The organism is Rhodococcus sp. NPDC076796 (assembly GCF_040702765.1).
Taxonomy (GTDB): Bacteria; Actinomycetota; Actinomycetes; order Mycobacteriales; family Mycobacteriaceae; genus Rhodococcoides.
This window is the reverse complement of the sequence record NZ_JBFBMS010000006.1, coordinates 56,723-172,065: the sequence shown is the minus strand read 5'-3', so window position 1 is coordinate 172,065 and position 115,343 is coordinate 56,723. Positions and strand designations below refer to the sequence as shown.

103 protein-coding genes, 2 tRNA genes and 1 pseudogene (1 of these 106 cut by a window edge) are annotated in these 115,343 nt (G+C 65.5%); 71 read left to right on the top strand and 35 right to left on the bottom strand.

Annotated elements, in window-relative coordinates; genetic code table 11:
- The first annotated feature begins 69 nt into the window (after positions 1-69).
- The 8 genes from AB0366_RS19475 (at position 70) to AB0366_RS19440 (ending at position 11,510) form a co-directional block, all read left to right on the top strand.
- Positions 70-1,818, top strand: coding sequence for an ABC transporter ATP-binding protein (locus AB0366_RS19475; RefSeq protein ID WP_366245350.1), 1,749 nt, complete (start codon positions 70-72; stop codon positions 1,816-1,818).
- Between the two features lie 10 nt (positions 1,819-1,828).
- On the top strand, positions 1,829-2,479 hold the full coding sequence (locus AB0366_RS19470; protein ID WP_366245348.1) for a YigZ family protein: 651 nt from the start codon (positions 1,829-1,831) through the stop codon (positions 2,477-2,479).
- A 165-nt stretch (positions 2,480-2,644) separates the two neighbouring features.
- The gene (locus AB0366_RS19465) at positions 2,645-3,124 is read left to right on the top strand and encodes a single-stranded DNA-binding protein (protein WP_121869442.1); all 480 of its coding nucleotides are present in this window, start codon (positions 2,645-2,647) and stop codon (positions 3,122-3,124) included.
- Positions 3,125-3,240: 116 nt separating this feature from the next.
- The gene (gene ettA / locus AB0366_RS19460) at positions 3,241-4,920 is read left to right on the top strand and encodes an energy-dependent translational throttle protein EttA (RefSeq protein ID WP_032402531.1); all 1,680 of its coding nucleotides are present in this window, start codon (positions 3,241-3,243) and stop codon (positions 4,918-4,920) included.
- Position 4,921: 1 nt separating this feature from the next.
- Positions 4,922-5,332, top strand: coding sequence for an acyl-CoA thioesterase (locus AB0366_RS19455; RefSeq protein WP_366245347.1), 411 nt, complete (start codon positions 4,922-4,924; stop codon positions 5,330-5,332).
- A gap of 140 nt (positions 5,333-5,472) precedes the next feature.
- Positions 5,473-10,311, top strand: a complete 4,839-nt coding sequence (locus AB0366_RS19450; protein WP_366245346.1) for an NAD-glutamate dehydrogenase — start codon at positions 5,473-5,475, stop codon at positions 10,309-10,311.
- Between the two features lie 52 nt (positions 10,312-10,363).
- Positions 10,364-10,828 carry a thioesterase family protein gene (locus tag AB0366_RS19445; protein ID WP_366245345.1) on the top strand — a complete coding sequence of 155 codons (465 nt, stop codon included), beginning with the start codon at positions 10,364-10,366 and terminating at the stop codon, positions 10,826-10,828.
- Positions 10,821-11,510, top strand: a complete 690-nt coding sequence (locus AB0366_RS19440; RefSeq protein WP_366245344.1) for a hypothetical protein — start codon at positions 10,821-10,823, stop codon at positions 11,508-11,510. The genes AB0366_RS19445 and AB0366_RS19440 overlap by 8 nt, the downstream gene beginning before the upstream one ends.
- Here the strand turns inward: AB0366_RS19440 and AB0366_RS19435 are convergent.
- Complete coding sequence (locus AB0366_RS19435; protein ID WP_366245343.1) at positions 11,507-13,090, bottom strand: glycoside hydrolase family 13 protein; 1,584 nt, start codon at positions 13,088-13,090, stop codon at positions 11,507-11,509. The two genes, AB0366_RS19440 and AB0366_RS19435, sit on opposite strands and share 4 nt — an antisense overlap.
- Before the next feature lie 211 nt (positions 13,091-13,301).
- On the opposite strand from AB0366_RS19435, the gene AB0366_RS19430 reads away from it, so the two are divergent.
- A complete protein-coding gene (locus tag AB0366_RS19430; RefSeq protein ID WP_366245342.1) occupies positions 13,302-13,769 on the top strand; it encodes a cupin domain-containing protein in 468 nt (155 codons plus the stop codon).
- A gap of 19 nt (positions 13,770-13,788) precedes the next feature.
- Here AB0366_RS19430 and AB0366_RS19425 read toward each other — a convergent pair whose 3' ends face one another.
- The gene (locus tag AB0366_RS19425; RefSeq protein WP_032394607.1) at positions 13,789-14,184 is read right to left on the bottom strand and encodes a globin; all 396 of its coding nucleotides are present in this window, start codon (positions 14,182-14,184) and stop codon (positions 13,789-13,791) included.
- Positions 14,185-14,235: 51 nt separating this feature from the next.
- The gene (locus AB0366_RS19420) at positions 14,236-15,195 is read right to left on the bottom strand and encodes a mechanosensitive ion channel family protein (RefSeq protein WP_121872310.1); all 960 of its coding nucleotides are present in this window, start codon (positions 15,193-15,195) and stop codon (positions 14,236-14,238) included.
- A gap of 231 nt (positions 15,196-15,426) precedes the next feature.
- Here AB0366_RS19420 and AB0366_RS19415 point away from each other — a divergent pair, with 231 nt between their 5' ends.
- From AB0366_RS19415 to AB0366_RS19405, 3 genes are all read left to right on the top strand, one after another.
- Positions 15,427-16,089 (top strand): HNH endonuclease, encoded by a 663-nt coding sequence (locus AB0366_RS19415; RefSeq protein WP_183130115.1) that lies wholly within the window; start codon positions 15,427-15,429, stop codon positions 16,087-16,089.
- A gap of 81 nt (positions 16,090-16,170) precedes the next feature.
- Complete coding sequence (locus AB0366_RS19410; RefSeq protein ID WP_032394605.1) at positions 16,171-16,422, top strand: membrane protein; 252 nt, start codon at positions 16,171-16,173, stop codon at positions 16,420-16,422.
- Positions 16,409-16,885 (top strand): DUF5130 family protein, encoded by a 477-nt coding sequence (locus AB0366_RS19405; protein WP_366245341.1) that lies wholly within the window; start codon positions 16,409-16,411, stop codon positions 16,883-16,885. Before AB0366_RS19410 ends, AB0366_RS19405 begins: the two co-directional genes overlap by 14 nt.
- Positions 16,886-16,975: 90 nt before the next feature.
- Here AB0366_RS19405 and pepN read toward each other — a convergent pair whose 3' ends face one another.
- A complete protein-coding gene (gene pepN / locus AB0366_RS19400) occupies positions 16,976-19,549 on the bottom strand; it encodes an aminopeptidase N (protein ID WP_366245340.1) in 2,574 nt (857 codons plus the stop codon).
- A gap of 158 nt (positions 19,550-19,707) precedes the next feature.
- On the opposite strand from pepN, the gene AB0366_RS19395 reads away from it, so the two are divergent.
- A complete protein-coding gene (locus AB0366_RS19395; RefSeq protein ID WP_121869448.1) occupies positions 19,708-20,325 on the top strand; it encodes a DsbA family protein in 618 nt (205 codons plus the stop codon).
- Between the two features lie 61 nt (positions 20,326-20,386).
- Here AB0366_RS19395 and AB0366_RS19390 read toward each other — a convergent pair whose 3' ends face one another.
- The gene (locus AB0366_RS19390; RefSeq protein WP_366245339.1) at positions 20,387-21,049 is read right to left on the bottom strand and encodes a DUF429 domain-containing protein; all 663 of its coding nucleotides are present in this window, start codon (positions 21,047-21,049) and stop codon (positions 20,387-20,389) included.
- 16 nt (positions 21,050-21,065) lie between these two features.
- Here AB0366_RS19390 and AB0366_RS19385 point away from each other — a divergent pair, with 16 nt between their 5' ends.
- Entirely contained in the window at positions 21,066-21,545 is a 480-nt protein-coding gene (locus tag AB0366_RS19385; protein WP_037193169.1) for a ribose-5-phosphate isomerase, read from the top strand.
- Positions 21,546-22,340: a DNA-formamidopyrimidine glycosylase family protein gene (locus tag AB0366_RS19380; RefSeq protein WP_366245337.1), complete on the top strand. Its 795-nt coding sequence runs from the start codon at positions 21,546-21,548 to the stop codon at positions 22,338-22,340.
- Here AB0366_RS19380 and AB0366_RS19375 read toward each other — a convergent pair.
- Both AB0366_RS19375 and AB0366_RS19370 read right to left on the bottom strand, forming a co-directional pair.
- Positions 22,337-23,089 (bottom strand): DUF1542 domain-containing protein, encoded by a 753-nt coding sequence (locus AB0366_RS19375; protein WP_366245336.1) that lies wholly within the window; start codon positions 23,087-23,089, stop codon positions 22,337-22,339. The genes AB0366_RS19380 and AB0366_RS19375 overlap by 4 nt on opposite strands.
- 109 nt (positions 23,090-23,198) lie before the next feature.
- Positions 23,199-23,272: transfer RNA gene (locus tag AB0366_RS19370), tRNA-Gly, on the bottom strand.
- Between the two features lie 170 nt (positions 23,273-23,442).
- Between AB0366_RS19370 and AB0366_RS19365 the strand changes: the two genes are divergently transcribed.
- From AB0366_RS19365 to clpX, 5 genes are all read left to right on the top strand, one after another.
- Positions 23,443-23,516: transfer RNA gene (locus AB0366_RS19365), tRNA-Pro, on the top strand.
- A 103-nt stretch (positions 23,517-23,619) separates the two neighbouring features.
- Positions 23,620-24,999: a trigger factor gene (tig, locus tag AB0366_RS19360; RefSeq protein WP_366245335.1), complete on the top strand. Its 1,380-nt coding sequence runs from the start codon at positions 23,620-23,622 to the stop codon at positions 24,997-24,999.
- 83 nt (positions 25,000-25,082) lie between these two features.
- Positions 25,083-25,733 (top strand): ATP-dependent Clp protease proteolytic subunit, encoded by a 651-nt coding sequence (locus AB0366_RS19355; RefSeq protein WP_082898933.1) that lies wholly within the window; start codon positions 25,083-25,085, stop codon positions 25,731-25,733.
- 47 nt (positions 25,734-25,780) lie between these two features.
- Positions 25,781-26,422: an ATP-dependent Clp protease proteolytic subunit gene (locus AB0366_RS19350; RefSeq protein WP_008715342.1), complete on the top strand. Its 642-nt coding sequence runs from the start codon at positions 25,781-25,783 to the stop codon at positions 26,420-26,422.
- A gap of 297 nt (positions 26,423-26,719) precedes the next feature.
- Positions 26,720-28,000 carry an ATP-dependent Clp protease ATP-binding subunit ClpX gene (gene clpX / locus AB0366_RS19345; protein WP_032394600.1) on the top strand — a complete coding sequence of 427 codons (1,281 nt, stop codon included), beginning with the start codon at positions 26,720-26,722 and terminating at the stop codon, positions 27,998-28,000.
- 79 nt (positions 28,001-28,079) lie between these two features.
- Here clpX and AB0366_RS19340 read toward each other — a convergent pair whose 3' ends face one another.
- The 3 genes from AB0366_RS19340 to AB0366_RS19330 all read right to left on the bottom strand — a co-directional run bounded on the left by AB0366_RS19340 (position 28,080) and on the right by AB0366_RS19330 (position 31,117).
- Entirely contained in the window at positions 28,080-28,892 is an 813-nt protein-coding gene (locus AB0366_RS19340; protein ID WP_366245334.1) for an N-acyl homoserine lactonase family protein, read from the bottom strand.
- Between the two features lie 8 nt (positions 28,893-28,900).
- Positions 28,901-30,259, bottom strand: coding sequence for an MFS transporter (locus AB0366_RS19335; RefSeq protein ID WP_366245333.1), 1,359 nt, complete (start codon positions 30,257-30,259; stop codon positions 28,901-28,903).
- Between the two features lie 180 nt (positions 30,260-30,439).
- Positions 30,440-31,117, bottom strand: a complete 678-nt coding sequence (locus tag AB0366_RS19330) for a TetR/AcrR family transcriptional regulator (RefSeq protein ID WP_366245332.1) — start codon at positions 31,115-31,117, stop codon at positions 30,440-30,442.
- Between the two features lie 110 nt (positions 31,118-31,227).
- Here AB0366_RS19330 and AB0366_RS19325 point away from each other — a divergent pair, with 110 nt between their 5' ends.
- Complete coding sequence (locus AB0366_RS19325; protein WP_366245330.1) at positions 31,228-32,115, top strand: shikimate dehydrogenase; 888 nt, start codon at positions 31,228-31,230, stop codon at positions 32,113-32,115.
- The gene (locus AB0366_RS19320) at positions 32,112-34,001 is read left to right on the top strand and encodes a TIM barrel protein (RefSeq protein WP_366245328.1); all 1,890 of its coding nucleotides are present in this window, start codon (positions 32,112-32,114) and stop codon (positions 33,999-34,001) included. The genes AB0366_RS19325 and AB0366_RS19320 overlap by 4 nt, the downstream gene beginning before the upstream one ends.
- Positions 34,002-34,008: 7 nt before the next feature.
- On the opposite strand, the gene AB0366_RS19315 is transcribed toward AB0366_RS19320, so the two are convergent.
- The 6 genes from AB0366_RS19315 to pcaH are packed head-to-tail and all read right to left on the bottom strand — an operon-like array spanning position 34,009 to position 39,929.
- A complete protein-coding gene (locus AB0366_RS19315; RefSeq protein WP_366245326.1) occupies positions 34,009-35,220 on the bottom strand; it encodes an acetyl-CoA C-acetyltransferase in 1,212 nt (403 codons plus the stop codon).
- The gene (locus AB0366_RS19310; protein ID WP_366245325.1) at positions 35,213-36,034 is read right to left on the bottom strand and encodes an IclR family transcriptional regulator; all 822 of its coding nucleotides are present in this window, start codon (positions 36,032-36,034) and stop codon (positions 35,213-35,215) included. The genes AB0366_RS19315 and AB0366_RS19310 overlap by 8 nt, the downstream gene beginning before the upstream one ends.
- Positions 36,031-37,212, bottom strand: a complete 1,182-nt coding sequence (gene pcaD, locus AB0366_RS19305; RefSeq protein ID WP_366245323.1) for a 3-oxoadipate enol-lactonase — start codon at positions 37,210-37,212, stop codon at positions 36,031-36,033. The genes AB0366_RS19310 and pcaD overlap by 4 nt, the downstream gene beginning before the upstream one ends.
- The gene (gene pcaB, locus AB0366_RS19300; protein WP_366245322.1) at positions 37,209-38,558 is read right to left on the bottom strand and encodes a 3-carboxy-cis,cis-muconate cycloisomerase; all 1,350 of its coding nucleotides are present in this window, start codon (positions 38,556-38,558) and stop codon (positions 37,209-37,211) included. Before pcaB ends, pcaD begins: the two co-directional genes overlap by 4 nt.
- A 23-nt stretch (positions 38,559-38,581) precedes the next feature.
- Positions 38,582-39,220 carry a protocatechuate 3,4-dioxygenase subunit alpha gene (gene pcaG / locus AB0366_RS19295; RefSeq protein WP_366245321.1) on the bottom strand — a complete coding sequence of 213 codons (639 nt, stop codon included), beginning with the start codon at positions 39,218-39,220 and terminating at the stop codon, positions 38,582-38,584.
- Complete coding sequence (gene pcaH, locus AB0366_RS19290; protein ID WP_366245319.1) at positions 39,213-39,929, bottom strand: protocatechuate 3,4-dioxygenase subunit beta; 717 nt, start codon at positions 39,927-39,929, stop codon at positions 39,213-39,215. The genes pcaG and pcaH overlap by 8 nt, the downstream gene beginning before the upstream one ends.
- Before the next feature lie 108 nt (positions 39,930-40,037).
- Between pcaH and AB0366_RS19285 the strand changes: the two genes are divergently transcribed.
- Together AB0366_RS19285 and AB0366_RS19280 are read left to right on the top strand one after the other, a co-directional pair.
- A complete protein-coding gene (locus AB0366_RS19285; RefSeq protein WP_183130118.1) occupies positions 40,038-40,787 on the top strand; it encodes a CoA transferase subunit A in 750 nt (249 codons plus the stop codon).
- On the top strand, positions 40,784-41,467 hold the full coding sequence (locus AB0366_RS19280; protein ID WP_366245317.1) for a CoA transferase subunit B: 684 nt from the start codon (positions 40,784-40,786) through the stop codon (positions 41,465-41,467). Before AB0366_RS19285 ends, AB0366_RS19280 begins: the two co-directional genes overlap by 4 nt.
- Here AB0366_RS19280 and fdhD read toward each other — a convergent pair.
- Both fdhD and malQ read right to left on the bottom strand, forming a co-directional pair.
- The gene (fdhD, locus tag AB0366_RS19275; protein WP_366245316.1) at positions 41,450-42,289 is read right to left on the bottom strand and encodes a formate dehydrogenase accessory sulfurtransferase FdhD; all 840 of its coding nucleotides are present in this window, start codon (positions 42,287-42,289) and stop codon (positions 41,450-41,452) included. The genes AB0366_RS19280 and fdhD overlap by 18 nt on opposite strands.
- Positions 42,290-42,323: 34 nt before the next feature.
- On the bottom strand, positions 42,324-44,495 hold the full coding sequence (gene malQ / locus AB0366_RS19270; RefSeq protein ID WP_366245314.1) for a 4-alpha-glucanotransferase: 2,172 nt from the start codon (positions 44,493-44,495) through the stop codon (positions 42,324-42,326).
- An 85-nt stretch (positions 44,496-44,580) separates the two neighbouring features.
- Here malQ and AB0366_RS19265 point away from each other — a divergent pair, with 85 nt between their 5' ends.
- The 13 genes from AB0366_RS19265 to proB all read left to right on the top strand — a co-directional run bounded on the left by AB0366_RS19265 (position 44,581) and on the right by proB (position 61,606).
- Complete coding sequence (locus tag AB0366_RS19265) at positions 44,581-45,660, top strand: FUSC family protein (RefSeq protein ID WP_366245312.1); 1,080 nt, start codon at positions 44,581-44,583, stop codon at positions 45,658-45,660.
- Positions 45,661-45,761: 101 nt separating this feature from the next.
- On the top strand, positions 45,762-46,193 hold the full coding sequence (locus tag AB0366_RS19260) for an ATP-binding protein (protein WP_366245311.1): 432 nt from the start codon (positions 45,762-45,764) through the stop codon (positions 46,191-46,193).
- The gene (locus tag AB0366_RS19255; RefSeq protein WP_037193137.1) at positions 46,193-46,978 is read left to right on the top strand and encodes a SigB/SigF/SigG family RNA polymerase sigma factor; all 786 of its coding nucleotides are present in this window, start codon (positions 46,193-46,195) and stop codon (positions 46,976-46,978) included. Before AB0366_RS19260 ends, AB0366_RS19255 begins: the two co-directional genes overlap by 1 nt.
- A gap of 68 nt (positions 46,979-47,046) precedes the next feature.
- Positions 47,047-49,038 carry an alpha/beta fold hydrolase gene (locus AB0366_RS19250; RefSeq protein WP_366245310.1) on the top strand — a complete coding sequence of 664 codons (1,992 nt, stop codon included), beginning with the start codon at positions 47,047-47,049 and terminating at the stop codon, positions 49,036-49,038.
- A gap of 9 nt (positions 49,039-49,047) precedes the next feature.
- Positions 49,048-51,723 carry a valine--tRNA ligase gene (locus AB0366_RS19245; RefSeq protein ID WP_366245308.1) on the top strand — a complete coding sequence of 892 codons (2,676 nt, stop codon included), beginning with the start codon at positions 49,048-49,050 and terminating at the stop codon, positions 51,721-51,723.
- Entirely contained in the window at positions 51,724-53,154 is a 1,431-nt protein-coding gene (locus AB0366_RS19240) for a Mur ligase family protein (protein ID WP_366245305.1), read from the top strand.
- The gene (locus tag AB0366_RS19235; protein ID WP_314145365.1) at positions 53,151-53,540 is read left to right on the top strand and encodes a DUF4233 domain-containing protein; all 390 of its coding nucleotides are present in this window, start codon (positions 53,151-53,153) and stop codon (positions 53,538-53,540) included. The genes AB0366_RS19240 and AB0366_RS19235 overlap by 4 nt, the downstream gene beginning before the upstream one ends.
- Before the next feature lie 70 nt (positions 53,541-53,610).
- Entirely contained in the window at positions 53,611-54,024 is a 414-nt protein-coding gene (gene ndk / locus AB0366_RS19230) for a nucleoside-diphosphate kinase (RefSeq protein ID WP_032394582.1), read from the top strand.
- Positions 54,025-54,598: 574 nt separating this feature from the next.
- On the top strand, positions 54,599-57,967 hold the full coding sequence (locus AB0366_RS19225; RefSeq protein ID WP_366245303.1) for a translation initiation factor IF-2 N-terminal domain-containing protein: 3,369 nt from the start codon (positions 54,599-54,601) through the stop codon (positions 57,965-57,967).
- 235 nt (positions 57,968-58,202) lie between these two features.
- The gene (rplU, locus tag AB0366_RS19220) at positions 58,203-58,514 is read left to right on the top strand and encodes a 50S ribosomal protein L21 (RefSeq protein WP_032394581.1); all 312 of its coding nucleotides are present in this window, start codon (positions 58,203-58,205) and stop codon (positions 58,512-58,514) included.
- Positions 58,515-58,573: 59 nt separating this feature from the next.
- Positions 58,574-58,837, top strand: a complete 264-nt coding sequence (gene rpmA / locus AB0366_RS19215; RefSeq protein WP_032379202.1) for a 50S ribosomal protein L27 — start codon at positions 58,574-58,576, stop codon at positions 58,835-58,837.
- A gap of 175 nt (positions 58,838-59,012) precedes the next feature.
- A complete protein-coding gene (gene obgE / locus AB0366_RS19210; RefSeq protein ID WP_121869471.1) occupies positions 59,013-60,464 on the top strand; it encodes a GTPase ObgE in 1,452 nt (483 codons plus the stop codon).
- A gap of 2 nt (positions 60,465-60,466) precedes the next feature.
- A complete protein-coding gene (gene proB / locus AB0366_RS19205) occupies positions 60,467-61,606 on the top strand; it encodes a glutamate 5-kinase (protein WP_183130119.1) in 1,140 nt (379 codons plus the stop codon).
- Here the strand turns inward: proB and AB0366_RS19200 are convergent.
- The 5 genes and pseudogenes from AB0366_RS19200 to AB0366_RS19180 all read right to left on the bottom strand — a co-directional run bounded on the left by AB0366_RS19200 (position 61,579) and on the right by AB0366_RS19180 (position 67,108).
- On the bottom strand, positions 61,579-62,418 hold the full coding sequence (locus AB0366_RS19200; protein WP_366245465.1) for a Sir2 family NAD-dependent protein deacetylase: 840 nt from the start codon (positions 62,416-62,418) through the stop codon (positions 61,579-61,581). The two genes, proB and AB0366_RS19200, sit on opposite strands and share 28 nt — an antisense overlap.
- A gap of 130 nt (positions 62,419-62,548) precedes the next feature.
- Complete coding sequence (locus AB0366_RS19195; RefSeq protein ID WP_314145362.1) at positions 62,549-62,947, bottom strand: ectoine synthase; 399 nt, start codon at positions 62,945-62,947, stop codon at positions 62,549-62,551.
- 40 nt (positions 62,948-62,987) lie between these two features.
- Positions 62,988-64,265, bottom strand: a complete 1,278-nt coding sequence (ectB, locus tag AB0366_RS19190; protein ID WP_366245464.1) for a diaminobutyrate--2-oxoglutarate transaminase — start codon at positions 64,263-64,265, stop codon at positions 62,988-62,990.
- Positions 64,266-64,313: 48 nt separating this feature from the next.
- Positions 64,314-64,814, bottom strand: a pseudogene (gene ectA, locus AB0366_RS19185) (diaminobutyrate acetyltransferase); the annotation flags it as partial.
- A 176-nt stretch (positions 64,815-64,990) separates the two neighbouring features.
- A complete protein-coding gene (locus AB0366_RS19180) occupies positions 64,991-67,108 on the bottom strand; it encodes a DEAD/DEAH box helicase (protein WP_366245300.1) in 2,118 nt (705 codons plus the stop codon).
- Positions 67,109-67,215: 107 nt separating this feature from the next.
- Between AB0366_RS19180 and crcB (AB0366_RS19175) the strand changes: the two genes are divergently transcribed.
- Positions 67,216-67,635: a fluoride efflux transporter CrcB gene (gene crcB, locus AB0366_RS19175; protein WP_366245462.1), complete on the top strand. Its 420-nt coding sequence runs from the start codon at positions 67,216-67,218 to the stop codon at positions 67,633-67,635.
- On the top strand, positions 67,632-68,006 hold the full coding sequence (crcB, locus tag AB0366_RS19170; RefSeq protein ID WP_366245299.1) for a fluoride efflux transporter CrcB: 375 nt from the start codon (positions 67,632-67,634) through the stop codon (positions 68,004-68,006). The genes crcB (AB0366_RS19175) and crcB (AB0366_RS19170) overlap by 4 nt, the downstream gene beginning before the upstream one ends.
- Before the next feature lie 9 nt (positions 68,007-68,015).
- Here the strand turns inward: crcB (AB0366_RS19170) and AB0366_RS19165 are convergent, their stop codons facing one another.
- Genes AB0366_RS19165 through AB0366_RS19155 form a run of 3 tightly spaced genes read right to left on the bottom strand, consistent with a single transcriptional unit; the run spans position 68,016 to position 69,757 of the window.
- A complete protein-coding gene (locus tag AB0366_RS19165) occupies positions 68,016-68,420 on the bottom strand; it encodes a VOC family protein (RefSeq protein ID WP_366245297.1) in 405 nt (134 codons plus the stop codon).
- A gap of 9 nt (positions 68,421-68,429) precedes the next feature.
- Positions 68,430-68,888: a helix-turn-helix transcriptional regulator gene (locus AB0366_RS19160; RefSeq protein ID WP_366245295.1), complete on the bottom strand. Its 459-nt coding sequence runs from the start codon at positions 68,886-68,888 to the stop codon at positions 68,430-68,432.
- On the bottom strand, positions 68,885-69,757 hold the full coding sequence (locus AB0366_RS19155) for a ribokinase (protein ID WP_366245294.1): 873 nt from the start codon (positions 69,755-69,757) through the stop codon (positions 68,885-68,887). The genes AB0366_RS19160 and AB0366_RS19155 overlap by 4 nt, the downstream gene beginning before the upstream one ends.
- 94 nt (positions 69,758-69,851) lie before the next feature.
- Between AB0366_RS19155 and AB0366_RS19150 the strand changes: the two genes are divergently transcribed.
- From AB0366_RS19150 to AB0366_RS19110, 9 genes are all read left to right on the top strand, one after another.
- Positions 69,852-71,117: an aminotransferase class III-fold pyridoxal phosphate-dependent enzyme gene (locus tag AB0366_RS19150; protein WP_366245292.1), complete on the top strand. Its 1,266-nt coding sequence runs from the start codon at positions 69,852-69,854 to the stop codon at positions 71,115-71,117.
- A gap of 35 nt (positions 71,118-71,152) precedes the next feature.
- Entirely contained in the window at positions 71,153-74,026 is a 2,874-nt protein-coding gene (locus AB0366_RS19145) for an FAD-binding and (Fe-S)-binding domain-containing protein (protein ID WP_366245291.1), read from the top strand.
- A complete protein-coding gene (locus AB0366_RS19140) occupies positions 74,023-75,498 on the top strand; it encodes an NAD-dependent succinate-semialdehyde dehydrogenase (protein ID WP_366245290.1) in 1,476 nt (491 codons plus the stop codon). The genes AB0366_RS19145 and AB0366_RS19140 overlap by 4 nt, the downstream gene beginning before the upstream one ends.
- A 15-nt stretch (positions 75,499-75,513) precedes the next feature.
- Positions 75,514-76,227 (top strand): GntR family transcriptional regulator, encoded by a 714-nt coding sequence (locus tag AB0366_RS19135; protein ID WP_237669436.1) that lies wholly within the window; start codon positions 75,514-75,516, stop codon positions 76,225-76,227.
- A gap of 187 nt (positions 76,228-76,414) precedes the next feature.
- Positions 76,415-77,629, top strand: coding sequence for a Xaa-Pro peptidase family protein (locus AB0366_RS19130; protein ID WP_366245461.1), 1,215 nt, complete (start codon positions 76,415-76,417; stop codon positions 77,627-77,629).
- Between the two features lie 2 nt (positions 77,630-77,631).
- The gene (locus tag AB0366_RS19125) at positions 77,632-78,948 is read left to right on the top strand and encodes a PLP-dependent aminotransferase family protein (RefSeq protein WP_366245289.1); all 1,317 of its coding nucleotides are present in this window, start codon (positions 77,632-77,634) and stop codon (positions 78,946-78,948) included.
- On the top strand, positions 78,945-80,141 hold the full coding sequence (locus AB0366_RS19120) for a M20 family metallopeptidase (protein ID WP_366245287.1): 1,197 nt from the start codon (positions 78,945-78,947) through the stop codon (positions 80,139-80,141). Before AB0366_RS19125 ends, AB0366_RS19120 begins: the two co-directional genes overlap by 4 nt.
- Positions 80,142-80,253: 112 nt before the next feature.
- Positions 80,254-81,684: an MFS transporter gene (locus tag AB0366_RS19115; protein WP_237669442.1), complete on the top strand. Its 1,431-nt coding sequence runs from the start codon at positions 80,254-80,256 to the stop codon at positions 81,682-81,684.
- A 2-nt stretch (positions 81,685-81,686) separates the two neighbouring features.
- Positions 81,687-82,646, top strand: a complete 960-nt coding sequence (locus tag AB0366_RS19110) for a D-2-hydroxyacid dehydrogenase (RefSeq protein ID WP_128646235.1) — start codon at positions 81,687-81,689, stop codon at positions 82,644-82,646.
- Between the two features lie 9 nt (positions 82,647-82,655).
- On the opposite strand, the gene AB0366_RS19105 is transcribed toward AB0366_RS19110, so the two are convergent.
- Positions 82,656-83,783: an NADH:flavin oxidoreductase/NADH oxidase gene (locus AB0366_RS19105; RefSeq protein WP_366245285.1), complete on the bottom strand. Its 1,128-nt coding sequence runs from the start codon at positions 83,781-83,783 to the stop codon at positions 82,656-82,658.
- 113 nt (positions 83,784-83,896) lie between these two features.
- On the opposite strand from AB0366_RS19105, the gene AB0366_RS19100 reads away from it, so the two are divergent.
- From AB0366_RS19100 to holA, 11 genes are all read left to right on the top strand, one after another.
- Entirely contained in the window at positions 83,897-85,174 is a 1,278-nt protein-coding gene (locus AB0366_RS19100) for a glutamate-5-semialdehyde dehydrogenase (RefSeq protein ID WP_366245283.1), read from the top strand.
- A gap of 45 nt (positions 85,175-85,219) precedes the next feature.
- Entirely contained in the window at positions 85,220-86,101 is an 882-nt protein-coding gene (locus AB0366_RS19095; RefSeq protein ID WP_366245282.1) for a MoxR family ATPase, read from the top strand.
- A gap of 1 nt (position 86,102) precedes the next feature.
- Complete coding sequence (locus tag AB0366_RS19090; protein ID WP_366245281.1) at positions 86,103-87,518, top strand: VWA domain-containing protein; 1,416 nt, start codon at positions 86,103-86,105, stop codon at positions 87,516-87,518.
- Positions 87,519-87,616: 98 nt separating this feature from the next.
- Positions 87,617-88,339 carry a nicotinate-nucleotide adenylyltransferase gene (gene nadD / locus AB0366_RS19085; protein ID WP_272913894.1) on the top strand — a complete coding sequence of 241 codons (723 nt, stop codon included), beginning with the start codon at positions 87,617-87,619 and terminating at the stop codon, positions 88,337-88,339.
- Complete coding sequence (gene rsfS / locus AB0366_RS19080; RefSeq protein WP_032394567.1) at positions 88,336-88,725, top strand: ribosome silencing factor; 390 nt, start codon at positions 88,336-88,338, stop codon at positions 88,723-88,725. The genes nadD and rsfS overlap by 4 nt, the downstream gene beginning before the upstream one ends.
- Positions 88,722-89,375, top strand: coding sequence for a histidine phosphatase family protein (locus AB0366_RS19075; RefSeq protein WP_037193097.1), 654 nt, complete (start codon positions 88,722-88,724; stop codon positions 89,373-89,375). Before rsfS ends, AB0366_RS19075 begins: the two co-directional genes overlap by 4 nt.
- On the top strand, positions 89,362-90,111 hold the full coding sequence (octT, locus tag AB0366_RS19070; RefSeq protein WP_366245280.1) for a diglucosylglycerate octanoyltransferase: 750 nt from the start codon (positions 89,362-89,364) through the stop codon (positions 90,109-90,111). Before AB0366_RS19075 ends, octT begins: the two co-directional genes overlap by 14 nt.
- Positions 90,108-90,956 (top strand): DegV family protein, encoded by an 849-nt coding sequence (locus AB0366_RS19065; protein ID WP_366245279.1) that lies wholly within the window; start codon positions 90,108-90,110, stop codon positions 90,954-90,956. Before octT ends, AB0366_RS19065 begins: the two co-directional genes overlap by 4 nt.
- A 109-nt stretch (positions 90,957-91,065) precedes the next feature.
- Positions 91,066-91,950: a ComEA family DNA-binding protein gene (locus tag AB0366_RS19060; protein WP_366245278.1), complete on the top strand. Its 885-nt coding sequence runs from the start codon at positions 91,066-91,068 to the stop codon at positions 91,948-91,950.
- Positions 91,947-93,539 (top strand): ComEC/Rec2 family competence protein, encoded by a 1,593-nt coding sequence (locus AB0366_RS19055; RefSeq protein ID WP_366245276.1) that lies wholly within the window; start codon positions 91,947-91,949, stop codon positions 93,537-93,539. The genes AB0366_RS19060 and AB0366_RS19055 overlap by 4 nt, the downstream gene beginning before the upstream one ends.
- A gap of 52 nt (positions 93,540-93,591) precedes the next feature.
- Positions 93,592-94,566, top strand: a complete 975-nt coding sequence (gene holA, locus AB0366_RS19050; RefSeq protein WP_183130388.1) for a DNA polymerase III subunit delta — start codon at positions 93,592-93,594, stop codon at positions 94,564-94,566.
- A 113-nt stretch (positions 94,567-94,679) separates the two neighbouring features.
- Here the strand turns inward: holA and rpsT are convergent, their stop codons facing one another.
- On the bottom strand, positions 94,680-94,940 hold the full coding sequence (rpsT, locus tag AB0366_RS19045; RefSeq protein ID WP_027497522.1) for a 30S ribosomal protein S20: 261 nt from the start codon (positions 94,938-94,940) through the stop codon (positions 94,680-94,682).
- 355 nt (positions 94,941-95,295) lie between these two features.
- Here rpsT and AB0366_RS19040 point away from each other — a divergent pair, with 355 nt between their 5' ends.
- The 3 genes from AB0366_RS19040 to AB0366_RS19030 are packed head-to-tail and all read left to right on the top strand — an operon-like array spanning position 95,296 to position 98,660.
- Entirely contained in the window at positions 95,296-96,846 is a 1,551-nt protein-coding gene (locus AB0366_RS19040) for a circularly permuted type 2 ATP-grasp protein (RefSeq protein ID WP_366245460.1), read from the top strand.
- Entirely contained in the window at positions 96,847-97,821 is a 975-nt protein-coding gene (locus AB0366_RS19035) for an alpha-E domain-containing protein (RefSeq protein WP_366245274.1), read from the top strand.
- A gap of 8 nt (positions 97,822-97,829) precedes the next feature.
- On the top strand, positions 97,830-98,660 hold the full coding sequence (locus AB0366_RS19030; protein WP_094612794.1) for a transglutaminase family protein: 831 nt from the start codon (positions 97,830-97,832) through the stop codon (positions 98,658-98,660).
- Between the two features lie 49 nt (positions 98,661-98,709).
- Here the strand turns inward: AB0366_RS19030 and AB0366_RS19025 are convergent, their stop codons facing one another.
- Positions 98,710-99,279 (bottom strand): type II toxin-antitoxin system PemK/MazF family toxin, encoded by a 570-nt coding sequence (locus tag AB0366_RS19025; protein WP_366245273.1) that lies wholly within the window; start codon positions 99,277-99,279, stop codon positions 98,710-98,712.
- A gap of 156 nt (positions 99,280-99,435) precedes the next feature.
- On the opposite strand from AB0366_RS19025, the gene lepA reads away from it, so the two are divergent.
- Complete coding sequence (lepA, locus tag AB0366_RS19020) at positions 99,436-101,277, top strand: translation elongation factor 4 (protein ID WP_032379185.1); 1,842 nt, start codon at positions 99,436-99,438, stop codon at positions 101,275-101,277.
- 151 nt (positions 101,278-101,428) lie between these two features.
- On the top strand, positions 101,429-102,436 hold the full coding sequence (locus AB0366_RS19015; protein WP_366245271.1) for a nitronate monooxygenase: 1,008 nt from the start codon (positions 101,429-101,431) through the stop codon (positions 102,434-102,436).
- A gap of 10 nt (positions 102,437-102,446) precedes the next feature.
- Here the strand turns inward: AB0366_RS19015 and AB0366_RS19010 are convergent, their stop codons facing one another.
- Complete coding sequence (locus AB0366_RS19010) at positions 102,447-104,492, bottom strand: glycoside hydrolase family 15 protein (RefSeq protein WP_366245270.1); 2,046 nt, start codon at positions 104,490-104,492, stop codon at positions 102,447-102,449.
- A 93-nt stretch (positions 104,493-104,585) separates the two neighbouring features.
- On the opposite strand from AB0366_RS19010, the gene AB0366_RS19005 reads away from it, so the two are divergent.
- The 6 genes from AB0366_RS19005 to AB0366_RS18980 all read left to right on the top strand — a co-directional run bounded on the left by AB0366_RS19005 (position 104,586) and on the right by AB0366_RS18980 (position 108,998).
- A complete protein-coding gene (locus AB0366_RS19005) occupies positions 104,586-104,819 on the top strand; it encodes a hypothetical protein (RefSeq protein WP_366245268.1) in 234 nt (77 codons plus the stop codon).
- 118 nt (positions 104,820-104,937) lie between these two features.
- Positions 104,938-105,027 carry an Ms4533A family Cys-rich leader peptide gene (locus AB0366_RS19000; RefSeq protein WP_310180897.1) on the top strand — a complete coding sequence of 30 codons (90 nt, stop codon included), beginning with the start codon at positions 104,938-104,940 and terminating at the stop codon, positions 105,025-105,027.
- Positions 105,028-105,230: 203 nt separating this feature from the next.
- Positions 105,231-106,253 (top strand): sulfate ABC transporter substrate-binding protein, encoded by a 1,023-nt coding sequence (locus AB0366_RS18995; RefSeq protein ID WP_366245459.1) that lies wholly within the window; start codon positions 105,231-105,233, stop codon positions 106,251-106,253.
- Between the two features lie 2 nt (positions 106,254-106,255).
- Complete coding sequence (gene cysT / locus AB0366_RS18990) at positions 106,256-107,146, top strand: sulfate ABC transporter permease subunit CysT (protein WP_366245266.1); 891 nt, start codon at positions 106,256-106,258, stop codon at positions 107,144-107,146.
- Positions 107,143-107,943 carry a sulfate ABC transporter permease subunit CysW gene (gene cysW, locus AB0366_RS18985; protein WP_121869498.1) on the top strand — a complete coding sequence of 267 codons (801 nt, stop codon included), beginning with the start codon at positions 107,143-107,145 and terminating at the stop codon, positions 107,941-107,943. The genes cysT and cysW overlap by 4 nt, the downstream gene beginning before the upstream one ends.
- Positions 107,943-108,998, top strand: coding sequence for a sulfate ABC transporter ATP-binding protein (locus AB0366_RS18980; RefSeq protein ID WP_366245264.1), 1,056 nt, complete (start codon positions 107,943-107,945; stop codon positions 108,996-108,998). Before cysW ends, AB0366_RS18980 begins: the two co-directional genes overlap by 1 nt.
- On the opposite strand, the gene AB0366_RS18975 is transcribed toward AB0366_RS18980, so the two are convergent.
- From AB0366_RS18975 to AB0366_RS18955, 5 genes are read right to left on the bottom strand one after another with little or no spacing between them, the layout of a single operon-like run.
- Positions 108,958-109,794 (bottom strand): sirohydrochlorin chelatase, encoded by an 837-nt coding sequence (locus tag AB0366_RS18975; protein WP_366245262.1) that lies wholly within the window; start codon positions 109,792-109,794, stop codon positions 108,958-108,960. The genes AB0366_RS18980 and AB0366_RS18975 overlap by 41 nt on opposite strands.
- On the bottom strand, positions 109,791-111,095 hold the full coding sequence (locus AB0366_RS18970) for a GTP-binding protein (RefSeq protein WP_366245261.1): 1,305 nt from the start codon (positions 111,093-111,095) through the stop codon (positions 109,791-109,793). The genes AB0366_RS18975 and AB0366_RS18970 overlap by 4 nt, the downstream gene beginning before the upstream one ends.
- Positions 111,095-112,039 carry a sulfate adenylyltransferase subunit CysD gene (cysD, locus tag AB0366_RS18965; RefSeq protein WP_366245260.1) on the bottom strand — a complete coding sequence of 315 codons (945 nt, stop codon included), beginning with the start codon at positions 112,037-112,039 and terminating at the stop codon, positions 111,095-111,097. Before cysD ends, AB0366_RS18970 begins: the two co-directional genes overlap by 1 nt.
- Entirely contained in the window at positions 112,036-112,746 is a 711-nt protein-coding gene (locus tag AB0366_RS18960; RefSeq protein ID WP_032379572.1) for a phosphoadenylyl-sulfate reductase, read from the bottom strand. Before AB0366_RS18960 ends, cysD begins: the two co-directional genes overlap by 4 nt.
- Positions 112,743-114,461 (bottom strand): nitrite/sulfite reductase, encoded by a 1,719-nt coding sequence (locus tag AB0366_RS18955; protein ID WP_366245258.1) that lies wholly within the window; start codon positions 114,459-114,461, stop codon positions 112,743-112,745. Before AB0366_RS18955 ends, AB0366_RS18960 begins: the two co-directional genes overlap by 4 nt.
- Before the next feature lie 335 nt (positions 114,462-114,796).
- On the opposite strand from AB0366_RS18955, the gene hemW reads away from it, so the two are divergent.
- Positions 114,797-115,343 carry the 5' end (the start) of a radical SAM family heme chaperone HemW gene (gene hemW / locus AB0366_RS18950; RefSeq protein WP_366245257.1) on the top strand. The gene runs 665 nt beyond the window's last position, so only the first 547 of its 1,212 coding nucleotides appear in the window; it begins with the start codon at positions 114,797-114,799; its stop codon lies beyond the right edge, outside the window.

Below are 115,343 nucleotides of genomic sequence, written 5' to 3'. Positions count from 1 at the left end.
TCAACTTCTCCGGAGGTCTACTTGGAAAGCCGACCCGAACGTTCTCTCCTCGCGTCCGATCCAGGACCCGTGCGCCGAGTCCTGGCTCTGTTCACGCCCTACCGGCGCAAGATCGCAGTCGTCAGCGCGATCATCGTCGTCAGCGCGATCATCGCGCTCGCGTCCCCTTTGCTCCTTCGCGAACTCCTCGATCATGCGATACCCGACCGCGACGTCACACTCGTCAGCCTCATCGCACTCGGCATGATCGCAGTTGCAGTCGCCACCAACACTCTCGGCGTCGTACAGACCTGGATGTCCAACGGCGTCGGTCAACGACTCATGCACGATCTACGCGTCCAAGTCTACTCGCACCTGCAACGCCAATCCCTCGGATTCTTCGCGCGCACCCGCACCGGCGAGGTTCAATCACGCATCGCCAACGACATCGGCGGCATGCAATCGGTGGTCACCAACACCGCAACGTCCATCGCGCAGAACGCGACGACCGTTGCCGCGACGGTGGTCGCACTCTTCCTGCTCGACTGGAAGCTCGCCACCTTCTCGTTGATCATCCTGCCGGTCTTCGTCCGCGTCGCCCGCCGCATCGGCGACGAGCGGCGCAAGATCTCCACGAAACGACAGAAGTTGCTCAGCGAGCTGTCGGTGCAGATCGAGGAATCACTGTCGGTCAGCGGCATTCTGCTGGGCAAGACCACCGGTTCCGCCCAGGCACTGACCGACAGGTTCGCCGACCGATCCCACGAGGTCGCGGGCGTCGAACTCGCGGCGATGATGGCCGGGAAGTGGCGCATGGCCACGATCCAGATCAGCTTCGCCGTCATGCCTGCCCTGGTGTACTGGTTCGCCGGCATCACCATCGGGCAGGGGAGCGCACTGACGATCGGAACGCTCGTCGCGTTCACCGCCCTGCAGACCCAATTGTTCCGGCCCACCATGCAATTGCTCAACACCGGCGTGGAGGTGCAGGCCTCGCTCGCCCTGTTCGGTCGCGTATTCGAGTACCTCGATCTGCCGATCGACGTGGCCGAGCCCACCCACCCGGTGGCGCTGCCCCGCGAGGCCGTCCGCGGAGACGTTGCGTTCCGCGCCGTGGATTTCACCTACACCGCAGCAACGGTCCCGACGCTGTGCGGCATCGACCTCGAGGTCGATGCAGGCAGCACGCTGGCTCTCGTCGGCGCAACCGGCTCCGGCAAGACGACGTTGGGCTATCTCGTTGCGCGGCTGCATGATCCGACGGCCGGATCGGTGACCATCGACGGAATCGATCTGCGGGAGCTGGCGTCGGAGACCATCGCCGACCTGGTCGGCGTCGTCTCCCAGGAGACGTACCTGTTCCACGCCACCATTCGAGAGAACCTGCGGTTCGCCAAACCCGACGCCACCGACGAGGAGATTGTCGCGGCCGCCCGAACGGCGCAGATCCACGACTTCATCGACGGTCTAGACGACGGCTACGACACCATGGTCGGCGAACGCGGGTACCGCTTCTCGGGCGGTGAGAAGCAACGCATCGCCATTGCCCGAACGGTGCTGCGCAACCCGCCGATCCTGGTGCTCGACGAAGCGACCAGCGCCCTCGACAATCGCACCGAACGCGCAGTGCAAACCGCACTCGACGGCCTGATGGCAGGGCGAACGACCATCCTCATCGCGCATCGACTGTCCACGGTGCGCTCCGCGGATCGCATCGCAGTACTCGACCACGGCGTCGTTCGCGAGGTCGGAACCCACGAGTCCCTGTTGGAGAACGACGGTATGTACGCCCAATTGGTTCGTGCTGCAGACGATGTAGTCGATACCGTCGCCGCATGACCGAGACGCCATGACCGAGCATCGGACGATAGCAGGCCGAGTGATGCTCGAGACCGAGGTCAAGAAGTCTCGATTCGTCGCCGTAATCGACAGGGCGAGAACCGAAGCGGAGGCTCGGGCCGTGATCGCCGCAGCTCGCAAGGCCGATCCTGCAGCCGGACATCACTGTTCGGCGTTCATCGTGGATTCCTCGGCCGGCGACACGCCGGCCGACCCCGATCAGCGCATCGAGCGCTCCAACGACGACGGCGAACCGAGCGGCACGGCAGGCACACCGATGCTCGACGTGCTGCGCGGGCATCACCTGACCAACGTCGTCGCGGTCGTCAGCAGATATTTCGGTGGAACCAAGCTGGGCACCGGCGGACTGGCTCGTGCCTACAGCGGCGCGGTGACCGAGGCGTTGTCCAAAGCGACGTTCCTGACCAGGGAGCGACGCGAGATCATGACTCTCGAGCTCGATCACGCCGAGGTCGGTCGGGTGGAATCGGAATTGCGCGGACACGGAGTTGTCGTGGTCGGCACCTCCTACGGTGCGTCCGCGCTACTGACCGTCGCGGTTCCGGACGCCGATTCGACTGCGGCGCTTGTCGCTTCGCTCACGGCGGGTCGCGTGATCCCCGTGCTCGACGGCCACATGTACGCCGAAATTCCCGGCTAGCACACCTCCCCGACATCCTCGGGTCGCACGGGCCCCGATTCGGGCCGTTCATCCACAGGCCGGGTGGTTGTCCACATTTCGCGAACTCGTTCACCACGGACGTTCTCCGCGTAGCAGTGTCGATCTCGATCGCAATCACGCGACATCGATCGAGGGGAAGACATCATGTACGAAGCACAGTGCGCAGTTCTCGGAACGGTCATCACCAATCCCGTCAAGCGCTCCACACCCACCGGAGACGAGGTCCTCAGCTTCCGGATGGCCAGCAACGCCCGACGGCAGGATCGCAACACCGGCGAATGGACCGACGGCGGAACCCTCTACCTGACGGTCACCTGCTGGCGTCGCCTGGTCCGCGGCGTCGGGGCATCGCTGATGAAGGGCGACCCGATCATCGCCTACGGACAGCTACGCACCAACGAGTACACCAACCGTGACGGAGTCGAACGCGCCGATCTCGAGATGCGGGCCAGTGCCGTCGGACCGGATCTCGCGCGCTGCAACGTCTCGATCCATCGGACGAAGGCGGTGGCGTCCGACGCTGCGACGGATGGCGATCCGGGAGCGACCGAACCTGTGGACGGGGATCAGGATCGCGATCACGACCGCATCGACGAGGACGTGCGCGAGTCCGTCCCGGCCTGACGAACTCCCGGCATCCGCCGTCCGCGCTGCATCGGAACCTGCGATCGAGTGTGGACGGCGGCTGCGCGCTCGGGCGGTGGTGCCGGAGACCCGCCCGCACCGATAAGCTGGGCATCATGGCTGAATTCATTTACACCATGAAGAAGGTGCGCAAGGCGCACGGCGACAAAGTCATCCTCGACGACGTGACGATGAGCTTCTATCCGGGAGCGAAGATCGGCGTCGTCGGCCCCAACGGCGCCGGTAAGTCCAGCATCCTCAAGATCATGGCGGGAATCGATCAGCCCGGAAACGGTGAGGCGTTCCTCGCTCCCGGTGCCTCGGTCGGCATCCTTATGCAGGAACCGGTCCTTGACGACACCAAGACCGTTCGCGAGAACGTCGAGGACGGTCTCGGCGAGACGATGGTCCAGCTCAAGCGGTACAACGAGATCGCCGAGCTGATGGCCACCGACTACTCCGACGAGCTGATGGAAGAGATGGGCGAGCTGCAGGAAAAGCTCGACCACGCCGATGCCTGGGAGATCGACTCCCAGCTCGAACAGGCCATGGACGCGCTGCGCTGCCCGCCGCCCGAGTCGCCCGTCACCAACCTCTCCGGTGGTGAGAAGCGCCGCGTGGCGCTGTGCAAGTTGCTGCTGAGCAAGCCGGACCTGCTGCTGCTCGACGAGCCGACCAACCACCTCGACGCCGAGAGTGTGCTGTGGCTCGAGCAGCACCTGGCCGCATACGCAGGCGCTATTCTCGCCGTCACTCACGACCGGTACTTCCTCGACCACGTCGCGCAGTGGATTGCCGAGGTCGACCGCGGACACCTGTACCCGTACGAGGGCAACTACTCCACCTACCTGGAGAAGAAGGCCGAGCGTCTCGAGGTCTCGGGCAAGAAGGACCAGAAGCTGCAGAAGCGCCTCAAGGACGAACTCGCCTGGGTTCGTTCCGGTGCCAAGGCGCGTCAGGCGAAGAGCAAGTCCCGTCTGGCTCGCTACGACGAGATGGTGGCCGAGGCCGAGAAGACCAGGAAGCTCGACTTCGACGAGATCCAGATCCCCAACCCGCCGCGCCTCGGCGACGTCGTGGTGGAGGTCAAGAGCCTGGACAAGGGCTTCGACGGCCGCGTGCTGATCAAGGATCTCTCGTTCACGTTGCCCCGCAACGGCATCGTCGGCGTCATCGGCCCCAACGGCGTCGGTAAGACGACGCTGTTCAAGACCATCGTCGGCCTCGAGGAGCCGGACGGCGGCGAGGTCAAGATCGGGCAGACCGTCAAACTCAGCTACGTCGACCAGAACCGTTCGGGCATCGACTCGAAGAAGACGGTGTGGGAAACAGTGTCCGACGGCCTCGACTTCATCACCGTCGGCAGCTCCGAGTTCCCGTCCCGCGCGTACATCAGCTCGTTCGGGTTCAAGGGCCACGATCAGCAGAAGCCTGCCGGAGTGCTCTCCGGTGGTGAGCGGAACCGTCTGAACCTGGCGATGACGCTCAAGCAGGGCGGCAACCTGATCCTGCTCGACGAACCGACCAACGACCTCGACGTCGAAACGCTCGGATCGCTCGAGAACGCGCTCGAGGAATTCCCCGGTTGCGCCGTGGTCATCTCGCACGACCGGTGGTTCCTGGACCGCACCTGCACGCACATCCTGGCGTGGGAAGGTGGCTTCGGCGACAACGAGGCCGCCTGGTACTGGTACGAGGGCAACTTCGAGGGCTACGAGGCCAACAAGGTCGAACGCCTCGGACCCGACGCGGCCCGTCCGCATCGCGTCACGCACCGGAAGCTGACCAGGGACTGACATGGCCGGAAAGACCTTCACCTGCACACTCCAGGTGCGGTGGGGTGATTCGGACCGTCTCGGCCACGTCAACAACACCCGGTTCGTCGAATACCTCCAGGAGGGCCGCGTTCAGTTCCTGAACGCGGCTTTCGGGGGACCGGGGGTGCGGGGCGCAGCGGTGGTACGCAAGCTGACCACCGATTTTCTGCACCCGATTCTCGACGACTCGGGTCCCCTGACGATCGAGCTGTGGATCACCCGCATCGGGACCACTTCCTACGGCGTCCGGCACGTGGTGACCGACCGCGACGGAAAAGTCTGCGCGGATGCCGAGGCGTCGATGGTCGCATTCGACCTCGCTACCTCGTCGTCGCGTCCGTTGGACGAGCACGAGCGGGGTCTGCTCACCGAGTACCTCCACGTCGACTAGAGCCGTCGAGTAGATCGCCACGCGCTGGGTCCGCGAGGTCACTGCGGTAACGGGGTGTTCGACACTAAGGTCGAGTAGTCATCGACGGCCGGCGATCGGCGGGCGTCGGGAAAATCCTCACGAGGGAGTACTCGAACACCATGCCACGCTCGCTGGACCTGCCCGACAACGATTGGGCCGACGGGCTCGACGACCGACTCCTGGCCGAGCTGGCGACATTGCGTGCCGAGTACTTCGAGCACGTGGACACGACGGCTGTCGGAGCGTCCGCGCACACTCCCGACACCACGTCCTTTCATCGGCACGTCCGGTTGGCGTCGCGGCGGCGTCCCGAGACCGCGAACGTGGCGGTGCACAGTCCCAGCGAGTCGAGTTCTGCCGCCCAGCAGGCGGCGGGCAGCTACCTGCAGATCGTCACCGACGACATGCCGCTCCTCGTCGAATCGGTCATCTCGCTGCTCTCCCGACTCGGCATCGAATACACCGACGTGGTTCATCCCATTCTGTCGGTCGCCCGCGACGCCGACGGCGAGCTGACGGGTCTCACCGCCGACGGTCGAGACGAATCCTGGATTCACGTTCAGCTCCATCCCTCCACATCCGAGGACGCGGTCGCGCGCCTGCAGTCGGAGACGAACCGGGTACTGGCGGACGTGCGTCAGGTGGTCGGCGACACCGATCGCATGCGTCGGGTGCAGGCGGAGGTCGCCGATCTCCTCGACGGTGCCGCTCAGCGGGCGGGTGACCCGGAATCCGACATCGCCGTCGAACATCGTGACGCGGCTGCCTTGCTGCGCTGGCTCGGCGACGGCCACTACACACTCCTCGGCTACCGCCGCTACCGGATCGACGGCGTCGACGGCGCACGCACGGCCACCGGCGATGAGTCGAGCAGCCTCGGTGTGTTGCGCGACGCGGCCCACGTCGTGGACGGCTCGGAACCGCTCGGCCAACGCGACCTGGTCGCCCTGACGCAGGGCGCGAGGCCGGCCACGGTGCACCGCGCGGTCTACCCCTACTTCGTGAGTGTCCTCGACGCCGAGAACTCGGCCGAGCACCGCTTCGTCGGCGTCTTCACCGTGACGGCGCTGCACGAGAACGTGCTCGATATTCCGGTGATCGAGCGTCGGGTGCGATCGGTGATCGCCCGGGCCGGCCATGATCTCGGGTCGTTCTCGGGTCAGGCCATGCTCGAAGTGCTGCAGTCGATGCCGCGCTCGGAACTCTTCGCCACCTCGGCGGCCTGGCTGTTCGAGACCGCGAGTGCTGTTCTGGCACTGGGCCGTCGGCGCAAGGTCAAGCTGTTCGTCCGGCCCGATGCCAGCGGCTCCTTCGTCTCCGCCCTGGTGTACCTGCCGCGAGATCGCTACACCACCCGTGTTCGCCTCGCCATCCAGGATCGGTTGCTCCGCGAACTCGGCGGTACCTCGCTCGATTACACAGCGCGCGTGACGGAATCGGACCTGGCGCTGTTGCACGTGACCGTCCGTCGCGCACCGGGAACCGCGCCGACGGAGCTCGCGCCCGAGGACATCACCCGGATCGAGGCGGCACTCACCGAGACCACCAGAACCTGGGAAGACTCCCTCGGCGACGCGGTCTCGCTCGACCGCACCGTCGACCCGCTGCGGATTCAGCGGTACACCGAGGCGTTCCCCGAGGCCTACAAGCAGGACTTCAGTCCGGCTCGGGCCGTCACCGACATCGCTCGCCTCGAAGGGCTCGGTGACGAGTCCATCGACATGCAGCTCTACCGCAACGAGCAGTCCGCGGTGGGCAGTTGGCGGTTCTCGCTGTACATCGGCGGCGCGGGCGTCTCACTGTCGCAGGTACTGCCCATTCTGCAGAGCCTCGGCGTCGAGGTCGACGACGAACGACCGTACCCCGTGGTGCGGCCGGACGGAATGTCTTGCTGGATCTACGATTTCGGGCTCTCGGCCTCACGCGAGATGCTCCGCTCGGCAATCGACGGTGACATCGACGCGGAGTTGTCCGAGGCGGGCACCGCCGATCGCGAGAGCCGAGTGCAGCATAGGTTCACCGACGCGTTCGCGGCAGTGTGGAGCGGCGAGGCGGAGGCAGACCGGTTCAACGAGCTGGTCATGCGCGCCGGCCTGCACTGGCGGCAGGCAGTGGTGTTGCGCGCGTACGCGAAGTATCTGCGCCAGGCCGGTTTTCCCTACAGTCAGTTCAACATCGAAGGTGTGCTGCTGACGCATCCGCGCACTGCGCGGCTGTTGGTCGGGTTGTTCGAGGCGCAGTTCGATCCCGAGGCGAGCTCGGAGGAGAACGCGCAGTCGATCGGCACCCAGCTGGGGGAACTGATCGACGAGGTCGTCAGCCTCGACGCCGACCGAATCCTGCGCAGCATGTTCGAGCTGATCCGAGCGACGTTGCGAACCAACTACTTCATGGTGGGAGCCGACGGCGAACATCGTGAGTACCTCTCGCTCAAGTTCGATCCGCAGTCGATCGCCGAATTGCCCAAGCCGAAGCCGAAATTCGAGATCTTCGTGTACTCGCCCCGCGTCGAAGGTGTGCACCTGCGGTTCGGAGCAGTGGCCCGCGGCGGACTGCGCTGGTCGGATCGCCGTGAGGACTTCCGGACCGAAATCCTCGGACTCGCCAAAGCCCAGATGGTCAAGAACGCCGTCATCGTGCCGGTCGGAGCCAAGGGTGGATTCGTCGTCAAGCGGCCCCCCGTCGTGACCGGTGACGCCGATCGCGATCGTCAGGCCCATGCCGAGGAAGGCAAGGCCTGCTACCGGCTGTTCATCGCCGGGTTGCTCGACATCACCGACAATCTCGACCGCGCTACCGGAACGGTGACGATTCCCACCGGCGTCGTACGCCGCGACGGAGACGACACCTATCTCGTCGTTGCCGCGGACAAGGGCACCGCGACATTCTCGGACATGGCCAACGACGTGGCTGCGAAGTACGGCTTCTGGCTCGGCGACGCCTTCGCCTCCGGTGGTTCGGCCGGCTACGACCACAAAGCCATGGGCATCACCGCCAAGGGCGCGTGGGAGAGCGTCAAACGCCACTTCCGCGAGCTCGGAATCGACACGCAGAGCCAGGATTTCACCGTCGTCGGCGTCGGCGACATGAGCGGGGACGTGTTCGGCAACGGCATGTTGCTCAGCCGGCACATTCGCCTGCTCGCCGCGTTCGATCACCGGCACATCTTTCTCGATCCCGACCCCGAGCGTGAGTCCTCGTTCGCCGAGCGGGAGCGGTTGTTCGCACTGCCGCGGTCGTCGTGGGCGGACTACGACACCTCGCTCATCAGTGCGGGCGGTGGGGTGTGGGAGCGGACACGCAAGTCGGTCCCGATCAGTGCGGCCGCGCGCGCTGCACTCGGGCTGGGAGATTCCGTGGACGCGCTGTCTCCGCCCGAGCTGGTCAACGCAATCCTTCGGGCTCCGGCCGATCTGCTGTGGAACGGCGGAATCGGCACGTACATCAAGGCGTCCACCGAGACCAATGCCGAGGTCGGCGACAAGGCCAACGACATGGTGAGAGTCGACGGAATCGACGTCCGCGCCGCAGTGGTGGGGGAGGGCGGCAACCTCGGGGCCACCGCACTGGGCCGCATCGAATACGCCGCCGCCGGAGGCAAGATCAACACCGATGCCGTCGACAACTCCGCGGGTGTCGACTGCTCCGATCACGAGGTCAACATCAAGATCCTGTTGGAAACGGCCATCACCAACGGCAACCTCGCGCGCGAGGATCGAGACGAGTTGCTCGCGTCGATGACCGACGAGGTGGGCAGGCTGGTGTTGTGGGACAACATCATGCAGAACGAGCTGCTCGGCACCTCCAGGTTCGACGCGCCCAGCCTGGTCACCGTGCACAGTCGGGTGATCGAGGATCTGGAAGTGCGCCGAGGTCTCGACCGTGAGCTCGAGGCGCTGCCGACCGAGGCGGACCTACGGCGACGCAAGCAGGACGGCCGAGGGCTGACCTCGCCGGAACTCGCGACGTTGATGGCTCACGTGAAGTTGGCGTTGGAAGCGGAGTTGCTCGACAGCGAACTGCCCGACAGCGACGTCTTCGCTCCGCGGCTACCCAAGTACTTCCCCGAGCCGCTGCGAGAGCCGTATGCCGACGCGATCAAGGCGCATCCGCTCCGGCGGCAGCTGGTGGCCACGACGCTGTCCAACGAGGCCATCGACTGCGGCGGCATCACGTTCCCCTACCGATTGACCGAGGATTCGGGTGCGGCAGGCACCGATGCCATTCGTGCGTTCGCTGCCGCCACCGAGATCTTCGGACTCGACGAGGTGTGGAACTCGATCAGGGCAGCGGACGTGCCGACCGCGGTCTCGGCCGAACTGTTGCTCGAGTCTCGCCGGATGCTCGACCGCGTCTCGCGCTGGCTGCTCGCCAACCGTCCGCAGCCGCTGGCCGTCGGAGCCGAGATCAGTCGGTACGCCGGTCAGGTACGGGCACTGCAGCCGTCGGTGTCGAAGTGGATCTCCGGGCATCAGGCCAGCGACCTGGACTCGCGATCGGCTGCGGCGATCGAACGCGGCGCGCCGGCCGAGCTGGCTCGTCGAATCTACGGACTGCTCGATGTGTACTGCCTGCTCGACATCATCGATATAGCCGACATCGTCGACCGGGACGGAGCCGAGGTCGCCGAGCTCTACTTCGCCCTGGACGCGCACATCGGCATCGACTGGTTGCTCACCGCGGTGTCCAAGCTGGCCCGCGGAGACCGCTGGCATTCGTTGGCGCGCTTGGCTCTTCGCGACGATCTGTATTCCTCTCTGCGGGGAATCACACAGGCCGTACTGGCTGGCGGTGAGCCGGAGGAGTCGGTGGCGGAGAAGATCGCAGAATGGGAGTCGACCAACTCGTCCCGGCTGGCGAGGTCTCGTGCGGCGTTGACCGAGATCGCCGAGTCGGGGACCCTCGACCTGGCGACCCTGTCGGTCGCCGCCCGACAGGTCCGCAACATGGTGCCTTGACCTCCAGCACATCGCAATCGCCGACACTCGACCGAGAAGAGGGAACGACCACGTGAGTGTGCCCGACGCCCATCTGTCCGACCAACGACCTGCAACCGCGCGAGTGGGCTTTCATGCCACCGTGGACGTGCGGTGGTCGGATATGGATGTGTATCAACACATCAACCATGCCCGGATGGTCACTCTCCTCGAAGAGGCACGTATTCCCTGGCTGTTGGTGGACGGGAGGCCGACGGCGAACCTGCGCCACGGAGCGGTGATCGCGGATCTGCACGTGAAGTATCGGGGCCAGCTCCGGCACGAGGACGGCCCCCTCGATGTCTTCATGTGGATCGACGCGGTACGAGCGGTGGACTTCGTCGTCGGATACGAGGTGCGGGCCCGTGGTGCCTCACTGGACACCCCGGCCGCCGTGGTGGCGTCGACGCAGATCGCGGCGTTCGATATCGATGCGCAGCGGTTGCGTCGGCTCACCCCGACCGAGCGTGAGTTTCTCGTGAGCTGGCAGCGTGTATGAGCGCGTCCTGACCGTGCCCGATGCGGTCGAGCGGGAGAACCTCGCGACGTTCTGCACCAGGGCGCTGCGTCTCGACGAAGCTGCGGTGATCCGTATGCGGACCCGAGCGGGCGGCGGTGTGTCCTGCTGGGCGGCAACGGGTTTCGATGCGCTGGCGGCGCGGGTGATCACCGGAACCATAGTGCCCGACGACACCAGTGCCGGTGCCGACGTGTTGGTCGCGGCGGTGGCGCAGGCGGCCGACGGTGTCATCGACCCGGGATTCTCGATGGATTCCGCGTGGCGCGGTGCCCTGCCGCCGGACGGTGGATTCGGCCACCTCGACGATGTGCCCGCCAGGGTGCTCGTGGGCCTCGCACAACGCGGCGTTGCACTGGCCAAGGAGCACGGCAGCAGCCACGGACCGCCGAGTTCGTTGCTCGAACAGGAAGTTCTGCACGTCGCAGGCGACGCCGACGACGTCTCGATCACCATGCGGACGGTATTCGCGCTCACCGCAATGGGTTTCGTTCCGCACAGCGGCAATGATCCGTTGACTGTCGACGTCGACCCGGATCGGATCGCGCCCGACGAGGTCGTTCGCGTGCGGGTGTCGAAGGTCTGGCTACGCCTCGACGCCCGTTACGGCTCGGTCTTCGCTCGTCGCGCGGGACAGCAGTTGTCGCTCACCGTCGAGCGTTAGACGAGCCACGCAGCAGCGTTCGCCGGGAGTCTTCCGTCCACCAGCGGGGCGCTGGTCAGCAGCAACTCACCGGGAGGCAGCGGGATCGACTCCTCCGACGCGTTCAAGGCGCAGATCAGACCGCCGCGTCGACGAAACGCCAGGCACCCGGGAGGTGACCCATACCAATCGATTCCGTTGCCGGTGAATTCCGGACGCAGAGCCCGCAGCTCGAAGGCCGTCCGATAGAGACTGAGCATCGAATCGACGTCTTCGAGTTGTGCCTCGGCGGTGTACCCGTCCCACTCCGGCGGCATCGGCAACCAGGTTCGATCGGTGGAGGAGAACCCGAACGGCGGTGTGTGCCCCTCCCACGGCATCGGCACCCGACAGCCGTCGCGGCCACGCTCGGCGTGCCCGGATCGCTCCCACACCGGATCCTGCAACGCACTGTCGGGAAGCTGTACGTTGGGCAACCCGAGTTCGGCACCGTTGTACACGAAAATCGTTCCGGGAAGCGCCAATTCGACGAGGATCATGGCGCGGGAGCGTGCCCGACCGAGGTCCCCGCCGCCGTACCGGGTGACCTCGCGCTCGACGTCGTGGTTCGACAGCGTCCACGTCGGAGTTCCGTCGACCAGCTCGACTGCGGCAAGGGAATTGGAGATGGCATCGCGGATGGTTGCGGCATCGAAATCGACACTGGCCAGCCGGAAGTTGAAGCCGACGTGCAACTCGTCGGGTCTGATGTACTCCGAGAATCGCACATTGTCCTGCACCCAGATCTCGCCCACGGTCACCGCGTCGGGGAATTCGTCCATGACGGCTCTGATGCGTCGATGCAGGTCGTGGACCCGAGGATTGTTGAACCGGGGATCGTCGTCGTCGTTCTTCATCAACGCGTTGAGTTCGAGACTCATGTCGGCCAGCTCCACCGGTTTGGCCATACCGTGCGCCACATCGAGTCGGAAGCCGTCGACGCCGCGGGAGAGCCAGAATCTCAGGGTGCGCGCGAAGTCGTCGAACACCTCGGGATTGTTCCAGTTCAGATCCGGCTGCTCGGGCGCGAAGATGTGCAGGTACCACTGGCCGGGGGAACCGTCGGGCTCGGTGATGCGGGTCCAGGCCGGGCCACCGAAGATGCTCGGCCAGTTGTTCGGCGGCTGCGAACCGTCTTCACCACGTCCGTCTCTGAAGATGTAGCGGGCTCGCTCGGCGCTACCGCGCGCAGCCGTCAGAGCCGCTCTGAACCACGGGTGCTCGCTGCTGGTGTGGTTGGGCACCAGATCCATCGTGACCTTGATGTCGCGCGCATGAGCTTCGTCGACCAACGCGTCGAAAATCTCCAGGTTGCCGAACAGGGGGTCGATGTCGCGGGGATCGGATACGTCGTACCCGTGATCGGCCATGGGCGACCGCGTGATGGGACCGATCCAGACCGCGTCGATACCCAGCAGTTCGAGGTAGCCGAGCTTGTCTCGAATTCCGTCGAGGTCGCCGATGCCGTCACCGTTGGAGTCCGCGAACGACCGGGGGTAGATCTGGTAGAAGACGGCGTCCTGCCACCACAGCAGCTCGGAGCTTTCGATCGGATCGGTCACAAGGGGCAATAGTGCCAAACGATCGGCCGCGGAACGATTCAGGGGCGTTCGGGCGCGACCGGCGGCGGAATCGTAGGTCAACGAACAGTAAAGCTTTGTGCTCATTCACATGACCGACTCCTGCCGGTTCGTTGGGAAAGTGTTGTATGTTCTGCTCCTGAAACCAGTAGCGGCGGAAGCCGCGCCCGACTGTGAGGACGCGACGGAAACCATGATCACTTCGACCATCGAAGCCGTACGACTCGGCGATATCGCGCTCGACGACAGCCCCATCGAGCCGACCTGGATTCTCGAAGGAAACCCGCAGGCGCGCCTCGCCGAGTGGTCGAAGAGCATCGACGGCACCACCACCACCAACGTGTGGGATTGCACGGCGGGACGTTTCCGCTGGTACTTCGCCGTCGACGAGATCGTGCACATCATGGACGGTTCGGTGACCGTGTCGAGTGACGACCACGCACCGCGCACCCTGATCCCCGGCGATGCCGCGCTTTTCCGTGCGGGCACCTGGTCGGAGTGGCACGTGGACAACTACGTACGCAAGCACGCCATCCTGCGCCAGCACCTGCCCGCGCCCGTGAGCTTCGGGCTCAAGGTGGCCGGTTCCGTTCGCGCCCGCGTCGGCAAGCTCAAGGCCGCCGTCGGTGGCAAGAGCCCGCAGCGCGTCGGATCGCTGTAACCCACCGCGCTCTCGGCGCTCAGATCGCCGAGTTCATCATCGAATTGGCGGCCATCTCCATGTAGTCGATCAACTGGGCTCGGTGCGCGGAGTCCATGACCTTCGGGTCTATCGACGCGATCGCGATGTGCATGCAGCGAAGCCACGCGTCTCGCTCCATCGGTCCGATCCGAAACGGGTTGTGACGCATCCGCAATCGAGGATGACCGCGCTCGTCGGAGTACGTCCGCGGACCGCCCCAGTACTGCTCGAGAAACATCCGCATCCGCCGTTCGGCCGGTGCCAGATCCTCCTCCGGGTACAACGGTCGCACTATCTCGTCCTTGGCGACTTCCTCGTAGAACTTCGCCGTGAGTGACCGGAACGTCTCGGCACCGCCTACCGCGTCGTAGAACGTCTGCTGCGGTTCGGTCATCACACTCTCTCTGTTCGTTCCTGGTCGGCGTCGGTCACCATCATGGTCTGTTCAGTTGCCGCGCTCGGCCACGACCCCACCCGGACGACCCAGTGCGTACGGTGCCTTGATGTCGGCATCGTCGAATGCCTGGAGTATCTCCTGGTGGAGTCGGCGCTGCACGGCCCACTGACGTCCGGGGCGGGTCTTGATCGTGATGCGGATGGTGACCGTGTCGGCGCTGACCGCGTTGACTCCGAGCATCTCGGGCGGTTCGAGGATGTCGCTGGCGAAGTCCTTCGACTCCACCACCTCCAAGGTGGTGCGTTCGGCGACCGCGCGGGCCTCGTCGATGTTGGCCGTGTGGGAAACCGGCAGATCGAGAACGGCGACCGCGAAGCCCTGACTCATGTTGCCCACGCGCAACACCTCGCCGTTGCGGCAGTACCACACCGTGCCGTTGACATCCCTGATCGTCGTGACGCGCAGCCCCACGCTCTCGACCGTGCCGGTCGCTTCACCGAGGTCGACGACGTCACCCACTCCGTACTGATCCTCGAGGAGCATGAAGATGCCCGACAGAAAGTCTCGGACCAGGTTCTGGGCACCGAAGCCCAAGGCGACACCGACGATTCCGGCCGAGGCGATGAACGGAGCGACGTTGACCCCGACGACATCGAGCACCGAGAGCACGAACCACGTGAGAATCATGACCGAGACGGCCGACTTGAGCACCGAGCCGATCGTGTTGGCCCGTTGTTTGCGCCGCTCGTTGAGAATCGCGCCCTTGACGGTGCTCGACGACCGGTCGCGGAGCGGACGCAACAGCATCGGAGACTTCCCGACGTTGTTGCGGGTGAATCGGTCGATCAGTTTGTGCAGGACGAGACGCAGCACGATGGCGAGGGCCAGATAGCCCAGAGCCTGCAGCGGACGATCGACCAGCCAGTCGCGTCCGGTATCGGTCAGCTCGAAAGCTCGGGTGTCGAGATCTCGCAACAGCGACGGTTCGGGGAGCGGCGATGCGGACAGGAAGGTTGATACGGACACCCGAAAAGTCTACGGAGACGCAGAAATCTTGCCAGTCACCCAGCGCATGGAGCCGTCGATGGTCGATCGTGAACGCGAGGACGCGAGATGTTCACCGAGCGGCAACAGAAAATGCCGAGAAAAAGGCTGTGCGTGGACGGTGCATTCGTGTTCCACTGTGACTCGTGTTCCACGCAAGCCATGCGCGGGCGCCGACTGTCTCTGGAGCAACGCATGAAGAACTCGCAACACCGCCATCGACAACTCCCGCCCACTGAGGGCCGCACCACGCACGACCAGCGTGAGACGGCCTCGGGGGCTTCTCCGCTGCGTGTGGTGCCGACGGCCCACAGTGCCACGGGCGACGACGCCGTACCGGCGTGGGTCAAGCGCCGTGTGCTGCTCCTCAATGCCACATTCGAACCACTGACCGCGCTTCCGATGCGCCGGGCGGTGGTTCTTCTCGTTTGTGGGAAAGCCGACGTGGTGCACGACGATCCGGAGGGGCCGTTCATTCGATCCGCGGACTTCTCGGTCCAGGTGCCGTCGGTGATCAGATTGCGGACGTTCGTCCGTGTTCCGTACCGCGCTCGGGTGCCGATGACGCGCGCCGCGCTGATGCACCGCGACCGGTTCCGGTGCGCGTACTGCGGAAGCAAGGCCGAAACCGTCGACCACGTGGTGCCGCGTAGCCGCGGAGGTGGCCACTCGTGGGAGAACTGCGTCGCCTGCTGCGCCTCGTGCAACCATCGCAAGGCGGACAAACTGCTCAGTGAGATCGGCTGGACGTTGCGCGCCCAGTTGGTGCCGCCGAAGGGTCCGCACTGGCGACTGCTGGCGACGACGAAGGAGCTCGACCCGAGTTGGCTCGCGTATCTCGGTGAGGGTGCTGCCTGACGCGGTCGCGTCTGCACATTTCGGTCACAACACCGGCCCCGACGTGGTCCGACGCGCAATTGTCGACTAACGTCACACCCTGTGAGCATTTTTGAGACCACGCTGATATTCGGGGTGATTCCGGTTGCGGTGATCGGACTCCTCGGCGCGTTGTCCTACTTGACCGACAAGCAGCCCGGTATGGACGTTCCGCCCTACCGACTGACGGACGAGTGGACGCGCGAGCCATTGCTGTGGAGTGCTACGGACGAGGTGACTCCCTTCGGAGGCCACGGTTCGCACGACGCCGACACAGCCGACTCGATCGGAGGTTCCGCAAGTGGCAAGTGGTGAACTCGTCCGCAGTGACGTCAGAGAAGAAGACCTGCCCTTCGGGTCCGCGCTCACCTCGAGCGGCCGCGTCTCGGCGGCTCACGAGTTCGGGACGAGCAATCCCGAGCACCTGCCGTTCGCGACGCAGGACCTGGTTGCGCTCGACGATGCCCTCACCCAGGCAATTCGGCAGACCAAGATCCGGTTCAACGTCTACATCGGTGATCTCGGCGTCGATCCCGCCGCGGGTGCGGATGCGGTGTTCCCCGGCACACCCGATGCCATCCGCTCGGTGCTGATCGCCGTCGACCCCAATCGGCATGCTCTCGAGATCCGCACCGGCAGGCGAGTGTCCAACCGGGCGACCGACCGGGTTGCACAGTTGGGTGTCACAGCCGCGCTCGGCCCGTTCCGCGACGGCAACCTCATCGACGGTCTGGTCACGTCCGTCCGGGTGATGACCGCGTCCATCCTGAGCCCCTAGCTCTTCACCTTCCGACCGCGCTCCGACGACGAGGGCCGGTTGCTCCACCCTTCGGTGAGCAACCGGCCCTCGTCGTCGATGCCGTCGAGATCAGCTCGCGTCGAACTCCCGCGCAGCGAGAGCCCGAACGATGCCGGCCCGGCCCTCGATCACCAGGCGTCGGAGTGCAGGCGGCAGGTCGCGGTCGAGAAACTCGTCCGCCGCAGCGAGGGATTCCTCGGAGATCGACCAGGACGGGTACAGCCCCACCACGACGGTCTGCGCGACCTCGCTCGAACGACGTGCCCAGACGCCTTCGATGGCGTCGAAATAGCGGGCGACGTACGGTTCGAGCAGCTCGCCCTGACCTGGGCCGGCGAAGCCGCCGATGATCGAGCGTGCCGTGATGTTGGGAACCGCATCGTCGTCGACCACTGTCGTCCAGGCCTGCTCCTTGACCTCCGCGCTGGGCCGAGCGGCTCGTGCAGCCGCTGCCGACCGGGCTCCGGCGGCTGTGTTGTCTTCGGCCGCCTCGGCGTCGATCACCGGTGAGTCCAGGCCGTCGGCGTCGATCGCACCGGCACCGGCCAGCGCCGTGACGATGCGCCAGCGCAGATCGGTATCCACGCCGAGGCCGGCCAGAGACTGCCCCTCGACATCACCGTCGAGCAGAGCCCTCAGCACGTCGGTGTGACGGTCGCCGAGTTCGATGCCGGTGAGAGCATTGACGAATGCCAGCTGGTGATCCGAGCCTGCTTCGGCGCTGCGCGCCAATTCGAGCAGTGCATCGGCGAACTCGGGGGTACCGTGCTCGGCCGCCCATGCCGGATCGGCGTAGCTGGAGATAGCGGTCTGGGCTTGCACCAGAAGACGTTGCACCACACCCACTTCCGTCTCACCGCCGATTCCGCGCTGGACGAGGGCCACGAAGTCACGCGCCTTCATCTCGGCGGATCGAGTCATCTCCCAGGCCGCCGACCACGCAAGGGTGCGGGGGAGTGGTTCGGCGATGTCGCCGATTCGAGCGAGAAGGACGTCGAGCGAATCCGGGTCGAGACGCACCGCGCAGTACGTCAGATCGTCGTCGTTGACGAGCACGAGCTTGCCGCGCGAGACACCCACCAGCGCGTCGACATTCGTCGACTCTGCAGCGTCGAGGTCGAGCTCGACGCGGTCGGTGCGCACCAGCTTGCCGTCGACGTCGTCGTAGATGCCGATCGCGATGCGGTGTACGCGACGCTCACCCGCGCCCGGGGCCGCACCGGTCTGCGACACTGCGAACCGGGTGAACTTGCCATCGGCGTCGACGTCGAAGTCGGGGCTCAGAGTGTTCAGACCGGTGGTGCGCAACCACTGGGCACCCCAATCGGAGAGATCGCGTCCCGAAGACTTCTCCAGAGCGGCAAGCAGATCCGAGAACGTGGCGTTGGCAAAGGCATGATCGACGAAGTACGCCCGCAACCCGGCGAGGAAGTCCTCCTTACCGACGTAGGCCACCAGTTGCTTGAGCACACTCGCACCCTTGGCGTAGGTGATGCCATCGAAGTTGACCTCCACCGCCGCGAGATCGGGAATGTCGGCGGCGATGGGGTGCGTCGAGGGCAACTGGTCCTGTCGGTACGCCCAGGCCTTCTCGACGTTGGCGAAGGTGGTCCACGCGTTGGTGTACTCGGTCGCCTCGGACTGGCACAGCACCGAGGCGAACGTCGCGAACGACTCGTTGAGCCACAGGTCGTCCCACCACGTCATGGTGACCAGGTCGCCGAACCACATGTGCGCCATCTCGTGCAGCACGGTCTCGGCGCGACGCTCGTACGACGCGCGGGTCACCTTGGACCGGAAGACGTAGTCCTCCAGGTACGTGACGGCACCCGCGTTCTCCATGGCACCGGCATTGAACTCGGGCACGAAGAGCTGGTCGTACTTGCCGAAGGCGTAGGGAGTGCCGAAGTTCTCGTGGTAGAAACCGAAGCCCTGCTTGGTCTCGGTGAACAGGCGCTCCGCGTCCATGTGCTCGGCAAGTGATGCGCGGCAGTAGATTCCGAGGGGAATGGTGCCGTGATCGTCGGTGTACGAGTCGGTCCACTCCGCGTACGGCCCGGCGATCAGCGCGACGAGGTAGGTGCTCATCAACGGTGTCGTGTCGAACACGTGCTCGCCCGCTGCAGGCTCGGCGGCGTGCGCGGCATTGGAGATGACGGTCCAGCTCTCCGGCGCGGTGACCTTCAGATCGAAGGTGGCCTTGAGGTCGGGCTGATCGAAGCAGGCGAACATGCGCTTGGCATCGGCGGTCTCGAACTGCGAGTACAGGTAGACCGTGCCGTCCGACGGGTCGACGAAGCGGTGCAGTCCCTCTCCGGTGTGCGAGTAGAGGCAGTCCGCGTCGATGACGAGTTCGTTGTGCTCGGCCAGATTCTCGAGCCCGAGGCCCGTCGACTCGTCGTAGTTCGCGGTATCGACATCGGTGCCGTTGAGCGTCGCGGAGCGGATCGTGCTCGCGATGACGTCCACGAAAGTCGACGCCCCGGCGGTGGCCGCGAACGTGATGGTGGTGAGCGAGCGGAACGTCTTCTCGCCCGGATTGCCCTCGCCGTCGGTGAGATCGAGAACGATCGCGTACTTCGTTTCCCCGATGATCGCCGAGCGCTCGGAGGCTTGGTCACGCGTCAGGTTGGGAGCAACCACTTCAGTCGACACCTCTTCGTGTAGTTATGGATAGTGCCTTCCATCCCATCACGTCACGCGTATCCCGCGCTGGCCGACGGGCCGTGCGGAATGTCTGCGCGGTGGGCGGTTGTTACGCAATGAAGAGACGTTGACCTCGACTTCCAAGGAGTAGGACAGTGGCCGGTTCAGGACAGAAAGACACTGCGGATTTTTGGTTCGACCCACTGTGCCCGTGGTGTTGGATCACCTCGCGGTGGATTCTCGAGGTGCAGCAGGTGCGAGACATCGACGTGAACTTCCACGTCATGAGCCTGGCAGTGCTGAACGAGGGCCGCGATCTGCCCGAGGAGTACGCCGCGATGATGAAGAAGGCCTGGGGGCCGGTCCGCGTGGCGATCGCCGCAGCCAAGCTGAAGGGTGACGAGATCCTCGCGCCACTGTATGCGGCCATGGGAACGCGAATTCACAACGAGGGCAACAAGGATTTCGACGTCGTGATCGCGGAGTCGTTGGCAGAACTGGACCTGCCCGGTGACCTTGCGAAGGCCGCCGAGAGCACGGACTACGACGAGGACCTGCGGACCAGCCATCACGCAGGTATGGACAAGGTCGGACCCGACGTCGGCACCCCGACCATTCACGTCAACGGCGTGGCCTTCTTCGGCCCTGTGCTCTCCCGGATCCCGCGCGGCGAAGAGGCAGGCAAACTCTGGGACGCATCGGTGATCTTCGCGTCGTACCCGCACTTCTTCGAGCTCAAGCGCAGCCGCAACGAGGATCCGCAGTTCGACTGACAGCGCTGCCCTCGTGCGTGGAAACTCGTAGTAGGAGTCGAGCTTTCACGCACGAGGGGCGCTAGGCCACGATCCGATCCGAGCCGTCCTCGGTACCGAAAGTCAGATGCTCGCCGACGTGAAATCGCCTTGCCGACCACGCCGCTGCGGCCGCGTCGAGGAAGTCGTCGACGGCGGGTCCGGGCGGTAGATCCGCCAGATCGACGCGATCGCTCCAGCGCATCAGGGCGGACAACCGCTGCCCGACGCCCCGGCCGGTCTTCTTCGACGCGAACGTCGTCGTCGGTGACATGGCCCGGAACGAGCATTCGGGATGTACCTCGACGTACCTGTCGGGGTCGAAATCCGCATCGCGCCACGCCTTCACGGAAGGCAGGATGTGCCACGTCTGCTTGCTGATCGCCTTGCCGGTGAGCTGCCGAGAAACCGCACACGCTTCGGGATACGACTCGGCGGCGAGCACGTCGACGACCGGCGTGTGAAAGATGGAGCTCCGCGCCGTACTCAGAAACCCCTTCGCCTCCAGTTCGCTGACGCGATAGCCGTGCTCGGGCAACGACAGCGGCATGTCGACGCCCACCCGTGCGCAGTCCCGTGTCACCTCGAGCACCTCCGTCACCGACGCACACTCGATCCACGTCAGCGTCGCCTCGGCGAAGAACGCGACCACCCACGCGCCTTTCGCACCGTCCACACCGGCGAATTTCTCGGCTACGGAGTTCACCTGTCAGACTCTAGGCATGCGCGTATACCTGGGTGCCGACCACGCCGGCCTCGAGTTCAAGAATCAGATCATCGAACACCTGACGGCAACCGGGCACGAGCCCGTCGACTGCGGTGCCTTCGACTACGACCCCGTCGACGACTACCCGGCATTCTGCATCGACGCAGCACGCCGCGTCGTCGCCGACCCGGGTAGCCGCGGCCTGGTGCTCGGCGGTTCCGGAAACGGCGAGCAGATCGCAGCCAACAAGGTGCCGGGCGCTCGCTGCGCGCTGGCGTGGAGCGTCGAGACCGCCAAGTTGGCCCGCGAGCACAACGACGCCCAGCTCATCGGCATCGGTGGCCGCATGCACACCCTCCCCGAAGCCCTCGCCATCGTCGACGCCTTCCTCGGTACCCCGTTCTCGGGCGAGGAGCGCCACCAGCGCCGCATCGACATTCTGTCCGAGTACGAGCGCAGCGGCGAGGCACCCGTCGTGCCGGGAAAGCCCGAGTAGGTGCCCGAGGGGCACACCCTGCACCGACTGGCTCGGTTGCATCAACGTCGGTTCGGCGGGGCACCGGTCGAGGCGAGCAGCCCGCAGGGGCGCTTCACCTCCGGTGCCGCGCTGATCGACGGTCTCGTACTGGAGAAGGCTGAGGCCTGGGGCAAGCATCTGCTGCACCGATACGAGTCCGATCTGATCGTGCACATCCATCTCGGCCTGTACGGGAAGTTCACCGAACAGGCTGTGCCGCTGGACGATCCAGTGGGTGCCGTGCGGCTGCGCATGGTGGGGGAGAAGTACGGAACCGACCTGCGCGGCCCCACGGCCTGCGAGATCTACACCGAGGAGCAGGTCGACGCCCTGGTGGCGCGCCTGGGGCCGGACCCGTTGCGTAAGGACGCCGACCCCGACGGAGCATGGGCACGAATCTCCAAGTCGCGCACAGCAATCGGCACGTTGCTGATGGACCAGAAGGTGCTCGCCGGCGTCGGAAACGTCTACCGCGCCGAGATTCTGTTCCGACACGAGATCAACCCCATGCGCCCGGGCAAGGACCTCGACCGATCCGAGTGGGACGCGATCTGGTTCGACCTCGTCGAACTGATGAAGATCGGTGTCCGACGCGGTCGCATCATCACCATCCGACCAGAGGACGATCACGGCGACACCTACGGTGCCCGGCGGCCGCGCTCGTACGTCTACCGCAGGCAGGGATATCCCTGCCGAGTGTGCGGAGCCGACATCCTGCACTCGGTGCTGCAGGCTCGAAACCTGTTCTGGTGCCCGGTCTGCCAGGCGACCTAGAAACCGAGGTCCATGCCGCCGCCGTCGCCGCCGAACATGCCGTCTCCGCCTATGTCGTCGCCACCACCGCCGGAGTAGTCGTCGCCGGACCCATCGCCCCCGCCGTCGGCTCCCGTGTCGCCGCCGGCTGCAGTCTCTTCCGGAACCCCGGCCATGCCGGAGAACATGGCCGAGAACAGGAACATCGACCCCATTCCCCACGCGCCTGCGACCAGCGCCGGACGCCACCACGGCTCGGAGTACCAACCTGCGGGCACCGGACGGCCGGCGACTCGGCCACCCGGGTAGTAGTTCGGGGTGCGATCGGACGGATCCGGTGATGCCGCGATCTCACGGCCCTCGAAGTCGACCTTGCGGTCCTCGGTGACTCGACCCGCCTGCTGCTGGCCGTCGATGCCCTGCACCTCCGGGCCTGGGTCCATGCCCATCGCCAGGCGCGCGGCACGGATGTAGTAGAGCCCCTCGAGCGCCGTCTGCTTGGCCAGTCGGGCCTGTTCGGGGGTAGTGGCCTGATCGATCTGCGAACCGGCGGCGATGTTGCGTTCGGACGCGTCGGCCAAGGCCTGCTTGGACGGTGTATCCGTGCCGATCAGGTTGTAGACCTGACCGCCGAGGCGTTCGATCGACTGCCGGGCATCGGCCTTGGCGTCGGCCAGTGCGGTTTCGGCCGCCGCAGCGGAGTTCTTCTTGCTTCGCAGCACCAACAGGGCCACTGCGGCGATGACGATGACGATCAGGACGATTTCCACTGCGGACCTTCCGCCGACGGTGCATGCCCGGTTCGTACGGACAATTCGGACACCGTCCAGGGTACGCGGACACGAAAAAGCCCCGCACTACCAGTGCGGGGCTTTTCGATGGAGCCGATGACGAGAATCGAACTCGCGTAGCCTGTTTGGAAGACAGGGGCTCTACCATTGAGCTACATCGGCATGCAAACAACAGTCGTGGGATCGCCAGTTCCGTCGCCTGCGTTTCAAGACTGTACCCAACGCCGCCGCCGGATTCCAAACCGGCCCGCCGCGACCGGTTCGTCCGAACGTCATCGGTGGGGCGCCCACGGGGGGCTACTATCGGTTGCTGTTCAATGGTGTCCGTACGACGGGGTGTGGCGCAGCTTGGTAGCGCATCCGCTTTGGGAGCGGAGGGTCGCAGGTTCAATTCCTGTCACCCCGACAAAAGAGAGCCGCAGGCACGGCTCGCCGTGTTCGTGGCGAGCGAGAGCAGACAGCAAGCCAGAACCACCAGCAAGCAAGAACCACCAGAAGGAGCATGTCCCGTGAAGAGCACCGTCGAGCAGCTGAGCCCGACGCGAGTCCGTATCAACGTTGAGGTGCCCTTCGAGGAGCTCAAGCCTGATTTCGACCGCGCGTACAAGGCTCTGGCTCAGCAGATCCGCCTCCCCGGCTTCCGTCCCGGCAAGGCTCCGGCCAAGTTGCTGGAGGCTCGCGTCGGCCGTGGTGCGGTTCTCGAGCAGGTCGTCAACGATGCTCTTCCCGCCCGCTACTCCGAGGCCGTGACCAACGAGAAGGTCAAGGTCATCGGACAGCCCGAGATCGAGATCACCAAGATCGAGGACGGCACCGAGCTCACGTTCACCGCCGAGGTCGACGTCCGCCCCGAGATCGAGCTGCCCGACTACTCGACCATCAGCGTCGTCGTCGATCCGCTCGAGATCAAGGACGAGGCCGTCGACGAGCAGCTGCAGTCGCTGCGCCAGCGTTTCGGCACCCTGACCGGTGTCGACCGTCCCGTCCAGTCGGGCGACTTCGTCTCGATCGATCTCTCGGCCACCGTCGACGGCGAGAACGTGGAAGAGGCAACCGCGAGCGGACTGTCCCACGAGGTCGGCTCCGGCCAGCTCATCGAGGGACTCGACGACGCGATCATCGGCGTCTCCGCGGACGAGTCGAAGGAGTTCACCTCGACTCTGGTCGCCGGTGAATACGCAGGCAAGGAAGCCGTCGTCACGGTCAAGGTCGTGTCCGTCAAGGAGCGCGAGCTGCCCGAGGCCGACGACGAGTTCGCTCAGCTGGCCAGCGAGTTCGACACGTTCGACGAGCTGCTCGCCGATCTGAAGACGCGCGTCGAGCGGGTCGCGAAGGTCGAGCAGGCCGGTCAGATCCGCGACAAGGTGCTCGAGACGCTGCTCGAGACCCTCGAGATTCCGGCTCCCGAGGCCGTCGTCAAGGCCGAGGTCGATTCCCAGGTGCACGAGGCCATCCACGGCCTCGACCACAACGAGGAAGCACTCGCCGAGCTGCTCGAGTCGCAGGGTTCGAGCCGCGAGGAGTTCGACAAGGACGTCAAGGAAGGTGCCGAGAAGTCGGTGCGTACCCAGCTCCTTCTCGATGCGATCGCCGACGCAGAGAACACGCAGGTCGGGCAGGAAGAGCTCACCGAGCGGATCATCTTCCAGGCGCAGCGCTACGGCATGCCGCCCGAGCAGTTCATTCAGCAGGTGCAGCAGGCCAACCAGCTCGGTGCCGTGTTCGCCGATGTCAAGCGCGGTAAGGCGCTGGCTTCGGTCGTCGAGCGCGTCACCGTGACCGACACCACCGGCGCGAGCGTCGACACCGCGGAGCTGTTCGGCAGCCCCGCCGATGCTCCCGACGAGGTCGAAGCAGCAGATTCTTCCGAGGGCGAACAAGAGAAGTAACGCTCACAGCGAACGACGGCGGTTCCGGGACTCCGGGGCCGCCGTCTTTCGTTAGTGTCTGTGTCAGGAACCAACGATTTGTTATGGAAAAGGCAGGTACCGTGACTGTTCAGAATCCGGCGGCTTCGCACCAGCAGAGTCCCGTCATGACTTCGGCTGCAGCAGGGCTGAATCTCAGCGACTCCGTGTACGAGCGTCTGCTTCAAAACCGCATCATTTTCCTCGGTACCCAGGTCGACGACGACATCGCCAACAAGTTGTGCGCTCAGATCCTGCTGCTCTCGGCCGAGGACCCCACTCGCGACATCGCGCTGTACATCAACTCGCCCGGTGGCTCGGTCACCGCGGGTATGGCCATTTTCGACACGATGGAATTCGCCGAGTGCGACATCGCGACCTACGGAATGGGCCTGGCTGCCTCGATGGGGCAGTTCCTGCTCTCGGCCGGTGCCAAGGGCAAGCGTTACGCCCTGCCGCACGCGCGCATCATGATGCACCAGCCTTCGGCCGGTATCGGCGGCAGCGCCTCCGACATCGCCATCATGGCCGAGCAGTTCGCGCACACCAAGCGCGAGATGGCAGAGCTGATCGCCCTGCACACGGGTCAGACCGTCGAGCAGATCACCGAAGACTCCGATCGTGACCGCTGGTTCACGGCGCAGGCCGCCAAGGAATACGGGTTCGTGGATCACGTCGTCAGCCGTGCGCGGCAGGCCGGCGGAATCGGCGAGTAATTCGGCCGCTCCCGGCGACCCTCGATCACTTACATCTTGGAGAAACGATGACAAACCTGTTCGACCCCAATCAGCTGCCGTCCTCCCGATACATCCTGCCCTCCTTCGTCGAGCACTCCAGCTACGGCGTCAAGGAATCGAACCCGTACAACAAGCTGTTCGAGGAGCGCATCATCTTCCTCGGCGTCCAGGTCGACGACGCGTCCGCCAACGACGTCATGGCGCAGCTGTTGGTGCTCGAGGGACTCGATCCCGACCGAGACATCACGATGTACATCAACTCGCCCGGTGGCTCGTTCACCTCGCTGATGGCGATCTACGACACGATGCAGTACGTCCGCGCCGATGTTGCGACCGTCTGCCTCGGCCAGGCCGCGTCGGCCGCGGCCGTCCTGCTCGCCGCAGGCACCCCCGGTAAGCGTGCGGCGCTGCCCAACGCACGCGTGCTGATTCACCAGCCCTCGAGCGGTGGCATCCAGGGCCAGGTGTCCGACCTGGAGATCCAGGCCGCCGAGATCGAGCGCATGCGTCGACTCATGGAGACCACCCTCGGCCGCCACACCGGCAAGGATCCCGACGTCATCCGCAAGGACACCGATCGCGACAAGATCCTCACCGCGGAACAGGCCAAGGACTACGGGATCATCGACACCGTGTTCGAGTACCGCAAGCTCTCTGCCCAGAAGTAGCAGAGCGAGTACCACCGGTCGGACCGAACAGGTCCGGCAGAAGATTCCGACGCCGGGTGTGAGTGTGAAACTCCGCCCGGCGGTCGCGATCGACGACCCGAATGCTGCATTCGGCGAAATCGGGTGGCGAATCACCGGAAACAACCCGCCCATGTTCGGCGAACACGGGTACCGTCGCATCCAAGAACTCGGTCGACCGAAGTCGGCATGACGACAGACCGAGAAGTAGCCCACGAAGGTTTCGGCCACACCCGGTCGGCGTGGGTCGTACGCGGACAAGGAAGTAGGAACCTCCGAATGGCACGCATCGGTGACGGTGGCGATCTGCTGAAGTGCTCCTTCTGCGGCAAGAGCCAGAAGCAGGTCAAGAAGCTCATCGCTGGACCAGGGGTGTACATCTGCGACGAGTGCATCGACCTCTGCAACGAGATCATCGAAGAGGAATTGGCAGAGTCGAGCGAGGTCAAGCTCGACGACCTCCCCAAGCCCTCCGAGATCAAGGACTTTCTCGAGAACTACGTGATCGGCCAGGACGCTGCCAAGCGCACCTTGGCCGTAGCGGTCTACAACCACTACAAGCGCATCCAGGCCGGTGACAAGGCGCGCGACGTGCGAGGCGAATCCGTCGAACTGGCGAAGTCGAACATCCTCATGCTCGGACCGACGGGCTGCGGAAAGACCTACCTCGCGCAGACTCTGGCCAAGATGCTCAACGTGCCCTTCGCCATCGCCGACGCCACCGCCCTCACCGAGGCCGGCTACGTGGGCGAGGATGTCGAGAACATCTTGCTCAAGCTGATCCAGGCCGCGGACTACGACGTCAAGCGCGCCGAGACCGGCATCATCTACATCGACGAGGTGGACAAGATCGCTCGCAAGAGCGAGAACCCGTCGATCACGCGTGACGTGTCCGGTGAAGGCGTGCAGCAGGCGCTGCTCAAGATCCTGGAAGGAACTCAGGCCAGCGTGCCGCCGCAGGGTGGTCGCAAGCATCCGCATCAGGAGTTCATCCAGATCGACACCACCAACGTGCTCTTCATCGTCGCCGGTGCATTCGCCGGACTCGAGAAGATCGTGTCCGATCGGGTCGGCAAGCGCGGGCTCGGATTCGGAGCCGAAGTTCGCTCGAAGGCCGAGATCGACACGCAGGATCACTTTGCCGAGGTGATGCCGGAGGATCTGATCAAGTTCGGTCTGATTCCCGAGTTCATCGGTCGACTGCCGATGATCGCGTCGGTGACGAACCTGGACAAGGAATCGCTCGTGACGATTCTGTCCGAGCCGAAGAATGCGCTGGTCAAGCAGTACCGCCGCTTGTTCGACATGGACGGCGTCGAGCTCGAGTTCACCACCGAGGCCCTCGAGGCAATCGCCGACCAGGCCATTCTCCGCGGAACCGGTGCTCGTGGACTGCGCGCCATCATGGAAGAAGTTCTGCTTCCGGTGATGTACGACATCCCGAGCCGCGACGACGTGGAGAAGGTCGTCGTGACTGCCGAGACCGTGAACGACAACGTGCTGCCGACCATCGTGCCGCGCAAGCCCGAGCGTCCGGAGCGCCGTGACAAGTCCGCCTGATTCGCGCCGATCGACCTGCTGAACAACGACGAATCCCCGACCTCATCGCGAGGTCGGGGATTCGTCGTTGTCGCTGTACTCAGCCGATGATCACGGCGTGCGCGCCGGGGGCGTCGGTCACGGCGGGGAATCGGTGTCGGACCAATGGATCGTGGCCGGGTACGACGGTGCCGGTGCCGGCGGCGAGCTCTCGAATTCGGTCGAAGGCCCCGTACATGTCGGGCAGCGCGTGCAGGATCGCGAACGGGCTGTCGTCCTCGAAGTTCTCGTAGAAATGACTGGCGTCCGAGGCTAGCACCACCGGGCCGCGGTCGGTGTTCACTCTGACCACCTGCATGCCTGCGGTGTGTCCGCCGACGGCGTGGACGGACAGCCCCGGGAACAGGACGAGATCGCCGTCGACGAGGTCGAGCCGAGTGCCGCGATCGGCGGTTTCGATGTGTTCGGTGTCGGCTCGCGAGTGCAGCCATCGTTCTCGGGTGATGCGGGCGGCCCACGGCCCGGTCCAGTATTCGTGTTCTGTGCGCTGCACCACGTATCGCGCAGTCGGGAGCTCTGCGACGACCCCGGTGTGGTCGTAGTGCAGGTGGGTCAGGATGCAGGTGTCGATGTCATCCGGTGCCAGGCCGAGTTCGCCGAGCAGGTCGATGGGAGACCCGTGATAGTCGAGCCCGTCAGTCGATTCTGCTGTGGCCGGGGAAATCCCGGCGTCGATCAGTACCGTGCGGGTCTTCGAGAGGGCGAGCCACACGTAGTAGGCCACCGTCTGGCTTTCGGTACTGCGCTCGTCACGTTGATGAAAGAGTTTGCTGCGCAATGCCGTTCGGCTGGCATACTGCAGGGCGAGCACCGTCCAGGTGCCCGCCACTGCAGGTCGAAGTGCGTCGATCACGATCTCGGTCAGACCGACGCGACGCGCGCGCTGTCGGTGGTGCGGGTCGGAACACCGAGCTCGTCGGTGGGGGTACGGAAGGTCTCCTTCGAAGTCGCGACGATCACGACGTTGATGGTGCAGAAGACCGCGGTGACGATCGCGACGGGGAGCCACGCACCGACCTCGGCTCCAGCGATCGCGCCTGCGATGGTCGGCGCGAAACCTGCGATGGCGAAACCGATCTGGGTTCCCAGTGCGGTTCCGGTCAGGCGAACCCTGGCCGGGAACATCTCGCCGTAGAACGAGGGCCAGACGCCGCCGGTGGCGCTGTGCACGAAACCGAACATCACGATGCCGAAGACGAAGATGAGGACGTAGTTGCCGCTCGAGATGGACCACAGGTAGCCGAACATCAGGACCGCGCAGCCGATGGAGCCGAACAGGAACACCGGCTTGCGGCCGATGCGATCCGACAGTGCACCGAAGAAGGGCAATGCGAAGAGTGCGACGACGTTGGCGAGAACGCCGACCCACAGCATCGGGGTGCGTTCGAGGCCGACGGTGTTCACGGCGTAGGACAGTGCGTAGACGGTGAAGATGGTGCTGACGGAGGCGATGACGGCGGCCAGCATGACGCGGACCACGGCTGGCCGATGCTCGCTGAGCAGTTCGGCCACGGGCAGGCGCTGCGGCTCGTTGGAGGCCACTGCTTCCTCGAAGACCGGTGTCTCGTCGAGCGAACGGCGGATGACGAAGGCGGCGACGACGACGAAAGCACTGAGGAAGAACGGGATTCGCCAACCCCAGCTGAGCAGTGCTTCCTCGGGGAGCATGGCGACGGGCAGGAACACCGCGGTGGCGAGAATCTGTCCGCCCTGGGTGCCGCTGAGGGTGAAGCTGGTGAAGAACGCGCGCCTGTTGTCCGGGGCGTGTTCGAGCGTCATCGAGTTCGCTCCGGCCTGCTCACCGCCGGCGGAGAATCCCTGGCACAACCGAAGCAGCACGAGGATGATGGGCGCGGCGATGCCGATGGATTCGTACGAGGGCAGCACGCCGACCCCCAGGGTGGCGACACCCATCAGCAGGACGGTGGCGACCATGACCTTCTTGCGTCCGTAGCGATCACCGATGTGGCCGAGGACCAGTGCGCCGAGCGGGCGTGCGAGGTACCCGACGCCGAAGGTGGCCAGGGCCAGCAGGGTGCCGGTCGCCGGGTTGGAGCCCGGGAAGAACACGCGGCCGAAGACGAGTGCGGCCGCGGTGCCGTAGATGAAGAAGTCGTAGTACTCGAGGGCGCTTCCGACCCACGCGGCGGTCGCCGCTTTGCGCGGGTTCGCCCCGGGGCGAAGCGGCGTCGGGTGGGTGCCAGGGGTGTGCGAATCCATCGTTCTCGTGTCTCTCTTCGTGAGGCGGGGGAGCGTAGGCGCTGGTCGACGACGCGCTTCTCGGCGATCGGACCGCTAATGTACTAAATGGTTAACACCGGGTGCCTCTGAATAGTGAACGTGATCCATGCCACGTGTCAACCCCTGACGTGACGGGACCTACCGAGAAAGTGTGAAATGTCAGCGAGAAGGCGAGGTCAGGTACGCGATGATCATGTCGCCGAGCATCGAGCGCAACCGCTCTCGATGCTCCGGATCGGTGAGGTCGCGGCCGAAGAGGGCCTCGAAGGTGTACCGATTCGACAGCCGGAACACGCAGAAGCTGCTGATCGTCATGTGCACGTCGAGGGCGTCGACGTCGGTGCGGAACACCCCGTCCGCCTGCCCTCGCGCCAGGATGCTCGACAGCAGTTCCGCGGCGGGATTGCCGAGGTTGCTCAATGCCTCGGACGTGGAGATGTGTTCCCCGCGCAGGATGTTCTCGGTGGAGACCAGGCGGATGAAGTCGGGATTCTCCTCGTGATGATCGAACGTCAGTGATGCGATGGCGCGAATGGCCTCGACCGGTCCGAGGCCCTCGACGTCCACGTCTCGTTCACGCTCGCGAATGCGCAGGTACGACCGTTCGAGTACGGCCTTGTACAGGCCCTCCTTGTCGGTGAAGTAGTAGTACAACATCCGCTTGGTCGTGTGCGTGCGCTCGGCGATCTCGTCGATGCGCGCCCCTGCGAAGCCCTTGTCCGCGAACTCCTCGGTGGCCACCTCGAGGATGTTGTGCCGGGTCAGGTCGCTGTTGCGTCGACGCTTGACGGTGGGTCCGCTGCTGTCGTCGGACATATCGGTTGCGCGCGGAGCCATGGATCAACTCTATCGGTGCAGATTGCGGCGAAAGGGTTGGGCGCGAGCCGAACGCGTAGTACCGTCGAGCTAATTCACCAATTCGTACATTAAGGCTCGAGGAGATCGACATGCCGGAATCCCTGCTCTGCGGACTGATCGGGACGGGTATCGGCAAGTCGCTCACGCCCGCGATGCACGAACGAGAGGGCTCCGAGCACGGGCTGACCTACCAGTACCGGATCATCGACCTGGACAGGCGTGGACTGACCGTAGAGGACCTGCCCCGTCTCGTTTCCACCGCAGCGGACCTCGGATTTCGAGGACTGAACATCACGCACCCGTGCAAACAACGCGTCATCTCCTGCCTCGATGCGCTCTCCGAGGACGCTGCCCGGCTCGGAGCCGTCAACACCGTGGTGTTCGCCGATGGCCGAGCCGTCGGCCACAACACCGACTGGTCCGGGTTCGATCGCAACTTCGCCCGCGGCCTACCCGGTGCCGATATCGGTGACGTGGTGCAACTCGGTGCCGGGGGAGCAGGGGCAGCCGTTGCCTACGCGATGGCCCGCCGCGGCGCAGGCAGACTCACCCTCGTGGACGCCGATCCGCTTCGCGCGCAACAACTCCGAGAATCCTTGTCGGTGATGTTCCCGGACGTCGAGATCCTCTCGGCAGGCCTCGACCGGCTCGCCACCGTTCTCGAAACCGCAACCGGCCTGGTGCATGCCACTCCGATCGGAATGGTCGAACATCCCGGATCTGCTGTGCCCGAGGCACTGCTGCGTCCGAGGATGTGGGTCGCCGAGGTCGTGTATCGACCGGCCGAGACCGAATTGCTCGCTGCTGCATCCCGGGCGGGGTGCAGAACGCTCAGCGGAACCGGAATGGCGGTGTTCCAGGCCGCCGACGCCTTCGAGATATTCACCGGACGCACCGCCGACGCCGATCGAATGATCGCGCACATGAGCGCGCTGATCGCACTGGAGGATCGCGCGACCGCAGGTGTCCTCGCATGACGTACATCGCCACGTCGGTGGCCACGGTATCGCTCAGTGGTTCGCTGGACGAGAAGATGCGCGCCATCGCAGACGCCGGGTTCGACGGTTTCGAGGTGTTCGAGCCGGACTTGATCAGCTCACCTGACCTTCCAGAGGACATCGCGAAGAAGGCAGCCGACCTCGGCTTGACCCTCGATCTCTATCAGCCCTTTCGCGACGCAGACTCGGCCGACCCGGAACAGTTCGCCCGCAATCTCGTTCGCGCCGAACACAAATTCGACGTGATGGAACAGCTGGGTTGCGATCTGCTGTTGGTCTGCTCCTCGCCGCTGGCCGGTGCCGTCCGTGACGACGCCCTGCTGGTCGAACAGATGGCAACCCTCGCCGAGCGTGCGCATCGACGCGGAATGCGACTGGCGTACGAGGCGTTGGCGTGGGGTGCCCACGTCAGCACCTACCGCCATGCCTGGGACATCGTCCGGCAGGTCGATCATCCCGCGCTGGGAACGTGCCTGGACAGCTTCCACATCCTTTCTCGCGGTGACGATTCCGCCGGCATTCGCGAGATCCCCGGCGAGAAGATATTCTTCCTCCAGCTGGCCGACGCCCCGCACCTGGTGATGGACGTACTGCAGTGGAGCAGGCACCACCGGTGCTTCCCCGGGCAGGGCAGCTTCGATCTGGCGCGCTTCGGAGCCGATGTCGCTGCCTCCGGGTATTCCGGCCCGTGGTCGCTCGAAATCTTCAACGACGTCTTCCGGCATTCCGACACCGGTCGTACGGCATCCGACGCGCATCGGTCGCTGCTGTACCTCCAGGAACAGGTGCGCGGCGTCGAAACTCCCTCCGCCGGCAACGATCTGTTCGCGCCGCCACCGCCGGGTCCGATCGAGAACGTCGTCTCCCTGCGGATCGCGGCAGGGCCGGCGAAGGCAGCGCAGCTGGGCACCACATTGCGGCACCTGGGCTTCGATCTGACCGCAGCACACAGCGAACACGGTCTCAGCCTGTTCACCCAGGGTCCGCTGGCCGTCGCCGTCGACACCACGGTGGACACGCTCTGGACCGCACCGGGCGTCCCGGCGCATCTACCGGCCCTGGCCCAGATAGGGATTCGCAGCGAGCGCCCGGATCAGTGGCTGACTCGGGCCCGCGCACTCGGAGTCACCGCGTCCACCGTCTCCATGCCCGGTGTGGCAGACGCGACCGAAGCCGTGGTGCGCCTGGCCGTGACCGGTGCAACGTCGCTGGACCTACGCACCCGCGACAGTGCGGGTGCCTGGCAATCGGCATTCGATCTGGTGCCCAGGGTGGTGGAAGAGAACGAGGCGTGCGTCTCGCACGTGGATCACATCGCACTCGCCGTGCCTGCCGAGAGCTGGGACGGCGTGATGCTGCTGCTGCGCTCGGTGTTCGGCATGGTGCCACACGAGGGCCAGGACGTCGTCGACGCGATAGGCCTGGTACGAAGCAGGGCCCTCACCCTCGCCACCGCCAACGGCACGATTCGACTCTCGCTCAACATGGTTCCCGGCCGCCCGTCCGACTCGGACCCGCTGCCTGCGGCCCGGCGCGGAGGCGTCGGGCATGTGGCGTTCGGGTGCGAGGACATCTACGCCGCAGCGAGAGCGACAACCGAACGCGGGCTCACTCCGCTCCGGATCTCGCCCAACTACTATCGCGATCTCGACGCGCGATTCGGACTCGGCTCCGAGACCTTGGACGCGATGCAGCGTCTGGGGATCCTGTACGACGCGGACGCGACCGGCGGTGAGTTCTTCCACTTCTTCACCGAAACCGTGGGCGACGACCTGTTCTTCGAGGTGGTCCAGCGAGTGGGTGGCTACGAGGGCTACGGGGAGACCAATTCGGCTGTGCGACTGGCGGCGCAACTGCAGTACTGACCGGTGATCAGCCGATTCGCTCGAACACCGCAGCGAGTCCCTGGCCGCCGCCGATGCACATCGTCTCGAGTCCGTAGCGGACCTCTCGGCGGTCCATCTCGCGCAACAGCGTTGCCAGAATGCGGGCTCCGGTGGCACCGACGGGATGGCCGAGCGAGATGCCGGAACCGTGTGGGTTCAGCCGCGGATCGTCGGGGTCGATGCCCCAGGACCGCGTCACGGCGAGCGTCTGTGCGGCGAAGGCTTCGTTGAGTTCGATGATGCCCATGTCGTCGAGACTCAGTCCCAGCCGTCCGAGTGCCTTCTCGCTCGCGGGGACCGGCCCGATCCCCATCGTGCGTGGGGCAACGCCTGCCAGACCCCAGCCGGCCAAGCGCGCCAGCGGCCGAAGGCCGAGCGCGGCGGCTCTTTCCGGGGTGGTGACGATCGCGATCGCGGCACCGTCATTCTGTCCGCTGGCGTTTCCTGCGGTGACGGTCGACTCCGGGTCCAGCGACGCGCGGATCGCCTTCAGCTTCGCCAGTGACTCCACGGTGGTATCGGCCCGCGGATGCTCGTCGGTGGTGACGAGCATCGGATCCGATTTACGTTGCGGCACCGACACTCCCACGATCTCCTCGGCGAAGACACCGCTGTTCTGCGCGGCGACCGCGCGTCGATGGGACTGGACTGCGAATGCGTCCTGATCGGCGCGGCTGATGGAAAATTCCGCGCGCAGGTTCTCTGCGGTTTCGATCATCCCGCCGGGCACCGGAAAGTTCTTGCCGCCCGCGGTCACTCGCGCCCGGGCGAGTCGGTCGGACAGCGCCACGGCCTCGGCCTTGACGCCCCAGCGCATGCCGGTGGCGTAGAACTCGGTCTGACTCATGCTCTCCACGCCGCCGGCCAGAACCAGATCGTTGCCGCCGGACTGGACCTGCATGCACGCCTGCAGTACTGCCTGCAGACCGGAGCCGCAGCGGCGGTCGACCTGCATTCCGGGGACGTCGATACCCAGATCTGCATCGAGCGCCGCAATGCGTCCGATGGCCGGTGCATCGCCGTTCGGGGACGCCTGACCGAGGATCACATCGTCGATGTCGGCACCGGCAATGCCCGTGCGGGCAACGAGTTCGGCGATCACCGTGCCGGCCAGAGCCTGGGCGGAAATATCTCGGAACTGGCCGCCGAAGCGACCGACCGGGGTCCGAAGTGGTTCACAGATCACGGCATCAGGCATGGGTGGTTCCTCGCTTGTCGTTGGGTCCGGTGCTCACCCGGAGCAGGTCGATCTCGATGGCGCGGGTGGCGTCGAGCAGAGCCGGGAGCAGTTCTGCGCGCACCGCATCGGCGGAATGCCGCGCGGCCTGGGTCGAGACGTTCGCCGCGGCCACCACTGCTCCGTGTCCGTCGCGGATGGGAGCTGCGATGGAGCGCAACCCCTCCTCGAGTTCCTGATCCACCAGGCAGAAGCCGTCGGATCGGACCCGGTCGAGTTCACGACCGAGCGCGTCGGGGGTGGTGATCGTCTTTCCGGTGAGAGGAGTCAAGCGCACGCGATCCAGGTAGGCCGCGAGTTCGTCGGCAGGCAGTCCGGCCAGCAGCACGCGGCCCATCGATGTGGCGAACGCGGGGAACCGGGTGCCGATGTTGATGCCGACGGTCATGATGCGGCTGACCGGAACACGGGCGACGTACACCACGTCGTCACCGTCGAGAATCGAGACCGAGGACGACTCGCGCACCCGTTCGGCGAGAGCCTCGAGGTGCGGTCCCGAGACTTCCGGGAGCGACAGGCTCGACAGGTAGCTGTAGCCCAGCTCGAGCACTCGTGGGGTGAGCCAGAACATCGAGCCGTCGGTACGGACGTAGCCGAGTTCGACGAGGGTGAGCAGGAACCGCCGGGCGGTGGCTCGGGTGAGGTCGGTGGCTCGGGCGACATCGGAGAGTGTTCGACGCGGATGCTCGGCGTCGAAGGCCCGGATCACCGCGAGACCGCGGCCCAGCGATTGGACGTAGTCCGAGGACGGCGGCGGTGATTCCGCGGAGTTCACGAGGTACCCGATCGGGTCTGCGCCGAGGCCTCGGCGATGGCCGCGTTCGCGAGACCGAATGCACTGTTGCTGTTCGGAACTCCCGCGTACACGGCGGTGTGCAGGAACACCTCCGCCATGGTGTCCGGCGTCATGCCTGCTCGCAGGGCGGCCCGGATGTGCATGTCGAGTTCGTGCTGATTGCCCACGGCCGTCAGGATCGCCAGCGTCAGCAGCCGGCGGGTGTGGTGATCGAGTCCTGGGCGATTCCAGATGTCACCCCATGCGGTGCGGGTGATGAAATCCTGGAACGGTGCGGTGAAGTCGGTTCGTGCGGCGATGCTGCGGTCGACGTGCGCATCGCCGAGAACGCTGCGCCGCACGGCCATGCCGGCATCGTGGGCAGCTGCGCGTCCGGCGGCATACGCATCCGATCCGATGTGTGCGGCAATTGCCGCGGTGACGGGACCGGCTTGCTCGACGTTGGCCAGATGTGCGGCCGGGTCGAGAACCCGGAACGTCGATCCGATGACGCCGTCGGCGATGATCTTCAGGTCCTCGGGGGTGGTCGAGGGATCCTGCCGGCCGGCGATCACCAGTGTCGGAGCGGTGATCCGGTTCAGATCCACACGAGAATCCCAGTCGGACAGTGCCTCACAGCATGCGGCGTAGCCCTCGTCCGAGGTGTCGGCGATCATCCGGCGATGCCGGTCGACGAGATCGGCGTCGCGAGCGGCCAGTTCGGGGGTGAACCAGCGCGCGAGTACGGCGGCGGCCAGCGACGCCGTTCCCGCCGCTCGGACTGTTGCGGCCCGGTCGAGCCATTGCGCCGGCTCACCGAACTTCGCCGAGGTGCACAGCAGTGTCAGAGTCCGCACTCGCTCCGGGCGATGGATGGCGATCCACTGCGAGACTGCGCCGCCGAGCGAGAGGCCGACGATGTGAACACGCCGAAGGTCCAGGGAATCGATCAGTGCCAGAACATCTTCGGCGAGTTCGGCCACCGAGTAGGGGCCGGGTGGAACCGGAGACTGTCCGTGCCCGCGAAGGTCGACGGCGAGAACGTGAACGGAGGCGGAGAGCGTTCCGATCTGCGGGTTCCACATCGATCGATCGGAGCCGAGCGAGCCGATCAGCACGACGGTCTCCGCGTCGGGGCTCGGCCCTTCGGTGCGTTCGTGAGCAAGTGCGACGGTCATCGTGAATCCTTCGATTCTGTGGTGTGTTCGGTGTCGAGGGCATGCTCGGCGAGGATCGCGTCGACCAGCTCGGGTGCGTGGCCGAGATATGCGGCCGGGTCGAGGAGTTCGCGCACCGTCGACGGTGGGAGGAATGCCGTGATGGCAGGGTCACTGTCCAGCGGTGCCCCCGCCGCGCATCGCGCAGTGACTATCTCGCGCGCCTGCTCGGTGTGCGCTGCCAATGCCGCGGTGACACGTTCGGCGAGCAGCGCTCCGCCCGTCTTGTCGAGATTGCGGGCCATCTCGTTGGGATGAACATGCAACCCGCTCAGGCTTTGCGAGAGTCGATGGGCGGCACCACCGGTGAGGCGCAACAGATCGGTGATCGTCTCCCACTCGGCGTGCCACGCTCCCGCGGCGCGCTGATGTTCGTGGTCCATGTTCGAAAGCACCGTGGCCACAGCGCCGGGGACCCGCCGGGCCGCAGCGCGAGCCGTGACGGCGGCAACGGGATTGCGCTTGTGCGGCATCGCCGATGAGCCACCCGGCGCGTCCTCCGAGACCTCACCCAGTTCGGTGGCGGACATCGACTCGATGTCCTGGGCGATCTTTCCGATCGTTCCTGCCGCGATGCCCAAGGAGCACGCGATATCGGCGATCGCGGTGCGGTCGGTGTGCCAGGGCGCGTCCTGTCGAGCCAAGCCGAGTTCGACGGCAAGCGCCGCGGCGATGGCCGGTCCGTGTGGATACACGGCGGCGAGAGTGCCTGCAGCCCCGCCGTACTGGACGGTGCATGCGCGTCGAACGGCGGCGACCCTGGTCTGCGCGCGGCGCAACCCCGAGAACCAGTTCGCAGCCACCAGGCCGAAGGTGGTGGGCAATGCCTGCTGTCCGAGAGTGCGGGCCGCCATCGGGGTGGTCCGGTGGGTCAGGGCGAGACCTCGAGCTGCCGCACTCGCAGCGTCGAGCGAGGCCTCGATCAGACCGAGCGCATCGCGGCAGACGAGCATCAGCGCGGTGTCCATGATGTCCTGGCTGGTGGCCCCGGGATGCACTGCCGTGGCAGGAACCTCGGCCTCGGCCACCTCGCTGCGAAGGATCTTCACCAACGGGATCACCGGATTGCCCCCGGCCGCCGCATCCACTCCGAGCCTCGCGATGTCCAGGTGCGCCCCGAGTTCGGTCGCAGCAGTGGTGACGACCTCGGCGTGACCGGCCTCCACGAGACCGACCGTGGTTGCGGCCCGGGAGAGCGCCGCCTCGACGGCGAACATCGCTGTCACCCAGGCCCGGTCGCCCACGAGCGGCGCAACGGCATCGCTACCGAACGTCGGATCGAACAGTGCCCCTCGCTCGGATTCCATCGTCCCCTTTCGCCACTCGTGTGTCACAGCGCGAAGAACGGAGTCTCGTCGCCGTCCGGATCGGTGTTCTGCAGCACGATGTCGAGGTGATATCCACCGTGCACCGGTGCTGCGACGAGTCTGGCACGCTTGTGCTCCGGGATGGCGGACAACACCGGATCGGCCGCATTGGCCTCGGTTTCGTCGGGAAAGTAGACCCGCGTCACGGCTCGATCGAGCATTCCACGGGCAAAGATTCCGACGTCGATGTGCGGTGCCTCGACGGCACCGTTCTCGGCGGGAAGCGGCCCGGGCTTGATCGTCGTGATCGACATCGTTCCGGTCTCGTCGGCGAACGCTCGTCCGAAACCGCGAAAGCCCTTGGTGCGTGACCGCGCCGCGCCGCGCGGATCGTCGGGGTGATCGAACCGGCCGTCGGCATCGGCCTGCCAGGTCTCGATCATGGCGTCGGACATGGGGTTTCGGGCTCCGTCGATCAGTGTGAACGACACGGTGATCTCGCCGTCGGTGCCCTGCGGAACCACGCTCTCACCGTCGGGCCACAGCAGTCCGATATGAACGTAGGGACCCACCGTCTGGGAGGGCGTTTGGCCGAACGGTGCGGTGGTGAAGTCGGCACCGGTGACCACCGGGTAGCGCGGGGCGAACTCTGACTCAGTCATCGTGATCGTCTTCCTCGAAGGGGGTGGCGTCCCGGCCGCGCAGCACGATGTCGAATCGAAAACCGAGGGCCCAGTTGTCCTGTGTCGCTTCGTAATCGAACGTGCTGATCATTCGGGCACGCGAGTCCTCGGGCGCGGCGTTGAAGATCGGATCCTGGAAGAACATGGGGTCGTCCGGGAAGTACATCTGGGTCACCAGTCGCTGAGTGAACGCCTGGCCGAACAACGAGAAATGAATGTGCGCGGGCCGCCACGCGTTGTGGTGGTTGCCCCACGGATACGCGCCCGGCTTGATCGTGGTGAATCGATACCTGCCCTCGGCATCGGTGAGTACGCGACCGGTGCCGTTGAAGTGCGGATCGAGCGGTGCAGGCCACCGATCGGCGGTGTGACGGTACCGACCGCCTGCATTGGCCTGCCACACCTCGACGAGGGTGTTCGGAATCGCCTTGCCGTCGCTGTCGAGCACGCGGCCGTGCACGATGATCCGCTGCCCCTGTGCCTCACCGTCGTTCGCCAGGGTGAGGTCCGCGTCGGCGGCGGTGACGCGTCCCTCGCCCAGCACCGGTCCGGTGATCTCGGTGAGTCGCTGGGGGAGCAGGGTCAGCGGCTGCGCGGGATGCCGAAGGGCGGTGGTCCGGTACTCGGGGAAGTCGAGCGGGGCATGGACCCCCGATTGATCCCGATACTCGGGCGGGAGATGAAGCATCGAAGTGTCCTCACGATCGTGGTGATCTACGCAACAGCCAGAATAGCGCGATGTTCGCATTGTGGCAATCTGTTCATATTCCGCACAAGATGCGGTAGCGTGCGTCTCATGTTGGACAAAGTCGTGGCCAGCGCCACCGAAGCCGTAGCGGACATTCCCGACGGATCGTCGATCGCCGTCGGCGGATTCGGATTGGTCGGAGTGCCGGAGATCCTCATCGACGCGGTGCTCGCCCAGGGCGCGACCGATCTGGAAACCATCAGCAACAATTGCGGAACGGATGGCTTCGGCTTGGGAGTGTTGTTGGCGCACCATCGCATTCGCCGGACCATCAGCTCGTACGTCGGCTCGAACAAGGAGTTCGCGCGGCAATATCTCTCCGGCGAACTCGAAGTCGAATTGACCCCGCAGGGCACCCTCGCCGAGCGACTGCGGGCCGGCGGTGCCGGTATACCGGCGTTCTTCACCCCCGCAGGGGTCGGAACTCAGGTCGCAGACGGCGGATTGCCGCTGCGCTACGACGGCAGCGGCGGAATCGCACTGGCCAGTCCGCCCAAGGAGACCCGTGAATTCGATGGTGTCACCTACGTGATGGAACGAGGAATCGTCGCCGACTACGCGCTCGTGCACGCCTGGAAGGGCGACCGCCACGGCAACCTGGTGTTCCACGCCAGCGCGCGAAACTTCAACCCGCCGGCCGCCGCGTCGGGGCGCATCACCGTCGCGCAGGTCGAACATCTCGTCGAGCCGGGCGAGATCGGACCCGACGAGGTGCACACCCCGGGTATCCACGTGCAGCGGGTGGTCCACGTCGGACCGGTCGAGGTCGGCATCGAGCAGAGGACGGTACGAGCATGAGCGAGAAGATGACCCGCGAACAGATGGCGGCCCGGGTAGCGCAGGAACTCGGCGACGGTCAGTACGTCAATCTCGGCATCGGCATGCCGACTCTCGTGCCCAACTACATCCCCACCGACGTCTCGGTGATCCTGCATTCGGAGAACGGAGTGCTCGGCGTCGGACCGTATCCCACCGAGGATGAACTCGACGCCGAGGTCATCAACGCGGGCAAGGAGACCATCACGGTCGTTCCCGGTGCGTCCTACTTCGATTCCGCGCAATCGTTCGGAATGATCCGCGGCGGCCAGGTCGACGTCGCCGTACTGGGGGCGATGCAGGTCAGCGCCACCGGTGACCTGGCGAACTGGATGATTCCCGGGCACATGGTCAAGGGGATGGGTGGCGCGATGGATCTGGTGCACGGAGCGCGACGCGTCATCGTGATGATGGAACACGTCTCCCGCAAGGGCGAGCCGAAGATCCTCGAACGCTGCTCTCTGCCGCTCACCGGCAAGGGCTGCGTGCACCGAATCATCTCGGACATGGCCGTTCTCGACGTCACCGAACACGGACTGCGCCTGATCGAGACCGCGCCCGGTGTGTCCGTCGACGAGGTCAGAACTGCGACCGCCGCCGAACTACTGGTCGACGCTGGGCAGGAGTGGAGCCTGCGGAACGACTCAGGCAATCTCGTCTGATACTTCGACGCGGTCGGCGTGGGAGTAGATATTCATCGACCGGCCGCGGAGAAAGCCGATCACCGTCAGACCCGATTCGGCAGCGAGGTCGACCGCCAGTGACGAGGGTGCCGAAACCGCCGCGAGAATCGGGATTCCGGACATCACCGCCTTCTGCGCCAACTCGAACGAGGCGCGTCCGCTGACCATCAACACCGTGCCCTGCAAGGGGATTCGATCGTTGGTCACCGCCCAGCCGATCACTTTGTCGACGGCGTTGTGGCGTCCGACATCCTCACGTAGAACGAGCATCTCGCCGTCTGCGGTGAACAAGGCGGCGGCATGCAGACCGCCGGTGGCATCGAAGACCTTCTGCGCTGCCCGCAACGTGTCGGGTAGCCCGGAGAGAGTATCGGACGTCACGACGACCGAATCGGCCACGGGGGAATGCTTGGTGCGCAATCGAATTGCATCCAACGATCCCTTGCCGCACACCCCACACGAGGACGTCGTGTAGAAGTTTCGTTCGACGCCGGTCTCCGGCGGAGCGACACCCTCGGCCAGGGTGACGTCGAGGACGTTGTAGGTGTTCGCGCCCTCGTCGTCGACCCCGTCGCAGTAGCGAGCCGCTGCGATGTCGGCTCCCGAGGCGATCACGCCTTCGGTCAGCAGGAAGCCGTGAGCGAGCTCGACGTCGTGGCCGGGAGTTCGCATGGTGACGGCGAGCGCCGCGCCGTCGACTCGCAACTCGAGCGGCTCCTCCACCACGAGAGTGTCCGGGCGTTCGACGCGGTGCCCACCCCTGAGTCGGATGACGGGCCTGCGGGTGGTGATGCGGCCCATCAGTATCGGCTGGATTCGCGGTGACTTCTCTGACTCATTCTTCGATTGTGGACCCCGGCGTCGCCGGGCTGTCGACTCGGTCGGCCATTGCGCTCACCAACGAGACCATGCGCGGGTGATCGACGAGGTCGTCGACGAGCACTCGCTTGCCTTTCGCGTCGGCCAACGGGATCTTCCAGTTCTCGTACTGGGTTTCGTCGGTACCGGGCTGGTTCTGGATGCGATGTTCTCCGACGGCGTCCACGAGAGCGACACCGATCAGCAGTGACGGACTGCGCTGGACGAGGCGATGCAGAGCTTCCACCGTGTCGTGGTTGTCGGCGTCGGCGTCGAGCAATCCGCGCTCGCGCGCCATGTCGAGAACTGCCTCCCGTTTGCGCGCGTCGACCTCCTTCTCGGAGTCGATATCGCGTTCGAGCAGTCCGAGACGTGAGCGAAGGTCGATGTGCTCGCCGTCGAGGTATCCGGCCGTGGGCGGCAGATCGTGTGTGGTCACCGACGTCAGACACAGGCTGCGGTAGTTCTCCGGCGGGATCGGTCCGGATTCGTCGGCCTCGAACCACAGGATCGAGGTGCCGAAGATGCCGCGTTCGGTGAGGTACTCCTGCACCATCGGCTCGAAGACACCGAGATCCTCACCGACCACCACTGCGCCTGCGCGTTCGGCCTCGAGGGCCAGGATGCCGATCAGGGCCTCGTGGTCGTACTCGACATACGTTCCGCCGCCTGCATTCTCGGCCTCCTGCGGAATCCACCACAGGCGGAACAGTCCCAGGATGTGGTCGACGCGGATGCCGCCGGCATGACGCAGGATCGTGCGCAGCATGTCGCGGTACGGGACGTACGCCAGTTCGCGGAGTCGGTCGGGATCCCACGGGGGTTGGTTCCAGTTCTGGCCCTGCTGGTTGAAGTTGTCCGGCGGCGCGCCCACCGTGACTCCCGACGCCAACACGTCACCGAGCGCCCAGGCATCGGCTCCGCCGCGAGCCACGCCCACGGCGAGGTCGTGCATGATGCCGATGTCCATCCCTGCATCGAGTGCCGAACGTTGCGCGGCGGCCAACTGCTCGTCGCAGATCCACTGCAGCCACATGTGGAAGTCGATGCGCTCGGCGAGTTTGGTGCGTTGCTCGAGCACGAAGTCGGTGCGCGGGTGTGCTGCCCTGTCGGTCCACGCCGAGCTCTCGGGTCCGAACTTCTCCGCCAGGGCGCTCCACACCGCGAAATCGCGCAGCCCGGAACCCTCGCGTTCGACGAACGCCCGGAATGCGGACTCGCGGGCCGGGCTCCGTTCCACCTTGTGAACACGTTCCAGGGCACGCAGTTTCGCCGTGAAGGTCGAGTCTCGATTCAGCTTTCCGGTTCGCTTGTTGGCCTTGTCGAACCGCTTCGCTGCTTTCTGGACCTTGCCGAACTGTTCCGGCGACAGCAGCGCGGTTTCGCGAATGTTCTCCACTCGGATGTAGAGCGAATTGAAGAACCGGCGGGTGGTCGGCAGATAGGGCGACGCCTCGACCGGTGTGGTGGGTCGGTCGGCGTGCAGCGGATTGACGAGGAGGTAGTCGAACCCGTGCTCGCGGCCGGCGATGTCGGCCATGTCCTCGAGATCACCGAGATCACCGATTCCCCACGATCGTCTCGATCGCACCGAATACAACTGGGTGAGCAGACCCGTCCGTTGCCGGTCTGTCAGTTCTGCGTTGGGTGACAACGACTTCGGAGTGACCACGACGACCGTGTCCGAGGTGCGGACCGTGTTGTCCTCGCTTATCGTCGTCGCGGTCAGGCTGTGCCAACCGAGCGGTGCACTGCCGGGAACGACGAACGTGGCGCGACCGATGAGGCGGCCGTCGACCACACGGGGATCGACCCATACGTCGGCCTGGGTCACCTCGATGGTCTCGCCGTCCTCGGAGACCATCGAGACCTCGACCGGATTGCCGTGTGGCACATGCACCCACACCGCGGCATCGGTGCCCTGGGTGGCGACCACCACCGGCGGAAGCAGGCGCCGCCACGGCGCGTTCTCGATGTCGGCCAGAGCTCGGTCGACGTCCTCGGTCGATTCGGTTGCGTAGCCGCGCGCGGCGAGCACCTGACGCAGGGTGTCGTCGCTCACGTCGCGAACGGTGTCGTCCCAGCCTCGGTACGAGGTCGATGTGCCGAGACGTCGGGCGAGAGAGCGAAGTGCCTGCGAGTAGTCCACATCGATGATCGTGCCAGTTCGCCGCGCCCCCGTCACCCGGGCCGGGGCGGTTTCGAGTCGACCGGGGTGGGGTAGGCGAACCGGAATGAGGTGGACACGACAGTCGGTCTCGCGTGACCGGACAATCGAGACCCTCGTGGTGTCCGCGAAGATGGCGGGTGCCGCAGCGGCGGCATGGATTCTGGCGACCGAACTACTGTCGATGTCGCAGCCCTTCCTCGCTCCGTACGCGGCGGTGTTCTTGATCGACGTGACGATCAGCCGAAGCCTGCGATCGGCGGCCGAGCAGATCGCCACGGTGACCGCCGGGGTACTCGTTGCAGCACTCGTGGTTCGAGTCGTCGGCGAGCCGAGTGTGGCTCTCGCCGTCAGCGTGTTCATCGGCGCTCTCGTCGGCCGTTGGTCGAAATTCGGTACGAGCGGAATCTGGATACCGGTGACCGCACTGCTGATGGTCACCTACGGATCGGCATCCGATCCGGTCGCCTTGCTGGACAGGATCATCGAGCTCGCGGTCGGTGCCGCAGTGGGTGTTGCGGTGAATGCACTCGCAGCACCGCCGCTGTATTGGCGGGAATCGCAACATGCGGTGGAATCGGTGTCGTCGGCTGCGGGGTCTCTGTTGCGGGACGTCGCCCGAGGTCTCGACCTGGAGCCGGACCGATCCGCGGTCGACGAACGCTCGTCGCAGTGGCGAGCGCGGAGCGACGCCGTTCGAGTCGAGGTGCGTCGCGCACAGGCCGCGCTGACGTGGACCGAGGAGAGCACCCGCGGAAACCTTCGCCGGTCAGCGGTACCCACCCGAGTGAGCCACCGATGGTGGAAAGCCACGGTCGGTGCCGTCGACGCCAGTTGGACCGAATGCAGCGAACTGGTCGACGCAGCCGCCGTCGGACTCGATCCCGTTCCGCCTTTCCACGCGCTCGAGGACGACGTTCGGGTCGCCGGAGCCGGCTTCGTCCGTGCTCTGGCGGACGTCGTCGAGTGTCGGTGCGATGCACGCCGTACGCAGGCGGACGTGGTCGATCGTGTTGCCGCTGCGGAGGAGACGTTGGCCACGCTCGTGCACACGGTGGTTGCGTCCGAACGGGAATCGGCCGGAGCGACGATGAGCGCGGGCAGGCTCGTGGGGCCGGCAACGGCAGCGCTGCGAGCGCTCAGCTGACGCCTGTGTTTCTCCCGACTGCCAGGATTGAAACGCCGGGTGCTGGGTAGTCTGGCTCGGCGAACGGTAAAACGACTGCTCGGCGACGATGGGAAGTGCGGATGGCTGGGGTCAGCAAGATCGAAGAACTGGAGCGAGGTTCCGGTGCACCGGTCGAGCTGAGGGTACGTGCAGAGGCCGACCAGCTCCCGGTGGTTCGTGCCGTCGCCGAAACCCTCGCAGTGCTCAGTGACTTCACGCTCGACGACATCGCCGATGTGAAGCTGGTCGTGGACGAAGTGTGTTCGCAGCTGATCAAGGGCTCGGTGGCCGATGCAGAGCTCTCGTGCACGTTCGCAGTGAGCGACTCCGGAATCCGGATCGTCGTCACCTCCACGCTTGCATCCACGTCCGTGCCGAAGAAGGACAGCTTCGGCTGGCACGTGCTGCAGACGTTGACCGACGCCATCGAACTGCGCGCCGACGACGCGGTCGAGGGCGAGGCGGGTCGCACGGTCGCGATCGACGTGGTCAAGCGGAGGAGCAAGGTCTAGTGCCTGTGCCGCACGAACGAAGCACACGGCGAGAGTCCGACGATTACAGCGACGTTGTCGCCCTGATCCAGCAGATGCAGGCGCTCGACGAGAATTCACCGCAGCGCCGAGTGCTGCGCGATCGCATCATCACCCGCTGCCTTCCTCTCGCAGAACATATCGCGCGCCGCTTCGGTGGTCGCGGCGAAGCACACGAGGACCTCCTGCAGGTCTCACGTCTCGGTTTGGTGAACGCAGTCGACAGATTCGACATCGAACGCGGCTCGGATTTCGTGTCGTTCGCCGTGCCCACGATCATGGGTGAGGCTCGCCGCTACTTCCGCGACGCGGGATGGTCGGTCCGGGTACCGCGGCGCATGAAGGAACTGAACTCGATGATCTCCCAGGCGGTGGGATCGTTGTCGCAGAAGCTCGGTCGAGCTCCGACCGCCAGCGAGATCGCCGCCGAACTCGGGATCGACGTCAAGGAAGCCTCGCAGGCGCTGCTTGCGCGCAGCGCGTATCAGACCGTCTCGGTCGACTCGGTGGTCAGCGAGGATCGGTTGCCGCTGATGGACACCCTCGGTGCCGACGATCCCGAACTCGAGAAGATGGAGAGCTATCTCGCGGTGCGCCCCGCACTCGAGAAGTTGCCCGAGCGGGAGCGTCGCATCGTCGTGCTCAGATTCTTCGGGTCGATGACTCAGACACAGATCGCGGAGAAGGTGGGGATTTCGCAGATGCACGTCTCACGAATCCTGGCTCGTACTCTGGCTCAACTGCGCGAGGACCTCGGCGAGGACTGACGGCGGGCGGCGGGCGGCGGGAGTGGAGCCTGCGGAATGACCCAGAGATGGGCGGCTAGGCTCGCTGGATGAGTATGTACGACGACGTCGACGAGTACATCGGAGTCCGTAGGGTCACGGGCCTGGCGGCATCGCACGATTTCTCGCGGGCAGTGATCGTGATTGCCGCACTGGATGATTCGCGGACCGAGTATCGAACGTCGTTGTGGGAGATAGATGTCGACGGTGGTTCGCAGGCCCGACGCCTCACCCACGGCGAGTGGGGCGAGAGCGCTCCGGTGTTCACCCCGGCCGGCGATCTGTTGTTCTCCCGCCGATCGAGCGAGGACGATCCGGCCCGGCTGTGGATTCTGCCTGCCTCGGGCGGTGAGGCGCGAGTGCTCGAGACTCGGTCCGCCGGTCTGAGCGAGATCCGAAGCGCCCGTTCCGGACACGGGCTCGTCGGCTTCTCGCCGGTGTTCGGGTCGTCGAGCACCGATGAGGACGACGATGCCTTGCGCACCGAGCGCAAGGCGAACAAGGTCGATGCAATTCTCCACACCGGGGTTCCGGTGCGCTTCTGGGATCACGATCTCGGTCCAGCGACACCGCATCTGTTCGCCGGATCGACCGACGCCACGACGGGGTTGCGTGATCTCACCTCGGATGCGGCCGGAGCTCTGCACGAGGCGGCGTTCGATATCAGTGCGGACGGTTCGTTCGTCGTGTCCACCTGGGCCGTCCCCGGCGCTCTGGCGACCGTGCGGACGGTGCTGATGCGCATCGACACCGCGACGGGGGAGCACACCACGATTGTCGACGACGTCGATGCCGACCTGGGTGCGCCGGCGATCTCGCCCGACGGCGCGTCCGTGATGTACGTGCGTGAATCGCTCACCACCCCCGAGGATGCGCCTCGAATGACGCTGCAGCGCTACGATTTCGGGTCTTCTTCGGTCGTCGATGTCGCTCCCGATTGGGATCGGTGGCCGATGGACCCGGTGTGGCTGCCGGACGGGTCGGGGGTACTGGTCACCGCGGACGACGACGGCCGGTCCCCGATCTTCGTCCTCCGCGAGGGCGCGGAGCCGCGTCGACTGACGAACACGAACGACGCGTACACCCATGTTCACGTGTCCGCGGACGGAACCAGGGTGCTGGCACTCGCCGCGTCCTATCTGGCCGCCCCGCATCCGGTGTCGATCGACCTGTCCGACGGCACCGTGCTCGACCTCGACACCTCCATCGACCGCTGTCCGTTGCCGGGAACTCTCACCGAGATCGACACCGTCGTCGACGACGGCACCCGGGTGCGCGGTTGGCTGGCACTGCCCGATGGGGCCTCGGACGCGGCACCCGCACCGCTGCTGCTGTGGGTGCACGGCGGGCCGCTGAGCTCGTGGAACACGTGGTCGTGGCGGTGGAATCCATGGCTGATGGTCGCCCGCGGGTACGCGGTGCTGCTGCCCGATCCAGCTTTGTCCACCGGGTACGGCCAGGAGTTCGTGCAGCGAGGGTGGGGAGCGTGGGGCAAGGCCCCGTTCACCGACCTGATGGCGTTGACCGACGTCGCGGCTGCGCTACCCGACATCGACGACACCCGCACCGCGGCGATGGGCGGATCCTTCGGCGGCTACATGGCCAACTGGATCGCCGGGCACACCGACCGGTTCGACGCGATCGTCACCCACGCGAGCCTGTGGGCGCTCGATCAATTCGGACCGACCACCGATGCGCCGTACTACTGGGCGCGCGAGATGTCCCCGGAGATGGCGGTGGAGAACTCCCCACACCTGTTCGTCGCGGACATCGCCACGCCGATGCTGGTCATCCACGGCGACAAGGACTATCGAGTGCCGATCGGCGAGGGCCTACGGCTGTGGTACGAACTGCTCAGCGAATCCGGCCTGCCCGCCGACGACGAGGGCAACACCGACCATCGTTTCCTCTACTTCCCGGCCGGGAACCACTGGATTCTGAGTCCCCAGCACGCCAAGGTCTGGTACGAGGTGGTGCTGGCATTCCTGGCGCAGCACGTGCTGGGCGAGAGGGTGTCGATGCCCCGAATCCTCGGCCACTAGAATCGACCGGTGACCAGTTCAGCGCCAGAGCACTCAGAGAACCCCGCCGATTCGATCGACCTGCCCAAGAGCTGGGATCCCAGTGCGGTCGAGGCGGAGCTGTACCGGTCCTGGGTCGACGCCGGGTACTTCGAAGCCGACGCCACCAGCGGCAAACCGCCCTACTCCATAGTGCTGCCCCCGCCCAACGTCACGGGCAGCCTGCACATGGGCCACGCTCTCGACCACACGTTGATGGATGCGCTGAGCCGTCGTAAGCGGATGCTCGGGTACGAGGTGCTGTGGTTGCCGGGCATGGACCACGCAGGTATCGCCACCCAGACCGTCGTGGAAAAGCAGCTCGCCGCCGACGGAAAGACCAAGGAAGAGTTCGGCCGCGAGCTGTTCATCGACAAGGTCTGGGACTGGAAGCGTGAATCGGGCGGAACCATCGGTGGGCAGATGCGACGCATCGGCGACGGTGTCGACTGGAGCCGAGAGCGATTCACCATGGACGACGGCCTATCGGAGGCCGTGCAGACCATGTTCAAGCGGATGTTCGACGACGGTTTGATCTACCGCGCCGAGCGACTGGTCAACTGGTCACCGGTGCTGCAGACCGCCATCTCCGACATCGAGGTCAAGTTCGAGGACGTCGAGGGCGAACTCGTGTCGCTGCGTTACGGCTCGCTCGACGATTCCGAGCCCCATGTCATCGTCGCGACCACCCGAGTCGAAACGATGCTCGGCGACACCGCAGTTGCCGTTCACCCCGACGACGAGCGGTACAAGGCTCTCGTCGGCACCACCCTCGAGCATCCGTTCACCGGACGGCAGATCCCGATCATCGCCGACGACTACGTCGACCCCGAATTCGGCACCGGCGCAGTGAAGATCACCCCGGCTCACGACCCCAACGACTTCGAGATGGGCGTGCGGCACTCGTTGCCGATGCCCTCCATCATGGACAAGGCAGGCCGGATCGCCGATACCGGAACGCAATTCGACGGCATGGACCGTTTCGAGGCGCGCGTGAAGGTTCGTGAAGCACTGGCCGAGCAGGGCCGCGTCGTCGCCGAGAAGCGCCCCTACCTCCACAGCGTCGGTCACTCCGAGCGCAGCGGTGAGCCGATCGAGCCGCGACTGTCGCTGCAGTGGTGGGTCAAGGTCGACACCCTGGCGAAGGCGGCCGGTGACGCAGTGCGTAACGGCGATACCGTCATTCACCCCAAGAGCCAGGAACCGCGCTGGTTCGCCTGGGTCGACAACATGCACGACTGGTGCATCTCGCGTCAGCTCTGGTGGGGTCATCGGATTCCGATCTGGTACGGACCCGACGGCGAGACCGTCTGCCTCGGGCCGGGGGAGACGCCGCCCGAGGGCTGGGAGCAGGATCCTGACGTTCTCGACACCTGGTTCTCGTCCGGGCTGTGGCCCTTCTCGACGATGGGATGGCCCGACGCCACGGCCGATCTCGAGAAGTTCTATCCCACCGGTGTTCTCGTCACCGGATACGACATCCTGTTCTTCTGGGTTGCCCGCATGATGATGTTCGGCACCTACGTGGGAGCGGACGACGCGATCACCGCAGGCAAGCAGGGGCCGCAGGTTCCGTTCCGAGATGTGTTTCTGCACGGCCTGATTCGGGACCAGTTCGGCAAGAAGATGTCCAAGTCGCGCGGCAACGGAATCGATCCTCTCGACTGGGTCGACCGTTTCGGTGCCGACGCACTGCGCTTCACGCTCGCGCGCGGCGCGAACCCCGGTGCAGACATGTCCGTCGGCGAAGACCACGCCCAGTCATCGCGCAACTTCGCCAACAAGTTGTTCAACGCCACCAAGTTCGCCCTGATGAACGGCGCGGCACCGGCAGAGCTGCCTCGGCGCGGCGAGCTGACCGACGCCGACCGATGGATCCTCGACCGACTCGAACAGGTTCGGGCAGAGGTCGATTCGGCGTTCGACCGGTACGAGTTCAGCAAGGCCTGCGAGGCGCTCTATCACTTCGCCTGGGACGAGGTCTGCGACTGGTACCTCGAGATCGCCAAGGTGCAGTTCGCCGACGACGCCATCGCCGCCACCACGCGCGGAGTTCTCGGTAACGTCCTCGACGCTCTGCTGCGCCTGCTGCATCCGGTGATTCCGTTCGTCACCGAAACGCTGTGGAAGGTGCTCACCGGCGGCGAGTCACTGGTGATCGCGGCGTGGCCCGCTGCCGCTACCGAGTCGTTGGATCCTGTTGCGGCACAACGTATCGAAGACATGCAGCGACTCATCACCGAAGTTCGCCGGTTCCGCAGCGATCAAGGACTCAAGCCGTCCCAGAAGGTGGCGGCCCGCATCGTCGGAGTCTCCGAATCCGATCTGGACGGGCAGATTTCGGCGGTCACCGCACTGGCTCGACTGACCGAGCCCGCCGCGGACTTCGCCGCCACCGCCTCGGTGGAGGTGCGTCTGAGCAAGGCCACCGTGGTCGTCGAACTCGACACCTCGGGCACCGTCGACCTCGTCGCCGAGCGGGCCCGGCTGGTGAAGGATCTCGCCGCTGCGGAGAAGGAACTCGCGCAGACCACCGGCAAGCTCGGCAACGAGGCGTTTCTCGCGAAGGCGCCGGATGCGGTGGTGGACAAGATCAGAACACGCCAGACGATCGCGGGCGAAGAGATCGCACGCATCTCGGCGCGGCTCGAATCGATGGGAACCTAAGTGACCGAACCCGACGCCGCCCTGCCACTACCTCCGCCGAGCCCGGTCGATCTCGCCGAGCTCGCCCTCGTGGAGGCCGAGCTCGACAAGCGTTGGCCCGAAACGAAGATCGAGCCGTCGACGGCCCGGATCTCGGCGCTGATGGATCTGCTCGGGTCGCCGCAGAAGGCGTATCCGTCGATTCACGTCGCCGGCACCAACGGCAAGACCTCGGTGACCCGCATGATCGATGCGCTCCTCACCGCATTTCACCGGCGCACGGGCCGCACCACCAGCCCGCACCTGCAGATGGCGACCGAGCGGATCAGCATCGACGGGCGGCCCATCTCGCCGCGGCTCTACGTCGACACCTACAACGAGATCGCTCCGTTCGTGGACATGATCGACGCGCAGTCCGAGGCTGCGGGCGGACCCCGAATGAGCAAGTTCGAGGTGGTCACGGCCATGGCGTTCGCTGCCTTCGCCGAGGCCCCGGTCGAGGTTGCAGTCGTCGAGGTCGGACTCGGTGGGCGTTGGGACGCCACCAACGTCGTCGACGGCGAGGTTGCCGTCATCACCCCGATCGGCCTCGATCACGTCGAGTTCCTCGGCGACGATCTCGCCGGGATCGCAGGGGAGAAGGCGGGGATCATCAAGAAGGCACCGGAATCGCTCGTCCCGCGCGACACCGTCGCGATTCTGGCGAAGCAGCAACCCGAGGTCTCCGAGGTCCTGCTGCGGGCAGCAGTGCAGGCGGACGCTGCGGTGGCGCGGGCCGGATCGGAATTCACCGTGCTCGGCAGGCAGATCGCCGTGGGCGGCCAGCAACTGGAACTGCAGGGACTCGGCGGGGTGTACACCGACGTCTTCCTGCCATTGCACGGCGAACATCAGGCACACAATGCCTCGCTCGCGCTGGCGGCGGTGGAGGCGTTCTTCGGTGCCGGTCCGGATCGCCAACTCGATCAGGACACCGTGCGCGGCGCGTTCGCAACGATCGTCAATCCGGGTCGGCTCGAGCGGGTGCGCAACGCCCCGACCGTGTTCCTCGACGCCGCGCACAACCCGCACGGGGCAGCAGCGCTCGCCGCCGCCCTCACCGACGAATTCGATTTCCGCAAACTCGTCGGCGTCGTCAGCGTCATGGCGGACAAGGACGTCGGAGCAATTCTCGACGCACTGGAACCGGTGTTCGACGACATCGTCGTCACCCACAACGGGTCGGCGCGGGCGATGGACGTGGACGCGTTGGCCGACATCGCGGTGGCCAAGTTCGGTGACGAACGGGTCGTGGTGGCGTCGACACTGCCCGATGCCCTGGAAACGGCGATCGGGTTGGCCGAGGAAGTCGCCGAGCCGGGGGAGGCCGTGTCCGGTGCCGGAGTCGTGGTGACCGGATCCGTGGTGACCGTCGGTGCAGCTCGCACTCTGTTCGGAAAGGACCCCGCGTGAGCGAGACAGAGTTCAGACCACCGTTGAACGACCCGTGGAAGGGGTTCCGCGGTGTCTGTGCAGGAACGTTGGTGCTCGAAGCCATCGTGGTTCTGCTCTCGCTGCCCGTGGTCGCCGTCGTGGGCGGTGGGGCAACGTGGTTTTCCACCATCTACATCGTTCTGCTCGCGGTTGCGATGATCGCAGGCGCCGGCAAGCAGGGTAAGTCCTGGGCGATGAAGTTCAATCTCATTCTGCAGGTGTTCGTTCTGCTCGGAACGGTGTTCCATCTGTCCATCGGCATCGTCGGCCTGATTTTCATTGCGGTCTGGCTGTATCTGCTGTATCTGCGCCGCGACATCACCGAGCGGATCAGACGAGGAATGCTGCCCGGGCAGCGTGACTGACCGGGGAAACCCGTCGGTTTCGGCGATGCGGCGCGCGCCGCATCGCCGTGTTCCACTACTGTCGTCTTTCGTGACCGACCGCACCCTTGTACTGATCAAGCCCGACGGAGTTGCCCGGCGTTACGTAGGAGAGATCCTCGGCCGCGTGGAGAAGAAGGGTCTGAGCATCGTCGCACTCGAGCTCAAGACCGTCTCCCGCGAATTGGCCTCGGCTCACTACGCGGAGCACGAGAGCAAGCCGTTCTTCCCCGAACTCCTCGAGTTCATCACGTCCGGACCGGTAGTGGCCGCAGTTCTCGAAGGCCCCCGCGCCATCGCTGCCTTCCGCCAGATCGCAGGCGGCACCGACCCCGTGGCCAAGGCGGTTCCCGGCACCATTCGCGGTGACCTCGCCCTCGACGGTCAGCAGAACCTGGTGCACGGTTCGGATTCCGTGGAATCGGCCGAGCGCGAGATCGCACTCTGGTTCCCCGGCCTCGCCTGACCGTTCCGCCTTCGACAGAAAAAGCAACGTTCGCGTAGCCACGTCGCAACCGCTGGGGAACCCGATCGGTGCGGCGTGGCGAGTACGCATCACAGCGTGTGGGATACTCGACGACAGATCGACTTCACTGCACCAGCACGTACAGGTTTCACGCTCCACCCGAAGCCCAGGCTTCACGGAAGTTCGCTAGACCGGTGTGATGGATTCGATCGGATGACTTGTCGTCTATCCGCTGCCCGTCATCGCAGATGCTCGAACGAGAGACAGGCTCGTTCGCGTTCTTGCTTGATGATCAGGCGCTCGGATCGCCGGTACACCACCATCCAGCCAGGCACTGCACACGCTGTCGTCGACCACCGAGAACTACGAAGTGGTCATCGGCTCGGGTGCGGAGCGAGACCGAACAGCTGACGTCCAACCCGACGTGAGTACACAAGGATTGCCCTCGCGTGGCCGCGTCACACCCGAAGTCGGATGGACGCGCCCGGGGGCCCGAGGAGACTACGTGGCCGATCAAAGCCCGCCCGAAGATGTACAGAACGAAAACGCAGGACGTACGGAGCCCCCCGGCCCGGTGTCGTCTGTGGAAACCGACGCGGTGTCGTCAGCGCAACCCGACACCATCGAGCTGCCGACCAGGCTGCGCGTTCACGCACTGGCCAAGATCCTGGGCGTCACCAGCAAGCAGCTGCTCGTCACCCTCGGTGAGCTCGGCATCGAAGCGCGCAGTGCTCAGTCGAGCCTGAGCCGTGACGTTGCGGAGTCCGTTCGCGATTCGGTCAACGCCCCCGCAGCGCCGAACACCGATTCCTCGACTGCCGAGCCGACTCCGGTGCCCGCCCCCGAAGAGCCCGCAGGCGAGGTTCCGTGGTCCGAGCCGCAGCTGTTCACCAGTGCACCTGCACCGGAGCCGAAGGTCGCCGAGCCCGCGGCAACGACCGACCAGCCCACTGCGACGACCTTCGCCACCCCTCTGTTTCTGCAGCCCGCCGCCGTCGATGCGCCGGCGACGGAATCGACGGAGTCACCGGCCGAGCCCCCGGCTCGGCGTCGCCGCAGCCGCAAGGCCGCGCCCAAGGACGACGTGGCGAACACCGAGAGCAGCGCTGACACCGACAGTGGTGAGTCCGCAGTGACGCCGGAGACCGGTGCACCCGAGATCCCTGCCGTCTCGACCGACCGGTCCTCGTCTTCCGAGGCCGACGAGTCGGCCACCGCCGAGAGCTCGACCGACGGTGACGGCGACGACGATCAGTCTCAGCCTCGACGCCGTCGGCGCGGCCGTCGTGGTCGCGGACGTGGTCGCGGCGAGCAGTCCTCGGACGAGTCGACCGACGAGAACTCGGACGACGATTCCGACGGCGACACCGACAGCACCGAGACCGCCGATTCGACCGACGCGGAGTCGACCGACGCCGACTCGGACGAGTCCTCGGCAAGTGACGGGCAGCAGTCGAACTCGGGACGACGCTCGCGTCGATCACGCACTCGCAGTCGTACCTCGGACCGGCAGAACTCCGATGCAACCGACTCATCCGACGACACGCGCACCGCAGACTCCTCGGCCGAGGACGGCGACGACGAGTCCGACTCGGGTGCTCAGGACAACTACGACGACTCCGACAACGGCGGTTCGGACGGGGACGGCTCCAGCCGCCGTCGTCGTCGCCGTCGCAGGCGCAAGACCGGAGCGGAGGCCGCTGCCGAGGGCGCGTCGTCCGAGGACGATCCGCCCAACACGGTCGTGCACGAGCGTGAGCCGCGCAACAAGAGTCGGGCGCCCCGCGACGAGGTCCAGGGAATCACGGGCTCGACGCGTCTCGAGGCCAAGCGTCAGCGCCGCCGCGACGGGCGCGATGCCGGCCGTCGTCGTCCGCCGATCCTCACCGAGTCCGAGTTCCTGGCGCGCCGCGAATCGGTCGACCGTGTCATGGTCGTGCGCGAGAAGGCGACACCGGATCACCCGCTGACCACACAGGTTGCCGTGCTCGAAGACGGTGTGCTCGTCGAGCACTTCGTCACCAGCAGTGCCACCGCGTCGATGGTCGGCAACGTCTACCTGGGCCGCGTACAGAACGTGCTGCCCAGCATGGAAGCAGCCTTCATCGACATCGGCCGTGGCCGCAACGGTGTGCTGTACGCAGGCGAGGTCAACTGGGACGCTGCGGGACTGGGCGGAAACTCACGGAAGATCGAGCAGGCTCTCAAGCCGGGCGATCAGGTTCTCGTCCAGGTCAGCAAGGACCCGGTCGGACACAAGGGCGCTCGCCTGACGACGCAGCTGTCGCTCGCGGGTCGCTTCCTCGTCTACGTGCCCGGCGGCAGTTCCACCGGCATCAGCCGCAAGCTGCCCGATACCGAGCGCAAGCGGCTCAAGGAAATCCTCCGCGACATCGTGCCGCCCGAGGCGGGCGTCATCATCCGCACCGCAGCGGAGGGCGTCAGCGAAGAAGAGCTCGCACGGGACGTGACTCGACTGCAGGCGCAATGGGCCAGCATCGAAGAGCGCTCGGCCAACGCCGAAACCGGCAAGGGCGTGCAACCTCAGACGCTGTACGAAGAGCCCGACATGCTCGTCAAGGTCATCCGTGACCTGTTCAACGAGGACTTCTCCAAGCTGGTGATCGAGGGCGACAAGGCGTGGACGACGACGTCCAACTACGTCGAGACCGTGGCCCCGGACATGATGGAGCGGCTGCACCGATACGAGGCCGACGGCAGTTCGGTCGACGTCTTCGCCGCGCACCGCATCGACGAGCAGCTGGCCAAGGCCCTCGATCGCAAGGTCTGGCTGCCTTCCGGTGGCACCCTGGTGATCGATCGCACCGAGGCGATGACCGTCGTCGACGTCAACACCGGCAAGTTCACCGGTTCGGGTGGCAACCTCGAAGAGACGGTCACCCGCAACAACATCGAGGCGGCCGAGGAAGTCGTTCGCCAGATGCGTCTGCGTGACATCGGCGGCATGATCGTCGTCGACTTCATCGACATGGTGCTCGAGTCCAATCGCGTTCTCGTACTGCGGCGCCTGACCGAGTCGCTCGGACGCGACCGGACTCGCCATCAGGTTTCCGAGGTGACCTCGCTCGGGCTGGTGCAGATGACCCGCAAGAAGCTCGGTACGGGGCTCGTCGAGGCGTTCTCCACCACGTGCGAGCACTGCCAGGGTCGCGGCATCGTCGTGCACCCGTTCCCCATCGACGCCAAGCCGGACAACGACGGCGGTCGGTCGAACTCGTCGCGGTCCGAATCCGGCAACTCGGGAACGAGCAGCAGGCGTCGACGTGGCAAGGACAACAAGGCCGACGGCAACGATCGGTCGGACGGCAACGACCGGGCCTCCTCGAACGCGCAGGCAGACGGTCACGACCACCCCGTGGTCGATCCGTCGATCAAGCGGGCGCATCCGGTGGCACTGGCCATGGCGGCGCATCACGACGACGTGGTGGCCGACGTCAGCCCCGCCGATGTCGAGCCACAGGCACCGGCCGAAGCTCCCGGCGGCGACGCAGTGGTGACCGTGGTCTCCGCCGACGACGTGGACGTTGCGGCCGCTGCGGTGGCCGACGCGGAGACCGACGTCACGGCAGCCGACTCGGCCACCGAGACTCCGGCCACCGAGGCTCCGGCCGACGAGCCTTCTGCCGAGCCGTCCGTTCCGGTGGCACCGAAGGCTCGACGCGGACGGCGGGTGGCCCGCAAGGCTGCCGCGCCGACCGGCACAGCGCCCGATGCGGGCATGGTCATCGTCGTACCCGCCACGGACGACTCGGTGGACGCCACGTCCTCCGACCAGGCCGGGACGGCACCCGACGAGGCGTCGGCACCGCTCACCGCGGCGGCCGAGCAGCCCGTGGAGCCGGTCGAGGTGCCTGCGGCACGTCCTCGCAGACGGCGCGCGGCAGCGCGGCCTGCAGGTCCTCCGGTGGACATCGATGCCTAGCAGAACTGGGCAGTTTGACCCTGGCCGTCTCCCTGCCGTAACCTTGATAAGTCGCTCCCGGTGACACCGTTCTGCTGTGCCGTAGTGGCCCTGTAGGAAACAACGGTTCTCGAGCGGGCCGAGATGATCATCATCCCGGCCGGCCGATAGGGAGCAAGCAAACACGTTTTACCAGACCAGTCGTGTTGCCATGCGCAACGCGAGCAAGTTCGAAGAAGCAAGGGGTAGCCCTCCGATGGCAACGTACGCGATCGTCAAGACCGGCGGAAAGCAGTACAAGGTCGCTGTTGGTGACCTCGTCAAGGTCGAGAAGATCGAGGGAGCGCCCGGCACTGCTGTCTCGCTTGCTCCGGTCCTCGTCGTAGACGGATCCGACCTGACCACAGATGCAGACAAGCTGGCGAAGATCTCGGTCGCCGGTGAGATCGTCGAGCACACCAAGGGCCCGAAGATCCGCATCCACAAGTTCAAGAACAAGACCGGATACCACAAGCGTCAGGGACACAGGCAGAAGCTCACTGTCCTCAAGGTCACCGGCATCAAGTAACCAGGTCTCTCCAGACCCGCGTTCTCCCAAGCTGATTCACCCCGAGGAGGGTATGCAACATGGCACATAAGAAGGGTGCATCAAGCTCCCGTAACGGTCGCGACTCGAACGCTCAGCGCCTCGGCGTCAAGCGTTTCGGCGGCCAGACCGTAGGCGCAGGCGAGATCCTGGTTCGTCAGCGCGGCACGCACTTCCACCCCGGCGTCAACGTCGGCCGTGGCGGCGACGACACCCTGTTCGCACTCGCCCCGGGCGCAGTCGAATTCGGTGCCAAGCGCGGTCGCAAGACCGTGAACATCGTTCCGGTCGCTGTAGAGGCCTAGTCCTTCTGCAGCGCTGGCGCTCACGATGGCCGACGCGACCGGGCAACTGCTCGAGTCGACCATCCACGGCGTACGTTCACAGCTCCCGATAGGGGCGGACCAGGGTCATGAGACCGGTCCGCCCCTATCGCTTTTTTCTCCCGCTTTTTCTTTCACGAAAGGATCGAAGACAGCTATGTCACGATTCATCGACCGCGTGGTGCTGCACGTCAGCGCCGGCAAAGGTGGCAACGGCTGCTCTTCGGTTCACCGCGAAAAGTTCAAGCCTCTCGGTGGCCCCGACGGTGGTAACGGAGGACAGGGCGGCGGAGTCGTCTTCGTCGTCGACAGCAACGTGCACACCCTGCTCGACTTCCACTTCTCCAGCCATGCCAAGGCAGGCAACGGAACTCAGGGCATGGGTGGCAACCGCGAAGGTGCCAACGGCGAGGACCTGATTCTCAAGGTCCCCGACGGCACCGTCGTGCTCGACAAGAAGGGCAACGTGCTCGCCGACATGATCGGCGAGGGAACACGCTTCGACGCCGCTCCGGGCGGCCGCGGTGGCCTCGGCAACGCAGCTCTCGCATCGAAGGCTCGGCGGGCACCCGGATTCGCACTGCTCGGCGAAGAGGGCATCGAACGCGAACTCGTCCTCGAACTCAAGTCCGTCGCCGATGTGGGCCTCGTCGGTTTTCCGTCGGCCGGTAAGTCGTCGCTGGTCTCGGTGCTGTCCGCAGCGAAGCCGAAGATCGCCGATTACCCCTTCACCACACTGGTGCCCAACCTCGGAGTGGTCTCCAGCGGCGACACCACCTTCACCGTCGCCGACGTTCCCGGGTTGATCCCCGGAGCGAGCCAGGGCCGAGGTCTCGGTCTCGACTTCCTGCGTCACCTCGAACGCTGTGCCGTTCTCGCACACGTCGTCGACTGCGCCACACTGGATCCCGGCCGCGATCCGATCTCCGACGTCGATGCCCTCGAAGCCGAATTGGCCGCGTACAAGCCGGCTCTGTCCGGAGATGCCAGCCTCGGTGATCTGGCCGATCGGCCCCGCATCGTGGTGTTGAACAAGGCCGACATTCCGGAGGGTGCCGAGCTCGCCGAGATGGTCACGGCCGAGTTCGAGTCCCGTGGCTGGCCTGTGTACACCATCTCCGCGGTGACGCGTGCCGGTCTCAAGCCGCTGACGTTCGCATTGGCGAAGCTCGTCGAGGAGTACCGCACCGCGCATCCGGCTCCCGAGCCGCGGCGTCAGGTGCTGCGCCCGGTCGCTCGGAACGACGACAGCTTCAAGGTCGTCAAGGATCCGGATATCCCGGACGGCTTCATCGTTCGCGGTACCCGACCGGAGCGGTGGGTGCGCCAGACGCAATTCACCAACGACGAGGCCGTCGGCTACCTCGCCGACCGTCTCGCGAGGCTCGGTGTCGAGGACGCTCTCATCAAGGCCGGCGCTCAGCCCGGTGCTTCGGTCACCATCGGCGACGTGTCGTTCGATTGGGAGCCGCAGACTCCGGCCGGTGTCGAGATCACGATGACAGGCCGTGGCACCGATGCGCGTCTCGATCAGGTCGAGCGCATCGGAGCATCCGAACGCAAGCATGCCCGCCAGGTACGACGCGGGCTCGATTCCGAACAGGAGTAGACGTGGTGTCGGTGCGTGAATCCGATTCGCCCGCAGAGGCTCTCACCGATACCCGTCGCACGATCGCCGATGCCAAGCGCATCGTGGTCAAGATCGGTTCGTCGGCGCTCACCAGCCTCGACGCCGGTCTGGATCTGAGTCGACTCGATCTGCTCGCCGACGCCATCGAATCTCGGATGCGCAGCGGCACCGACGTGGTGGTCGTGTCCTCCGGTGCGATCGGCGCAGGGATGGCACCGCTGGGCCTGACCAAGCGTCCACGAGACCTGGCGACCAAACAGGCTGCTGCGAGTGTCGGTCAGCTCGCTCTGGTCAATGCGTGGAGCTCGTCGTTCCATCGGTACGGGCGCACGGTGGGGCAGGTTCTGCTCACAGCCGAGGACATCGCGCGGCGAACCAACCACCGCAATGCTCAGCGCACCCTGGATCGGCTGCGCTCGCTCGGTGCCGTCGCCATCGTCAACGAGAACGACACGGTCGCCACCGCGGAGATCCGGTTCGGCGACAACGATCGTCTGGCTGCTCTGGTCGCCCACCTCGTCGGAGCGGACGCACTGTTCCTGCTCTCGGACGTGGACGGGTTGTACGACGGTGATCCCCGCAAGGGCAAGGCGACACTGATCCCGGAGGTGACCAGCCCCGAGGATCTCGACGGCGTCGTCGCCGGTTCGGGGGGAGCGCTCGGCACCGGCGGAATGGCGTCCAAGCTGTCCGCTGCGCGTCTCGCGGCCGATGCCGGTGTTCCGGTGTTGCTGGCTGCGGCATCCGATGCCGCACACGCACTGACGACGTCCGAGGTGGGTACCGCCTTCGCCGCTCGGCCGACGCGGTTGTCGGCCCGCAAGTTCTGGGTTCGGCACGCCGCCGACGCCGCAGGAGAACTGCATCTCGACGCGGGGGCGGTGCGTGCGGTGGTGGAGCGGCGACGGTCGTTGTTGTCCGCCGGTATCACGTCGGTGACGGGATCGTTCCACGGCGGCGACGTGGTCTCGTTGGTCGACCACGTCGGTGTACTGGTCGCTCGCGGGGTCGTCGCATACGACTCGGGGGAGCTGGTCGGGATGCTCGGGCGCTCGACAGGGGAGTTGGCCGCGGAGCTACAGCGCCCGGTGGTTCACGCCGACGATCTGGTTCCTGCCTGATCGACGTCGTCGGCAAGCGCCGTCGCCACCTCCGAGCAGCCGGCATGCATTGTGAGAGAGGCGAACTCGTCGCCGCGGGTGGTACCGCGGTTGACGATGACGATAGGCTTCGCAGTCTTGGATGTGTGCCTGACGAACCGCAAGCCCGACATCACGGTCAGCGAGGATCCGAGCACCAGCAGCGCGTCGCTTCGGTCGACGAGATCGTATGCCTCGGCGACGCGCGGTTTGGGGACGCTCTCACCGAAGTAGACGATGTCGGGTTTCAGTATCCCCGAACATGATTCGCAGTCGACCATGCTGAAATGCGCGGTCGAGGAGATGATCGCGTCGGCATCGGGGGCGATCTCGACTCCGTCCGCGGGTGCAACCGATTCGAGAAAGCCGGGATTGGCACGATCGAGTCGCCGGTCCAGCTCGAAACGCGAGATCAATCGCTCGCAGTTCAGGCAGCGAACTCGGGCGTAGACGCCGTGCAGGTCGATGACGTTCCGGCTGCCCGCCTTGGTGTGCAGCATGTCGACGTTCTGGGTGATGATGCCGCTGACGACGCCTGCCCGTTCGAGTCGGGCGAGTGCTCGGTGGCCGTCGTTGGGCACCGCTGCGTCCATGTGTCGCCACCCGACGTGGTTGCGTGCCCAGTAGTGCCGACGAAATTCGGCGTCACCGATGAACTGTTGGAACGTCATCGGGTTGCGCGGCGGTGACTGCGGACCGCGGTAATCGGGAATCCCCGAGTCGGTGGACATGCCTGCGCCGCTGACGACGGTGACCGTCCTGCCGTCGAGCAGAGAAGTCAGCTGCTCGTACAGTGCCGCGGATACAGGGGATGCATTCACTTCGTCCAGGATAGCGATCCGTTGCTCGATGAGCACTGTACCGACGCCTACGGCCCGCACCGACGCGGAAGCGTCGGTGCGGGCCGTAAGCGATGTGCTGGTGTTACGCGGGTACCTCGACTAGGGGGTACACGCCGTTCTCGTCGTGTGTCTCGTTGCCGACGACGGGAGGGTTGAACACGCACAGCATGCGCATCTGGGTGCGCGGCTCGACGGTGTGGCGCTCGTGCCCGTTGAGCAGGTACATAGATCCCGCACCGAGCTCGTAGGTCTCCCCGGTTTCGCGGTCGGTGAGCGTTCCCTCGCCTTCGATGAGCCAGACGGCCTCGATGTGGTTGGCGTAGTGGAAGTTGTTCACCGTGCCGGCCTGAATCGTCGTCTCGTGGAACGAGAACCCGACCTTGTCGCCGCCGAGGATGATCCTCTTGCTGCGCCAGTTGCCGTCTTCGCTCTCGATGTCGCGATCGGTACCGGTGATCTCCTGTGTGGTGCGAACGATCATACGATGTCCTCCTTCGATGTCGGTTGTTGCGGACGGACAATCAGGAAAGAACCTTGGCGACGGCGCTCTCGATGACGTCCAGACCGCGGTCGAGCTCGTCCATCGTCGTGGTCAACGGTGGGAGCAGCTTGACGACCTCGTCCTTCGGTCCTGCTGTCTCGACGAGCAGATGCTCGTCGTAGCAGAGCTGCGACACCTTGCCCGCCAACTCGGCGTCGTCGAACACCAGTGCCTGGACCATGCCGCGGCCGCGAGTGGAGATGCCGTCGAACTTGGCGCAGAGCTTGATGAATCGATCCTGGATGTGCTCGCCCTTGGCGAGAATCTCCTTCTCGAAGGCATCATCGGACCAGTAGTGGTCGATGGCTGCCTTGGCCGTGACGAACGACGGGTTGAAGCCACGGAAAGTGCCGTTGTGCTCACCGGGCGACCAGACGTCGAGCTCGGGCTTGAACAGTGTCAGCGCCAACGGCATGCCGTAGCCACCGATGGACTTGGACAGCGTGACGATGTCCGGGGTGATGCCGGCTTCCTCGAACGAGAAGAACTGGCCGGTGCGACCGCAACCCATCTGGACGTCGTCGACGATCAGCAGGATCTCGCGTCGCGAGCAGAGCTCGGCCAGCGCGCGCAGCCACTCGGGGCGCGCGACGTTGATGCCGCCCTCACCCTGGATGGTCTCCACGATCACTGCGGCCGGGCGGTTGAAACCGCTGCCCGAGTCGTCGAGCACGCGCTCGAACCACTGGAAGTCCTCGGTGACGCCGCCGAAGTAGTTGTCGTACGGCATCGGCGTGGTGTGCACCAACGGAATTCCGGCGCCAGCTCGCTTCATCGAGTTGCCGGTGACCGACAACGCGCCGAGTGTCATGCCGTGGAATGCGTTGGTGAAGTTGATGATCGCCTCGCGGCCGGTGACCTTGCGGGCCAACTTCAGTGCCGCTTCGACGGTGTTGGTTCCTGTCGGTCCGGGGAACTGAACCTTGTAGTCCAGGCCGCGGGGGTCGAGGATGTTCTTCTTGAACGACTCGAGGAAGTCGCGCTTGGCAACGGTCGACATGTCGAGTCCGTGCGTGATGCCGTCGCTGGAGATGTAGTCCACCAACGCGCTCTTGATCATGTCGTTGTTGTGGCCGTAGTTGAGTGCGCCTGCGCCACCGAAGAAGTCGAGGTAGTCGTTGCCGTCCTCGTCGGTGATCACCGAGTTCTTCGCGGTCGAGAACACGGCGGGCCACTGGCGGCTGTAACTCCGCACGCCGGACTCGACGGTCTCGAACACATCGGGCTTCTCTGTTGTATCGGTGTTCTTTTCGGTCATGTTCTGCTTGTTCCTTTCGTAATTCCGCGACGCGTCGGGGCCTACCGTGTAGAGCTCCTCGGCTTCGTGGCTATCAGGGAAATCGTTGGGCGCGAACAAATCCGACCTGACGATATCGGTGCCTCGCTTGCGTGCGAGGCTCGTGAAGGTTGCGATGGACGCTTCGTTGTCCGGGCTGATCGTCGTCTCCAGATGCGTGACGCCCTGTGGCTCGAGGCGGTCGAGCAGCTCCATCAGCATGCGACCGGCAAGACCCTTGCCACGCTGGTCCGCATCCACGGCGACCTGCCACACGAACAGTGTGCGGGGGGCGTCCTGGCGGATGTATCCGGTGACGAAACCGACTGCGCGGCCGTCTATGTCGGATACGACGGTGGTGGCCGCGAAATCGCGGCACCACAACACGTACGAGTAGCTGGAGTTGAGGTCCAGAACTCGCGAATCTCTTGCGATCTCCCAGAGCCGGACTCCGTCGGAGATCTGTGGCTTACGAAACTTCACTGCGTCCGGCGCAGTGACTGGGGTACTTCTCAGCAATGCGGGCTTCATGGGAAATACAAACGTAACAAGGTCGTCGTGGCATATCGAGTGCGCTCGGAAATCGACCTCCGAATCGGACATGCATCCCCTGGTTAACCGCCGAATGTGATGATGGTCACATTGTTGTTGCCCGGCTGGCTGTACCCGCAATCATGAAATTCAAACCACCCGCTTCGGGCGGGCACCTATTTCGGTGTCGCCAGAGCGAACGGCAGCACCGCCTGCGCACCCGCAGCTTTCAATGCCGACGTGGCGCAGGTGAACGTCCACCCTGTGTCGGTGAGCAGATCGATCAACAGAATGGGCCCTGTCACGGACGATACGTCCGGAACGTCCCATGAGTCCACCAGTCCGGCGACTCGAAACGCCGAATTCGCCGCCGAGACCGGCGGATGACCTGCCCTGACCTGCATGACACCGAGATCGCTCAATTTTCCGACGGAGGCCAATCGCTCGGCGATCGACCGCACCAACACAGGATGGGTGGGGGAGTCGAGAGCGAGAACCGCAGTGGGCCGCTGCTTCCAATCCCAGTGGGCGAGCACGGTGATGCACGCCTTCTCCAACGCATCGGTGGCCGGAGCGTCGGGTGCATCGAGCAGGGCACGCAGTCGGCTACCCCAGCCCAGGTCGGTGAGTCGACCCAGCACGCGCCCGGGTTCGTGTGGGTCGGCGATCTTGCCCGAGAGCGAGACACCCAGCTTCTTCATGCCGCTGGGCCACTGCTTTCTGGGCTGCAGGTCGATGCCCGGCCGATCCAGTCGTGCCCTGGCCGAGTCGACCGAGGCCGCGTCCACCGATGCCGACAGGTGTTCGCCCGTGCAGTTGTCGCACCGCCCGCATCGGTCGGACTCGCTACCGGGTGCGCCCAGATCCGGGTCGTCGAGTTGTCTGCGCAGGAATTCCATCCGGCAGCCGTCGGTGCCCTGGTAGTCGATCATCGCCTGCTGCTCGCGGTCCCTGGCCTGTTCGAGACGCTCGTAGCGGGCCGCGTCGTACGTCCATTGCTCCCCGGTTGCCATCCAACCGCCACGAACGCGTCTGACTGCGCCATCGACGTCGAGAACCTTCAGCACCATCTCCAGCCTGCTACGCCCCAGCTCGACGAGAGGCTCGAGCGCCTGCGTCGACTGGGCCTTGTCGGTGTTCAAGGCATCGATGACCTGACGCACCAGATGTTCGCGGGGGAATGCGACGGAGGCGAAGTAACTCCAGATCTGCCTGTCCTCGTGGCCCGGAAGCAGCACCACATCGGCTCGCTCCGTAGCGCGCCCGGCACGGCCGACCTGCTGGTAGTACGAAATCGGAGACGATGGTGCTCCCATGTGCACCACGAATCCGAGGTCGGGCTTGTCGAAGCCCATGCCCAATGCGGACGTGGCGACCAGGGCCTTGACCCGGTTGGCGAGCAGGTCGCCCTCCAGCGATTCGCGTTCGGTCGGGTCCGTCTGACCGGTGTACGACGCCACGACGTGCCCCTGATCGGTCAGCAGCGCCGCCAGGTCCTTCGCCGCCGATACCGTCAGGGTGTAGATGATTCCCGAACCGGGCAGCGTCTTCAGGTGGTCGCCGAGCCACGCCGCCCGTTCGGTCGCGTTGTCGATCTTCACCACCGCCATGCGCAGAGAGTCGCGTGCGAGCCCGCCGCGCAGGACGAGTGTGTCTCCGCCGCCGACGCCCAACTGCGCCGCGACGTCGTCCACCACTCGGTCGTTCGCCGTCGCGGTGGTCGCGAGCACGGGGATACCGTCGCGCAACTCGGCGATCAGAGTTCTGATCCGTCGGTAGTCGGGCCGGAAGTCGTGGCCCCAGTCGGAGACGCAATGTGCTTCGTCGACCACGACGAGGCCGGCGTCCCCAGCCAGGGACGGCAGCACCTGATCGCGGAAATCGGGATTGTTCAATCGCTCCGGACTGACCAGCAGCACGTCGAGTTCACCGGAGTTGACCTGCTGATGGATGTCGTCCCACTCGGTCATGTTGCCGGAGTTGATGGTCGCCGCGCGGACGCCTGCCCGCTCGGCCGAGGCAACCTGGTTACGCATCAGCGCCAACAACGGAGAGACGATCACCGTCGGACCCAGGCCCTGTGCGCGCAGCAGCTTCGCCGCGATGAAATAGACCGCCGACTTGCCCCAACCGGTCCGCTGCACCACCAGCGCCCGCCGCCGGTGCACGACGAGGGCCTCGATGGCTGTCCACTGATCTTCGCGCAGGACCGCATCCGGGCCGGCGAGTTCGCGCAACAACTCCTCGGCGCTCTCGCGCAAGTTCCCGGTCGTGGACTCCGTGGTCGTTGTCATAGGCTCCATCGTGCAGTAAGCATCCGACATCAAACGCGGGCCGGTCGGAAACGGTCGGACCGTGCAGTCCGAGAGGATCAGCGGTGGTCGATCCCGATTCCGATTCGATGCCGGCCGACCAAGGACCCGTGCACCGTCACTTGTGGGCACTGGCAGTGGTGTTCGTCGGCGGAGCGGCGGGTACGGCAGTTCGCTACGTGATCGAGGAGCAGCTCCCGCATTCGGCGTCGCAGTGGCCCACAGCAACCTTCGGGATCAACATCGCCGGCGCATTCGTGCTGGGCCTTCTCCTCGAGTCGCTGGTACGCGGCGGGCCCGATGCAGGAATTCGGCGCAGGCTGCGGTTGCTGGGAGGTACCGGGTTCTGCGGCGCGTTCACCACGTACAGCACCTTCGCCCTCGAGACGGTGGAAGGGTTCCGGAGTGGGTTCACCGGTCTGGCAGTGGCCTACGCAGTGGTCAGCGTGATTCTCGGAATACTTGCAGCCTGGGCCGGAATCGCACTGGCAGGCAAGGTGGTTCGATGATCGCGCTGTGGGTTGCGGCGGCCGGCGGGCTGGGGGCAGTCGTTCGCTTCGTCGTCGATGCGGAGGTGAAGTCACGTCTCGCGGCGCGAACGAGCTTTCCCTGGGCGACGATCGGCATCAACGTGTCCGGGTCGTTCCTGCTGGGCGTGCTGGCCGGATGGGTGATGTTCCGAGCAGGCTCGACCGACATTCACGCCGTCATCGGCACCGGGTTCTGCGGCGGGTACACCACCTTCAGCACGGCGAGTGTCGAGACCGTGCGGTTGCTACAACAGGGGCGTCGCCGCGATGCCGCCGTCAACGCGACAGTCGGCCTGCTTGCGTCCGTACTGGCATGCGGCGGCGGCCTGGCGCTCGCGTCGTCGATGTGAGGGACTGGTTCACGCCTGACTGACGCGCACCATGTTGCCGGCAGGGTCGCGGAATGCCGCGTCGCGCACACCCCACGGCTGACTCGTCGGTTCCTGCAGAATCTCGGCGGTGCCTGCCGCGCGAATTCTCTCGAAGGCCGCGTCGAGGTCGTCGGCACGAAACAGCAGGCCCGGAAGCTCACCCTTGGCGAGCAGGGCGGCAATCTGATCGCCGAGTTCCTGCGAGCGGCCCGCGTGGGGCTGCGAGAGAACGATCTCGATCTCGGGTTGATCGTTGGGAGACAGAGTGATCCAGCGGTAGCCGTCGCCCTCGACTTCGCTCTTGACCTCGAGTCCCAGAGCATCGCGGTAGAACGCCAGCGAGGCATCGGGGTCGTCGGTGTAGACGTGTACGTGGCTCAGTGAAAGTGTCATGGAGAAAGGCTAGGACGCCCCGGCCGTCGATGCTTCTTCGATTCTGCTCGGTTCGGTGGCAGTAACGGTGCCACGCATCGGCCGACCCAGAATCATTGCCGTACACGTCGGCACCACCTGGCTGTCACGGTGGTCGCGGGCGCGGTACGCGCTCGGTGTCTCGCCGACGATCTCGGTGAACCGCGAACTGAACGATCCGAGACTGGTACAGCCCACCGCGAAGCACGCCTCGGTGACGGAAACATCGCCGCGGCGCAGCATGGCCTTGGCGCGTTCTATCCGTCGAGTCATCAGATGGGCGTAGGGCGTCTCACCGTAGGCCTCGCGGAAGCGGCGACTGAAATGGGCGGTGGACATCAGTGCCGTGCGAGCCAGAGTGGGGACGTCGAGTGGCTCGGCGAATTCACGATCCATCCGGTCGCGCGCCCGGCGCAGACGTCGAAGCTCCTCGAGGTCGGGGGCGTTCATCCTGGCACCGCATCGCGCAGTGCGTCGATGTCCTCACGAGTGCCCGAGGACGTACTCGCACCCGGCCTGGTTGCGGCGAAAGAACCTGCAACACAGGCCCATTCGACTGCATTGCGCGGTCCCTCGAACCAGGACGCGGCCAGTGCTCCGGCAAACGCATCCCCGGCCCCGGTGGTGTCGACGGCGTCGACGCGCGGCGCGGCGACGTCGAACGATTCCGAGCCGCGATATCGAGCGCCTCTGGCACCGAGTGTGGTGATCACGTGCGTCACCTCGTTCACTCGGTTTCCGAGACGGTCTTCCTCGGCCTCGTTGACCACCAGCACGTCGGTGGCCGCCACCAGGGCGTCGGGCAGATCCTGAACCGGTGACGGGTTCAGCATCGTCACCACGCCGCGAGAGCGTGCGTACTCGAATGCGGTCACCACGGTGGCGAGGGGAATCTCCAACTGACACAGGAGAATATCGGCGTCGGAGATGACGGCGAGGTCGTCGTCGGTGAGGTCGTGAACGCGTTCGTTGGCCCCGGGGACCACGACGATGCTGTTCTCGGCGTGATCGTCGACGGTGATGGCGGCGATTCCGCTCGAACCTGCTGCCGTGCGCAGTGCGCGGTCGTCCACGCCCGCGTCCGACAGTGTCCGGCGCAGCGTCTCACCGAACTCGTCGTCTCCGACCGCTCCGATGAACGACACCATAACGCCGGCTTTGGCGGCGGCAATGGCCTGATTGGAGCCCTTGCCGCCCGGTGAGGTGGTGAACGATGTGCCCAGCACTGTTTCGCCGGGATCGGGCAGGGAAGGCGTCCGGGTGATCAGATCCATGTTGACGCTGCCGAGAACGACGATGCGGGGGCTCGAGGCGGACACCGACGAACTGTATCGCTCCGACGGGTACACCCGCCCCTGAACTGCCAATTGCAGATTGTTGACAATCTTATTCCGGTGGGTGACGATGGCAGGCATGACAGCGTCGACTCGCACCCACCTCAGCCCCGCACTCAAGCAGGCGACCCCGATCGTCGTCGATCACGGAAAGGGCAGCTGGATCATCGGCACGGACGGGCGCAAGTACCTCGACTTCACCACCGGGATCGGCGTCACCAGCACCGGGCACTGCCATCCGCGCGTGGTCGAGGCCGCCCGCGAGCAGGTGGGCAAGATCATCCACGCGCAGTACACGACCGTCATGCATCAGCCACTGCTGGCGCTGACCGACAAGCTCGGCGAGGTACTACCGGCCGGTCTCGACAGCGTCTTCTACGCCAACTCCGGCTCGGAGGCCGTCGAGGCATCGATTCGGTTGGCACGCATGGTCACCGGACGGCCCAACATCATCGCCTTCCACGGAGGGTTCCACGGACGCACGGTGGCGGCTGCGTCGTTGACCACCGCGGGCACCAAGTTCCGCTCCGGATTCTCACCGATCATGGGCGGTGTGCACATCGCGCCGTTCCCGTACGCCTTCCGGTACGGCTGGGACATGGACACCGCAGTGGCTTTCGCGCTCAAGGAACTCGACTACCTGCTGATGACGATGTCCAGCCCCGCCGATACCGCTGCGTTCATCATCGAACCGGTACTCGGTGACGGTGGTTATCTGCCCACGCCTCCGGAGTTTCTCGAGGGACTCCGCGAACGCGCGGACACCCACGGGATCGTCCTCATCGTCGACGAGGTGCAAGCAGGTGTGGGACGCACCGGAAAGTTCTGGGGCCACCAGCATTCGACGATCACACCCGACATCGTCATCACCGCAAAAGGTCTGGCCAGTGGATTTCCCATCTCGGCGATCGCGGCATCGACCGAGTTGATGGGCAAGGCGTGGCCCGGATCGCAGGGCGGCACGTACGGCGGCAATGCCGTCGCCGCTGCGGCGGGTGTCGCGACGCTCGACGTCGTGCGTGAGGAAGGTCTGGTCGCCAACGCCGCCGCGCAGGGCCGAGTTCTGCTCGACGGCCTCCTCGCACTGAAGTCCGAGCACTCGGCCATCGGTGATGCACGTGGACTCGGCTTGATGCAGGCACTCGAATTTGTCGACAGCGCAGGAAATCCCGATGCTGCGGCCGCCTTGCGCGTGCAACAGGGTGCGATCGACGAGGGACTGTTGCTGCTCACCTGTGGCGCGCTCGGCAACGTGCTCCGGATCATCCCGGCGCTGATCGTGAGCGACGACGAGATGCGGCAGGGCCTCGACGCGTTGTCGCGCACGCTGAAGAACGTGCTGTGACGGCTGCTTCCGTTCGATCCCCAGTTTCCGCACTCGTGCAGGAAGTGCGCGAACTGGGGATCGAGATCGACGACTCGACTCGGCGGCTCGCCGAGTACTCCTACGACGCCTCGAACTACCGAATTCCGCCTGCCGCTGTGGTCTTTCCGCGCAGCGCTGACGATGTTGTTGCAGTTATGGCTCTGTGCGGGGCCGCGGGAGTCGCAGTCATCGGCCGCGGCGGCGGAACGTCCATGGCGGGCAACGCGATCGGCCGCGGAATCGTGCTCGACTTCTCTCGCCACATGAATCGCGTGATCTCGGTGGACACCGACTCGCGAACGGCCGTGGTGGAACCGGGAATCGTGATCTCGGAGTTGCAGCGAGAGTTGACGGCGCGCACATCGGGGGCATTCACGTTCGCACCCGACCCGTCCAGCAAGACACGCGCGACGGTCGGTGGGGCGGTAGGCAACGACGCGTGCGGGAACCACTCGGTTCGCTACGGTCGAACGGCCGACCACACGGTGGCCATGGACGTGGTGACTGCCGACGGGCACCTACTCCGGGTGACCCGTAGCGGTGTGGAGGCGGTGCATTCGGAGGATGCGGCGGCAACCGATGCGGCCGAACGTATCTCGCGCGAGCTGCACTCGCTCGCGGCCGACAACCTCGCGCTCTTCAGAGTCGAGCTGGGCCGCATACCGCGACAGGTCTCCGGATTTCACCTGTCGCATCTGCTGCCCGAGAACGGATTCGATGTCGCTCGTGCACTCGTCGGAAGCGAGGGCACGTGCGCGGTGATCGTCTCGGTCACCGTCGCCGTCGTGCCCGTGCCGCAGGCCGCACTGTTGCTCTGCCTCGGCTACGACGACGTGGTGGCTGCTGCAGCCGACGTGATGGCCATTCTCGAGTTCTCGCCTGCCGCGGTGGAGGGTATCGACGACAACATCGCCCAGACCATGGAGTACCGGCGTGGACCGGAGTCCGTCCGCGGTCTGCCTGCGGGAAACGCCTGGCTCTACGTCGACCTCGACGGAGCCGATACCGCCGAGGTGGAGAACAAGGCCGCCCGTCTGCTCGAGGCCCTCGGTCTTCTCGGCCGCGTCAAGGAAGGCCGCATCGTCACCGACCCGGCCGATCGAACAGCGCTGTGGCGAGTGCGTGAGGACGGCGCGGGTCTGGCGACCCGACTGGCCAGCGGAGTCGAGTCCTGGGGTGGCTGGGAGGACGCCGCCGTCGCACCCGAGAACCTGTCCGCCTATCTCGCGGACCTCAACGTGCTTCTGGCCGAACACGATCTGACCGGCGTGATGTACGGACACTTCGGTGCCGGCTGCATGCACGTGCGCATCACGTTCGATCAGCGCACCGACGCCGGACGACGGGTGATGTACGACTTCCTGCGCGCCGCCGCGCGGGTGGTCGTCAAGCACGGCGGCAGCCTGTCCGGCGAGCACGGCGACGGCAGGGCTCGCTCGGAACTGCTGCCGGTGATGTACTCACCCCGCATGCTCGACGCGTTCGCGCGGTTCAAGCGCATCTGGGATCCGCGCGGGATTCTGAACCCGGGGTCGATCACCGAACCGGAACCGATGATGGACAACCTGATGCTGCAGGGCATCCCACAGCGGGAATGGAAGACGACCTTCGATCTGCACCAGATCGGAACGCGGGCAGATCTGGATCCCTTCGTGCACGCAACTCAGTCGTGCGTCGGCGTCGGCAGATGTCGCACCGCGTCGGGAGGCGTCATGTGCCCCAGTTTTCGCGCGACGGGCGACGAGAAGGATTCGACGCGGGGACGGGCACGAGTGCTGCAGGAGATGGTGCGCAGCTCGCCGACCGTTGCCGACGGGTGGGCCTCGAAGGATGTGGCCGAATCGCTCGACCTGTGTCTGTCCTGCAAGGCCTGTTCGTCGGATTGTCCGGTCGGAGTGGACATGGCGACGTACAAGTCCGAGTTCCTCGATCATCACTATGCGGGGCGATTGCGGCCGCTCTCGCACTATTCGCTGGGCTGGTTGCCTCGTTGGCTGAAGGTGACGCAGCGAACGGCACCGCTGCTCAACCGTCTGCTCACTCCGCGCATCGCGGCACTGGCGGCTCGGCTCGGTGGGCTGACCACCGAGCGGCCGTTGCCGCGCTTCGCGTCGGCGAAGGAGTTGGCTCACGAAATACGGATCGGCGGTGGCCGCGCCGCCGACGTGGTGTTGGTCGTCGACACGTTCACCCAGGGCTTTCGCCCCGAGGTCGCGGGTGCGGCGCAGCGCGTGCTCGAGGACTCGGGTCGCAGCACCGAATGCCGGACCGACGTGTGCTGTGGTCTGACCTGGATTTCGACGGGCCAGCTCAAGGCCGCCCGCAAGCACCTCACGAAAGCCGTTGCTGCACTGGATGACGGCACCGACCGACCCATCGTCGTCACCGAACCGAGCTGCGCGGCGGCGTTCCGCAAGGACATGCCCGAGCTGGTTCCCACTGCGGCCGCGAGACGGGTCGCGGCGCGGGTGCAGAGTTTCGCGGGCGCGGTGATCGATCAGGCCGCCGCTGGGTGGGTGCCCTCGGCCGAGGTCCCCGACTCGGTGACGGTACAGACGCACTGCCACGAATACGCGGTGTTCGGCAACGCCACTCAGCGCACGGCATTGGCTTCCGTCGGTATCGAGGCGGTACGGGAGGCCACCGGATGCTGCGGGGTCGCAGGGAATTTCGGCTTCGAAGCTCGGCACTACGAGCTGAGCATGGCCGTCGCCGAGCAGGCCCTCGCGCCTGCGGTTCGTGCGGCCGAGCCCGACACCCCGATTCTGACCGACGGATTCTCCTGCCACATGCAGGTGCGTCAACTCACCGGTGACCTGACGAGCGATGCGTCCGTACACCTGGCGCAGATACTCGATCCACGTTCGACGAAAGGACCGCGGCCATGACCGCCAGTTCGACCACCAGCCTCACTCGCCCCACCATCACTGCTCCGACCGAACTGTTCATCGCAGGCGCGTGGACCCCCGCAGCATCCGATGCCCGGTTCGATGTCATCGATCCCGCCAGCGGCGAGGTCATCGCCAGGGTCGCCGACGGCAGCATCGACGATGCCGAGAATGCCATGGCCGCAGCGGTCGACGCCGCCGCCGACTGGGCCGCGACACCGCCGCGTGCACGCAGCGAAATCCTCCGCAGAGCATACGAATTGATCATGGCGCGGTCGGAGGAGCTCGCTGCGATCATCACCGCGGAAATGGGGAAGCCACTGGCCGATGCTCGCGGTGAGGTGGCGTACGGAGCCGAGTTCTTTCGCTGGTTCTCCGAGGAAGCGGTACGCATCTCGGGCGATCACACCCTCACCGGAGATGGGAAGAACCGCATCGTGGTCACCCGCGCACCGGTGGGACCGTGCATCCTCGTCACTCCGTGGAACTTCCCGTTGGCCATGGGAACTCGCAAGATCGGCCCGGCGTTGGCGGCAGGCTGCACGGTGGTGTTCAAGCCGGCCGAGCAAACGCCGCTGACAGCACTGGCTCTGGCCGGGATCCTGCACGATGCGGGTGTTCCGGCGGGAGTGGTCAATGTCGTGACCACCACCGACGCGTCGGGTGTCGTTGGCTCGTGGATGAGCAGCGGTGCGGCTCGCAAGATCAGCTTCACCGGATCGACTGCGGTGGGCAAGATCCTGCTCGAACAAGCTGCATCGACGGTGATGCGCACCTCGATGGAGCTCGGCGGCAACGCACCCTTCATCGTCATGGACGACGCAGATCTCGCGCGTGCCGTGGACGGTGCGATGGTCGCCAAGATGCGCAACATGGGCGAGGCATGCACCGCCGCCAACCGATTCTTCGTACACCGCAGTGTCACAGCGCAGTTCGCGGACAAGCTCGCCGAGCGCATGGGTGCGCTGTCGGTGGGGGCCGGTAGTGCGCACGGCACCGAGGTGGGTCCGCTGATCGACGACGCGGGCCGCACCAAGGTGCAGACACTCGTCGACGACGCCCTCGGGCGCGGTGCACGTGCGATCGTCGGGGGAGTGGCCCCGGACGGACCCGGCTACTTCTACCCGCCGACGGTCCTGACGGACGTCGATGCGGCGTCGGATCTGATGTCACAGGAAATCTTCGGACCGGTCGCGGCAATCGTCCCGTTCGACACCGAGGACGAGGTGATCGCCCTCGCGAACGACACCGAGTGGGGACTGGTCGGATACGTCTTCACCCAGGACATCGACCGGGCTCTGCGGATGGGGGAGCGCCTCGAGGTGGGCATGGTGGGCCTCAACACGGGGCTGGTGTCCAATCCGGCTGCGCCGTTCGGTGGCGTCAAACAGTCCGGACTCGGCCGCGAGGGCGGAAAAGTCGGCATAGACGAGTTTCTGGAGTACAAATATTTCGCCATTCCCCGAGGCTGAGAGAGGTTTTCGATCATGCCCAGTTCGAGACGACTGACGCCCATCGACGCACGCAACACGTCGATGGTCATTGCCGACCAGATTCGCGACCGCATCATCGACGGTTCCTACGCCCCGGGGGAGCAGATCAACGAGGCCAACGTCGCCGCGGAACTCGAGATCTCGCGGGGGCCGGTGCGGGAGGCGTTGCAGCGCCTCAATCAGGAGGGGTTGCTCGTCAGCTATCGGAATCGAGGTGTCTTCGTCGTCGAGCTGAGCAGTGAGGATGTCGCCGAGATCTACGAATCCCGTGCGGCGATCGAGGTCGGTGCCGCGTGGACTCTGGTGCACGGGGATCGCGCGCGCTTGGTCTCGGCTGCCGATGAGCTCTCGGCCATCGTGATGCAGATGCAGCCGTTCATCGATCGGGCGGATTGGCGAGGTCTTGCCGAACGGGATCTGGCGTTTCACACCGCCCTGGTTGCGGCGACCCGCAACAGCCGGATGTCGCGGATGTACGCCACGCTCGCTGCGGAGGCGCGTATCTGCATGGCCAACCTCGAAACCGCGTATTACCGGCCCGAGGCGTTGGTGGAGGAACATCAGCTGATCGTCGACCTGTTGCTCGGTTCGGATTGGGACGCACTGGAAAAGGGCGTACACGAGCACATGGACACCGCCATCCACGATCTGACCCGTGCCATGGTCGAGGAACAGGCCGAACACTCGGCGCTGGCCACGCCGGGATAGTTTCCGGGCTCGCAACACAGCATTTACACCCGAAGTCTTGCGCACCTCTCTCATCAGCGCTTAGCCTGATTGTCAACAATCTACTAAATCGACCCCATTGAAGGGGGTGCCCGTGAACGACTCACCCGACGTTGCCTACGTCACTGCACTCGGTCCCGACGAGACCGTAGGACGGGCCGCTCCCGGACTGGCTCGGTACCCGGACGTACCGAACAGCACGCCGATCACGTTCACCGACGAGGAGTACGCGGCCCGCCTCGTTGCCGTCCGTGATCGGATGGCAGCGCAGAACCTCACGGCTCTGATCGTCACCGATCCCGCAAATCTCTACTACCTGCTGGGGTACAACGCGCTCTCGTTCTACACCCCGCAGATGCTCTACGTACCGCTCGACGGCGAGATGTACTTCTTCGCTCGCGAGATGGACGCCAACGGCGCGTTTCGGACGTCGTGGCTGCCGCAGGATCGGACGTTCGGCTACCCCGAGACTTTCGTGCAGCGCAGAGACACCCACCCATTCGTCTGGGTCGCCGCGAAGCTGCGTGAACTGGGACTGGTGAACAACTTCGAGCACGGCCAGGTGGGTCTCGAGATGGACTCGTACTACTTCAGTCCCAAGGCATTCGAGGCACTGGTCAAGGCACTGCCCGAGTACCGCTTCACCGACTCCTACGAGCTCATCAACTGGGTACGTGTGGTCAAGTCGCCTGCGGAGATCGCCCTGATGCGCGGTGCCGCGACGGTCTGCGAGTCTGCGATGTCGGCTGCGTACCAGTCGATCTCGGTCGGTGAACGACAGTGCGACGCCGCCGCGGCCATCATGAACGCACAGGTTCGCGGCACCCCGGAATTCGGCGGCGACCACCCGGCCATCGTCCCGATGCTGCCTACCGGTGCCGGAGCCGACACCCCGCATCTGACCTGGTCGCATCAACCCTTCGTGCGGGGCGAGACCACCGTCGTCGAACTGGCCGGAGTGTTTCGGCGATACCACATCCCGATGGCCCGGACGATCGTGCTCGGAAAGCCAAGCCCACGTTTGGATTACCTCGCCAAGTCCACCGGGGAAGCATTGAACGACGTGCTCGCGACCGTGCGGGCAGGCGTCACCGCCACCGACCTGGCGCAGGTATGGAACACGAGCTTGGCCAAGCACGGACTGCACAAGCCGTCGCGCATCGGCTACTCGATCGGCATCGCCTACGCACCCGACTGGGGTGAGCGCACCGTGAGCCTGCGAACCGACGACGACACGGTACTCGCCGAGAACATGACCTTCCACATCATCGGCGGAATGTGGATGGACGACTACGGATACGAGGTATCCGAGGCCGTTCGCGTCACCGAGAACGGCCTCGAAACCTTCACCGCATACCCCCGAGAACTACTGACGAAGGAGTGAGCATGACCGCATCCACACAAGGTCGTTCCGCAGGCTCCACTCCTGCCACAAAGGGTCGTTCCGCAGGCTCCACTCCTGCCACAAAGGGTCGCTCCGCAAGCAGCATTCCCTGGGCCCTCCGCACCGACAAGCTGGTGGGATCGGTGATCGATTCGTCGACATCGCTCCTCGCTGCCCAGAAACACGACATCGTTCGATTCGCCATGGGTTCTCCTGCAGCCGAGACGGTTCCGGCCGCTGCGTTCACCGAGATCGCCGGCAGCGTACTCACCGCGGACGCGTTCGATTACGGTGCCACCGAGGGTGATCCGGGCCTGCTCGACGCGTTGCTCTCCTACCTCGACTCGGTGGGAGAACCCACGACCGAGGATCGGGTGGTGATCACCTCCGGCGGAATGCAGGGTCTCGACATCGCCTGCAAGTTGTTCGTCGATCCGGGCGACCTGGTGATCGTCGAAAGTCCCACGTACACCAACGGAACCGCCACCGTGCTCAGCTACGGAGGCGACATTCTCGAGGCTCCGATGGACAGTGACGGCCTCATCGTCGAGGCGTTGCCCGAACTCGTCGAGCGCGCGGGTCGCCTGCCCAAGATGATCTACGTGATCCCCAACTTCCAGAACCCGTCCGGCGTGACCATGTCGCTCGAACGCCGAAAGCTGTTGATCGAACTGGCACATCGGTGGGGCTCGGTGATTCTCGACGACGATCCCTATGGCCTGCTCCGCTTCTCGGGTGATCCGATTCCCAGTTTCGGCACGCTCAGTCCGAACGACCCGTTGATCTTCTCGGTACGGACCTTTTCCAAGATGATCGCCCCTGGCCTGCGAGTGGGGTGGGTTGACGCCGCCCCCGAGGCGCGGCAGTTGATCGTCAACGCCAAACAGGCCATGGACACGTGCACCAATCTGCCCGGTCAGCGGATGGTGGCCGAGTACATCCGGCGCGGCCTGCTCGACGAGCATCTTCGATCGTTGGCCTCGGTGTACCTGCCCCGCAAGATCGCGATGCAGAACAGTATCGCCGAGCACTTCGGCGAGTCGATGTCGACGACGGATCCCGAGGGAGGTTTCTTTCTCTGGGCGACGTTGCGCGGCAACGATGTCGACTTCTCGACGCAAGACCTGTTCGAGACGGCACTGGCCGAGGGCGTGGCCTACATACCCGGGCCGGCGTTGTCGGTGGGCGGAAAGTTCCACGATTCGTTGCGGTTGTGCTTCGCCTCGTCGACACCCGAACGCATCGAGGAGGGAATCAGAAGGCTAGCCGTGGCAGTGGAGAAGTCCAAGCACCTGCTCGCCTCCGATCCCACCCGATGACCGTCTCGAATACCGAACGCGCTCTGCTCGATTCGATCGACGAGTACGAGATCGTCTCGCTGACGGCAGCATTGATCGACGCCGGCGGCGAGAATCCCGGCGACACCGAGGAGAAGTCCGCGAAAGTCCTTGCCGATCACTGTCGTGCATTGGGATTCGACGTTCGGACGGTCGAAGTGGCTCCGGGTCGGCCCAACGTCATCGTGTCGATCGGATCCGACGAGCGGCCGGGAGTGCTGTTCGTCGGGCACTCGGACGTGGTCCCCGCCGGGACGGGCTGGACCACCGACCCCTTCTCCGCCGTGGTTCGAGACGGCCGAATTGTCGGTCGCGGCGCGTGTGACATGAAGGGCGGCCTCGCCGCCGTCGTGGCTGCGATGACCGCGGTGCAGCGAGCCGGTCTCGCAGACGAACACCCGATGACGTTGGCGTGTCTGGTCGACGAGGAGGACACCGGTCTCGGCATCCGAGCGTTCGTGGCCGATCCACCTCCGCGGAACTACAGCCACTGCGTGGTGGCCGAGCCGACGGATCTGGTGACCATTGTCGGGTGCCGAGGTGCCGCGAATCTGGAGATCGAGGTGCGTGGCCGTTCAGCACATGCGGGACAACCTCGCAACGGTGCCAACGCCATAGCGGCTGCAGCGCGCATCATCGCGATCATCGAGGAGTCGCAGATCGAGCTGGACGAGAACCCGGACGCCGAGTTGGGCCCCGCCACCTGGAACGTGGGAACCATATCCGGAGGGACGGGAACCTCGATGGTCGCCGATCGTTGCGTACTCACCGTCGATCGCCGTCTACTGCCGGGCGAGAAGGCGGCCGATGTCGTCGGTGACCTGCGATCACGCATCGAGGCCGCGCACGTCACCGGATCCGGTATCGACGTGACGATCGACGTCGCGATGGAGATGCCGGGCTTCTTGACCAGCGTGAACGACGGATTGGTCGGTACCGCAGTGCAATCGGTTCTCGACGCTCGATCCGAAACTGTCACCGACATCTGGACTGCATCCTGTGACGGGGGTTTCGTCGCGCAACAGATGGGTATAGGCACCGTCGTGCTCGGTCCGGGGGAGATCGAAAGCCAGGCACATCGGCCGGACGAGTCGGTGGCCGTGCAGCAATTGACCGACAGCGCAAGGGCGTACGCGTTGATAGCCACCAGAATCGGTGCGCTAGCTGGTCTTTAGCTTCCGAGGAGGGGGTTGGCCGAAACGCACGATCGGCACCGTCGTAATGTCGAACGCTGCGAAGAACCAAACCGACGCTCCACGTTGTACAAAAGCGAGAGGTATTGGAACCGTGACCGAAACATCAGGGTCGGCGACTACGCCGACCGGATACCCACCGAGCACCGACACCCTGAGCCCGAACGAGACGAAGATTCTGCACCGAGCGATCGGCGGATCAGCACTCGGAAACGCTGTCGAGTGGTTCGACTACGCGGTGTACGGCTATCTGGCCGTGTACATCGCCGCCAACTTCTTCCCGTCCGATGACGGGGGAGCGAGCCTGCTCTCCACATTCGCCGTGCTGGCCGCGTCGTTCATCATTCGCCCCATCGGCGGCATCGTGCTCGGCCCACTCGGCGACCGCATCGGTCGTCAGAAGGTCCTCGTACTGACCGTCACGATGATGACGTTGGCCACGGCGACGATCGGTGTGCTGCCGACATTCGACACCATCGGAATCGCCGCACCGCTGCTGCTGCTCGTCTGCCGATTGGTGCAGGGCTTCTCCACCGGTGGTGAGTACGGCGGTGCAGCAGTGTTCATGGCCGAATACGCGCCGGACAAACGACGCGGATTCTTCGGATCGTTCCTCGAATTCGGCACCCTCGCAGGCACCGTCGGCGGTGCCACCCTGTGCACCCTGCTCAACGTCGGGCTCGGCGACGAGACAATGGAGGCATGGGGCTGGCGAATCCCGTTCCTGGTGACGCTGCCGCTGGGCATCGTCGCGCTGTGGTTGCGGACCCGCCTGGAGGATTCTCCGGTGTTCGCCGAGGCCAAGGAAGACGGCGGCACGGTCGAAGAGGGTGCAGGTGGGGCCATGGCCTCGCTCAAGACCACCATGACGTACTGGCAGCGAATCCTGATCCTGATGGGATTCGTGCTGCTCCTCAACATCGCGTACTACACCGTGCTGACGTTCTTGCCCTCGTATCTCAGCGACACGTTGGGGCACAGCACGACTCAGTCCAACTTCACCCTCGTGGCCATCATGATCATCATGATGGCGATCATCAACCCCATCGGCGCTCTGTCCGACCGGGTGGGCCGAAAGCCGTTGTTGCTGGCGGCCTGCGTCGGGTACTTCGTGCTCAGCGTTCCGCTGTTCCTGCTGATCATCAACACCGGACTGATCGGCCAGAGCATCGGTTTGCTCGGTCTCGGAGTGTTGCTGGTCATCATGTGTTCCTGTGTGTCGTCGACCCTGCCTGCGCTGTTCCCCACTCAGGTGCGCTATGGAGCGTTCGCCATCGGATACAACGTCTCGACGGCACTCTTCGGCGGTACGGCTCCGCTGATCCTGACGTTCCTGATCGACCGAACCGGGTCGAACCTGATTCCGGGTTGGTACATGATGATCGCGGCTGCGATCGCCTTCGTGCCGATTCTGCTGATGCCGGAAACCGCAGGCCGCTCGTTGCGCGGAACCCAGTGCCCCGGCGACAACGACGACGAGGTTGCCGCGTCCGGCGTCGAGCTCGTCGGATACAAGAAGAAGTAGCAATGGCACCGGTTCTCGTCGTTCTGCACGCCGGCGATCTTCCCGACGGGCTCGACTCCGTCGCGGAGGTCGCCGACGTCCGGTACGCCACCGCCGACACCCTCGGCGATGCGCTCGACGGTGCCGACGCGTTGCTCCTGTGGGATTTCTTCTCTCCCGCAGTCGAATCGGCGTGGCCGCGTTGCGGCTCGCTGAAATGGATCCACATCGCCGCCGCAGGAGTCGACTCGTTGATGTTCGACGACCTGGTCGATTCCGATGTGATCGTGACCAATTCGCGGGGAGTGTTCGACCGCCCGATCGCGGAGTTCGTGCTGGCCCAGATTCTGGCGTTCGCCAAGGACTCCGAACGTTCGCGCGCACTGCAGCATTCGAAGGTCTGGCAGCACCGCGAGACCGAGCGCATCGACGGTGCCCACGCGATGATCGTGGGCACCGGTGCGATCGGGCGCGCCATCGCGAGTCTGCTGGCAGCGGTGGGAATGTCGATCTCGGGTGTGGGCCGGACGGCACGAGAGGGCGACCGAGATTTCGGCAGCGTTCATGCCAGCGCCGACCTGACGTCCGAGGTAGCTCAGGCCGACTACCTGGTGCTGGTCGCCCCGCTGACCGATCAGACGAGAGGAATGATCGACGATTCGGTGCTGGCCGCGATGAAGCCCGGTGCACGCATCGTGAACGTGGGCCGCGGGGAGTTGCTCGACACCGAGGCGCTGCTGGCGCACCTGGCCACCGGGCACATCGCAGGTGCCGCACTCGACGTGTTCGAGACCGAACCGCTCTCGGCCGACCATCCACTGTGGACGGCCGAGAACGTGATCGTCACACCGCACATGAGCGGCGATGCCTCGGGGTGGAAACAGCGGCTCGCAGAGTTGTTCGTGGACAACGCACTTCGGCATTTCCGAGGCGAACCGCTGCGCAATGTGGTGGACAAGAAACTCGGCTTCGTGCCGTCCTGAGAGCAGTTGCTAGTAGGCCCGCTCGTACTGGGGTGCCACGGCCGGGAGCATCTCGACGCCGAGTTCCCGGGCGGCGCGCCGTGGCCAGTACGGGTCACGCAGGAGCTCACGCGCGAGCAGCACGGCCGTCGCTTCGCCGAGCGAGACGATCTCCTCCGCCTGCTTGGGTTCGGTGATCATGCCGACGGCGGCGGCGGGCATGGTGGTCTCGTTCTGGATGCGCCTCGCGAATGGAACCTGATAGCCCGGACCGACCGGAATACGGGCCCTTGCGTTGCCTCCGGTCGAGGTGTCGACCAGATCCACCCCGTGCTCGGTGAGGATCTGGGCCAAAGCCACCGTCTGATCCGACGTCCAGCTCGCAGCCTCCAGTTCGGCTGACCCTGATGCCCGTTCGGGATCGACCGGCTCGTCGAGCCAATCCGTCGCCGACAGGCGAACGAAGACCGGAAGCTCCGCCGGCCACACCTCACGCACGGCGTCGACAACCTCGATCAACAGACGCGTGCGGCCCGCGAAATCGCCGCCGTACGAGTCGGTACGGGTGTTGCTGGCGGGGGACAGGAACTGATGCAGCAGATAGCCGTGCGCGCCGTGTACTTCGGCGACCTGGAACCCGGCTTTCAGCGCACGCTGGGCGGCCGTCCGGAAGTCGTCGACGATCTTCGCGATGTCCTCGGTCGTCGCCTCCCGTGGGCTCGCGTAGTCACCGAACGCAACCGCGCTCGGGCCGACTGTCTCCCAGCTTCGGGGGTCCTCGGCCGGCAAGGACTTGCCACCCAGCCAGGGAGCAGCGGTCGAGGCCTTGCGCCCCGCGTGAGCCAGCTGGATGCCCGGGACGGTTCCGAAGGACGAGATCTCGGCGACGATCTTCGCCAACGCGTCGGCCTGGGTGTCGTTCCAAATGCCCAGGTCCGACGGGCTGATGCGACCCTCGGGGCTCACCGCGGTGGCTTCGGTGATGATCAATCCGGCACCGCCGATCGCCCGGCTCACCAGGTGGGTGCGATGCCAGTCGCCCGCGACGCCGACGTGGTCGCAGGCCTCGTCGGCCGAGTACTGGCACATCGGTGCCATCCACACCCGGTTCGGGAAGGTGACGTTGCGCAGGGTCAGAGGCTCGAACAGCACACTCACAGGTGGTTCCTCCGGTCTTCGGACAGCGCCGACGGTGAGTCGACGATCTTCACGCTGTGCTGCAACGACGCGGCGATGCAGCTTCATTCCCGGCCCCCATTAGTGTGTAGTTCATGACAGCTTCCGTCTCGGCCGAACCGGTGACCACGACTGCCGACGAGCGAGAGAACGTGCACGCCGCTGCGCGCCGGGCGCGCACCGCATCACGCGCGCTCGCACTGCTGACAACTGCGGAAAAGGACGCCGTGCTGCATGCCGCGGCCGACGCGGTCGTTGCTGCGGCGGAGTCGGTACTCGCCGCGAATGCAGTCGACATCGAGAACGCGCGAGCGGCCGGTACCGACGAGGGGCTGCTGGACCGTCTACGGCTGACCGCGTCGCGCATCGACGGCATCGCGGCGGGGCTGCGACAGGTGGCCGGGTTACCCGATCCGATCGGCGAGATCATCCGCGGTTCGACGCTGCCCAACGGGCTCGAGATTCGGCAACTGCGGGTTCCGCTCGGCGTGGTGGGCATGGTCTACGAGGCTCGGCCCAACGTCACCGTCGACGCGTTCGGCCTCGCCTTCAAGTCCGGCAACGCGGTGCTGCTCCGCGGCTCGTCGTCTGCGGCGCAGTCCAACGCGGCCTTGGTCGAGGCGCTGCAGGGAGCGTTGCGCGGTCACGGTCTGCCCGAGGCGGCGGTGCAACTGCTGGGAAGTGCCGACCGTGCCACGGTCACCCACCTCATTCAGGCGCGCGGTCTGGTGGACGTGGTGATCCCGCGCGGTGGAGCCGGACTGATCGCTGCGGTCGTGCGCGATGCCACGGTCCCGACCATCGAGACCGGTGTCGGAAACTGCCACGTGTACATCCATGCCTCCGCCGATCCGGACACGGCCGAGAAGATCGTGCTCAACGCCAAGACCCGTCGAGTGAGCGTCTGCAACGCCGCCGAGACCGTGTTGGTGGACGCTGCGATCGCCGAGACCATGGTGCCGCGGTTGCTCCAGGCTTTTCAGATGCACAGCGTGACGGTGCACGGGGATCTGCCCGGGCTCGTGCCTGCGCACGACGAGGACTGGTCGCAGGAGTACCTGTCCCTCGACATCGCGCTGAAGGTCGTCGGCGGTATCGACGAGGCGATCGAGCACATCGACCGATACGGCACCGGCCACACCGAGGCGATCGTCGCCGCCGACATCGGTGCCGCGCGCGAGTTCACCCAGCGGGTCGACGCGTCCGCGGTGATGGTCAACGCTTCCACGGCGTTCACCGACGGAGAGCAGTTCGGCTTCGGAGCCGAGATCGGCATCTCGACTCAGAAACTGCACGCGCGTGGACCCATGGGATTGCCCGAATTGACCTCGACCAAGTGGACCGTGTGGGGCGACGGACACGTCCGAGACTGACACCCCTCGCAGAACCGGCCAGACCCGATCATCAGGAGCTGTGACATGGATCGTGCCCTACCGACGACACCCCCGCTGTTCGCCAGCGTGGACGACGTCCAGAGGCGCCTGGCCGAGACGGGCTATCTGGCCGACAAGGCCACCGCCACCTCGGTGTTTCTCGCCGATCGCCTCGGCAAGCCGCTGCTGATCGAAGGTCCGGCCGGAGTCGGCAAGACCGAGCTGGCCCGTGCCGTCGCGCAGACGACCGGGGCCGAACTGGTGCGGCTGCAGTGTTACGAGGGTGTCGACGAGGCCCGCGCGCTGTACGAGTGGAACCACGCCAAGCAGATCCTGCGCATCCAGTCCGGTACCGCTGCCGATTGGGATTCGACCAAGCTGGATGTCTTCTCCGAGGAGTTCCTGCTGGCGCGGCCGCTACTGCAGGCGATTCGCCGAACCGATCCCACGGTTCTGCTCATCGACGAGACCGACAAGGCCGACGTCGAGATCGAAGGACTGCTGCTCGAGGTACTCAGCGACTTCGCGATCACCGTTCCCGAACTCGGCACGATCGTGGCCGAACGGACGCCGTTCGTGGTGCTCACCTCCAACGCCACCCGTGAACTGTCCGAGGCCCTCAAGCGTCGCTGCCTGTTCTTGCACCTCGATTTTCCCGACGCCGACCTCGAGCGCCGGATTCTGGCCAGCAGAGTTCCCGAACTGCCCGAGGCCACCGCCGAGCAGATGATCAAGACCGTGCGGGTGCTGCGCGCGATGCAGCTCAAGAAGTTGCCCTCGGTGGCCGAGACCATCGACTGGGGACGCACTCTGTTGGCGCTCGGGATGGACACCCTCGACGACGACGCGGTTCGCTCCACACTCGGTGTGGTGCTCAAGCATCAGTCGGACCAGGTCCGCGCGGCAGCCGAACTCCGGCTCAACTGACATGCAGGCCCCACACGGAATTCCCGGTCACCTCGTCGGTTTCGTCGACGCGTTGCGTCGGCGTGGAATTTCGGTGGGGCCGTCGGAGACGGTCGATGCCGGACGCGTCCTGTCGGTTCTCGACCTGCTCGATCGGGAGGCCGTGCGCGAGGGATTGGCCTGTGCGCTGCTGCGGCGGCCGACGCACCGGGGAGTGTTCGACGCCCTGTTCGACCTTTGGTTTCCGGTGGCATCGGGCACCAGAGACTCGGGGCAGATCGATACCGCGTTGCCCCGCACCGACGGAGGTGACGTCGACATCGATGCGCTCCGCGAGCTGTTGGTGGATCTGCTCTCGGACGATTCGGCCGAGGCCGCGGAGTTGACCCAGATGCTGGCAGCGCAGATGGTCGAGGAACTCGGACAGTACAAGTCCTCCAACGGGCCCTCGTTCTCTGCATATCAGGCCCTGCGCGACGTTGCGCCCGAAACGTTGCTGCGCAAGATTCTCGACGGATTGCTCGGGCGCAGCGACGACGCACCCGATCGGCCGACCGACGACTACGAGTCCGAGGTGGCCAAACGCACTGCAGCGCAACGTATCGCAGACCTACGCAAGATGGTCGAGAGCGAGACGAGGCGTCGGTCGGCAGAAAAGCTGGGCCGTGAGCGGGTAGCGAGCTACGGGGTGCCCAAGCTCGCGGAGGAAGTCGATTTCCTGCGGGCCTCGGACACGGAGATGGCGGCCCTGCGGCGCAACGTCACCCCTCTCGCCAGGCTGTTGGCGTCGCGACTTGCGGTGCGGCGCAGTCGAAGCAGGCACGGCTCCATCGATCTGCGTCGCACGCTGCGCAAGTCGATGTCCACCGGCGGCATCCCGATCGATCTGGTCGAGCGCAAGCCCCGGCGAGCACGCCCCGAACTGGTTGTGCTGTGCGATGTCTCGGGATCGGTGGCAGGATTCAGCAATTTCACTCTGCTGTTGGTGCATGCACTGCGAGAGCAGTTCTCGCGCGTGCGCATCTTTGCGTTCATCGACTCCACCGACGAGGTGACGCAATTCTTCGATTCCGGTTCCGATCTCGGAGCTGCGATGAGCCGCATCATCCGCGAATCCGATCTCGTGACGTACGACGGGCACTCGGACTACGGCCATGCACTGACGACGTTCGACGAGAAGTACGCGCACGCGGTCACCAGTCGCAGTTCGGTGCTGATTCTCGGTGACGCCCGCACCAACTACCGCGAGCCGAAGCTGCCGGCGTTGGCGCACATCGTGTCGGTGGCCAAGCACGCGTACTGGCTCAATCCCGAACCGAAATCGCAGTGGGGTTCCGGCGATTCGGCGGCCAAGGTGTACGCCGACGTGATCGCGATGCACGAGTGCCGATCGGCTCAGCAGCTCGCCACCGTGGTCTCGCGTTTGCTGCCGGTGTGAGGCGTGTGACGACCAGCGGCACCTCGGACGTAGAATCGACGGTTGTGCAGCGCGAATCCGACTCCGGCGACAACACCGGTAGGCAGTCCGTCCGCCGTTTGGGCGTGATGGGCGGCACCTTCGACCCGATTCATCACGGGCACCTCGTCGCAGCGAGCGAAGTGGCGAACGAATTCGCTCTGGACGAGGTCATCTTCGTCCCCACCGGAAACCCGTGGCAGAAGGAAGGCAAGTCGGTCAGCCCGGCAGAGGATCGCTACCTGATGACCGTCATCGCGACGGCGTCCAACCCGCGGTTCTCGGTCAGCCGGGTGGACGTCGATCGGGAGAAGTCGACCTACACCGTCGACACCCTGCGCGATCTGCGATCGCAGCATCCCAATGCCGAGCTGTACTTCATCACCGGGGCGGACGCGCTCGAGTCGATCCTCACGTGGCAGAACTGGGAGGAGTTGTTCGAGCTCGCCAAGTTCGTCGGTGTCTCGCGTCCTGGGTTCGAGCTCGGCGTCGAACATCTCGCCAACCACCTTCGATCGTTGCCCGCGGGCACTCTCACATTGATGGAAATCCCGGCACTCGCGATATCGTCGACGGACTGTCGACTTCGAGCCGGTGAGAATCGGCCGGTCTGGTACCTCGTACCGGACGGCGTCGTGCAATACATCTCGAAGAGGAATCTCTACAGACCACGAGGCGCTCAGCGTCTCGACGGATCCGTCACCATGTCGGAACCAGCGCCCCAGAAGAAGCAACCGGCAGGGTCGGTCACCAGCGCAATGACCGAGAACCCGAGCCATACGAGTGGGAGTACACCGAAGTGACTGCAACAGCCGAAGCCGCCGAGATGGCGCGGATCGCCGCGCTCGCAGCCGACGACAAACTGGCCGGCGACGTGGTGATTCTCGACGTCTCCGATCAGCTCTACATCACCGATTGCTTCGTCATCGCCTCCGCGCCCAACGAGCGTCAGGTCAACGCGATCGTCGAGAACATCGAGGATCAGCTCCGTGAGGCCGGACACAAGCCGGTCCGCCGCGAGGGCACCAGAGAAGGCCGTTGGGCGCTGCTGGACTACTCCGACATCGTCGTGCACGTCCAGCACAACGAAGAGCGGAACTTCTACGCACTCGAGCGGTTGTGGAAGGACTGCCCGACCATCGAGGTTCCCGGTCTCGGACAGCATCCGGCTCCGGAATCGGAGCAATGATCAGACGGCTCATCCTGCTTCGGCACGGTCAGACGGAATACAACGCCACCGACCGCATGCAGGGTCAGCTCGACACCGATCTGTCCGAGCTCGGCCGCAGTCAGGCGAAGACGGCCGCCGCCGAGCTGGCGACGCGTGAGCCGATCAAGATCGTGTCCTCGGATCTGCGGCGAGCGTTGGACACCGCGAACGCGCTCGGAGATGCAGCCGGTGTGGCGGTGTCGGTGGACGAGCGTCTGCGCGAGACCCATCTCGGTCAGTGGCAGGGACTCACCCACACCGAGGTCGACGACATCGCCCCCGGTGCACGACCGGCCTGGCGCGCCGACGCCACCATCGCCCCACCCGGTGGGGAGAGCCGCATCGACGTCGCCCGACGAAGCGTTCCGCTGGTTCGTGAACTCGCGGCAGGTGTCCCCGAGTGGGGTGCCGACGGCAACGAGCGACCGCTCGTCCTCGTCGCACACGGAGGTCTGATCGCGGCGCTGACTGCCGCGCTGCTCGATCTGCCGACCGATCGTTGGCCGGTGCTCGGAGGCCTCGCGAACACCAGCTGGGTTCAGCTCGGTGCGCACGGACCCGGTGAGAACCCGTCCTGGCGACTGGACGTGTGGAACGCCTCGGCGCGGGTGGCCAGTGACGTCCTCTGAGACGGCGGCGCAGCCTGCGCTGCTCGTGCTCGCGGACTCGTTGAGCTACTACGGACCCGAGGGTGGACTGCCCGTCGACGACCCGCGCCTGTGGCCCAATCTGGTTGCAGCGGAACTGGGTTGGACGGTGGAGTTGGTTGCGCGCATCGGCTGGACGAGTCGTGACGCGTGGTGGGCCCTGACCCAGGATCCGCGAGTGTGGGCAGCCATTCCCCGTGCCGGTGCCGTCGTGCTCGGAATCGGCGGCATGGATTCGCTCCCGTCACCGTTGCCGACTGCGCTCCGGGAGCAGATCAGATACGTCCGACCGCCTGCCCTTCGGCGCGTGGTTCGCGCGGGATACCAAGCGGTGCAACCTGTTCTGTCGCATCTCGGTTGGCCCGTTGCGCTGCCGCCGCGGCTCAGCGTCGAGTATCTGGAACAGACCCGCGCGGCACTGGCGTACGTGCGTCCCGAACTTCCCGTCATCGGTACCTATCCGTCGGTGCACCGCTGCGATGCCTACGGCAAGGTGCACTCGGGTCGCGAACCCGCAGTACGCGCACTGCGTGCATGGAGCGCGGACAGGAACGTCCCCATGGTCGACCTCGCCGACGCCGTACGACCGAACATCGAGTCCGAGAACGCGAACCCCGACGGCATCCACTGGGGATGGGACGCCCACATCGCGGTCGCCGAGGCGATGCTGGAGGTGCTGCGGCCCGTCGCCGCCGGATCGGTGACCGAATCGCCATGACCGTCGCCGTCGTCACCGACTCCTCGTCCTGCCTGCCGGCCACCCTCGCCGCCGAGCGAGGCATCGCGCTGGTGCCACTGCACGTGCTGGTCGACGGAATCGACCATCGCGAGGGCGTCGACGACATTCCCGAGCAGTCCACCTCGGGCAAGCCGGTGACCACTGCGGGGGCCTCTCCAGGTGAGCTGACCGAGGTCTACGCCGCAGCTCTCGAACGCAGTCGAGGTGCCGGTGTGGTGGCACTGCACATCTCTCGGGGACTGTCGAGCACGTGGGAGGCTGCGCGCCAGGCCGCAGATCACGTGGGCTCGGCCGTCCGAGTCGTCGATTCCGCCTCGGCCGGAATGGGGTTGGGCTTCGCGGTGCTGGCTGCGACCGCCACCGCCGCCGGGGGAGCAGAACTGGACGAGGTGTATCACGACGCCGTCGCCGCGTCGACGACCTCTAGATGCTTCATCGTCGTCGATCGACTCGACCACCTGAGACGTGGAGGCCGAATCGGCACCGCCGCAGCGCTGCTCGGCACTGCGCTGGCCATGAAGCCGGTACTGCACATCAGCGACGGCAAGCTCGTGTTGCGGGAGAAGACGCGGACCTCGTCCAAGGCGCTGCACAAGCTGGTCGATGCCGCCGTCGCCGCCGCGGCCGAGGTCGGTGACGAATCGGGGGTTGCGCTCGCGGTGCACCACATGCAGTGCCCGGAGCGGGCCGAGGACGTGGCCGCGATGCTGACCTCCCGAATTCCGCACTCGACCAGCATCGATGTGTACCCCTTCGGTGCCGTTCTCGGCGCTCATGTCGGCCCGGGCGCGGTCGGCGTCGTCGTGGCTCCGGGACGCCGATAGCCGGGTCGAGCCCCGGTTCATCCACAGCCTCAGGGGTTCTGCACAGGGCAATTCGTGGCCTGCGGCTTTCGGCGATCGAGACCGATCACGCGCACTAGCGTCCTTCCGTATGGGCGGCAACGACGATCGGGCGCACACGGTGGCGCGATTGAACTCCGTGCGCAGACAACACGATTCCGCCCGCGATCGCGTCGTGCCCGAGGACCCGCGACCGGACGCCGGGTCCACGGAACCGGATTGGCTGCTGCCGGAAGCGCAACGAGTAGGCACCCCGTGGTCGGCCCTGCTGCCATCTCGGTGGCGATCTGCTCGCGTGGATCCGGGAAGGCCGGGTGCACTGGCGATGGCGGCCACCGGGGTCTTCGTGGTGCTGGTCGCCGGATTCGCGGTGGTTCGTGACGCACCGACTCCCGCTCCCGCACCACCGCTCGCTGTGGTCGCGACCGACACGGTGGATACCGATGGCACGGTGGATACCGGTGACGCGGTCGATCCTGTGCCGAGCGCCGAGGCCGAGCTCGTGGTGAGCGTCGTCGGGCTCGTGACGCGCCCCGGATTGGTTCGGCTGCAACCGGGTTCGCGAGTCGCCGACGCACTGGCCGCGGCAGGCGGCGCAGTCGACGGTGCCGACCTGTTGGCGCTCAACATGGCCGCGCGAGTCGCCGACGGAGATCAGATCGTCGTCGGAGTCGTGCCTCCCGAGGCACCTCCACCGGTCAGCAGTACGACATCCGGGATCGGCACATCGGCCGACGGTAGCGGCGGCGCACCGACCGGTGTCGGAGGTTCCACCCCCGGCGGGACGGTAGACCTCAACGCCGCGACCGTCGCAGAGCTGGACGCGTTGCCCGGGGTCGGGCCGGTCACCGCGACCTCGATCGTGAGTTGGCGAGAAACCAACGGCCGCTTCGCAACCGTGGATCAGCTGTCGGAGGTGGACGGCATCGGGCCCGGCAGACTGGCGAAGATCCGCGACCTGGTGCACGTCGGATGACCACCGATGCCGCATCCACCGGCGCGCCGCAGACCGAGGATCGCCTGCCGTTCGACGTGCGGCTGGTTCCGGCCGCTGCGGTGTGCTGGTCGATCACCGCGATCGGAATTCTCGGAGGTCCCGGTGCCGCCCTGGCTGCTACCGCGTCCGCGGTTGCGGTGGTGCTGCTCGTCGCAGTGGCACTGCACGGAATGTCTGTTCGGCGCGGTCGGCCGAGTTCGAGTCGGTCCGGTGCGGCCGCGGTGATCGTGCTGGCGCTGTGCTTCGGGGGAGCGATCTGGATTCAGATGCGCTCGCTGGCCGAGCATCCCGTGGCTGCGGCGGCAGAGAACCGAGCCTGGATCACGGCGTCGGTGCAGCTGGAGGAGGACCCGCGACGGCTGACGGCTCCCGGGCCCGCGACGGTGATGGTGAAGGCCGAGATGACGCGAGTCGACGTGGGCGGCGAGGCATGGCACGTCGGTGGACGGGTGTCGGTCATCGCACCGGAGTCGAGTTGGTCGGCATTGCTGCCGGGCCAGGTGGTCACCGTGCGGGGCAGGCTCGGTGAGCCGATTCGGCCGGACATGACCGTGGCCGTGATCCGCACTTCGGGTCCGCCGGTCACCGCGAGCGAGCCCGGGAAGATCTCTGCGGCAGCCGGTACATTCCGGTCGAATTTGGCTGCCGTGGCGCAGAATTCGATGCCACCGGATCGTGCAGGGCTGCTGCCCGGTCTCGTGGTCGGCGACGTGTCTCGGCTGGACGAGACGGTATCGGACAATTTTCGGGCGGCCGGCCTCACACATTTGACGGCTGTCTCCGGTGCGAACTTCTCGATTCTGATCGGTGCGGTTCTGTTGGTGTTGCGAGGTATCGGGGTCGGACCCCGCACAACGGTCGCGGTGGCGTTCGTCGTACTCGTGGCGTTCGTCATCGTGGCCCGGCCGTCGCCGAGTGTGCTGCGGGCGGCAGTGATGGGGTCGATCGGCTTGGTGGCGTTGGTCACCGGCAGGCGCAGGCAAGCGGTTCCAGCACTGTGCGGCGCGGTGTTGGGGCTGCTCGGGTGGTGGCCGAGGCTGGCGGTGGATGTCGGATTCGTGCTGTCGGTGTTCGCCACCGCCGGGCTGGTACTCGTCGCTCCGATCTGGGTCGACTGGCTTCGGGCCCGCGGCTGGCCCAGGGCGGCAGCGGAAGTGGTGGCGGTCGCCGCGGCTGCGCACGCGGTGACGGCACCGGTGGTCGCGGCCATGGCGGGAACGTTCAGTGTGGTGGGAGTGGCAGCGAACGTGTTGGTGGCACCGGTCGTCGCTCCGATCACCGTGGTGGGCTTCCTGACGGCCGTGACCGCCACCGCCAGCACCTCGCTCGCGGAGCTGATTGCGCAGTTGGTGTCGGCGCCGCTGTGGTGGCTGATCGCGGTGGCGGAGGAGGCTGCGTCGGTGCCGGTTGCGGGCATCGAGGTCCCCGATGGCGTCGTGGGCGCAGCACTGGCAGCGTTCTCGACGGCCGCGTTGCTGACGGCGTTGCGTTTCACTGTGTTTCGGTGGCTGGCCGCGGCTGTGGCGATGGCTGCACTCGCGATGTGGACGGCGCACGTTCTGTGGTGACCGCTCGGACTCCGAGCGGATGCTCGCAGTGTCGGTTGCACATGGCACGATCATGGTCGTGACTTCGAGTGTGGCTCCACTGCATCTGGTTCTCGGCGACGAGGAACTTCTGATGGATCGGGCGGTAGCCGCGATCGTGGCTCAGGTGCGTGCGAATGCTGCGATTCCGGGGGAGGACCTGCCGGTCACGCGGTTGCGCACCGGTGATGCCAGTGCCCCGGAACTCGCCGAACTGCTGAGCCCGTCGCTGTTCGCCGAGGACCGTGTTCTCGTACTCGAGGCGGCGGCCGAGGCCGGCAAGGACGCTGCTGCGCTGGTACTCGACGCCGCTACGGATCCGCCCGAGGGCGCTGTGGTCGTGATCATGCACTCCGGCGGCGGCCGGGCCAAGGCAATGGTCGGCGCGCTGCAGAAATGCGGCGCACAGGTGCACGAGTGCGCCAAGCTCACCAAGCCCGCCGAACGTATCGACTTCGTGCGCGGCGAGTTCCGTACCGCCGACGTCCGGGTGAGCGGCGACGTGATCGAGGCGGTCGTCGAGTCCGTGGGCAACGAACTGCGCGAATTGGCGTCGGCCTGTTCGCAGTTGGTCTCCGATACCGGCGGCAAGGTCGACCTCGCCGCGGTGCGACGGTACTACTCCGGCAAGGCCGAGGTCTCCGGATTCGACGTCGCAGACAAAGCGGTGATCGGAGACCGAGCCGGCGCTCTCGAGGCTCTGCGCTGGGCGATGCACCGGGGCGTGGCGCACGTGTTGCTCGCCGACGCGTTGGCCGATGCCGTCCGCACCATTGCGCTGGTGGGTTCGGCCGGCCGCGGCGACCCGTTCCGCATGGCAGGAGAGCTGGGTATGCCGCCGTGGAAGATCAAGAAGGCGCAGGGCCAGGCGCGCGGGTGGAACGGCCGATCCATCGCCCAGGCGCTGCGCGTGGTGGCGCAGCTCAACGCCGACGTCAAAGGTCAAGCAGCGGACGCGGACTACGCGGTGGAGAAAGCAGTGGCGGAGGTCGCATCACTGGGTAGGTAGCGTCGACATACTGCACAGCGCACGAAAACCCCAGCGCACGAAAACCCCAGCGCACGAAAAAACCCGCCGCGTCCTCGTCGGATGCGGCGGGCTCGATCGAGCTCAGTGATGTATCAGAGCTTGTTGACTGCGAGAGCCAGTGCCGACTTCTTGTTGGCGGCCTGGTTCTTGTGGATGACGCCCTTGCTGGCGGCCTTGTCGAGCTTGCGGCCTGCATCGAGAAGAATCTCGGAAGCCTTGTCCTTGTCGCCCGCAGCCTGTGCCTCGCGGAACGAGCGGATGACGGTACGAAGGGAGGACTTCACCGACTGGTTGCGCAGGCGTGCACGCTCGTTGGTGAGAATCCGCTTCTTCTGGGACTTGATATTGGCCACGCGTAAAATCCTTGTCGTCTTCGTCGGTATTCCGGTCAGGGCGATCCATGCTGGAATGCCCGAAGTCTGCTGCTGAGCGTTGGAGCCCTGCGCCGAAGATCGAGAATACCAGTACGGTCGGCCAGAACCCAATCCGGAGTGGGGTGACGATGCGTTTCAAGAAATTAACGCTTCTACCGCGCCTAACTCCTGTCTCTGTAGCAACATGGCCAGAATGAGTCCGCGATCGGCAACGCATGCCGCCACCAAGGCCAAAGCGACCAAAACCAAGACAGCGGATCGCGTCGAACCCGAGGTCGACGGGGTGTTCGGGGGATACTCCGACGTCGGAAAGTACAGTCTCGCCTTCGATGAGATGTTCGACGCGGACGGACGTACCCGAACTCCGTACAAGGGCATCCACACCGCACTCGCCCCGGCGAACGCGGTGGACCTGGACGCGAGATCCGATGCGCTGGGACGAGCCTTCATCGACCAGGGCATCACGTTCTCGTTGTCCGGTCAGGAACGTCCCTTCCCGCTCGACCAGGTTCCCCGCGTCATCGCAGCGGGTGAATGGTCCCGTCTCGAGCGCGGCATCAAGCAGCGCGTCAAGGCCCTGGAGATGTTCCTCGCCGATATCTACGGCGATCAGGAAATTCTGCGCGACGGCGTCGTACCCAAGCGGCTGGTGACCTCCTGTGAGCACTTCCACCGCGAGGCGGTCGGCATCACTCCGCCCAACGGTGTGCGCATCCACGTCGCCGGCATCGACCTCATCCGCGACGCGCAGGGCACCTTCCGTGTGCTCGAAGACAACCTGCGGTCGCCGTCGGGCGTGTCTTATGTCATGGAGAATCGGCGCACCATGGCCCGGGTGTTCCCCGACCTGTTCGCCAGCCACCGCGTCCGCGCCGTCGGCGATTACGCCTCGCACCTGCTGCGGGCACTGCGCGCATCGGCCGCCCTCAACGAGGCCGACCCGACCGTGGTGGTTCTCACTCCTGGCGTTGCCAACTCGGCGTACTTCGAGCACTCGCTGCTCGCTCGGCTGATGGGCGTCGAGCTCGTCGAAGGACGAGACCTGTTCTGCCGAGACAACATCGTCTACATGCGCACCACCGAGGGCGAGCGTCAGGTCGACGTCATCTACCGACGTATCGACGACGACTACCTCGACCCCATGCAGTTCCGTCCCGACTCGGTGCTGGGAGTGGCAGGTCTGGTCAACGCCGCCCGCGCAGGCAACGTCGTCATCTCGAGTGCCGTCGGAAACGGCGTCGGCGACGACAAGCTCGTCTACACCTACGTCCCGACGATCATCGACTACTACATGGGCGAGAAGCCGTTGCTGGCGAACGTCGACACGTTCCGGTGCTGGCTCGACGACGAGTGCGAGGAAGTTCTCGATCGCATCGACGAACTGGTGATCAAGCCGGTGGAAGGCTCCGGCGGCTACGGCATCGTCTTCGGACCCGACGCCTCGCCGAAGGAACTCGCCACCATCAGCAAGAAGGTCCGCGCAGATCCGCGCGGCTGGATCGCTCAACCCGTCGTGCAGCTCTCGACGGTGCCGACCAAGATCGGCGATCGACTGGTACCCCGTCACGTCGACCTGCGGCCGTTCGCGGTCAACGACGGCGACGACGTCTGGGTGCTGCCCGGCGGCCTGACCCGGGTCGCGCTGCCGGAGGGATCCCTTGTGGTCAACTCGAGCCAGGGTGGTGGCAGCAAGGACACCTGGGTGCTCGCCACCCGAACCTCTCAGGAGGAGCAGGAACTCGCCGGCGAGGAGATCGTCAGCGTTCCGCCGGAGTCGCCGATGGCCGAACAGGGCCCGGAGCTGACGATGGACCAGCAAATGAATCAGCAACAGCAGCAACAACAGCAGGCAACGAACTCGGACTCGAACGGCGGTGGACAGTAAATGCTCGCGCGCAACGCAGAGTCGCTCTACTGGATCGGACGGTACGTCGAGAGAGCGGACGACACGGCCCGCATTCTCGACGTCACCGTCCACCAGCTTCTCGAGGACGCCACGGTCGATCCCGATCACACTTCGCGAGTGTTGTTGCGAGTGCTCGGGTTCAAGCACGAGCCGGACGTCTCGCTCGACGTGTGGTCGCTCACCGAGGTCGTCGCCTTCAGCCGCGACGGATTGGGTTCGATCGTGGACTCGCTGTCGAGCGCGCGTGAGAACGCCCGTGGTGCACGAGAAGTCACGTCCAGCGAGATGTGGGAGTGCCTCAACACCACGTACAACGGGCTCAACGAGCGCATCAGGGCGTCCAAGCGCACCGGCCCGGCCGAGTTCTTCAGCTACATCGAGGAGCGCGCAGCGATGTTCGCCGGTCTCGCGGACTCCACCCTCAGTCACGACGACGGCTATCGCTTCCTCCTGCTCGGTCGCTCGGTCGAGCGCATCGACATGATCGTTCGGTTGTTGCTCTCGCGAGCCGGTGACCGGCCGTCGTCGCCGGCGTGGGTCACTGTGCTGCGCTCCGCCGGTGCCCACGACACCTACCTGCGCACCTACCGCGGCGCGCTCGATGCCCAGCGAGTTCTCGAATTCATGTTGTTGGACAGGCTCTTTCCGCGATCGGTGTTCTACGCACTCAACGAGGCGGAACGTTCGCTCGATCAGCTCGACCATCAGCCCAACAGTCGAGTCGGTGCGCGCGCCGAAGCGCAGCGCCTACTCGGCCGCGCTCGGAGCGAACTCGAATTCCTCCGTCCCGGTGAAATTCTCGACGATCTGCAGGAGCGCCTGCTCGCCCTGCAGGAAACCTGCCGTGAACTCGGTGATGCGATCTCCAAGCAGTATTTCCACGCTGCTCCGTGGGTGGCATGGACGGACGCCGGCTCGGGAACATTCGAAGATCAATTGGAAGGTGAACTGTGAGCTGGCGTATGCGTGTCGTGCACACCACGGGCTATCAGTACGACGCACCGGTGACGTCGTCGTACAACGAGGCTCGGTTGACGCCGCGAAGTGACAATCGGCAGAACGTGATTCTGAACCGAGTCGAGACCAACCCGGTGACGCGTTCCTACCGCTACACCGATTACTGGGGCACGGCGGTGACCGCGTTCGACCTGCACGCACCGCACACCGAGCTCGAGGTCACCGGTTCGTCGGTGGTCGAGACCGATCCCTTCGTCTACCCGGACGAGAACGCCTCCTGGGAGGAACTGGCGAGCGACCAGGTCATAGACCGCTTCAACGAGGTCCTCGACAACACCGAGTACGTGCCGAAGAACAGGCAACTCGCGTCGGTGGCGAAAAAGCTGTCGAAGGGCCTACCGCCGCAGGAATCGGTGGTGGAGATCTCCAACTGGGTCAACCAGGAGATGTCCTACGTGCCGGGCACCACCGGCGTGCACACCTCGGCCGTCGAAGCGTGGTCGGAGAAGAAGGGCGTCTGTCAGGACTACGCCCACCTGACGCTGCTGATGCTGCGCAGTGTCGGCATCCCCAGCCGGTACGTCTCGGGCTACCTGCACCCGAAGAAGCAGGCTGCGATCGGTGCGACGGTGGAGGGCCAGAGCCACGCGTGGATCGAGGCCTGGACCGGCGCATGGTGGGGCTACGACCCGACCAACGCCATCGCCGTCAACGAGCAGCACGTGTCGGTCGGACTCGGCCGCGACTACGCCGACGTGCCACCGCTCAAGGGCATCTTCTCCGGCGGCGGTTCGACGGCTCTCGACGTGGTCGTGGAAATCACCCGCCTCGCCTGATGCCGTGCGCGTTTTGCGTAGCTGTGGCTACGCAAAACGCGCACGACGGTCAGTTCCAGCCGAAGTCTCGGCGCAATCTGTTTGCGACGGAATCGAATTGGGGCTTGCTCAGAATTGCGCCCTCGCGTCGGATGCCGTCCTCGGGCACGTCGAGCACTCGATCCAGACGAATCCAACTCGGTCGGCCCTCGGCGTCCCAGGCCCCGGACCCGATCGACTGCCAGTCACGGTCTCCATCGCGGCTGCTCTGGCTCGACAACATCAGGCCGAGCAGATCGTTGCCCTCGCGTCCGACGACCAGAACCGGGCGGTCTTTGCCCTGAGTGGCGTCTTCCTCGTAGGTGACCCAGGTCCAGACGATTTCGCCGGGGTCGGCCTTGCCGTCCAGGTCGGGGGAGTACTCGATGGTGCGGGCACGTTGCGCCGTAGGCCTGGTCTGCGATGCCACCGGACGCCCAGGGCGAGGTGCCGGAGTGGACGTGCGTGTGGCCGTTCCGCTGATCGCGTCCTTGCCCTTCTGCACGGCACCGGACTTCTGCAATTGACGCAGCAGCCGCGGACCCTCGCGCATCGCGATCTTGCCCAGTTCCTTGCCGAATCTGCTCCAGTTGCCAGCCATGCGGCGAGTGTAGCGATGCAGACGCTGCTGCTCATCGCCCGAACCGCGGCGACGTGAACACCCGAGTCGGACAGCCGGGGACGGCGCACCGTTCTCGGCGTGGGACGATAGGGAAACCCGTTCGCTCATTTCGAACACGCCAGCCGAAGGATACGAGTGCCCAGCTTCGCCGACACGACGTTCACCGATCCGTCCAGGATCAGGAACTTCTGCATCATCGCCCACATCGACCACGGTAAGTCGACGCTGGCCGACCGGATGTTGCAGCTCACGGGCGTCGTCGACGACCGGTCGATGCGCGCTCAGTACCTGGACCGGATGGACATCGAGCGCGAGCGCGGCATCACCATCAAGGCGCAGAACGTACGGCTCCCGTGGGTCGTCGACGGCGAAGAATTCGTCCTGCACCTCATCGACACGCCCGGCCACGTCGACTTCACCTACGAGGTGTCCCGCGCACTCGAGGCCTGTGAGGGAGCGGTGCTGCTCGTCGACGCAGCGCAGGGCATCGAGGCGCAGACGCTCGCGAACCTGTACCTCGCTCTCGACAAAGAGCTCACCATCATCCCGGTGCTCAACAAGATCGACCTGCCCGCCGCGGACCCGGACCGGTACGCCGCCGAGATCGCCCACATCATCGGGTGCGAGGCCGACGACGTGCTGCGCGTGTCCGGCAAGACCGGTGTGGGCGTCGAGGAATTGCTCAACGAGGTCGTCAAGCTGGTTCCGGCACCGGTCGGCAATCCGGACGGGCCTGCCCGCGCGATGATCTTCGACTCGGTCTACGACACCTACCGCGGCGTCGTCACGTACGTCCGCGTCGTCGACGGTGCACTGAATCCGCGCGAGAAGGTCACGATGATGTCGACCGGCTCCACGCACGAGTTGCTCGAGGTCGGCATCGTCTCACCCGATCCGAAGGCGACCAAGGGCCTCGGCGTCGGCGAGGTGGGTTACCTCATCACCGGCGTGAAGGACGTCCGCCAGTCCAAGGTCGGCGATACCGTCACCACCTTCCGCAAGGGCGCGACCGAGCCGCTGACCGGCTACCGCGAACCCCGTCCGATGGTGTACTCGGGCCTCTACCCGCTCGACGGCTCCGATTACCCCGACCTGCGCGATGCTCTGGAGAAGCTCCAGCTCAACGATGCGGCCCTGACGTACGAGCCGGAAACGTCGGTGGCTCTCGGCTTCGGCTTCCGCTGCGGCTTCCTCGGTCTGCTGCACATGGAGATCACCCGCGAGCGGCTCGAGCGAGAGTTCAACCTGGACCTGATCTCGACCTCGCCGAACGTGGTCTACCGCGTCGAGATGGAAGACGGTGCCGAACATATCGTCACCAACCCGTCGTACTGGCCCGAGGGCAAAGCGCGGGAAGTGTTCGAGCCGATGGTCAAGTGCACCATCATCTCGCCCAGCGAGTTCATCGGTTCGATCATGGAACTGTGCCAGGGACGACGTGGAGAACTCGGCGGCATGGATTACCTGTCCGAGACCCGCGTGGAACTGCGCTACACCATTCCGATGGCCGAGATCATCTTCGACTTCTTCGACATCCTGAAATCACGCACTCGCGGGTACGCCAGCCTCGACTACGAGGAGATCGGCGAGCAGGCCGGTGCGCTGGTCAAGGTCGACATCCTGCTGCAGGGTGAGGCCGTGGACGCGTTCTCGGCGATCGTGCACAAGGACAACGCCGCGGCCTACGGCAACAAGATGACGACCAAGCTCAAGGAACTCATTCCGCGTCAGCAGTTCGAGGTGCCTATTCAGGCCGCCATTGGCTCTCGCATCATCGCCCGCGAGAACATCCGCGCGATCCGCAAGGACGTGCTGGCCAAGTGCTACGGCGGCGACATCAGCCGTAAGCGCAAGCTGCTCGAGAAGCAGAAAGAGGGCAAGAAGCGGATGAAGACGATCGGTCGCGTCGAGGTGCCACAGGAAGCCTTCGTCGCCGCACTGTCCTCGGAATCCTCGTCGGACAAGCCGAAGAAGTAGGGCAGCTCCTGGTTGCCGGCAGCAACCTCACACCCTTTCTGCCGACTGCGCGCCCCCGCTCGCATCGGAGCAGGGGCGCGCAGTCGGCATCAGGGGCGCGCGGTCCCCACCGAACCCGGTCGCGAATTGCGGGCGAGTACATTTCGAAGCTGTGACGACGCCGATTCTGAAGCAGTTGCGTGTTCCCGTTGTCGGTGCGCCGATGGCAGGCGGCCCGAGTACTCCCGAACTCGCCCGCGCCGTATCGGAGGCCGGTGGGCTCGGCATGATCGCCGGTGCACTGTTGACACCCGAAGCCTTTGCGACGCAGATCGATTCGGTGCGCGGTCTGCTGTTCGGCGTCAATCTGTTCCTGCCCGAGGAGCCATCCGGTGCGGATGTGGAGTCCTACGCCGAGCACCTGGCGTCCTGGTTCGAGCGTTTCGACGCAGAGCCTGGGGAGCTGGTGCGACGTGACGACTTCTACGCCGAGAAGTTCGCCTGGCTGCTCGCGCACCCGGTACCGCTGGTGTCGAGTACGTTCGCGACGTTCGACGCGGACGAGGTCGCCCAGTTGCACGCCGTGGGGACCGAGGTGTGGGCTACCGTCGCCACCGCGTCGGACGCATCGGTGGCCACCGCCAACGGTGTGGACGCGCTCGTGGTGCAGGGACCCGAAGCGGGCGGACATCGAGGCACCTTCGACGGCTCGGCCCCCGACGAGCCACTGACCGAGCTGCTGGCCGCAGTGCGGGAGATCTCCGATCTACCGCGAATCGCTGCGGGCGGACTGATGGATGGCAACGACATTGCGCCGCTGCTGGATTCGGGTGCCGCGCATGCCGCGCAGCTCGGTACCGCGCTTCTGAACACACCCGAGGCCGGCACCAAGCCGGTGCACCGGGAGCAACTGACGGTTGCTCCCGACACCGCGGTGACCAAGGCGTTCTCCGGCCGACCGGCGCGGGGGCTGGTGAACGAGTTCATGCGGGAGAACTCGGAAGCGGCACCGCTGGCGTATCCCGATCTGCACTACCTGACCGCGCCGATGCGGGCGAAGGCCGCGGCGGCGGGCGATCCGTCGGGACTGTCGATGTGGGCCGGCACCGGTTTTCGCCGTGTGCAGGCGAAGCCCGCGGCCGAGCTGGTCGCCGAATGGGCGAGGCAACTCGGCCGCTGAGCCCTCGCGCTCAGGGGTTGGAGTGGGCAGGCTGGAAGTGCCCTGCCACCTGAGCTTCCTCGGCGCGGATGACGTGCACCACCGCGTTGATGAGTGCGAGGTGGGTGAACGCCTGCGGGAAGTTGCCGAGATGACGGCCGGTGCGGTGGTCGATTTCCTCGGCGTAGAGCTTGAGTGGGCTCGCGTACCCCAGCAGACGCTCGCAGAGGTGCTTCGCGCGAGGGAGCTCGCCGATCTCTACCAGCGCGGATACGAGCCAGAAGGAGCAGATCGTGAACGTCCCTTCCTCACCCGCCAGACCGTCGTCGGTGGTGTCGGTTCGGTAGCGCAGGACCAGGCCGTCCTCGGTCAACTCGTCGGCGATAGCGAGCACCGTCGCGCGGATGCGTTCGTCCTCGGCGGGCAGGAATCGAAGCAGCGGTGCCAGCAGCAGTGACGCATCCAGCGACGGGTCACCGTAGCGCTGAGTGAGGACACCTCGAGAATCGGTGCCGTTCTCGAGAATGTCCGCCTTGATCTCGTCGGCGATCTCGTTCCACTTGGCCGAATACTCCGTCTCGCCGTGGATGTCGGCGAGCTTGGCACCGCGGTCGAGCGCAACCCAGCACATGAGCTTCGAGGACGTGAAGTGCTGCGGTTCACCGCGCACCTCCCAGATGCCGCGATCGGGCTTGCGCCAGTTGGCAATCGCTTCCTCGACCTGGCGCTTGAGCAGGGGCCACAGGAATTCGGGGACGTGCTCGCGCGACTTGACGTGCAGGTACACCGAGTCGAGCATCGTGCCCCAGATGTCGTGCTGCTCTTGGTCGTAGGCTCCGTTGCCGATACGTACCGGACGTGCGCCGTCGTATCCGGACAGGTGTGGCAGCTCGCTCTCGTCGAGCGTTTTTTCGCCGCCGATGCCGTACATGACCTGGAGTGGATTGACCTCGCCGTTCGCCGTTGTCGCCACATCGGACATGAAGGCGAAGAAGTCGTTGGCCTCACGGTCGAGTCCGAGTGTGTACAGGCCCCACAGTGCGAACGTCGAATCACGTACCCACGTGTAGCGGTAGTCCCAGTTACGTTCTCCACCGGGCGTTTCCGGAAGCGATGTGGTCGACGCAGCCAGCAGTGCACCGGTGGGGGCGTAGGTCAGACCCTTGAGGGTCAGGGCGCTGCGCTGCAGGTAGCCCCGCCACGGGTGATCGGGGAACCGGCCGATCGTGATCCACTGGCGCCAGCATTCGGACGTGCGCCACATCTTGTCCGCGGCCTCCTCGAACGTCTGCGGCGCAGGCAGATCCGACCACGACAGAGCGACGAACACGTTGTCGCCCTCCGTCATTCGGGTGCGGGCGCGGGCTTCGCGTCCTTCGATGCCGATGCGGAGGTTGGTGGTCAGCTTCAACGTGGGCTGATCACCGCCCGCACTGGCCTCGCAGGTGGCGGTGGTTTCCTCGTACACCTTGCCGGTGTACTCCCACTTCGCAGGCGCGCGGTGGTAGTCGAAGGCCGGCTCGCAGCTCATCTCGAGTTCGACAGTGCCGCTGACGCACTTGATGGTGCGCAGCAGGATGTGTTCGGCGTCCCAGTCGCTCGGTGCGCGCTTGTGAGTACGAGAGCGTTGATCGGTGTTGTGCCACGGTCCCATGACGAGTGCATCGCGGACCACGAGCCAACCGGTTTCGGTCTGCCACGTCGTCTCGACGATCAGGCCACCGGGGAGGTACCGACGCGCCGCGGGCACCGATTGACCGTACGGCCCGACCCGGAAATGGCCCGCGCTGCGATCGAGAACCGCTCCGAAGATGCTGGGGGAGTCCGGACGAGGCACGCACATCCATTCGACCGATCCGTTGCGAGCGATCAGGCAGGTCGTCTCGCAGTCCGAGAGGAATGCGTAGTCGTCGATCGGCGGAAAGGCACTTCGATAGGACGTCAGAGTGGACACCGGTGAGTCGGTGCTGCCCAACGCTCCCTGAACCTCGACCCCGCCCAAACCTGGGTGCCCCGACCCCATGGCGGGCTCGTCGGCCACCGGGGGCACTGGCGAAACATCTTCGTATGCCGTCATGGCGTAATCATCGACCGATACATGGCATGCGTCCACTGCTGGTCGTCGGTCGGCGTGGCGTGAGAGCGGAACGAGCTGGTTTAAGCTGCGAGGGTGGAATCGATCGCACGCTGGTGGGACGGCGTCGAACTGTGGGTGACGGGTTTGCCGTTCGTGCCACAGTCGGTAGTCGTGCTGCTGGTCATCGTGCCTGCAGCGTTCCTGCTTGCGCGTGTGTTCGATCGCGTGCTCGCGGTGGTTCTGCATCTGCTCGGGCGTGATGCACGGGCCGCTCGTGACGCGGAGCTGACGGGTGGGGCCACCACTACGACGAAGGATGGACAGTAATGCCACGGTCTCGGGTCACGTTGGCGCTCATCGCGCTCTTGGTGCTGGTTGTCATCGCCTGGTTGCTCACTCGTTAGCCGATTAGAGTCGGTCCGGATCCTCTGCTAGATTTCTGACCGTGTCTTCTGCCGCCGAGTACCGCGTCCGCCATCAGTTGGCGTTGATTGCTGTAGGCATGCTGGCAGTCGCCGATATCGACTGTTGTTGATTCTTTCCCTCGTCGAATCGGTTCCGTCGATCCGTTGCCCACGCGTCTACTTCTCGCGGTCGGGCGGTTCACGACGTACTCTCTGCCGTCCACGGTGATCCCGCGATGACACGCGGCTGCGGTGGTGCTCCGGTTCGACTTCGGGAATGTCGACCGTGCCCAGCTCGTACTCACTGCACACCATCATGAAAGGCCTTTTCTCGATGAGGCACAGCTCTCGCTACCTGCTGACCACGTTCGCGGCTGTGGGAACCCTTCTTCTCACAGCATGCAACGGTGGCTCGAGCGACGTCGTCGGCGGTGAGCCGGACACCGCGAGCGGCCCCGCATTGACCCTCGTGGGTTACGCCGTCCCCAAGAATGGTTGGGACGCAATCGGTCCGGCCTTCGCCGCAACCGAGGACGGCGACGGAACGGCGATCAACGCAGACTACGGCCCGTCCGGCAACCAGTCGCGCAAGGTGGCCGACGGTGCCCCCGCCGATATCGTCAACTTCTCGGTGGAGCCCGACATCACCCGTCTGGTGCAGGCGGGCAAAATCGACGAGGACTGGAACCGGAACGCCTACGCCGGAGTGCCGTTCGGCTCCGTGGTGACCATCGTCGTGCGCGAGGGCAACCCCAAGAACATCCGTACCTGGGACGATTTGCTCGAGCCGGGCGTTCAGGTGATCAGCCCCAGCCCGCTCAGCTCGGGTTCGGCCAAGTGGAATCTGCTCGCGCCCTACGCGGCGAAGAGCAACGGCGGGCAGGACAAGCAGGCCGGTCTCGACTTCGTTCGCACCCTCGTCGCCGATCACTTCCCGGTTCAGCCCGAATCCGGCCGCGCCGCAACCGAAGCCTTCCTGCAGGGACAGGGTGATGCGTTGCTCAGCTACGAGAACGAAGCGCTCCTGATCGAGGAACAGGGACAGGAGGTGGAGCACGTCGACGTTCCTGTCACCTTCCGCATCGACAATCCCGTGGCAGTGATCAACGACAGCGCCAATCTCGATCGCGCCAACGCTCTCAACGACTTCCTCTACTCCGACGAGGGGCAGAGGATCTGGGCGGAGTCCGGCTTCCGGCCGACGAACCCGGATATCGCTTCGGAGTACTCCGAGAAGTTCTTCACCCCCGAACAGCTCTATACGATCGATGATCTCGGAGGGTGGACCCAGGTGGACGCAGACCTGTTCGGAGACAACGGGGCCATCGCCACGATCTACCAAGACAGCACCCGGTAGAGATGTCCGTATCGAACAGCGACCGCACGCCGTCGGAGTCGGGTGCCCCGCCGAGCACGCCTCGATTTCGTGCCGGGCGGGAAGGCCGCAAGTTTCGTGGCCCGGGATCGGTCGGTCCGCTCGGCCTCGGTGTCGCCGTGTTGTGGCTCAGCGTCATCGTGCTGCTTCCGTTGGCCGCGTTGACAGTTCAGTCCTTCGACGACGGTCTCACCGGCTTCTGGAACGCGGTCACCGAGCAACGCGCCGTGGCCACGTTCAAGGTGACACTTCAGGTGTCGATCGCCGCAGCCGTGGTCAACTTGTTTCTCGGCACGCTCATCGCGTGGGTCCTGGTACGTGACGAGTTTCCTGGCAAGCGTTTCGTCAACGCCCTGATCGATCTGCCGTTCGCATTGCCGACCATCGTGGCCAGCCTGGTGCTGCTGTCGCTGTACGGTCCGGCGAGTCCGGTCGGGTTGGTGTTCAACGCAACCAAGCCCGCGGTGATCGTCGCGCTGCTGTTCGTCACATTGCCGTTCGTGGTGCGAGCGGTGCAGCCGGTGCTGATCGAACTCGACAAGGATGTCGAGGAGGCCGCGGCCTCGCTCGGCGCGAACAACTGGATCATCTTCCGCCGCATCGTCCTGCCGGTGCTGCTGCCTGCGATCCTCAGCGGTGGCGGCCTCGCCTTCGCCCGAGCCATCGGCGAATTCGGGTCGGTGGTGCTCATCGGCGGCAACATCCCCAACGACACGCAGGTCGCGTCGCAGTACATCCGTGAGCTCATCGAATACGACCGAACCACCGACGCCGCGGCGATTTCCGTGGTGCTGCTGGCGATCGCCTTCGCGGTGTTGTTCGTGCTTCGCGTGGCAGGAAATCGCCTGGCTCGCCGTGAGGAGCAGATCTCGTGAAAATCGGTCTGCCGATCAAACTGACGCTGCGCACCGTCGCTCTGCTGTACCTCGCAGTTCTGGTGCTCTTTCCGCTCGGCGCCATTTTGTTTCGCACATTCGAGGACGGCGTCGTCGCGTTCTGGGAGCAGATCACCACCCCGGCCGCGCAGTCGGCACTGCAGCTGTCGTTGTTGATCGTCGCGATCGTGGTTCCGATCAACATCGTGTTCGGTGTGGTCACCGCCCTGGCGCTCGTGCGAGGACGGTTCCGAGGCAAGGGTGTCCTGGAAGCCATCGTGGATCTGCCCTTCGCGGTGTCACCCATCATCACCGGCGTCGCGCTGATCCTGCTGTGGGGTGCCAACGGATGGTTCGGCGGGGTCGAAAGCCTCGGCTTCAGGGTCATCTTCGCGCTGCCCGGCATGGTCATCGCGACGATCTTCGTCACCCTGCCGTTCGTCGTGCGCGAGGTCGAACCAGTGCTCTACGAAATCGGTGAGGAGCAGGAGGAGGCCGCCTCGACGCTCGGTGCGTCGTCGTGGCAGACGTTCTGGCGCATCACTCTTCCGGCGATCCGGTGGGGCCTCACGTACGGCGTCGTACTCACCGTCGCACGGTCGCTCGGCGAGTTCGGCGCGGTCATCATGGTCTCGACCAATCTGCCCGGCATCTCCCAAACGCTCACGCTGCTGGTCAATTCACGGTACGAGGACTTCAATCAACAGGGCGCGTACGCCGCGTCCACACTGCTCATGGCGATCGCCGTCGTCGTGCTGTTGTTGATGACGGCCCTCGACAAGAAGAGGACGAAGTAATGACCGACACATCCCCCGAGATCGAGATTTCCGTCGTCGGTGCCAACAAGCACTACGGCGACTTCGCAGCGCTCGACGATGTCAGCATCGACATTCCCAAGGGATCGTTGACGGCGCTGCTCGGGCCCAGTGGCTCGGGCAAGTCCACGCTGCTGCGCTCCATCGCCGGGCTCGAACAACTCGATTCCGGCCGTGTGGTGCTCGCAGGCCAGGACGTCACGTGGGTCAGCCCGCAGCGCCGCGAGATCGGATTCGTCTTCCAGCACTACGCCGCGTTCAAGCACCTCACGGTGCGAGACAACGTCGCCTTCGGCCTGCAGATTCGCAAGCGGCCCAAGGCCGAGATCGCCAAGAAGGTCGACGAGTTGCTCGAGATCGTCGGGCTCGCCGGATTCCAGAGTCGCTACCCGGCGCAGCTGTCCGGTGGCCAGCGACAGCGCATGGCGTTGGCCCGCGCACTTGCCGTCGACCCGCAGGTGCTGCTGCTCGACGAGCCCTTCGGTGCGCTCGACGCCAAGGTGCGTGCCGATCTGCGGACGTGGCTGCGTCGACTGCACGACGAGGTTCACGTCACCACCGTGCTGGTGACTCACGATCAGGAGGAGGCGCTCGATGTCGCCGATCGGATCGCGGTGCTCAACAAGGGCCGGATCGAGCAGGTCGGCAGCCCGGAGGATCTCTACGATCGCCCGGCCAACAACTTCGTGATGTCGTTCCTGGGTCAGGTCGCCAAGCTGAACGGACTTCTGGTGCGGCCGCACGACATTCGCGTCGGGCGCGATCCGTCGTTGGCGCAGGCTCAGGCCAGCGGGACGGCCGAATCGGCAGGTGTGACGCGGGCCGTCGTCGAGCGGGTGGTGCACCTCGGCTTCGAGGTGAAGGTCGAATTGAAGAATGCGGCCACCGGTGAACTGTTCGCGGCGCAGATCACCCGCGGTGACAGTGAGGCTCTCGGTCTTCGCGAGGGCGAAACGGTGTACGCGCGAGCGACTCGGGTGCCGAAAATTGCGGACGCTAGCGATGCCGATGCGATTGCTGGTGCACCGGTTCGCTGAACCGGTGCGGTAGCGCGTTCGGCTCCGGTGTCGCCACAGCTCGTGCCACAGGAGTGGAGCCTGCGGAACGACCCATTGAGATTGCGGAGTCGTAGCGCCGCGACACCAGATCTGCCAGTGCCGGATGTGCTCCGATGACCTCGGCATGTGCAACGTTCGGTAGGCCTGCGACCGACGCTTCGATCCTGTCGGTGAGCAGTCCCGGGGCCAGGAACCAGGGCGCAACGACGATGCGGTCGGCTCCCAGTGTGCGCAGCTGTGCGATCGCATCGGTGGGGGACGGGGAGACCGACGTCGCGAAGCAGGTCACGGCTCCGGCCCAGCCCGTTCCGGCGAGCAGTTTCTGTGCGATCACTCGGGTGCGCTGATTCGCCGGTGCCACCGAGGAGCCGACGGCTGCCAGGGCGATGCCGACCGTCGAATCGGAGACTGCCACACCGGTATCGACGATCCGATCGCGAACTGCCTCGATGAGGAGTCGGTCGTCTCCCAGAACGTCGGCCTGCGTTATCGATACGTGCGGGTGTCGCGTCCTCGCTGCGTGCAACAGCTCGGGCAGATCGACTTTCGCGTGAAAAGCTTTGCCCAGCAACATCGGAACGGCGACGATGCGTTCGTGCCCGGCACCGGCCAGGTCGTCGACCACCTGATCGACGCCGGGCTCGGACAGATCGAGAAATGCGACGCGGACGTCCAGATCCGGTCGCCGCCGACGCAGAGCGTCGACGGCGCGGTGAATCGTGGCGCTCGAGCGCGGGTCACGGCTGCCGTGGGCAACCGCGATCAGTGCGCTCACGCCGGAACTGCCGACCCCAGCTCGACGGCAGCCAGAGCGTTGCCCACGAGCCCGGCAGCCAACGTGTTGCCACCGGCCGGATCGATCAGCAGGAAGCTGCCCGTGTGCCGGTTGACGGCGTAGTCGTCGGCCACGATGGGCTCGGCGACGCGCACGGAAATTCGGCCGATCTCGTTGAGCTCCAACGACTCCGGGCCTTCCTGTGCGGTGAGCTCTTGCTCGTCGAACCGTTCGATCAGTGTCCCGACGATGGCCTGGGTGGTGCGAGTGCCGTGCTTGAGCAACAGGCGAGCGCCCGGGCGAAGCGGCTTCTCGGCGAGCCAGCACACGGTGGCCTCGAAGTCGCCGATCGGCTCGGGTGCGTCCTGCGGTGAGGCGATGGTGTCGCCGCGGGAGACGTCGACGTCGTCGGCGAGGACAAGGGTGACGCTGCGTCCGGCATGGGCGGTCCGCAATTCGCCGTCGGCGGTGTCGATGCGTTCGACCGTCGTTCGGGTACCGGAGGGCAGGATGACGACCTCGTCGCCGACGTCGACGGAGCCGGCTGCGACCTGGCCGGCATATCCGCGATAGTCCGGGAATTCCGCTGTGCGGGGCCGGATCACGTACTGCACGGGGAATCGCAGACCGACCCGGTGCGGTTCGGCGTCGACCGGGACCGACTCGAGGTGCTCGATGAGGGTGGGTCCGTCGTAGTACGGGGTCTTGTCGGACTTCACCGCGACGTTGTCGCCGTGCAGTGCGGACACCGGGATCTCGATGACGTCCTCGGTGGACCAGCCGAGGGAGGAGGTCAGCGAGTTGAACTCGGCCGAGATCTCGGCGAACACCGTTGCGGGGTCTTCGACCAGATCGATCTTGTTGACCGCGAGCACCAGGCGCGGAACGCCGAGCAGAGCGAGAACCGCTGCGTGCCTGCGGGTCTGAGTGATGACACCCTTGCGGGCATCGACCAGGAGAATCACGAGCTGAGCCGTCGACGCGCCGGAGACGGTGTTGCGGGTGTACTGCACATGCCCGGGGGTATCGGCCAGCACGAACGAGCGGTTCGGCGTCGCGAAGTAGCGGTATGCGACGTCGATGGTGATGCCCTGTTCACGCTCGGCGCGCAGGCCGTCGACCAGCAGGGACAGGTCCGGTGTGGCCAGTCCCTTGTCCACCGAAGCCCGAGTGACGGCATCGATCTGGTCTGCCAGAACCGATTTGGTGTCGTACAACAGCCGTCCGACGAGGGTCGACTTGCCGTCGTCGACGCTACCCGCGGTGGCGAGGCGAAGGAGCTGAGTTCCTGTGCTGCTCATCAGAAGTATCCTTCTCGTTTGCGATCTTCCATTGCAGCCTCGGAGACGCGGTCGTCGCCGCGGGTGGCTCCGCGTTCGGTCAGTCGTGACGCCGCTACCTCGGCGAGGATCGCCTGGTTGTCGGCGGCCTCGGACAGCACGGCACCGGTGGTGGATCCGTCGCCGACGGTGCGGTACCGCACCGACAGGGTCTGCAGCTCCTCGTTCTCGGCCGGTCCGCCCCACACTCCGGGGGTCATCCACATGCCGTCGCGCTGGTAGACGGGTCGCTGGTGGGCGTAGTAGATGCTCGCCAGTTCCACGTCGTCGCGGGCGATGTAGCGCCAGATGTCGAGTTCGGTGAAGTTGCTGAGCGGGAACACCCGCACCTGCTCGCCGGGGGAATGCTTGCCGTTGTACAGGTTCCACAGTTCGGGTCGCTGCTTCTTGGGCTCCCACTGGCCGAACGCGTTGCGGAGCGAGAAGATTCGCTCCTTGGCGCGGGCTCGTTCCTCGTCGCGTCGGGCACCGCCGAAGACGGCGTCGAACCGATTCTCGGCGATCGCGTCGAGGAGGGGCACGGTCTGCAGCGGGTTGCGGATGCCGTCGGGCCGCTCGGTGAGGCGTCCGTCGGCGAGGTACTCCTCGACGCTGGCCACGTGCAGGCGCAGGTTGTACTTGGCGACCACGTGATCGCGGAAGTCCAGCACCTCCTGCAGGTTGTGGCCGGTGTCGACGTGGAGCAGCGCGAAGGGCAGGGGAGCGGGCCAGAACGCCTTGATCGCCAGGTGCAGCAGGACGGTCGAGTCCTTGCCGCCGGAGAACAGGATGACGGGGCGCTCGAACTCGCCCGCCACCTCGCGGAAGATGTGGATGGCCTCGGATTCGAGTGCGTCGAGGGTGTCGAACCGATCTGCGTCGAGATGGGTTCGACCGACGGTGGCCGAGGTGAGGTCGAGTGTCATGAGGCGTGCAACCCACATTCGGTCTTGGCCTTGCCGGCCCAACGACCGCTACGCGGGTCGGCTCCGGGGGCAGGTTTGACGGTGCACGGTGCGCACCCGATGGACGGATATCCCTCGTCGACGAGGGGATTGACCAGAATCGAATGTTCGTCGATGTAGGCCTGCATCTGCTCGTCCGACCACGGTGCGATCGGGTTGATCTTGACCAGGCCGAAGGCGTCGTCGAACGAAATGAGCGGGGCGTTGGCACGAGTGGGTGCTTCGACTCGCCGGATGCCGGTGACCCAGGCGCTGTAGTTCGCCAGTTCCTTCTTCAGGGGTGCGACCTTGCGCATCGCGCAGCACCGGTTGGGCTCGCGGGCGAACAGGTCCTTGCCCTCGATCGAATCCTGTTCCGCAACGGTCTTCTCGGCGCGGGCGTTGACGACGTGCACGCCGTAGACGGCCTCGACGGCGTCGCGCGTTCCGATGGTCTCGGCGAAGTGGTAGCCGGTGTCGAGGAACAGCACGTCCACACCGGGGTGAACCTGTGCGGCGAGGTGAACGAGAACCCCGTCCTGCATGTTGGAGGCAACGATGAAGTCGTTACCGAAGTTGTCCTCGGTCCACTGCAACAGCTCCAGTGGGCTCGCCCCGTCGAGTTCGCGGGCACCGCGCTCGGCGATGTCCTTCAATTCCTCTACCGTCAAATTCAGCCTGGTACTCATCGCAAATCCGCCTCGTCTGCTCGCACGGCCCATTGAGCGAACCGTTCGCCGTCCTCGCGGTGCTTGTCGAAATTGCGCACCACTCTGTCGATGTAATCTCCCAGCTCGGAGCTGTTGACCTTGTGCTGGCGCAACTTTCGGCCGAAGGCACTGTCCAGTCCGAGGCTGCCTCCGAGATGAACCTGGAAACCCTCGATCTGATTCCCGGCCCCGTCGTCGACCAGCAGACCCTTGAAGCCGATGTCTGCGATCTGCGACCGCGCGCACGAGTTGGGGCAGCCGTTGATGTTGATCGTGATCGGAACGTCGAGCCGACTGTTGATGTCGGACAATCGCTCTTCGAGCTCCGGTACGAGAACCTGTGAACGCTTGCGGGTTTCGGCGAACGAGAGCTTGCAGAACTCGATGCCGCTGCATGCCATCAGGTTCTTGCGCCAGTGCGAGGGCCGGGCAGGGAGGCCCAGAGCATCGAGGTCGGAGATCAGCTGCTCGAGCGTCTCGTCCGGAACGTCGAGGACGATCAGCTTCTGGTACGGCGTGAACCGCACGCGATCCGACCCGGCCTTCTCGGCGGCGTCGGCGACGGCAGCGAGGATGGTGCCGGAGACCCGGCCCGCGATGGGAGCGACACCGACGGCGTTGAGCCCGTTCTTGAGCTTCTGGATCCCGACGTGATCGCGGGGCCGAGCGGGCTTCTCGGGGGCCGGACCGTCGATGAGCTTGCGGTGCAGGTACTCGTCCTCGAGGACCTGGCGGAACTTCTCGATGCCCCAGTCCTTGATGAGGAACTTCAGGCGCGCCTTGGTGCGAAGCCGACGGTAGCCGTAGTCACGGAAGATCGAGACGACGCCTTCCCAGACGTCGGGAACGTCCTCGAGCGGAACCCAGACGCCGACCCGCTGCGCCAGCATGGGGTTGGTGGACAGTCCGCCGCCGACCCAGAGGTCGAGGCCGGGGCCGTGTTCGGGATGGTTCACACCGATGAAGGCGCAATCGTTGACCTCGTGCACCACGTCCTGCAGGCCCGAGATCGCCGTCTTGAACTTACGCGGCAGATTGGAGTACTCGGGCTTGCCGATGTAGCGCTCGACGATCTCGTCGATGGCGGACGTGGGATCGAGAATCTCGTCGACGGCCTCGCCCGCGAGCGGGGACCCGAGCACCACGCGGGGGCAGTCGCCGCACGCTTCGGTGGTCTTCAGGCCGACTGCTTCGATCCGACGCCAGATCTCGGGGACGTTCTCCACCTCGATCCAGTGGAACTGCACGTTCTCCCGATCGGAGAGGTCGGCGGTGTCGCGGCCGAAGTCCTGGGAAATACCGGCGAGGACGCGCAGTTGCTCCAGGTTCAGCGCGCCCGCGTCGCAGCGGATGCGCATCATGAAGTACTTGGCTTCGAGCAGGTCGATGTTGTCGTCACCGGTGAACGTGCCGTCGTAGCCCTGTTCGCGCTGGGTATAGAGGCCCCACCACCGGAAACGGCCGCGAAGATCGCCCTTGTCGATGCTGTCGAAACCTTGCTTGGAGTAGATGTTCTCGATGCGGGCTCGCACGTTGAGCGGGTTGTCGTCCTTCTTGGACTGCTCGTTGGCGTTCAGCGGCTCCCGGTACCCCAGTGCCCACTGTCCCTCGGCCCGGCGCTTGGTCGGCCGCGGGGTGCGCTCCCGTGGTGCAACGGGGGCAGCGTCGGTGGTCGCGTCGCTGGTCGACGACATGCATTGCTCCTGCATCTTTGTGCTGGCCGGAACCCGGAACGTCGCGCAGACATTCACGCTGTCGACGACAGTGGGAAACCGGTGGATCGAATGGACGTGCTCGAAGGAGGGCTGGTCAGCAGCCGGTCGTGTGTCGACACGACGCGCTGCAGACACGGCCGAGATCGACATGGCGGCGCGCCACGAGTCGAATTCCTGAGTCGGTCACGGGAGCCATTGTGCCACGTCATCGGGGCGACGGACGACCGCGGCGGCTATTTACCCCGATTTCGAGGTAAATAGGCTGGCAGGACGAGTGGGATCGGGTGGGCCCGGACTCTGGGAGACTGGAGGGCGTGAATACCGTCGTACCCGTCCCGTCCACCTTCGAGCTGCCGGTCGAGGCATTCGACGGGGTGGGGGACCGCGCGTTCGGGATCTACGTGCACGTTCCGTTCTGCGCCACGCGGTGTGGGTACTGCGACTTCAACACCTACACGGCGGGAGAACTGGGCACGTCGGCGTCGCCGCAGTCCTGGCTAGAGGGCCTGCGACGGGAGTTGGACACCGCTGCGGGGCTGATTCAGGCGGGCACGGGTCGCGTTCCGACGGCAGACACCGTCTTCGTCGGCGGTGGCACGCCGTCACTGCTCGGGGGCGACGGTCTGGCCGACGTCCTGGCTGCGGTGCGGTCCAGTTTCGGCCTGACCGACGGCGGCGAGGTGACCACGGAGTCCAACCCGGAATCGACGTCACCGGAATTCTTCGACCGGCTCCGCGACTCGGGCTTCACTCGAATCTCGCTCGGAATGCAGTCCGCCGCACCACATGTGCTCGCCGTGCTCGATCGCACGCACACGCCGGGTCGCGCGGTCGCCGCGGCCAAGGAAGCACGTGCGGCAG

What these genes read in the sequence shown, in the direction of transcription:
- AB0366_RS19470 (WP_366245348.1), top strand. Translation starts at nt 1,829, where the DNA reads ATGACCGAGCATCGGACGATAGCAGGCCGAGTGATGCTCGAGACCGAG.
- AB0366_RS19465 (WP_121869442.1), top strand. Translation starts at nt 2,645, where the DNA reads ATGTACGAAGCACAGTGCGCAGTTCTCGGAACGGTCATCACCAATCCC.
- ettA (WP_032402531.1), top strand. Translation starts at nt 3,241, where the DNA reads ATGGCTGAATTCATTTACACCATGAAGAAGGTGCGCAAGGCGCACGGC.
- AB0366_RS19455 (WP_366245347.1), top strand. Translation starts at nt 4,922, where the DNA reads ATGGCCGGAAAGACCTTCACCTGCACACTCCAGGTGCGGTGGGGTGAT.
- AB0366_RS19450 (WP_366245346.1), top strand. Translation starts at nt 5,473, where the DNA reads ATGCCACGCTCGCTGGACCTGCCCGACAACGATTGGGCCGACGGGCTC.
- AB0366_RS19430 (WP_366245342.1), top strand. Translation starts at nt 13,302, where the DNA reads ATGATCACTTCGACCATCGAAGCCGTACGACTCGGCGATATCGCGCTC.
- AB0366_RS19425 (WP_032394607.1), bottom strand. Translation starts at nt 14,184, where the DNA reads ATGACCGAACCGCAGCAGACGTTCTACGACGCGGTAGGCGGTGCCGAG.
- AB0366_RS19415 (WP_183130115.1), top strand. Translation starts at nt 15,427, where the DNA reads ATGAAGAACTCGCAACACCGCCATCGACAACTCCCGCCCACTGAGGGC.
- AB0366_RS19385 (WP_037193169.1), top strand. Translation starts at nt 21,066, where the DNA reads ATGCGCGTATACCTGGGTGCCGACCACGCCGGCCTCGAGTTCAAGAAT.
- AB0366_RS19355 (WP_082898933.1), top strand. Translation starts at nt 25,083, where the DNA reads ATGGAAAAGGCAGGTACCGTGACTGTTCAGAATCCGGCGGCTTCGCAC.
- AB0366_RS19350 (WP_008715342.1), top strand. Translation starts at nt 25,781, where the DNA reads ATGACAAACCTGTTCGACCCCAATCAGCTGCCGTCCTCCCGATACATC.
- clpX (WP_032394600.1), top strand. Translation starts at nt 26,720, where the DNA reads ATGGCACGCATCGGTGACGGTGGCGATCTGCTGAAGTGCTCCTTCTGC.
- AB0366_RS19335 (WP_366245333.1), bottom strand. Translation starts at nt 30,259, where the DNA reads ATGGATTCGCACACCCCTGGCACCCACCCGACGCCGCTTCGCCCCGGG.
- AB0366_RS19330 (WP_366245332.1), bottom strand. Translation starts at nt 31,117, where the DNA reads ATGGCTCCGCGCGCAACCGATATGTCCGACGACAGCAGCGGACCCACC.
- AB0366_RS19325 (WP_366245330.1), top strand. Translation starts at nt 31,228, where the DNA reads ATGCCGGAATCCCTGCTCTGCGGACTGATCGGGACGGGTATCGGCAAG.
- AB0366_RS19320 (WP_366245328.1), top strand. Translation starts at nt 32,112, where the DNA reads ATGACGTACATCGCCACGTCGGTGGCCACGGTATCGCTCAGTGGTTCG.
- AB0366_RS19315 (WP_366245326.1), bottom strand. Translation starts at nt 35,220, where the DNA reads ATGCCTGATGCCGTGATCTGTGAACCACTTCGGACCCCGGTCGGTCGC.
- pcaD (WP_366245323.1), bottom strand. Translation starts at nt 37,212, where the DNA reads ATGACCGTCGCACTTGCTCACGAACGCACCGAAGGGCCGAGCCCCGAC.
- pcaB (WP_366245322.1), bottom strand. Translation starts at nt 38,558, where the DNA reads ATGGAATCCGAGCGAGGGGCACTGTTCGATCCGACGTTCGGTAGCGAT.
- pcaG (WP_366245321.1), bottom strand. Translation starts at nt 39,220, where the DNA reads ATGACTGAGTCAGAGTTCGCCCCGCGCTACCCGGTGGTCACCGGTGCC.
- pcaH (WP_366245319.1), bottom strand. Translation starts at nt 39,929, where the DNA reads ATGCTTCATCTCCCGCCCGAGTATCGGGATCAATCGGGGGTCCATGCC.
- AB0366_RS19285 (WP_183130118.1), top strand. Translation starts at nt 40,038, where the DNA reads ATGTTGGACAAAGTCGTGGCCAGCGCCACCGAAGCCGTAGCGGACATT.
- AB0366_RS19280 (WP_366245317.1), top strand. Translation starts at nt 40,784, where the DNA reads ATGAGCGAGAAGATGACCCGCGAACAGATGGCGGCCCGGGTAGCGCAG.
- fdhD (WP_366245316.1), bottom strand. Translation starts at nt 42,289, where the DNA reads ATGGGCCGCATCACCACCCGCAGGCCCGTCATCCGACTCAGGGGTGGG.
- AB0366_RS19265 (WP_366245312.1), top strand. Translation starts at nt 44,581, where the DNA reads ATGAGGTGGACACGACAGTCGGTCTCGCGTGACCGGACAATCGAGACC.
- AB0366_RS19260 (WP_366245311.1), top strand. Translation starts at nt 45,762, where the DNA reads ATGGCTGGGGTCAGCAAGATCGAAGAACTGGAGCGAGGTTCCGGTGCA.
- AB0366_RS19250 (WP_366245310.1), top strand. Translation starts at nt 47,047, where the DNA reads ATGAGTATGTACGACGACGTCGACGAGTACATCGGAGTCCGTAGGGTC.
- rplU (WP_032394581.1), top strand. Translation starts at nt 58,203, where the DNA reads ATGGCAACGTACGCGATCGTCAAGACCGGCGGAAAGCAGTACAAGGTC.
- rpmA (WP_032379202.1), top strand. Translation starts at nt 58,574, where the DNA reads ATGGCACATAAGAAGGGTGCATCAAGCTCCCGTAACGGTCGCGACTCG.
- obgE (WP_121869471.1), top strand. Translation starts at nt 59,013, where the DNA reads ATGTCACGATTCATCGACCGCGTGGTGCTGCACGTCAGCGCCGGCAAA.
- AB0366_RS19195 (WP_314145362.1), bottom strand. Translation starts at nt 62,947, where the DNA reads ATGATCGTTCGCACCACACAGGAGATCACCGGTACCGATCGCGACATC.
- ectB (WP_366245464.1), bottom strand. Translation starts at nt 64,265, where the DNA reads ATGACCGAAAAGAACACCGATACAACAGAGAAGCCCGATGTGTTCGAG.
- AB0366_RS19180 (WP_366245300.1), bottom strand. Translation starts at nt 67,108, where the DNA reads ATGACAACGACCACGGAGTCCACGACCGGGAACTTGCGCGAGAGCGCC.
- crcB (WP_366245462.1), top strand. Translation starts at nt 67,216, where the DNA reads ATGCCGGCCGACCAAGGACCCGTGCACCGTCACTTGTGGGCACTGGCA.
- crcB (WP_366245299.1), top strand. Translation starts at nt 67,632, where the DNA reads ATGATCGCGCTGTGGGTTGCGGCGGCCGGCGGGCTGGGGGCAGTCGTT.
- AB0366_RS19165 (WP_366245297.1), bottom strand. Translation starts at nt 68,420, where the DNA reads ATGACACTTTCACTGAGCCACGTACACGTCTACACCGACGACCCCGAT.
- AB0366_RS19160 (WP_366245295.1), bottom strand. Translation starts at nt 68,888, where the DNA reads ATGAACGCCCCCGACCTCGAGGAGCTTCGACGTCTGCGCCGGGCGCGC.
- AB0366_RS19150 (WP_366245292.1), top strand. Translation starts at nt 69,852, where the DNA reads ATGACAGCGTCGACTCGCACCCACCTCAGCCCCGCACTCAAGCAGGCG.
- AB0366_RS19140 (WP_366245290.1), top strand. Translation starts at nt 74,023, where the DNA reads ATGACCGCCAGTTCGACCACCAGCCTCACTCGCCCCACCATCACTGCT.
- AB0366_RS19135 (WP_237669436.1), top strand. Translation starts at nt 75,514, where the DNA reads ATGCCCAGTTCGAGACGACTGACGCCCATCGACGCACGCAACACGTCG.
- AB0366_RS19125 (WP_366245289.1), top strand. Translation starts at nt 77,632, where the DNA reads ATGACCGCATCCACACAAGGTCGTTCCGCAGGCTCCACTCCTGCCACA.
- AB0366_RS19120 (WP_366245287.1), top strand. Translation starts at nt 78,945, where the DNA reads ATGACCGTCTCGAATACCGAACGCGCTCTGCTCGATTCGATCGACGAG.
- AB0366_RS19110 (WP_128646235.1), top strand. Translation starts at nt 81,687, where the DNA reads ATGGCACCGGTTCTCGTCGTTCTGCACGCCGGCGATCTTCCCGACGGG.
- AB0366_RS19100 (WP_366245283.1), top strand. Translation starts at nt 83,897, where the DNA reads ATGACAGCTTCCGTCTCGGCCGAACCGGTGACCACGACTGCCGACGAG.
- AB0366_RS19095 (WP_366245282.1), top strand. Translation starts at nt 85,220, where the DNA reads ATGGATCGTGCCCTACCGACGACACCCCCGCTGTTCGCCAGCGTGGAC.
- AB0366_RS19090 (WP_366245281.1), top strand. Translation starts at nt 86,103, where the DNA reads ATGCAGGCCCCACACGGAATTCCCGGTCACCTCGTCGGTTTCGTCGAC.
- AB0366_RS19075 (WP_037193097.1), top strand. Translation starts at nt 88,722, where the DNA reads ATGATCAGACGGCTCATCCTGCTTCGGCACGGTCAGACGGAATACAAC.
- AB0366_RS19065 (WP_366245279.1), top strand. Translation starts at nt 90,108, where the DNA reads ATGACCGTCGCCGTCGTCACCGACTCCTCGTCCTGCCTGCCGGCCACC.
- AB0366_RS19060 (WP_366245278.1), top strand. Translation starts at nt 91,066, where the DNA reads ATGGGCGGCAACGACGATCGGGCGCACACGGTGGCGCGATTGAACTCC.
- AB0366_RS19055 (WP_366245276.1), top strand. Translation starts at nt 91,947, where the DNA reads ATGACCACCGATGCCGCATCCACCGGCGCGCCGCAGACCGAGGATCGC.
- holA (WP_183130388.1), top strand. Translation starts at nt 93,592, where the DNA reads ATGGTCGTGACTTCGAGTGTGGCTCCACTGCATCTGGTTCTCGGCGAC.
- AB0366_RS19040 (WP_366245460.1), top strand. Translation starts at nt 95,296, where the DNA reads ATGTTCGACGCGGACGGACGTACCCGAACTCCGTACAAGGGCATCCAC.
- AB0366_RS19035 (WP_366245274.1), top strand. Translation starts at nt 96,847, where the DNA reads ATGCTCGCGCGCAACGCAGAGTCGCTCTACTGGATCGGACGGTACGTC.
- AB0366_RS19030 (WP_094612794.1), top strand. Translation starts at nt 97,830, where the DNA reads ATGCGTGTCGTGCACACCACGGGCTATCAGTACGACGCACCGGTGACG.
- AB0366_RS19025 (WP_366245273.1), bottom strand. Translation starts at nt 99,279, where the DNA reads ATGGCTGGCAACTGGAGCAGATTCGGCAAGGAACTGGGCAAGATCGCG.
- AB0366_RS19010 (WP_366245270.1), bottom strand. Translation starts at nt 104,492, where the DNA reads ATGACGGCATACGAAGATGTTTCGCCAGTGCCCCCGGTGGCCGACGAG.
- AB0366_RS18995 (WP_366245459.1), top strand. Translation starts at nt 105,231, where the DNA reads ATGAGGCACAGCTCTCGCTACCTGCTGACCACGTTCGCGGCTGTGGGA.
- cysT (WP_366245266.1), top strand. Translation starts at nt 106,256, where the DNA reads ATGTCCGTATCGAACAGCGACCGCACGCCGTCGGAGTCGGGTGCCCCG.
- AB0366_RS18980 (WP_366245264.1), top strand. Translation starts at nt 107,943, where the DNA reads ATGACCGACACATCCCCCGAGATCGAGATTTCCGTCGTCGGTGCCAAC.
- AB0366_RS18970 (WP_366245261.1), bottom strand. Translation starts at nt 111,095, where the DNA reads ATGAGCAGCACAGGAACTCAGCTCCTTCGCCTCGCCACCGCGGGTAGC.
- cysD (WP_366245260.1), bottom strand. Translation starts at nt 112,039, where the DNA reads ATGACACTCGACCTCACCTCGGCCACCGTCGGTCGAACCCATCTCGAC.
- AB0366_RS18960 (WP_032379572.1), bottom strand. Translation starts at nt 112,746, where the DNA reads ATGAGTACCAGGCTGAATTTGACGGTAGAGGAATTGAAGGACATCGCC.
- AB0366_RS18955 (WP_366245258.1), bottom strand. Translation starts at nt 114,461, where the DNA reads ATGTCGTCGACCAGCGACGCGACCACCGACGCTGCCCCCGTTGCACCA.